Origin of the sequence: Streptomyces sp. CB02056 (assembly GCF_001905545.1) — a bacterium.
In the GTDB taxonomy this organism is placed as follows: Bacteria; Actinomycetota; Actinomycetes; order Streptomycetales; family Streptomycetaceae; genus Kitasatospora.
Genome location: NZ_LIPD01000001.1, coordinates 632266 through 746296, shown reverse-complemented (window position 1 = coordinate 746296; position 114031 = coordinate 632266). Strand labels below are relative to the sequence as shown.

At 72.8% G+C, this 114031-nt stretch carries 103 protein-coding genes and 1 tRNA gene (2 of these 104 running past the window's edge); 54 read left to right on the top strand and 50 right to left on the bottom strand.

Features of this window, described 5'->3' with window-relative positions; all coding sequences use genetic code 11:
• On the bottom strand, positions 1 to 137 hold the start of the coding sequence (locus AMK13_RS03305) for a cytochrome c oxidase assembly protein (RefSeq protein ID WP_158077661.1). 1006 nt of this gene lie to the left of the window's left edge; only the first 137 of its 1143 coding nucleotides appear in the window; the start codon lies at positions 135 to 137; its stop codon lies beyond the left edge, outside the window.
• Between the two features lie 313 nt (positions 138 to 450).
• On the opposite strand from AMK13_RS03305, the gene AMK13_RS03300 reads away from it, so the two are divergent.
• A complete protein-coding gene (locus AMK13_RS03300) occupies positions 451 to 2061 on the top strand; it encodes an FtsW/RodA/SpoVE family cell cycle protein (RefSeq protein WP_079271822.1) in 1611 nt (536 codons plus the stop codon).
• Between the two features lie 109 nt (positions 2062 to 2170).
• Here the strand turns inward: AMK13_RS03300 and AMK13_RS03295 are convergent, their stop codons facing one another.
• A complete protein-coding gene (locus AMK13_RS03295) occupies positions 2171 to 3592 on the bottom strand; it encodes a YihY/virulence factor BrkB family protein (RefSeq protein WP_241852727.1) in 1422 nt (473 codons plus the stop codon).
• Between the two features lie 213 nt (positions 3593 to 3805).
• Between AMK13_RS03295 and AMK13_RS46265 the strand changes: the two genes are divergently transcribed.
• The 11 genes from AMK13_RS46265 to AMK13_RS03245 all read left to right on the top strand — a co-directional run bounded on the left by AMK13_RS46265 (position 3806) and on the right by AMK13_RS03245 (position 13703).
• Positions 3806 to 3889 carry a putative leader peptide gene (locus AMK13_RS46265; protein WP_310593185.1) on the top strand — a complete coding sequence of 28 codons (84 nt, stop codon included), beginning with the start codon at positions 3806 to 3808 and terminating at the stop codon, positions 3887 to 3889.
• A 198-nt stretch (positions 3890 to 4087) separates the two neighbouring features.
• On the top strand, positions 4088 to 5812 hold the full coding sequence (locus AMK13_RS03290) for a nitrite/sulfite reductase (RefSeq protein ID WP_074001006.1): 1725 nt from the start codon (positions 4088 to 4090) through the stop codon (positions 5810 to 5812).
• 99 nt (positions 5813 to 5911) lie between these two features.
• Positions 5912 to 6094, top strand: a complete 183-nt coding sequence (locus AMK13_RS03285; RefSeq protein ID WP_030060859.1) for a hypothetical protein — start codon at positions 5912 to 5914, stop codon at positions 6092 to 6094.
• Positions 6075 to 6776: a phosphoadenylyl-sulfate reductase gene (locus AMK13_RS03280; RefSeq protein ID WP_074001005.1), complete on the top strand. Its 702-nt coding sequence runs from the start codon at positions 6075 to 6077 to the stop codon at positions 6774 to 6776. The genes AMK13_RS03285 and AMK13_RS03280 overlap by 20 nt, the downstream gene beginning before the upstream one ends.
• A gap of 62 nt (positions 6777 to 6838) precedes the next feature.
• Positions 6839 to 7420, top strand: a complete 582-nt coding sequence (gene cysC / locus AMK13_RS03275; RefSeq protein ID WP_074001209.1) for an adenylyl-sulfate kinase — start codon at positions 6839 to 6841, stop codon at positions 7418 to 7420.
• The gene (gene cysD, locus AMK13_RS03270; protein WP_049655041.1) at positions 7417 to 8376 is read left to right on the top strand and encodes a sulfate adenylyltransferase subunit CysD; all 960 of its coding nucleotides are present in this window, start codon (positions 7417 to 7419) and stop codon (positions 8374 to 8376) included. Before cysC ends, cysD begins: the two co-directional genes overlap by 4 nt.
• Positions 8376 to 9689, top strand: coding sequence for a sulfate adenylyltransferase subunit 1 (locus AMK13_RS03265; RefSeq protein ID WP_074001004.1), 1314 nt, complete (start codon positions 8376 to 8378; stop codon positions 9687 to 9689). The genes cysD and AMK13_RS03265 overlap by 1 nt, the downstream gene beginning before the upstream one ends.
• Positions 9690 to 9935: 246 nt before the next feature.
• Positions 9936 to 11099 (top strand): aliphatic sulfonate ABC transporter substrate-binding protein, encoded by a 1164-nt coding sequence (locus AMK13_RS03260; RefSeq protein ID WP_074001003.1) that lies wholly within the window; start codon positions 9936 to 9938, stop codon positions 11097 to 11099.
• Between the two features lie 142 nt (positions 11100 to 11241).
• Positions 11242 to 12045 (top strand): ABC transporter ATP-binding protein, encoded by an 804-nt coding sequence (locus AMK13_RS03255; RefSeq protein ID WP_049655033.1) that lies wholly within the window; start codon positions 11242 to 11244, stop codon positions 12043 to 12045.
• Positions 12032 to 12964: an ABC transporter permease gene (locus AMK13_RS03250; protein ID WP_074001002.1), complete on the top strand. Its 933-nt coding sequence runs from the start codon at positions 12032 to 12034 to the stop codon at positions 12962 to 12964. Before AMK13_RS03255 ends, AMK13_RS03250 begins: the two co-directional genes overlap by 14 nt.
• 10 nt (positions 12965 to 12974) lie before the next feature.
• Positions 12975 to 13703, top strand: a complete 729-nt coding sequence (locus AMK13_RS03245) for a sirohydrochlorin chelatase (RefSeq protein WP_074001001.1) — start codon at positions 12975 to 12977, stop codon at positions 13701 to 13703.
• Between the two features lie 3 nt (positions 13704 to 13706).
• Here AMK13_RS03245 and AMK13_RS03240 read toward each other — a convergent pair whose 3' ends face one another.
• The 6 genes from AMK13_RS03240 to AMK13_RS03215 form a co-directional block, all read right to left on the bottom strand.
• Entirely contained in the window at positions 13707 to 14018 is a 312-nt protein-coding gene (locus tag AMK13_RS03240; RefSeq protein ID WP_049660589.1) for a hypothetical protein, read from the bottom strand.
• 9 nt (positions 14019 to 14027) lie between these two features.
• Positions 14028 to 14303 carry a hypothetical protein gene (locus AMK13_RS03235; RefSeq protein WP_198959303.1) on the bottom strand — a complete coding sequence of 92 codons (276 nt, stop codon included), beginning with the start codon at positions 14301 to 14303 and terminating at the stop codon, positions 14028 to 14030.
• Between the two features lie 121 nt (positions 14304 to 14424).
• Complete coding sequence (locus AMK13_RS46260) at positions 14425 to 15138, bottom strand: ricin-type beta-trefoil lectin domain protein (RefSeq protein WP_053112563.1); 714 nt, start codon at positions 15136 to 15138, stop codon at positions 14425 to 14427.
• Between the two features lie 291 nt (positions 15139 to 15429).
• Positions 15430 to 17097: a DEAD/DEAH box helicase gene (locus AMK13_RS03225; RefSeq protein ID WP_074001000.1), complete on the bottom strand. Its 1668-nt coding sequence runs from the start codon at positions 17095 to 17097 to the stop codon at positions 15430 to 15432.
• 163 nt (positions 17098 to 17260) lie between these two features.
• Positions 17261 to 17467: a cold-shock protein gene (locus tag AMK13_RS03220; RefSeq protein ID WP_049657493.1), complete on the bottom strand. Its 207-nt coding sequence runs from the start codon at positions 17465 to 17467 to the stop codon at positions 17261 to 17263.
• Positions 17468 to 17805: 338 nt separating this feature from the next.
• Positions 17806 to 20004: an MMPL family transporter gene (locus AMK13_RS03215; RefSeq protein WP_049657492.1), complete on the bottom strand. Its 2199-nt coding sequence runs from the start codon at positions 20002 to 20004 to the stop codon at positions 17806 to 17808.
• Between the two features lie 567 nt (positions 20005 to 20571).
• Here AMK13_RS03215 and AMK13_RS03210 point away from each other — a divergent pair.
• The 4 genes from AMK13_RS03210 to AMK13_RS03195 all read left to right on the top strand — a co-directional run bounded on the left by AMK13_RS03210 (position 20572) and on the right by AMK13_RS03195 (position 25899).
• Positions 20572 to 22806 carry an MMPL family transporter gene (locus tag AMK13_RS03210; RefSeq protein ID WP_107418667.1) on the top strand — a complete coding sequence of 745 codons (2235 nt, stop codon included), beginning with the start codon at positions 20572 to 20574 and terminating at the stop codon, positions 22804 to 22806.
• A gap of 157 nt (positions 22807 to 22963) precedes the next feature.
• Positions 22964 to 23872, top strand: a complete 909-nt coding sequence (locus tag AMK13_RS03205; protein WP_241852726.1) for a phosphotransferase enzyme family protein — start codon at positions 22964 to 22966, stop codon at positions 23870 to 23872.
• A 173-nt stretch (positions 23873 to 24045) separates the two neighbouring features.
• A complete protein-coding gene (locus tag AMK13_RS43965) occupies positions 24046 to 25041 on the top strand; it encodes a polysaccharide deacetylase family protein (RefSeq protein WP_079271779.1) in 996 nt (331 codons plus the stop codon).
• Between the two features lie 99 nt (positions 25042 to 25140).
• Positions 25141 to 25899, top strand: coding sequence for a DUF3592 domain-containing protein (locus AMK13_RS03195; protein ID WP_074000998.1), 759 nt, complete (start codon positions 25141 to 25143; stop codon positions 25897 to 25899).
• 40 nt (positions 25900 to 25939) lie between these two features.
• On the opposite strand, the gene AMK13_RS03190 is transcribed toward AMK13_RS03195, so the two are convergent.
• The 5 genes from AMK13_RS03190 to AMK13_RS03170 form a co-directional block, all read right to left on the bottom strand.
• Positions 25940 to 26641, bottom strand: a complete 702-nt coding sequence (locus AMK13_RS03190; protein ID WP_049659490.1) for an exonuclease domain-containing protein — start codon at positions 26639 to 26641, stop codon at positions 25940 to 25942.
• Between the two features lie 183 nt (positions 26642 to 26824).
• Positions 26825 to 28765, bottom strand: a complete 1941-nt coding sequence (locus AMK13_RS45705; protein WP_074000997.1) for an ABC transporter permease — start codon at positions 28763 to 28765, stop codon at positions 26825 to 26827.
• Positions 28762 to 29505: an ABC transporter ATP-binding protein gene (locus tag AMK13_RS03180; protein WP_380718022.1), complete on the bottom strand. Its 744-nt coding sequence runs from the start codon at positions 29503 to 29505 to the stop codon at positions 28762 to 28764. Before AMK13_RS03180 ends, AMK13_RS45705 begins: the two co-directional genes overlap by 4 nt.
• A 98-nt stretch (positions 29506 to 29603) precedes the next feature.
• Positions 29604 to 30122: a GNAT family N-acetyltransferase gene (locus tag AMK13_RS03175; protein ID WP_241852724.1), complete on the bottom strand. Its 519-nt coding sequence runs from the start codon at positions 30120 to 30122 to the stop codon at positions 29604 to 29606.
• A gap of 43 nt (positions 30123 to 30165) precedes the next feature.
• A complete protein-coding gene (locus AMK13_RS03170; RefSeq protein ID WP_063780326.1) occupies positions 30166 to 31440 on the bottom strand; it encodes an SAV2148 family HEPN domain-containing protein in 1275 nt (424 codons plus the stop codon).
• Between the two features lie 408 nt (positions 31441 to 31848).
• Here AMK13_RS03170 and glgX point away from each other — a divergent pair, with 408 nt between their 5' ends.
• From glgX to treZ, 3 genes are all read left to right on the top strand, one after another.
• Positions 31849 to 34056 (top strand): glycogen debranching protein GlgX, encoded by a 2208-nt coding sequence (glgX, locus tag AMK13_RS03165; RefSeq protein WP_074000996.1) that lies wholly within the window; start codon positions 31849 to 31851, stop codon positions 34054 to 34056.
• A gap of 126 nt (positions 34057 to 34182) precedes the next feature.
• On the top strand, positions 34183 to 36627 hold the full coding sequence (gene treY / locus AMK13_RS03160) for a malto-oligosyltrehalose synthase (protein WP_074000995.1): 2445 nt from the start codon (positions 34183 to 34185) through the stop codon (positions 36625 to 36627).
• Positions 36627 to 38360 carry a malto-oligosyltrehalose trehalohydrolase gene (treZ, locus tag AMK13_RS03155; protein ID WP_074000994.1) on the top strand — a complete coding sequence of 578 codons (1734 nt, stop codon included), beginning with the start codon at positions 36627 to 36629 and terminating at the stop codon, positions 38358 to 38360. The genes treY and treZ overlap by 1 nt, the downstream gene beginning before the upstream one ends.
• A 31-nt stretch (positions 38361 to 38391) precedes the next feature.
• Here treZ and AMK13_RS03150 read toward each other — a convergent pair whose 3' ends face one another.
• Together AMK13_RS03150 and AMK13_RS03145 are read right to left on the bottom strand one after the other, a co-directional pair.
• A complete protein-coding gene (locus AMK13_RS03150) occupies positions 38392 to 39285 on the bottom strand; it encodes a transketolase family protein (RefSeq protein ID WP_049654926.1) in 894 nt (297 codons plus the stop codon).
• Positions 39286 to 39356: 71 nt separating this feature from the next.
• Positions 39357 to 40070: a thiamine pyrophosphate-dependent enzyme gene (locus tag AMK13_RS03145; protein ID WP_049654931.1), complete on the bottom strand. Its 714-nt coding sequence runs from the start codon at positions 40068 to 40070 to the stop codon at positions 39357 to 39359.
• 57 nt (positions 40071 to 40127) lie between these two features.
• Between AMK13_RS03145 and soxR the strand changes: the two genes are divergently transcribed.
• Positions 40128 to 40676, top strand: a complete 549-nt coding sequence (gene soxR / locus AMK13_RS03140) for a redox-sensitive transcriptional activator SoxR (RefSeq protein ID WP_074000993.1) — start codon at positions 40128 to 40130, stop codon at positions 40674 to 40676.
• Positions 40677 to 40719: 43 nt separating this feature from the next.
• Positions 40720 to 41643 (top strand): phosphotransferase family protein, encoded by a 924-nt coding sequence (locus AMK13_RS03135; RefSeq protein WP_074000992.1) that lies wholly within the window; start codon positions 40720 to 40722, stop codon positions 41641 to 41643.
• Between the two features lie 30 nt (positions 41644 to 41673).
• Here AMK13_RS03135 and AMK13_RS03130 read toward each other — a convergent pair whose 3' ends face one another.
• The 3 genes from AMK13_RS03130 to AMK13_RS03120 all read right to left on the bottom strand — a co-directional run bounded on the left by AMK13_RS03130 (position 41674) and on the right by AMK13_RS03120 (position 43540).
• Complete coding sequence (locus AMK13_RS03130; protein ID WP_074000991.1) at positions 41674 to 42195, bottom strand: GNAT family N-acetyltransferase; 522 nt, start codon at positions 42193 to 42195, stop codon at positions 41674 to 41676.
• 124 nt (positions 42196 to 42319) lie between these two features.
• Positions 42320 to 42940, bottom strand: coding sequence for a formylglycine-generating enzyme family protein (locus AMK13_RS03125; RefSeq protein WP_074000990.1), 621 nt, complete (start codon positions 42938 to 42940; stop codon positions 42320 to 42322).
• A 9-nt stretch (positions 42941 to 42949) separates the two neighbouring features.
• Positions 42950 to 43540: a TetR/AcrR family transcriptional regulator gene (locus AMK13_RS03120; protein WP_074000989.1), complete on the bottom strand. Its 591-nt coding sequence runs from the start codon at positions 43538 to 43540 to the stop codon at positions 42950 to 42952.
• Positions 43541 to 43605: 65 nt separating this feature from the next.
• Between AMK13_RS03120 and AMK13_RS03115 the strand changes: the two genes are divergently transcribed.
• The 5 genes from AMK13_RS03115 (at position 43606) to AMK13_RS03090 (ending at position 47481) form a co-directional block, all read left to right on the top strand.
• Positions 43606 to 44088, top strand: a complete 483-nt coding sequence (locus tag AMK13_RS03115; protein WP_074000988.1) for an SRPBCC family protein — start codon at positions 43606 to 43608, stop codon at positions 44086 to 44088.
• A 306-nt stretch (positions 44089 to 44394) separates the two neighbouring features.
• Positions 44395 to 44622 carry a hypothetical protein gene (locus AMK13_RS03110; RefSeq protein WP_074000987.1) on the top strand — a complete coding sequence of 76 codons (228 nt, stop codon included), beginning with the start codon at positions 44395 to 44397 and terminating at the stop codon, positions 44620 to 44622.
• A complete protein-coding gene (locus AMK13_RS03105) occupies positions 44606 to 45118 on the top strand; it encodes a DUF6879 family protein (protein WP_074001204.1) in 513 nt (170 codons plus the stop codon). The genes AMK13_RS03110 and AMK13_RS03105 overlap by 17 nt, the downstream gene beginning before the upstream one ends.
• 3 nt (positions 45119 to 45121) lie before the next feature.
• Positions 45122 to 45967: a helix-turn-helix domain-containing protein gene (locus AMK13_RS03100; RefSeq protein WP_074000986.1), complete on the top strand. Its 846-nt coding sequence runs from the start codon at positions 45122 to 45124 to the stop codon at positions 45965 to 45967.
• A 329-nt stretch (positions 45968 to 46296) separates the two neighbouring features.
• Entirely contained in the window at positions 46297 to 47481 is a 1185-nt protein-coding gene (locus AMK13_RS03090) for a methyltransferase domain-containing protein (RefSeq protein WP_074000984.1), read from the top strand.
• A gap of 50 nt (positions 47482 to 47531) precedes the next feature.
• Here AMK13_RS03090 and AMK13_RS03085 read toward each other — a convergent pair whose 3' ends face one another.
• Positions 47532 to 48299: a hypothetical protein gene (locus AMK13_RS03085; protein ID WP_143204466.1), complete on the bottom strand. Its 768-nt coding sequence runs from the start codon at positions 48297 to 48299 to the stop codon at positions 47532 to 47534.
• Positions 48300 to 48619: 320 nt separating this feature from the next.
• Between AMK13_RS03085 and AMK13_RS03080 the strand changes: the two genes are divergently transcribed.
• The 3 genes from AMK13_RS03080 to AMK13_RS03070 all read left to right on the top strand — a co-directional run bounded on the left by AMK13_RS03080 (position 48620) and on the right by AMK13_RS03070 (position 51988).
• Positions 48620 to 49339 carry a class I SAM-dependent methyltransferase gene (locus AMK13_RS03080; RefSeq protein ID WP_074000982.1) on the top strand — a complete coding sequence of 240 codons (720 nt, stop codon included), beginning with the start codon at positions 48620 to 48622 and terminating at the stop codon, positions 49337 to 49339.
• A 36-nt stretch (positions 49340 to 49375) separates the two neighbouring features.
• Positions 49376 to 50635 carry an alpha/beta hydrolase gene (locus tag AMK13_RS03075; protein ID WP_074000981.1) on the top strand — a complete coding sequence of 420 codons (1260 nt, stop codon included), beginning with the start codon at positions 49376 to 49378 and terminating at the stop codon, positions 50633 to 50635.
• Between the two features lie 588 nt (positions 50636 to 51223).
• Positions 51224 to 51988: a hypothetical protein gene (locus AMK13_RS03070; RefSeq protein ID WP_049658563.1), complete on the top strand. Its 765-nt coding sequence runs from the start codon at positions 51224 to 51226 to the stop codon at positions 51986 to 51988.
• 90 nt (positions 51989 to 52078) lie between these two features.
• Here AMK13_RS03070 and AMK13_RS03065 read toward each other — a convergent pair whose 3' ends face one another.
• The 3 genes from AMK13_RS03065 to AMK13_RS03055 all read right to left on the bottom strand — a co-directional run bounded on the left by AMK13_RS03065 (position 52079) and on the right by AMK13_RS03055 (position 54367).
• Entirely contained in the window at positions 52079 to 52648 is a 570-nt protein-coding gene (locus AMK13_RS03065; RefSeq protein ID WP_074000980.1) for a hypothetical protein, read from the bottom strand.
• 198 nt (positions 52649 to 52846) lie between these two features.
• Positions 52847 to 53407 carry a GNAT family N-acetyltransferase gene (locus AMK13_RS03060; protein ID WP_074000979.1) on the bottom strand — a complete coding sequence of 187 codons (561 nt, stop codon included), beginning with the start codon at positions 53405 to 53407 and terminating at the stop codon, positions 52847 to 52849.
• A 60-nt stretch (positions 53408 to 53467) separates the two neighbouring features.
• Entirely contained in the window at positions 53468 to 54367 is a 900-nt protein-coding gene (locus AMK13_RS03055) for a LysR family transcriptional regulator (RefSeq protein ID WP_380717984.1), read from the bottom strand.
• 70 nt (positions 54368 to 54437) lie between these two features.
• Between AMK13_RS03055 and AMK13_RS03050 the strand changes: the two genes are divergently transcribed.
• Positions 54438 to 55178: a CTP synthase C-terminal region-related (seleno)protein gene (locus tag AMK13_RS03050; RefSeq protein WP_074000978.1), complete on the top strand. Its 741-nt coding sequence runs from the start codon at positions 54438 to 54440 to the stop codon at positions 55176 to 55178.
• Between the two features lie 41 nt (positions 55179 to 55219).
• Here the strand turns inward: AMK13_RS03050 and AMK13_RS03045 are convergent, their stop codons facing one another.
• From AMK13_RS03045 to AMK13_RS03035, 3 genes are all read right to left on the bottom strand, one after another.
• Entirely contained in the window at positions 55220 to 55819 is a 600-nt protein-coding gene (locus AMK13_RS03045) for a GNAT family N-acetyltransferase (protein WP_079271778.1), read from the bottom strand.
• 128 nt (positions 55820 to 55947) lie between these two features.
• A complete protein-coding gene (gene coaE / locus AMK13_RS03040) occupies positions 55948 to 56547 on the bottom strand; it encodes a dephospho-CoA kinase (RefSeq protein WP_074000976.1) in 600 nt (199 codons plus the stop codon).
• Between the two features lie 145 nt (positions 56548 to 56692).
• Positions 56693 to 57334: an MBL fold metallo-hydrolase gene (locus tag AMK13_RS03035; protein ID WP_074000975.1), complete on the bottom strand. Its 642-nt coding sequence runs from the start codon at positions 57332 to 57334 to the stop codon at positions 56693 to 56695.
• Between the two features lie 62 nt (positions 57335 to 57396).
• Here AMK13_RS03035 and AMK13_RS03030 point away from each other — a divergent pair, with 62 nt between their 5' ends.
• Positions 57397 to 57828 (top strand): MarR family winged helix-turn-helix transcriptional regulator, encoded by a 432-nt coding sequence (locus AMK13_RS03030; protein ID WP_074000974.1) that lies wholly within the window; start codon positions 57397 to 57399, stop codon positions 57826 to 57828.
• Here AMK13_RS03030 and AMK13_RS03025 read toward each other — a convergent pair.
• Both AMK13_RS03025 and rpsA read right to left on the bottom strand, forming a co-directional pair.
• Entirely contained in the window at positions 57811 to 60111 is a 2301-nt protein-coding gene (locus AMK13_RS03025) for an MMPL family transporter (RefSeq protein ID WP_074000973.1), read from the bottom strand. The two genes, AMK13_RS03030 and AMK13_RS03025, sit on opposite strands and share 18 nt — an antisense overlap.
• 235 nt (positions 60112 to 60346) lie before the next feature.
• On the bottom strand, positions 60347 to 61837 hold the full coding sequence (gene rpsA, locus AMK13_RS03020) for a 30S ribosomal protein S1 (protein WP_049653883.1): 1491 nt from the start codon (positions 61835 to 61837) through the stop codon (positions 60347 to 60349).
• 414 nt (positions 61838 to 62251) lie between these two features.
• Between rpsA and AMK13_RS03015 the strand changes: the two genes are divergently transcribed.
• From AMK13_RS03015 to AMK13_RS03005, 3 genes are read left to right on the top strand one after another with little or no spacing between them, the layout of a single operon-like run.
• Positions 62252 to 63127 carry a class I SAM-dependent methyltransferase gene (locus tag AMK13_RS03015; RefSeq protein WP_079271777.1) on the top strand — a complete coding sequence of 292 codons (876 nt, stop codon included), beginning with the start codon at positions 62252 to 62254 and terminating at the stop codon, positions 63125 to 63127.
• 4 nt (positions 63128 to 63131) lie between these two features.
• Positions 63132 to 65648 carry an ATP-dependent helicase HrpB gene (hrpB, locus tag AMK13_RS03010; protein WP_198959301.1) on the top strand — a complete coding sequence of 839 codons (2517 nt, stop codon included), beginning with the start codon at positions 63132 to 63134 and terminating at the stop codon, positions 65646 to 65648.
• Positions 65649 to 65668: 20 nt separating this feature from the next.
• Positions 65669 to 66337 (top strand): HAD family hydrolase, encoded by a 669-nt coding sequence (locus AMK13_RS03005; protein ID WP_074000972.1) that lies wholly within the window; start codon positions 65669 to 65671, stop codon positions 66335 to 66337.
• 207 nt (positions 66338 to 66544) lie between these two features.
• On the opposite strand, the gene AMK13_RS03000 is transcribed toward AMK13_RS03005, so the two are convergent.
• A complete protein-coding gene (locus AMK13_RS03000) occupies positions 66545 to 67006 on the bottom strand; it encodes an NUDIX hydrolase (protein WP_074000971.1) in 462 nt (153 codons plus the stop codon).
• A gap of 17 nt (positions 67007 to 67023) precedes the next feature.
• Here AMK13_RS03000 and AMK13_RS02995 point away from each other — a divergent pair, with 17 nt between their 5' ends.
• Positions 67024 to 67803 carry a GntR family transcriptional regulator gene (locus AMK13_RS02995; protein WP_074000970.1) on the top strand — a complete coding sequence of 260 codons (780 nt, stop codon included), beginning with the start codon at positions 67024 to 67026 and terminating at the stop codon, positions 67801 to 67803.
• A 291-nt stretch (positions 67804 to 68094) separates the two neighbouring features.
• On the opposite strand, the gene AMK13_RS02990 is transcribed toward AMK13_RS02995, so the two are convergent.
• Positions 68095 to 68973, bottom strand: a complete 879-nt coding sequence (locus tag AMK13_RS02990) for a glycosyltransferase family 2 protein (protein WP_074000969.1) — start codon at positions 68971 to 68973, stop codon at positions 68095 to 68097.
• 308 nt (positions 68974 to 69281) lie between these two features.
• Between AMK13_RS02990 and AMK13_RS02985 the strand changes: the two genes are divergently transcribed.
• The 5 genes from AMK13_RS02985 to tgmC all read left to right on the top strand — a co-directional run bounded on the left by AMK13_RS02985 (position 69282) and on the right by tgmC (position 72830).
• Complete coding sequence (locus AMK13_RS02985) at positions 69282 to 69716, top strand: ATP-binding protein (RefSeq protein WP_074000968.1); 435 nt, start codon at positions 69282 to 69284, stop codon at positions 69714 to 69716.
• 14 nt (positions 69717 to 69730) lie between these two features.
• On the top strand, positions 69731 to 70336 hold the full coding sequence (locus tag AMK13_RS43315; protein WP_074000967.1) for a hypothetical protein: 606 nt from the start codon (positions 69731 to 69733) through the stop codon (positions 70334 to 70336).
• 117 nt (positions 70337 to 70453) lie between these two features.
• Positions 70454 to 70726, top strand: a complete 273-nt coding sequence (tgmA, locus tag AMK13_RS02975) for a putative ATP-grasp-modified RiPP (RefSeq protein WP_074000966.1) — start codon at positions 70454 to 70456, stop codon at positions 70724 to 70726.
• A complete protein-coding gene (gene tgmB, locus AMK13_RS02970) occupies positions 70726 to 71691 on the top strand; it encodes an ATP-grasp ribosomal peptide maturase (protein ID WP_074000965.1) in 966 nt (321 codons plus the stop codon). The genes tgmA and tgmB overlap by 1 nt, the downstream gene beginning before the upstream one ends.
• Positions 71688 to 72830, top strand: a complete 1143-nt coding sequence (gene tgmC, locus AMK13_RS02965; RefSeq protein WP_049649912.1) for an ATP-grasp peptide maturase system methyltransferase — start codon at positions 71688 to 71690, stop codon at positions 72828 to 72830. Before tgmB ends, tgmC begins: the two co-directional genes overlap by 4 nt.
• 75 nt (positions 72831 to 72905) lie before the next feature.
• Here tgmC and AMK13_RS02960 read toward each other — a convergent pair whose 3' ends face one another.
• A complete protein-coding gene (locus AMK13_RS02960; protein ID WP_074001200.1) occupies positions 72906 to 74486 on the bottom strand; it encodes an MFS transporter in 1581 nt (526 codons plus the stop codon).
• A 205-nt stretch (positions 74487 to 74691) separates the two neighbouring features.
• On the opposite strand from AMK13_RS02960, the gene AMK13_RS02955 reads away from it, so the two are divergent.
• On the top strand, positions 74692 to 75684 hold the full coding sequence (locus AMK13_RS02955) for an Lrp/AsnC family transcriptional regulator (RefSeq protein WP_049651562.1): 993 nt from the start codon (positions 74692 to 74694) through the stop codon (positions 75682 to 75684).
• 64 nt (positions 75685 to 75748) lie between these two features.
• On the opposite strand, the gene polA is transcribed toward AMK13_RS02955, so the two are convergent.
• Positions 75749 to 78436 carry a DNA polymerase I gene (gene polA / locus AMK13_RS02950; protein ID WP_198959310.1) on the bottom strand — a complete coding sequence of 896 codons (2688 nt, stop codon included), beginning with the start codon at positions 78434 to 78436 and terminating at the stop codon, positions 75749 to 75751.
• 224 nt (positions 78437 to 78660) lie between these two features.
• Between polA and AMK13_RS02945 the strand changes: the two genes are divergently transcribed.
• The 6 genes from AMK13_RS02945 (at position 78661) to AMK13_RS02920 (ending at position 85532) form a co-directional block, all read left to right on the top strand.
• The gene (locus AMK13_RS02945; RefSeq protein ID WP_241852723.1) at positions 78661 to 79173 is read left to right on the top strand and encodes a PaaI family thioesterase; all 513 of its coding nucleotides are present in this window, start codon (positions 78661 to 78663) and stop codon (positions 79171 to 79173) included.
• Between the two features lie 601 nt (positions 79174 to 79774).
• Complete coding sequence (locus AMK13_RS02940; RefSeq protein WP_049651560.1) at positions 79775 to 81001, top strand: branched-chain amino acid ABC transporter substrate-binding protein; 1227 nt, start codon at positions 79775 to 79777, stop codon at positions 80999 to 81001.
• Between the two features lie 130 nt (positions 81002 to 81131).
• Positions 81132 to 82061 (top strand): branched-chain amino acid ABC transporter permease, encoded by a 930-nt coding sequence (locus tag AMK13_RS02935; protein WP_049651559.1) that lies wholly within the window; start codon positions 81132 to 81134, stop codon positions 82059 to 82061.
• A 5-nt stretch (positions 82062 to 82066) separates the two neighbouring features.
• The gene (locus AMK13_RS02930) at positions 82067 to 83998 is read left to right on the top strand and encodes a branched-chain amino acid ABC transporter permease (RefSeq protein ID WP_074001198.1); all 1932 of its coding nucleotides are present in this window, start codon (positions 82067 to 82069) and stop codon (positions 83996 to 83998) included.
• Positions 83999 to 84006: 8 nt separating this feature from the next.
• Positions 84007 to 84819, top strand: coding sequence for an ABC transporter ATP-binding protein (locus tag AMK13_RS02925; RefSeq protein ID WP_049651563.1), 813 nt, complete (start codon positions 84007 to 84009; stop codon positions 84817 to 84819).
• The gene (locus AMK13_RS02920) at positions 84816 to 85532 is read left to right on the top strand and encodes an ABC transporter ATP-binding protein (protein ID WP_074000963.1); all 717 of its coding nucleotides are present in this window, start codon (positions 84816 to 84818) and stop codon (positions 85530 to 85532) included. Before AMK13_RS02925 ends, AMK13_RS02920 begins: the two co-directional genes overlap by 4 nt.
• A gap of 59 nt (positions 85533 to 85591) precedes the next feature.
• Here AMK13_RS02920 and AMK13_RS02915 read toward each other — a convergent pair whose 3' ends face one another.
• Positions 85592 to 86248, bottom strand: coding sequence for an ANTAR domain-containing response regulator (locus tag AMK13_RS02915; RefSeq protein ID WP_049651556.1), 657 nt, complete (start codon positions 86246 to 86248; stop codon positions 85592 to 85594).
• 92 nt (positions 86249 to 86340) lie between these two features.
• On the opposite strand from AMK13_RS02915, the gene AMK13_RS02910 reads away from it, so the two are divergent.
• Both AMK13_RS02910 and AMK13_RS02905 read left to right on the top strand, forming a co-directional pair.
• A tRNA-Leu gene (locus tag AMK13_RS02910) sits at positions 86341 to 86426 on the top strand.
• A 100-nt stretch (positions 86427 to 86526) separates the two neighbouring features.
• Complete coding sequence (locus AMK13_RS02905) at positions 86527 to 87315, top strand: hypothetical protein (RefSeq protein ID WP_074000962.1); 789 nt, start codon at positions 86527 to 86529, stop codon at positions 87313 to 87315.
• A gap of 39 nt (positions 87316 to 87354) precedes the next feature.
• Here the strand turns inward: AMK13_RS02905 and pyk are convergent, their stop codons facing one another.
• Positions 87355 to 88785, bottom strand: a complete 1431-nt coding sequence (gene pyk, locus AMK13_RS02900) for a pyruvate kinase (RefSeq protein ID WP_049651553.1) — start codon at positions 88783 to 88785, stop codon at positions 87355 to 87357.
• Positions 88786 to 89108: 323 nt separating this feature from the next.
• Here pyk and AMK13_RS02895 point away from each other — a divergent pair, with 323 nt between their 5' ends.
• The 5 genes from AMK13_RS02895 (at position 89109) to AMK13_RS02875 (ending at position 95115) form a co-directional block, all read left to right on the top strand.
• On the top strand, positions 89109 to 90164 hold the full coding sequence (locus AMK13_RS02895) for a substrate-binding domain-containing protein (protein WP_079271776.1): 1056 nt from the start codon (positions 89109 to 89111) through the stop codon (positions 90162 to 90164).
• Complete coding sequence (locus AMK13_RS02890; protein WP_074000960.1) at positions 90161 to 91807, top strand: substrate-binding domain-containing protein; 1647 nt, start codon at positions 90161 to 90163, stop codon at positions 91805 to 91807. The genes AMK13_RS02895 and AMK13_RS02890 overlap by 4 nt, the downstream gene beginning before the upstream one ends.
• Positions 91794 to 92366 carry a hypothetical protein gene (locus AMK13_RS02885; protein WP_074000959.1) on the top strand — a complete coding sequence of 191 codons (573 nt, stop codon included), beginning with the start codon at positions 91794 to 91796 and terminating at the stop codon, positions 92364 to 92366. The genes AMK13_RS02890 and AMK13_RS02885 overlap by 14 nt, the downstream gene beginning before the upstream one ends.
• Positions 92367 to 92633: 267 nt before the next feature.
• On the top strand, positions 92634 to 94469 hold the full coding sequence (locus tag AMK13_RS02880) for a bifunctional metallophosphatase/5'-nucleotidase (RefSeq protein ID WP_074000958.1): 1836 nt from the start codon (positions 92634 to 92636) through the stop codon (positions 94467 to 94469).
• Between the two features lie 76 nt (positions 94470 to 94545).
• A complete protein-coding gene (locus tag AMK13_RS02875; protein ID WP_074000957.1) occupies positions 94546 to 95115 on the top strand; it encodes a Uma2 family endonuclease in 570 nt (189 codons plus the stop codon).
• Positions 95116 to 95170: 55 nt separating this feature from the next.
• Here AMK13_RS02875 and AMK13_RS02870 read toward each other — a convergent pair whose 3' ends face one another.
• The 17 genes from AMK13_RS02870 to AMK13_RS02795 all read right to left on the bottom strand — a co-directional run.
• Complete coding sequence (locus AMK13_RS02870; protein ID WP_074000956.1) at positions 95171 to 96628, bottom strand: aldehyde dehydrogenase family protein; 1458 nt, start codon at positions 96626 to 96628, stop codon at positions 95171 to 95173.
• Positions 96629 to 96678: 50 nt separating this feature from the next.
• Positions 96679 to 97545: a helix-turn-helix domain-containing protein gene (locus AMK13_RS02865; protein WP_074000955.1), complete on the bottom strand. Its 867-nt coding sequence runs from the start codon at positions 97543 to 97545 to the stop codon at positions 96679 to 96681.
• Positions 97546 to 97869: 324 nt separating this feature from the next.
• Positions 97870 to 99330: a glutamate synthase subunit beta gene (locus tag AMK13_RS02860; RefSeq protein WP_074000954.1), complete on the bottom strand. Its 1461-nt coding sequence runs from the start codon at positions 99328 to 99330 to the stop codon at positions 97870 to 97872.
• The gene (gltB, locus tag AMK13_RS02855) at positions 99323 to 103924 is read right to left on the bottom strand and encodes a glutamate synthase large subunit (RefSeq protein WP_198959309.1); all 4602 of its coding nucleotides are present in this window, start codon (positions 103922 to 103924) and stop codon (positions 99323 to 99325) included. Before gltB ends, AMK13_RS02860 begins: the two co-directional genes overlap by 8 nt.
• 416 nt (positions 103925 to 104340) lie before the next feature.
• Entirely contained in the window at positions 104341 to 105066 is a 726-nt protein-coding gene (locus tag AMK13_RS02850; protein WP_107418648.1) for a VIT1/CCC1 transporter family protein, read from the bottom strand.
• Positions 105067 to 105225: 159 nt separating this feature from the next.
• The gene (lgt, locus tag AMK13_RS02845) at positions 105226 to 106317 is read right to left on the bottom strand and encodes a prolipoprotein diacylglyceryl transferase (protein ID WP_074000951.1); all 1092 of its coding nucleotides are present in this window, start codon (positions 106315 to 106317) and stop codon (positions 105226 to 105228) included.
• Between the two features lie 118 nt (positions 106318 to 106435).
• Positions 106436 to 107299 (bottom strand): DsbA family protein, encoded by an 864-nt coding sequence (locus AMK13_RS02840; RefSeq protein WP_074000950.1) that lies wholly within the window; start codon positions 107297 to 107299, stop codon positions 106436 to 106438.
• Between the two features lie 51 nt (positions 107300 to 107350).
• A complete protein-coding gene (locus tag AMK13_RS02835) occupies positions 107351 to 107860 on the bottom strand; it encodes a MauE/DoxX family redox-associated membrane protein (protein ID WP_053112044.1) in 510 nt (169 codons plus the stop codon).
• Positions 107861 to 107988: 128 nt separating this feature from the next.
• Positions 107989 to 108192, bottom strand: a complete 204-nt coding sequence (locus AMK13_RS02830; RefSeq protein ID WP_049651214.1) for a hypothetical protein — start codon at positions 108190 to 108192, stop codon at positions 107989 to 107991.
• 261 nt (positions 108193 to 108453) lie between these two features.
• Entirely contained in the window at positions 108454 to 109263 is an 810-nt protein-coding gene (gene trpA, locus AMK13_RS02825; RefSeq protein WP_074001197.1) for a tryptophan synthase subunit alpha, read from the bottom strand.
• A gap of 2 nt (positions 109264 to 109265) precedes the next feature.
• Positions 109266 to 110534: a tryptophan synthase subunit beta gene (trpB, locus tag AMK13_RS02820; protein ID WP_074000949.1), complete on the bottom strand. Its 1269-nt coding sequence runs from the start codon at positions 110532 to 110534 to the stop codon at positions 109266 to 109268.
• 53 nt (positions 110535 to 110587) lie between these two features.
• A complete protein-coding gene (trpM, locus tag AMK13_RS46370) occupies positions 110588 to 110737 on the bottom strand; it encodes a tryptophan biosynthesis modulator TrpM (RefSeq protein WP_188296911.1) in 150 nt (49 codons plus the stop codon).
• Between the two features lie 10 nt (positions 110738 to 110747).
• Positions 110748 to 111554, bottom strand: a complete 807-nt coding sequence (gene trpC / locus AMK13_RS02815) for an indole-3-glycerol phosphate synthase TrpC (RefSeq protein WP_049651216.1) — start codon at positions 111552 to 111554, stop codon at positions 110748 to 110750.
• A gap of 354 nt (positions 111555 to 111908) precedes the next feature.
• On the bottom strand, positions 111909 to 112358 hold the full coding sequence (locus tag AMK13_RS02810) for a DUF2752 domain-containing protein (protein ID WP_074000948.1): 450 nt from the start codon (positions 112356 to 112358) through the stop codon (positions 111909 to 111911).
• 110 nt (positions 112359 to 112468) lie between these two features.
• Entirely contained in the window at positions 112469 to 112732 is a 264-nt protein-coding gene (locus AMK13_RS02805; RefSeq protein ID WP_049651218.1) for an HGxxPAAW family protein, read from the bottom strand.
• Positions 112733 to 112888: 156 nt separating this feature from the next.
• Complete coding sequence (locus AMK13_RS02800) at positions 112889 to 113419, bottom strand: TIGR02234 family membrane protein (protein ID WP_241852746.1); 531 nt, start codon at positions 113417 to 113419, stop codon at positions 112889 to 112891.
• Between the two features lie 176 nt (positions 113420 to 113595).
• Positions 113596 to 114031, bottom strand: the 3' portion of a protein-coding gene (locus tag AMK13_RS02795) for a Uma2 family endonuclease (protein WP_053111997.1). Its footprint extends 17 nt past the window's final position; only the last 436 of its 453 coding nucleotides appear in the window; its start codon lies beyond the right edge, outside the window; its stop codon occupies positions 113596 to 113598.

Below are 114031 nucleotides of genomic sequence, written 5' to 3'. Positions count from 1 at the left end.
CACTGCCACGGCGGCGGGCCACTGTAGGCGAGCACCGAGGCGGGGCCGCCCACCGGACCGCCCGCCGGGCCGCCCATCAGGCCACCCGCCGGAGCACCCATCGCGCCGTCCAGCACCGCGCCCATCCGCCCGCTCACCTCGCTCGTCCCGGTGGTCCCCGCCTGTCGCGAATCCCATCGGTCTGGAACCCATCGGCCGGGAACCCGCCGATCGGGAACCCCGACACCGGAGCACCCCGGCGCCCGGCCATGATGTCCCTCGGCCGCGCCCCCGCCGCACCCGGGGCCCGCCTCTATACCCGGGCCTGAACAAAGCTTTACCAAGCCCCAACAAAGCTTTGCCCAGGCAAAGTTCTGCCCTCCTTCCCCTCTTTTCCGCAACCGCGGGCGAAGACACAAACGTCTGGCAGGATGCCCCGTCGGCGAGACCCGCCACGTGGCCGACAAGGGGATGACAAGGGTGCGAACCACTGCACGCGGCGACGGCCGCCGGCTGGCGGCGCGCCACCGCAACATCGAACTGGGCCTCCTGGCCCTCGCGGTGGCCGTCTGTCTGGCGGGACACATCGACGCCGACCTGGCGCTCACCGGCAGGATGCCGCCCGGGCTGCTGGTGCACGGCCTGTCGCTGGGCGCGCTGGCCGGGGCGGCCCACCTGGCGGTGCGCCGGTTCGCGCCGTACGCCGATCCGCTGATCCTGCCGCTGGGCGTCTTCCTGACCGGCTTCGGGCTGGTGCTGCTGGACCGGCTGGACTTCAGCTACAAGGCCGCGCACGCCGCCAAGGGCGACTACCAGAAGCTCCCGGCGGCGCCCTCCCAGCTGATGTGGGTGTTCATCTCGGTGGCGGCGGCGCTCGCGCTGATCGTCTTCGTCAAGCACCACCGTTTCTTCCAGCGCTACGTCTACCTGCTGATGGCGGGTGCGCTGATCCTGCTGGCCGCGCCGGTGCTCTCCCCGGGCGACAGCTTCGGCGCCAAGCGCTGGATCCGGCTGTTCGGGCTCTCCTTCGAGCCGGACGAGTTCGTGAAGGTCGCGATCACGATCTTCTTCGCGGGGTACCTGATGGCCTCCCGGGACGCGCTGGCGCTGGCTGGGCGGAAGGTCTGGGGGCTGACCCTGCCGCGCGGCCGGCACGCCGGCCCGGTGCTGGCGATCTGGGTGGTCAGCCTGCTGGTGCTGATCTTCGAGCGCGACCTGGGCACCTCGCTGATCTTCTTCGGCGTCTTCATCGTCATGCTGTACGTGGCGACCGAGCGCACCAGCTGGGTGGTGCTCGGCCTGCTGATGGCGGTCGGCGGCGCGGCGGTGGTCGGGACGGTGGAGCCCCATGTGCACGGCCGCGTCGAGGCCTGGCTGCACCCGCTCGACTACTACAAGCCGGTGCACGACATGGCGATCTCCGAGCAGCCCGCCGAGGCGCTGTTCAGCCTGGGCACCGGGGGCATGACCGGGACCGGCCTGGGCTCGGGACGGCCCTGGCTGATCGGCTTCGCCGGGCGCAGCGACTTCATCTTCACCACCATCGGCGAGGAGCTGGGCCTGGCCGGGGTGACGGCGATCCTGCTGGTCTACGTGCTGCTGGTCCAGCGCGGCCTGCGCACCGCGATCGGCCTGACCGACCCGTTCGGCAAGCTGCTGGCCACCGGTCTGTCGGCGGCGCTGGCGCTCCAGGTGTTCGTGGTGGTCGGCGGGGTGAGCGGGCTGGTCCCGCTGACCGGCAAGGCGTTGCCGTTCCTGGCCGCCGGCGGCTCGTCGCTGCTGGCGAACTGGCTGATGGTGGCGCTGCTGATCAAGCTGAGCGACTCCTCCGGGCGCACCGCCCTGGACCCGGCCCAGCCCTCCCCCGAGCCGCTCCCGGCCCAGGCCCGCCCGGCCGAGCCGTCCACGCCCGGCCCGTACGGCCCCACCGACCCCGACGCCCCGCACGACCCGTCAGCCCAGCGCCCGACGGACCCGACCCCGGCGGGACCGCTCTCCTCCACCCCCGGCGCCGCCGACCCCTCCGCCCCGACCGAGCTGCGCCCCGCGTACGGCCACCCGCCGCACCCGTCCGCCCCCTGACCCACCGACCGGCCCACGACGCACCCGCGGCGCACCCCACGCCCTGACGCACCGGGGCCTCCCCCGCACCCGCGGGAGAGGCCCTGCCGTCACCGTCCGTCCGCCCCGCCTACCGCTGTTCCCACGGCGGCCGGGGCGGCCTCGGCGGGTACCCCGGCACCTGCTGCCCGGGCGGCACCGGCCCCAGCCCCGGCCCGGACGGCGCCCCCGGCCCCGAACCCGGCCCAGGCCCAGGCCCAGGTCCAGGCCCAGGCCCAGCGCCCGGCCCCGGCTGCCCCGCCCCCGCCCCGCCCGCCTGCGGCGGCCCGGCCGGCCGGTCGCTGTCCGGCGGCGGCGGCCCGGGCCGGTGGTGCGGCCCGCCGCGGGCGGTGAGCCGGCCGCGCACGTTGTCGGCGGCCAGCACGTCGGCCCACCGCTCCGGGTACTCGGAGGGCACGTCCTCGCCCTCGTCCTCGCCCCACTCCTCCTCGACGCCCTCGGCGAGCCCGAGTTCGCGGGCGCGCCGGGCCCGTTCGGCGGCCCGCCGGGCGGCGACCTCGCGGACCACGGCGGCGGCGGCCTCCTCGTGGGCGCGCTCGTTCTCGGCGCGCGCGTCGGCGGTCTCCAGGGTGGGCCAGCGGCGGTCTATCGCGGCGTTCATCGCGGCGCCGATGAGCACCGCGAGCGCCACCACGAAGATCCACAGCAGGACGGCCACCGGCGCCGCCAGCGAGCCGTACACCGAGGGGCCCTCGACCGAGCTGACCAGGTAGACCCGCAGGCCGACGCTGCAGAAGACCAGCACCACCAGGGCGACCAGGGCGCCGGGGATGTCCTCGCGCCACGGGGTCGAGACCGGGACGGCCAGGTGGTAGAGGGTGGTCAGCGAGACGGTCAGCAGCACGATGGCGACCGGCCAGTAGAGCGCGCCGACCAGCCCGGACACCCCCGGTACGGCGTTCTCCAGCAGTCCCGGACCGACCATCAGCAGCGGCAGCACCAGCGAGCCGATCACCAGGGCGCCGAAGTAGAGGCTGAGCGACATCAGCCGGGTCTTGACGATGCCCCGCTTGCCGTCGAGCCCGTACATGACGGTGATGGTGTCGATGAAGATGTAGAGGGCCCTGGAGCCGGACCACAGGGACAGCAGGAAGCCGATCGAGACGAGGTCGGGCCGGGTGCGGTCGAACACCCCGTCCAGCAGCGGGACCACGACCTCGTTGACGGAGGAGTCCGACAGCACCGTCCCGGAGGCCGAGAGGATGCTCTTCTTGAGCCCGGCGATGGTGCCCGCGCCGACGAACTCGTCGAGGTAGCCGAGGGTGCCGGCCAGCCCGAGCAGCAGCGGCGGGATCGACAGCAGGGTGAAGAAGGCCGCCTCCGCGGCGAGCCCGGTGACCCGGTACTCGACGCAGGTGTTGGTGGTGTCCCTGATCAGTTCCCACGCCGTGCGGCGCCAGGTGGCCTGTTTGGCCGCGCGCCGGGAGCCCTTGCCCCGCCGCCGGGAGGGCCGCTCGGCGTTCGCTCTGCTCGTATCGCCTGCTGCTTGCACAGGGCCAACCGTATCGGGCCGGGGCCCGGCGGTTGATCTCCCCGGGGGTACGGGCGCGTGGCCGGGCGGGGTGGGGGCGCGTCGCCGGACGCGTCGCCGGACGTCCGGGCGGGGAGCGGCGGGAACATCCGGATGTCCCACATGACGAAACCTCAGAGTCCAGTATCTGGATGTTAGTGGACCGCGAGTCCCGCGCCGTGCGAATCTCTTGCCATGCCTAGCGCCGGAACCACCCTAGTAGGTCGACTCCACGTCGATCTCCTTCGCGTGTCCAGCGCCATCTGTCCGGTGACCTGAGCCCCCCGTCTCCGCCGCACCACCGCACCCGGCGCCGACCTTCCCGCCATCCCCGCCGCAGCGGATGCGCAGGCGCCCGCCCGGTCCCGGCCACCGCCCTCAAGACCTTGAAATCCGCAGGTCAGAGCGGTACCGCACGGCCGGACACGCCCCGCGACCCATTCGGCAGCAGCGCCATCCGCCCAGAAGGACTTCACCATGGCCACCTCCCCCGAGACCGTCGAGCCCACGGCCGACCGCGCCGCCGAGCGGCGCCCCGCAGCGGCCCGCAAGGTGACCCGCCACCGCGGCGAGGGCCAGTGGGGCATGGGCCACTACACCCCGCTGAACGCCAACGAGCAGTTCAAGAAGGACGACGACGGTCTCAATGTGCGGACACGTATTGAGACGATCTACGCGCACCGGGGCTTCGACTCCATCGACCCCGCCGACCTGCGCGGCCGGATGCGCTGGTGGGGGCTCTACACCCAGCGCAAGGAGGGCATCGACGGCGGCAAGACCGCGATCCTGGACCCGCACGAGCTGGACGCCGAGTTCTTCATGCTCCGGGTCCGCATCGACGGCGGCCGGCTGACCGTCCCCCAGCTGCGGGCGGTCGCCGAGGTCTCCGAGCAGTACGCGCGCGGCACCGCCGACCTGACCGACCGCCAGAACATCCAGTACCACTGGATCCGGATCGAGGACGTCCCGGCGATCTGGCAGAAGCTGGAGGCCGTCGGCCTGTCCACCACCGAGGCCTGCGGCGACACCCCGCGCGTCATCCTCGGCTCCCCGGTGGCCGGCATCGCCGAGGACGAGATCATCGACGGCACGCCCGCCATCGAGGAGATCCAGCGCCGCTTCATCGGCAACCCGGACTTCTCCAACCTGCCGCGCAAGTTCAAGAGCGCGGTCTCCGGCTCCCCGCTGCTGGACGTCGCGCACGAGATCAACGACGTCTCCTTCGTCGGCGTGGTCCACCCCGAGCACGGGCCCGGCTTCGACCTGTGGGTCGGCGGCGGCCTGTCCACCAACCCCAAGCTGGGCGTGCGGCTGGGCGCGTGGGTCCCGCTGGACGAGGTCGCGGACGTCTACGGCGGCGTCATCGGCATCTTCCGCGACTACGGCTACCGGCGCCTGCGCAACCGCGCCCGGCTGAAGTTCCTGGTCGCCGACTGGGGCGTGGAGAAGTTCCGCCGGGTCCTGGAGGAGGAGTACCTCGAGCGCCCGCTGCTCGACGGCCCCGCCCCGGCCGAGCCCGCCGCCCGCTGGCGCGACCACGTCGGCGTCCACCGGCAGAAGGACGGCCGCTACTACATCGGCTTCGCCCCGCGCGTCGGCCGGGTCGACGGCAAGCTGCTCGGCCGGATCGCCGACCTCGCCGCCGCCCACGGCAGCGACCGGGTGCGCACCACCGCCGAGCAGAAGATGATCGTCCTCGACATCGCCGAGGAGCACGTCGACTCCGTGGTGGCCGGCCTGGAGGCGCTCGACCTGCGGGTCACCCCCTCGCCGTTCCGCCGCGGCACCATGGCCTGCACCGGCATCGAGTACTGCAAGCTCGCCATCGTCGAGACCAAGGAGCGCGGCCGCACGCTCATCGACGAGCTGGAGCAGCGCCTGCCGGACTTCGCCGAGCCGCTGACCATCAACATCAACGGCTGCCCGAACGCCTGCGCCCGCATCCAGGTCGCCGACATCGGCCTCAAGGGCCAGCTGGTCACCGACGAGCACGGCGAGCAGGTCGAGGGCTACCAGGTCCACCTCGGCGGCGCGCTCGGCCTGGAGGCCGGCTTCGGCCGCAAGGTCCGCGGCCTCAAGGTCACCAGCGCGGGCCTGCCCGACTACGTCGAGCGCGTGCTGACCCGCTACCAGGCCGACCGCACCGAGGGCGAGCGCTTCGCCCAGTGGGCGGCCCGGGCGACCGAGGAGCAGCTCTCGTGAGCGAGCGATGGGGGCACCCCCGGCCGGAGGCTGGGGGAGAGCGAACCAAAAGGCAGGGCGTTGTTCGCGAAGCGAACGCCGAGCGCAGCGAGGTGGGCAATGAGTGAGCGCGCCGCCCCTTTCTTCTGCCCGTACTGCGGGGACGAGGACCTGCGCCCCTCCGAGGCCGGGCACGGCGCCTGGGAGTGCCACGGGTGCCGCCGCGCCTTCCAGCTGAAGTTCCTCGGCCTGCTGTCACCGACCAACCACGGGGGTACGTCACATGAGCAGCACCGCGACTGACCACGAGGCGATAGCCGTCCGGGCCGGCCGCGAGCTGGAGGAGGCCACCGCGCAGGAGGTCCTGCGGTGGGCCGCGGACACCTTCGGCGCGCGGTTCTGCGTCACCTCCTCGATGGAGGACGCGGTGGTGGCCCACCTGGCGTCCTCGGTGTTCCCGGGGGTGGACGTGGTGTTCCTGGACACCGGCTACCACTTCCCGGAGACCCTCGGGACGCGCGACGCGGTGGCCGCGACCATGCCGGTCAACGTCATCACGCTCACCCCGCTGCGGACGGTGGCCGAGCAGGACGCCGAGCACGGGCCGGCCCTGCACGACCGCGACCCGGACCTGTGCTGCTCGCTGCGCAAGGTCGAGCCGCTCAACCGGGGCCTGGCCGGCTACGACGCCTGGGCGACCGGGCTGCGCCGCGACGAGTCGCCGACCCGGGCGAACACCCCCGTGGTGTCCTGGGACCCGAAGCGCCGCAAGGTCAAGATCGCCCCGATCGCCCGCTGGACCCAGGAGGACGTGGACGCCTACATCGCCGCCCACGGCGTGCTGCTCAACCCGCTGCTGTGGGAGGGCTACACCTCGATCGGCTGCTCCCCGTTGTCCTGCACCCGCAAGCCGGGCGAGGGTGAGGACGCCCGGGCCGGCCGCTGGTCCGGCTCCGGCAAGACCGAGTGCGGCATCCACCTCTGATTCGATCCGTTCTGATCGTCCGTCCATCCTCGTGTAAGGAAAGAACCGTGACAGCTGACACCCTGGCCGCCGACGGAGCCGCAGAGGCGGCCCGCACGGCCGCCCCGTGCGAGCGCGGCGCCACCGTGTGGCTGACCGGGCTGCCGAGCGCGGGCAAGACCACCCTGGCCTTCGCCCTCGCCGAGCGGCTGCGCGCCGAGGGCCACAAGGTCGAGGTCCTGGACGGCGACGAGATCCGCGAGTTCCTCTCCAAGGGCCTCGGCTTCTCCCGCGAGGACCGGCACACCAACGTCACCCGGATCGGCTTCGTCGCCGAGAAGCTGGCGGCCAACGGCGTCAAGGTGCTCGCCCCGGTGATCGCCCCGTTCGCGGACTCCCGCGCCGCGGTGCGCGAGCGGCACGCGGCGGCCGGCACCGAGTTCCTGGAGATCCACGTCGCCACCCCGGTCGAGCTGTGCGCCGAACGGGACGTCAAGGGCCTGTACGCCAAGCAGGCGGCCGGCGAGATCTCCGGCCTGACCGGCGTGGACGACCCGTACGAGGCCCCGGAGCGGCCGGAGCTGCGCCTCCAGACCCAGGGCCGCGCGGTCGCCGAGTCCGCCGCCGAGCTGCACGCCTTCCTGACCGAGAGGGGTCTGGCATGACCACCGAGACCGACAGCCCGGTCCGCACCGCCGGCGACCCCAACCAGAATTCAGGGGGGCCCTTCGCGCTGTCCCACCTGGACGCGCTGGAGGCCGAGTCGGTGCACATCTTCCGCGAGGTCGCGGGGGAGTTCGAACGCCCGGTGATCCTGTTCTCCGGCGGCAAGGACTCCATCGTCATGCTGCACCTGGCGCTCAAGGCCTTCGCGCCCGCCGCCGTCCCCTTCTCGCTGCTGCACGTCGACACCGGGCACAACTTCCCCGAGGTCATCGACTACCGCGACCGCGTCGCCGCGCGGCACGGCCTGCGCCTGCACGTCGCCCACGTCCAGGACTTCATCGACCGCGGCGTCCTGCGCGAGCGCCCCGACGGCACCCGCAACCCGCTGCAGACCGTGCCGCTGCTGGACGCCATCGAGACGAACCGCTTCGACGCGGTGTTCGGCGGCGGGCGCCGCGACGAGGAGAAGGCCCGCGCCAAGGAGCGCGTCTTCTCGCTGCGCGACGAGTTCGGCGCCTGGGACCCGCGCCGCCAGCGCCCCGAGCTGTGGTCGCTCTACAACGGCCGCCACGCGGTGGGCGAGCACGTGCGGGTCTTCCCGCTGTCCAACTGGACCGAGCTCGACGTGTGGCAGTACATCGAGCGCGAGGGCATCGAGCTGCCGGAGATCTACTACGCCCACGAGCGGGACGTCTTCGCCCGCAGCGGCATGTGGCTGACCGCCGGCGACTGGGGCGGCCCCAAGGAGCACGAGCCGGTCGAGCGGCGGCTGATCCGCTACCGCACCGTCGGCGACATGTCCTGCACCGGCGCCGTCGACTCCGACGCCACCACCATCGAGGCCGTCATCGCCGAGATCGCCGCCTCGCGCCTCACCGAGCGCGGTGCGACGCGGGCCGACGACAAGCTCTCCGAGGCCGCGATGGAAGACCGCAAGCGCGAGGGATACTTCTAATGAGCACCGCCACCAACGCCACCTCGCTGCTGCGCTTCGCCACCGCCGGCTCCGTCGACGACGGCAAGTCCACCCTCGTCGGCCGGCTGCTGCACGACTCCAAGTCGGTGCTCGCCGACCAGCTGGAGGCCGTCGAGCACGCCTCCCGCAGCCGCGGCCAGGAGGCGCCCGACCTCGCCCTGCTCACCGACGGCCTGCGCGCGGAGCGCGAACAGGGCATCACCATCGACGTGGCCTACCGCTACTTCGCCACGCCCCGCCGGCGGTTCATCCTCGCCGACACCCCCGGGCACGTGCAGTACACCCGCAACATGGTCACCGGCGCCTCCACGGCCGAACTCGCCGTCGTCCTCGTCGACGCCCGCAACGGCGTCGTCGAGCAGACCCGCCGGCACGCCGCCGTCGCCGCCCTGCTGCGCGTGCCGCACGTCGTCCTCGCCGTCAACAAGATGGACCTGGTCGACTACGCCGAGCCCGTGTTCGCCGCCATCGCCGCCGAGTTCACCGCCTACGCCGCCTCGCTCGGCGTCAAGGACGTGCTGGCCGTCCCGATCTCCGCCCTCGCCGGGGACAACGTCGTGGAGCCGTCCGCGCACATGGACTGGTACGGCGGCCCGACCCTGCTGGAGCACCTGGAGACGGTGCCGGTCGGCAGTGACCCGGGCGCCGAGCCGGCCCGCTTCCCGGTCCAGTACGTCATCCGCCCGCAGACCGAGGAGCACCCCGACTACCGTGGCTACGCAGGCCAGTTGGCGTCCGGCGTGCTGCGCGTCGGCGACACCGTCACGGTCCTGCCGTCCGGCCACACCACCACCGTCGCCGGGATCGACGCCCTCGGCCGCCAGGCCGACGCCGCCTGGGCCCCGCAGTCGGTGACCGTCCGCCTCGCCGACGACCTGGACGTCTCCCGCGGCGACCTCATCGCCGCCGGCCCCGTGCCCGTCCCCACCAAGGACATCGAGGCCACCGTCAGCCACCTCAGCGAACGGCCGCTGCGCGCCGGGGACAAGGTCCTCCTCAAGCACACCACCCGCACCGTGCGGGCGCTGGTCAAGGACGTCGCCTACCGGATCGACATCGACACTTTGGAACAGCGCCCCGCCCCCGACGGGCTGAACGTCAACGACATCGGCCGGGTCGTCCTGCGCACCGCCGAGCCGCTGGCCCTGGACGGCTACTCCGACAACCGCCGCACCGGGTCGTTCCTGCTCATCGACCCGGCCGACGGCACCACCCTCACCGCCGGCATGGCGGGCGAGGCCTTCGCCACCGTACCCACCACCGGCACACCCGACGAGGAGGACTGGGTCTGATGCCCAGCGAGGCGTTCTCGGGCATGGACAAGGAAGGCGGCCGCATCGGCAGCGGCGTCCTCGGCAGCGGCCAGGGCGGCCTGACCCGATGTGCGGGCCGACGGGGCTGAGAACGCCCTGTCACCGGGCTGTCTCCCCCCACAGCCGCCCGGCTTGCCCCCGGCACACCGCTGCCGCGCGCACCACCTTCCAACCGTCCGTCCGAGACCGCCTCCTGACGGTCCGTCCGCGAACAGGACTCTCGCCATGGCACCGAACCCGGCCCTCCCGCATACCCGCACCCGCCCCGACGCCGGGCGGATCAGACGCTCCGCGGCCGCCGCCGCGGCCGGCCTGACCGTGGCGGCCCTGCTGTCGTCCTGCAGCTACGGCTCCAAGGCGGACGACAAGTCCTCCGACGCCAAGGCCAACACCGCTGCCACCACCGGGAGTTCCGGCGCGAAGCTGTCCGCGGACACGGTGAAGATCGGCTACTTCGCCAACCTCACCCACGGCACCCCGCTGGTCGGCCTCCAGGAGGGCTTCTTCCAGAAGGAGCTCGGCGCCACCCAGGTCAAGACCCAGGTCTTCAACGCCGGCCCGGCCGAGATCGAGGCGCTGAACGCCGGCTCCATCGACATCGGCTGGATCGGCCCCTCCCCCGCGATCAACGGCTACACCAAGTCCGACGGCAAGTCCCTGAAGATCATCGGCGGTTCGGCCTCCGGCGGCGTCAAGCTGGTCGCCAACCCGGAGAAGATCGCCACCCTGGACGACCTCAAGGGCAAGAAGATCGCCACCCCGCAGCTCGGCAACACCCAGGACGTCGCCCTGCTCAACTACCTGGCGGGCAAGGGCTACAAGGTCGACGCGGCCACCGGCGCCGGCGACGTCTCGGTCGTGCGCACCGACAACAAGGTCACCCCCGACGCGTACAAGTCCGGCTCCATCGACGCCGCCTGGGTGCCCGAGCCCACCGCCTCCAAGCTGGTCACGCTCGGCGCGAAGGTCCTGCTCAACGAGAAGGACGTCTGGCCCGACAAGAAGTTCGTGATCACCAACATCATCGTCTCGCAGAAGTTCCTCACGGAGCACCCGGACGTGGTGGAGGCCGTGCTGCGCGGCTCGGTGAAGACCAACGCCTTCATCAAGGACAACTCCGACAAGGCCAAGGCCGACGCCAACGAGGCGATCAAGAAGGAGGCCGGCAACTCCCTGGAGCCCGCCATCCTGGACCCGGCCTGGGCCGACATCGACTTCCTGGACGACCCGCTGGCGAACACCCTCCAGGCCGAGGCCGACCACGCCGTCACCGCCGGGCTCCTCAAGAAGCCCAACCTGAACGGCATCTACGACCTCACCCTGCTGAACAAGGTCCTCGCCGCGGAGGGCCGGCCCGCCGTCGCGGACGCCGGACTCGGCGCCAAGTAGCGCCCGCAGCAAGGCCGTTCGTCACGACTCCGCGGTCCGGCCCCCGCCCGCCCGGTCGATCCCCGATCGATGCCCACCGGGACGGGCGGGGCCCGGGCCACGGCCCCGACCTCGCCAGACCACTCATCCAGGAGGTGCCCGGATGACCCCGGCACTGACCACCTCGGCGGACGCCCCCGGCGCCGACGCCCACGGCGGTGCGCCCGCCGTCCGGATCTCGCACGTGCACAAGTCCTTCGGCCGCCCCGGCGCCCAGACCCACGTCCTGGACGACATCACCCTCGACGTCGCCCCCGGCGAGTTCGTCACCCTGCTCGGCGCCTCCGGCTGCGGCAAGTCCACCCTGCTCAACCTCGTCGCCGGCCTCGACCGGCCCACCGCCGGCGGCATCGAGGTGCCCGGCGGCCGCCCCGCGCTGATGTTCCAGGAGCACGCCCTCTTCCCCTGGCTCACCGCCGGCCGGAACATCGAACTCGCCCTCAAGCTGGCCGGCGTCGCCCGCCCCGAGCGCCGCGCCGAAGCCGAGCGGCTGCTCGAACTCGTCCGCCTGGACGGCGCGTACGGCAAGCGCGTCCACGAGCTGTCCGGCGGCATGCGCCAGCGCGTCGCCATGGCCCGCGCCCTCGCCCAGGGCAGCAAGGTCCTGCTCATGGACGAGCCCTTCGCCGCCCTCGACGCCATCACCCGCGACGTCCTCCACGACGAGATCACCCGGATCTGGGCCGAACGGCAGCTGACCGTCCTGTTCGTCACCCACAACGTCCGCGAGGCCGTCCGCCTCGCCCAGCGGGTCGTCCTGCTCTCCTCCCGCCCCGGCCGGGTCGCCCGCGAATGGCACATCGACCTGCCCCAGCCGCGCCGCATCGAGTCCGCCGGCGTCGCCGACCTGTCCATCGAGATCACCGAAGAACTGCGTGGGGAGATCCGTCGCCATGGCCAGCACTGACACCACCCCCGTCCTGGACAAGAACGACAGGAACGACAAGCACGACCGGAACGACAGGACCGCCGACACCGCGGGCGTCGGCGCCGGCCTGGACGCCCTCGACGCCGTCACCGCACAGCGCGGCTCCCTCGGCGAGGCCCTGCGCAGCAAGGCCCTGCCGCCGCTGATCGGCGTGCTCGTCGTGCTCGCGCTCTGGCAGGGCGCGTACAGCCTGGAGCTCACCTCCTCCTACAAGCTGCCCAGCCCCGCCGACGTGTGGCGCTCCGCCCAGGACCTCTGGTACCAGGGCACGCTGTTCTCGATCATCTGGACCAGCGTCTGGCGCGGCCTGTCCGGCTTCCTCCTCGCCGTGGTGATCGGCACCCCGATCGGCCTCGTCGTCGCCCGCATCAGACCGGTGCGCACCGCCATCGGGCCCGTCCTGCAGGGCCTGCAGTCGCTGCCCTCGGTCGCCTGGGTGCCCGCCGCCGTCATCTGGCTCGGCATCAACGACTCGATGATGTACGCCGTCATCCTGCTCGGCGCCGTCCCCTCCATCGCCAACGGCCTGGTCGCCGGCATCGACCAGGTCCCCCCGCTGTTCCTGCGGGCCGGACGCACCCTCGGCGCCACCGGCCTCACCGGCGCCCGGCACGTCCTCATCCCCGCCGCCCTCCCCGGCTACCTCGCCGGCCTCAAGCAGGGCTGGGCCTTCTCCTGGCGCTCCCTGATGGCCGCCGAACTCGTCGCCTCCTCCCCCGACCTGGGCCGCGGCCTCGGCCGCTTCCTGGAGGACCAGCGCGAGTTCTCCGACATGTCCGGCGTCCTGCTCGGCATCATCCTCATCCTCTTCGTCGGCATCGCCATCGAGCTCCTCGTCTTCACCCCCGTCGAACGCCGGGTGCTGCGCAACCGCGGCCTGCTGGCCACCGGCAAGTGAGGCAGCGCTGATGCCCGCCCTCCTCCTGATCGCCCACGGCAGCCGCGACCCGCGCCACGCCGCGACGGTGGCCGCGCTCGTGGAGGAGGTGCGGGCCCAGCGGCCCGGCACCGAGGTCGCCACCGCCTACCTGGACCACTGCGCGCCGCGGATCCCCCAGGTGGTCGGACGGCTCGCGGACGCGGTGGCGGTGCCGCTGCTGCTCAACCGGGCCTTCCACGCCAAGCACGACATCCCGGCCGCCCTGCGCGCCGCCGGCTCCCGGCTGCCGGTCGCCGACGTGCTCGGCCCCTCCCCCCTGCTGCTCGCCGCCCTGGACCGCCGCCTCGCCGAGGCCGGCCTCGCGGTCGGCTCACCCGCCGCCCGGGCCCGTACCGGCGTCGTCCTGGCCGCCGCCGGCTCCTCCGACCCGGCCGCCGACGCCGCGACCCGCGCGGTCGCCGCCGAGTGGCGCCGCACCCGCGGCTGGGCCGCCGTCGAGGTCGCCTACGCCTCCGCTACCGGCCCCCGCGTCCCCGACGCCCTCGCCGCCCTGCGCACCGCCGGCGCCGCACACACCGCCGTCGCCCCCTACCTGCTCGCCCCCGGCCTCCTCCCCGACCGCATCGCGGCCGCCGCCGAGGACGCGGACCTCGTGGCCGACGTCCTCGGCCCGTCCCCCGAGCTGGCGACCCTCCTCCTCCACCGCTACGACCAGGCCCGCCACGCCGCGGACACCACCCCAGCCCTCACCGCCTGACCCTCACGACGCCCGACGGTGCTGGTACTCCGCCACCGCCGCGGTGATCACACTGAGCGGCACCGGCTCGTCCACGTCCGCGATGGCGGCCTCGATCCACTCCCTCATGATCGCCGTCGGCTTCAGCCCCCGCTCCCGCGCCCGGCGCCGGACCTCGTCCATCACCGGCTTGGGCAGCCGCAGCGAGGTGGTGATCATCACCGACTCGGCCGCCACCGGCTCGCCCGGCTCGGCGCTCATGATCTCGTCCTCGGTCAGCTCGTGCGTCTCGTAGTACTCGGCGATCGCCTCGAGGTCCGCACCGTTGTCAGTCATCCGTCACCTTCAACTCGTCCGCTTGAGGAACAAGCGCCTCTCGGCAGCTGTCATGTCGCGTGCGGTGGCGCAGTACCACGCTGACGGCACCACCGCGCTCTCCGCCAACACCACCAACAGGTAGCGCCCGGCCCGCGTCACGCCATGGCACAGGGTCGTCCCCTGGCGGCCGTCCGAGAACCAGTGCGGACGGCAGAACACGACATCCTCGACCTCCTCCGGATCCACTCCGTGCCTGGCGATGTGCTCCTCGGACCGCTCGGTCCAGTAGATCTCACTATGCACGAGCAGCAGCGTGTTGCAAACGCAATGCACGACTCAAGCCGCCGTCACTCGGGCGAGTGACGGCGGCCAGGAGCACCGGCAGCGCGTACGGACGGGCCGTACGCCCTGGCCGACGCGGGCGTCAGGCCGGGAGGTTCCACTTCTGGTTGGCGGCGCCGTTGCAGTCCCAGATGCCGAGCTGGTTGCCGTTGTCGGTGGAGAAGCCGAGGTCGTCCAGGCAGCGGCCGGACTGCGGGTTGAGGAGCGAGCCGTCGGGGCGGGCCTGCCACTGCTGGGCGCCGCTGCCGTTGCAGTCGTAGATCTGGACCTTGGTGCCGTTGCCGGTGTTGCCGCCGGAGACGTCCATGCACTTGCCGAGGGCGCGGATCGTGCCGTCGACGCCGATCCGCCACTTCTGCGCGACGGAGCCGTTGCAGTCGTAGATCTGGACGGCGGTGCCGTTGCCGACGTTGGCGCCCTTCACGTCGACGCACTTGCTCGCGTAGCCGGAGATCTGGCCGGTCGGGCCGGCCGGCGGGACGGCGCCGAGGACGACGCGCGGGAACTGGACGCTGTCGCCGATGCCGCAGGACGCGGACATGGTGCCGTCGCCGATCGCGATGCCGCCGATGGCGGGGCGGGAGAACTGCACGGTGTGGTTGGAGTTCCAGTAGAGGCAGTTGGCGGTCACGGTCCAGGTCTGCATCGGATCGAGGCCGGTACAGCTGCCGACGGCGTTCCAGGCGGAGGCCCAGGCGCCGCAGGCCGGCGCGGCCTGGGCGGAGGTGGCCGGGGCGGCCAGGGCGGCGGCCCCGGCGAGCAGGGCGGTGGTCAGCAGGGCGGAGGTTCGGCGCATGGGACGGTCGTCCTTCCGAGTGGGGGGATCACGTGGACTCACCATCCGCGCCTCCGTGGTGACGGGGCGTCGGATGTGTGGGCCGCGTCAGAGACTCGGGGGTGCGCGGTCGGCCGTCAACCGGCAGGGCACCGGCAGCTGCCGGGTGCGCCGGGGCTGAGCTGGGCGGTCGGTCCGGGCGGCAGTTTCGCCGGGGCACGGCGCGGCGCCGGTCCCGGAAAGCCGGAGGCCCCGCACGCCCCCTGCTGCGAGGGGGTGTGCGGGGCCCGTACGGCGTGGCCGGGACGGCCGTCAGTCGGCCTTGCGGCGCTGGCGGCCGGTGCCGTAGTTGGAGCCGGACTTGGTGCCGCTGCCGGGCTTGGCGCGGCCCGAGGAGCGGCCGATGAAGCCGGCCGCCTGCGGGCGCTCGCCCTGGGCGGCGCCGCCGATGCGCTGCTTGGGGCGGGGGCGGCGCGGGTTGCCGTTCATGTCGACGTCGGCGGGCAGCGCGGAGCGCTTGCCGGGCCGGCGGCGGGGGGTGCCGGACTTGGCCCCGGCGGGCTTGTCGGCGCCGCCCTTGGCCCCGGCGGCCTGGTCGGCGGTGACCGGTACGGCCAGCGTCACGGCCACGCCGCTGGGGGTGCGGGCGCCGGTGATCCGGGTGAGGTCGGCGTCGCCCGGGCGGATCTTGGTGACGGTCGGGCGGATGCCGGCCGTCGTCATCAGCCGGTTGACCTCGCGGCGCTGCTCGGGCAGCACCAGGGTGACGACCGTCCCGGACTCGCCGGCCCGGGCGGTGCGGCCGCCGCGGTGCAGGTAGTCCTTGTGGTCGACCGGCGGGTCGACGTTGACGACCAGGTCCAGGCCGTCGATGTGGATGCCGCGGGCGGCGACGTTGGTCGCGATGAGCGCGGTGACGTGGCCGTCCCGGAACTGGTCCAGGACCCGGTTGCGCTGCGGCTGGGACTTGCCGCCGTGCAGCGCGGCGGCCTTCACGCCGTTGGCGAGCAGCTGCTTGGCGAGTCGGTCGGCGCCGTGCTTGGTGTGCACGAACATGATCACGCGGCCGTCGCGGGAGGCGATGTGCGCGGTGGCGGAGGCCTTGTCGGCCTGCTCCAGCTGGAGGACGTGGTGGTCCATGGTGGTGACCGCGCCGGCCGAGGGGTCGACCGAGTGGGTCACCGGGTCGGTCAGGAAGCGCTTGACCAGCCGGTCGACGTTGCGGTCCAGGGTGGCGGAGAACAGCATCCGCTGCCCGCCCTCGGCGACCTGCTCCAGCAGCTTGCTGACCTGCGGCAGGAAGCCCATGTCGGCCATCTGGTCGGCCTCGTCGAGGACGGTGATCGCGACGTCGGAGAGGTTGACGTCGCCGCGCCCGATCAGGTCGTCCAGCCGGCCCGGGGTGGCCACCAGGACCTCGGTGCCGCGGCGCACCGCGTTGGCCTGCTTGTTGATCGACATGCCGCCGACGACGGTGGTGATCCGCAGGTTGACGGCGGTCGCGTACGGGGTGAGCGCCTCGGTGACCTGCTGGGCCAGCTCGCGGGTGGGCACCAGGACGAGCGCCAGCGGGTACCGGGCGTCGGCGCGGCGCCCGGCGGTGCGGGCGAGCAGCGGGAGGCCGAAGGCCAGGGTCTTGCCGGAGCCGGTGCGGCCGCGGCCGAGGACGTCGCGCCCGGCGATCGAGTCGGGCAGCGTGGCGGCCTGGATCGGGAAGGGCTCGGTGACGCCCTGGCGGCCGAGCGCGGAGAGGATCGCCTTGGGCATCTCCAGCTCGGCGAAGGACGCCGCCGGGGGCCGGGCCGGGGTGCCCTGGACCACGGTGAAGTCGGTGGCCTCGGGGGCGGCGGCGGGGCGGGCCTGCTTGGGGGCGCCGCTACGGCCGCGCGGCTTGCGCGGGCGGTCGCCGCCGGCGGTGCGGCGGGCCTGGTCGGTGGTGCGGGGGCCGCGGTCGCGCGGCGAGCGGGCAGGGGTGGTCACGGATTCTCCGTCCGTCGGTCTACAGCCCGGGCTGCGGGCTGGAGTCGGCCGTCGGATGCATGGAGTGCGCCGCCCCGGCCGTACGGCGGCATGAGCGGGGGCCCGCACCGTGCGGTGCGGGCCCCCGCTTCGCGATGATCGCGAGTCAGCGTGGAGGCTGACGTCAGCCGATGATCTGGATGTTCTCGGCCTGCGGGCCCTTCTGGCCCTGGGTGACGTCGAACTCGACCTTCTGGCCCTCGAACAGCTCACGGAAGCCCTGGGCAACGATGTTCGAGTAGTGGGCGAACACGTCGGCGCCGCCACCATCCTGCTCGATGAAGCCGAAGCCCTTCTCGCTGTTGAACCACTTCACGGTGCCGGTAGCCATAACCGTCTCCTCTAAATCCTGGGGGCATCAGGGATCCACACCTCGTGGATCCCCGTGGTAGCCGCGATCCCCATCCGGAGACTGAAACACCGGACAAAACAAATGCGCCTGTCGGTTGGTACCAGCAGGCGCACACCACGTTCATGGGAACCAAAACTGCAACTGCTTCGACTGTAGCACGGTGGCACGGGGGTTGACCGGGGATTTTCCCGCCCAGGAGATCACGTTTGGTGGCCTCGGAAACGGGGCAGCGGCGCCCCGCCGTAGCGGGGCGCCGCCTGTTCGTACCGACCCGGTCAGGGCCGGGTCAGGGCACCGTTCACACCGACCCGGTCGGCTCAGCGCCGGCCGGCCGGCTCCGGCATCCCGTGGGCGCCGGCCACCGGGGCCGGGCCCTCGCCGTGACCGTGGCCGTGGCCGTGGCCCGGGGCGTCCGCGTGGCCGGGCCACCAGGCGCGGTGGCCGAGCAGCGCGGTGAGCGCCGGGGTGAAGAACATCGCCATCACGAAGGCCGCGATGAGGATGCCGATGGCGATCGAGAAGCCCATCTCGCTCATCATCGTGTTGCCGGCCAGCAGCATGGTGGCGAAGGTCGCGGCCAGGATGAACCCGGCGGCGGCCACCGTCGGGCCGGCGTGCCGGATCGCCTGGCTCGCCGCCTCGCGGGGGCTGCGGCCCTCCTGGGCCTCCTCGCGCAGTCGGGCGATCATCAGGATGTTGTAGTCGGTGCCGAGCGCGACCACGAACAGGTAGATCAGGATCGGCAGCATGAACATCAGGCCCTGCTCGCCCTTGATGTTCTGGAACAGCAGGGTGGTGGCACCGAGGGTGGCGCCGAAGCCGAGGCCGACCGAGGCCATCAGGTACCAGGGGGCGACCACGCTGCGCAGCAGCAGTCCGAGGATCACCATGATCAGGACGGCGGCTATCGGGAAGACCAGGCTGTAGTCGTGGGCCATCGCCGTGTTGATGTCCTTGTACACGGAGGTGGTGCCGGCGACGTAGGCCTTGGTGCCGGCGGGCGCGTGGTCGTGGGCGACCTTGCGGACCTCGCCGATGGTGTCGATGGCCTTGTTGCTGGCCGCCTCGTCCTTGAGGACGACGGTGATGTCGGCGGTGAGCCCGTCCTTGCTGACCCCGTGCTCCGGGTCCGGCAGGGCCGCGCTGGAGACGCCGTCCACCTTGCCCAGGTCCGCCACGTAGCCCTTGAGGCCGGCGACGTCGATCTTGTTGCCGTTCTGGCTGGTCAGGTAGATGTGCGCGGGGTCGGCGGCACCGGCCGAGTAGGCCTTGATCATGGTGTCCTGGACGACCATCGACTCCTTGGTCTTCGGCATCGAGCTGCCGGCCATGTCGAAGGTGCCCTGGTAGCCGAGCGCGGCGACCGCGAGGCCGGCCATCACCAGGCCGGAGAGCAGGGCGGCGGCACCCGGGCGGCGGCCGACGCTGCGGCCCATCGCGGCGAAGCGGGCGTTGGACGGCTCGCGCTGCCAGGCCTTGGAGGGCCAGAACAGGACCTTCTCGGGGATCAGGCAGAGGATCGCGGGCACCAGGGTGACCGAGGCGATCGCCGTGACGGCCACCGCGATGGCCAGCGACGGGCCGAGCGCCTTGAACATGCCGAGGCTGGACAGGACGAGCACGGCGAAGGCGACCACGACGGCACCGGCGGCGGAGGCGATCGCCTCGCCGACCCGGCCGACCGCGTTGGCGACGGCCTGCTTGCGGTCGTCACCGGCCCGCAGCCGCTCGCGGTAGCGGAACATCAGGAACAGGAAGTAGTCGGTACCGACGCCGTAGAGCACGACGGTGAGGATCTGTTCCATCGAGTTGTCGGCCTTGAGCCCGAACAGCTTGCTGGCGTCCGCGATCAGACCGTTGGCGACCATCGAGTAGATGATCACCGAGAGGATCGGCAGCAGCGCGATGATCGGGCTGCGGAAGATGATCCCGAGCGTGAGCAGGATGATCACGACCGTGCCGAGGCCGATGAGCATGCCGGCCGTCTTGCCGGCGTCCTTCTGGTCCAGGTTCATCGCGGCCGGGCCGCCGACCTGGAACTTCAGGGTGCTGCCGGAGGCGAGCGCGGTGCCCTCGTCGCGGAGCTTCTTCGCGGCGTCGGTGAACTCGTCCGACTGCATCTTGGTCTTGTCGATGGAGACCATCGACATCGCGTACTTGTGGTCCTGGGAGTAGGACGCCGGAGAGACCGGGACGACCAGCTCGACCAGCGGGATCTTCTTGTCGGCCAGCCCCTGGGTGACCTTGGTCATGGTCGCCGCGTCGCCCTCGTCCAGCTTGCCGCCGTCGGTGCGCTCGAAGAGCAGCAGCGCGGAGGGCGAGATGTTGGACGGGAAGGCCTTCTGCTGGAGCTCGGCGGCCTGGATGGACTCGTAGTGCTTGGGCAGGAAGGCGGCCTCGTCGGTGTTCGCCTTCAGCGGCGGGGCGGTCGCGACGATCGCGACCGCGGCGATCAGCCATGCGCCGATCACCCACCAGGGGCGGCGTACGACGAATTGTCCTAGTCGGTGGAACATGCTCGTGTGCCTCCTGGGCATGGTTCACCGCAGCCCTTGGGGGACGGGACGCTGGGCGACGGCAGGACCGGCGCGGGGAGTGCCGACGGCACTCCCTTGCCGGTCGGCAGGTAAGTAGGTTTGGGGCATCATCCTACGAGTACTTGCTTGCCGCCCGGCAAGGAGCCCCCGTGTGCTTCAACCCCCGTCGGGCCGCCCGAAGCGGCCCCGGCCCAGTCTCTCCCGGACGCACCCCTCCTGACCTCGTGCTCCGGGTGGAGTCATCTCCCCCTCAGGGTGGAGGAGCATCCCCTACCCCCCAGGAGGAGATCTCGGGGTCGGAGGGTAGGGAAAACCCCACCCGGGCCCCGAAGGAAGCACCAGGAGACGGCCACCCGCCAGCCGGATTACCCGTCAGGACCGGCTTCCCTACTGTCGATCGGGACGCCGGAGCGCAGCCGGCGCACCCCAGAGCGGCGGTCCCCCGACCCAGGGCCCCCGCCGCTCCCGTCCGGCGACGACCGCCGCTCTCCCAGGGGGGAAACCACCGTGAAGCCCGTGAAGTCCAGACTCGGCCTGGCGGCCGCGATGGGCGCCTGGAGCGCCCGGCACCGCAAGACCGCCGTGTTCGGCTGGCTGCTCTTCGTCGTCCTGGCCGCCGCGCTCGGCTCCGCCCACGGCAGCGTCAGGATCACCGACGCCGAGTCGGTCCCCGGGCAGGTCTCCCGGGCCGCGCGGATCCTCGACGAGGCCGGGCTGAAGAGCCCGGCCGGCGAGACCGTCCTGGTCCAGAGCGCCACCCGCACCGCCGACGACCCGGAGTTCCGCACCGCCGTCGGCCAGGTGGTCGCCGCCGTGAACGGCACCGGCCGGGCCGCCGAGGTCCGCTCGCCGTACGACACCAAGGCGGTCTCCGCCGACGGCCACTCCGCGCTCGTGACGCTGACCCTCAAGGGCGACCGCACCGAGGCCGCGGACCAGGTCCAGCCGGTGCTGGACGCGGTGGCCGGCGTGCAGGGGCAGCACCCGGACCTCACCGTCGTCCAGCTCGGCGACGCCAGCTCCGGCAAGTGGATGCGGGACCAGGTCGGGAACGACTTCGCGCGCGCCGAGTGGACGGCCGTGCCGCTCGCCCTCGGCATCCTGCTGGTCGCCTTCGGCGCGCTGGTCGCCGCCGTGCTGCCGGTGGTGCTCGCGCTCACCGCCTTCGTCGCGGCCGCCGGACTGGTCGCGCTCGGCAGCGGCTTCCTGCACACCAGCGGCGACGCCTCCTCGGTGATGCTGCTGGTCGGCCTCGCCGTCGGCGTCGACTACTGCCTCTTCTACCTGCGCCGCGAACGCGAGGAGCGGGCCGCCGGGCGCGACGCCGCCACCGCGCTGGCCGTGGCCGCCGCCACCAGCGGCCGGGCGGTACTGGTCTCCGGCGTCACCGTGGTGGTCGCCATGGCCGGGATGTTCCTCACCGGGATCGCCACCTTCAAGGCGATGGCCTTCGCCACCATCCTGGTCGTGATCACCGCCGTGCTCGGCTCGCTCACCGTGCTGCCGGCGCTGCTGTCGATGCTCGGCGACCGGGTCGAGAAGGGCCGGGTGCCGTTCCTCGCCAAGCTGCGCCGCCCGGACGCCGCGCGGACCGGCGGGCGCTTCTGGAACGCGGTGCTGACCCCGGTGCTGCGCCGCCCGCTGGCCGCCACCCTGCTCGCCGGCGCCTTCCTGCTGGCCCTGGCCGCGCCGCTGCTCACCATGCACACCGCCAAGCTGACCTTCCAGCAGCAGCTGCCCGCGGGCAACGCCCTGGTCGCCGCCTCGCAGAAGATCGAGGCCGCCTTCCCCGGCAGCCCCGCCCCCGCCACCGTCGTGATCAAGGCCGCCGACATCGACTCCCCCGCGATGACCTCCGCGATCGCCGACCTCAAGGCGAAGGCCCTGGCGAGCGGGCGGATGCACGGACCGGTGGAGGTCACGGTGCACGCCGACAGGAACGTCGCCACCGTCGACATCCCGCTCAACGGCACCGGCAACGACGCCACCAGCAACGACGCCCTGAGGGCCCTGCGCGAGGAGCTGGTGCCCGCCACCGTCCTCACGGTGCCCGGCACCGAGGCCCCGGTCACCGGCGACACCGCCGGGTCGTACGACTTCAACCGGAAGATGGGCGACTCGATGCCGCTGGTCTTCGGCTTCGTGGTCGTCCTCGCCTTCCTGCTGATGCTCACCACCTTCCGCTCCCCGGTCGTCGCGGCCACCGCCGTGGTGCTCAACCTGCTCTCGGTCGGCGCCGCGTACGGGGTGCTGACCCTGGTCTTCCAGCACGGCGTGGGCGCCTCGCTGCTGGGCACCGCCGGGGTCGGCGCGGTGGAGTCCTGGGTGCCGCTGTTCCTCTTCGTGATCCTCTTCGGGCTCTCGATGGACTACCACGTGTTCGTGGTCTCCCGGATCAAGGAGGGCCACGACCGCGGCCTGCCGACCCGGGCCGCGATCGCCGACGGCATCCGCTCCACGGCCGGGGTGGTCACCAGCGCCGCGGTGATCATGGTGGCGGTGTTCTCGGTCTTCGGCTCGCTGTCCATGCAGGTGATGAAGCAGATGGGCGTCGGCCTCGCGGTCGCGGTGCTGATCGACGCCACGGTGATCCGCGGGGTGCTGCTGCCCTCGGTGATGACCCTGCTGGGCGACCGCAACTGGTACCTGCCGCGCTGGCTGAACTGGCTGCCGGACCTCTCGCACCGCGAGCCCGTCCCGCCGGCCGGCGCCGACCGGGGCCTGCCCGCCCAGTCGGCCGGGCCGGCGGAGGGGGCCCGGCACCGCCGGGCCGGGGTCTGAGCCTCCCCGGCCTCCCCGACCCGTTCGGCCTGTCCGACCCGTCCGGCTTGTCCCACCCGCCCGACGCGTCCGGTGCCGGGCCCCGCAGCGCGCGGGGCCCGGCGTCCGTGCGTCATGATGATCACCGTCCGGGGTCCCCCGGATGAACGTCGGCGGAATGGGAACCCCAGTCATGATCCCCTTCGACGAGGGCCGCGCCCGGCTGCTCCTCGCCCAGGCCTGCGAGTCGGCCGGGCTGGCCGCCCCCGACGGGGCCACACTGCTCGCGCTCGGCGAGAACGCCGTCTTCGACCTCGGCGACCCGGCCGTGGTCGCCAAGGTCGGCCGCGGTCCCGAGCTGTACGACCGGGCGCACCGGGAGCTGGCGCTCGCCCACTGGCTGGCCGGCCAGGACGTGCCGGTGGTCCGCCCGTACGACGCGGTGGCGCCCGAGCCGCAGCTGGCCGACGGCCACCCCGTCACCTTCTGGCACCGGCTCGCGCCCGCCGTCCGGCCCGCCCGCCCGGTCGACCTCGCCCCGCTGCTGCGCGCCCTGCACCAGCTGCCGCCGCCGCCCTTCACCCTCGGCCGGCGCGACCTGCTGGCCCCGGTCGAGCGCTGGCTGGCCTCCGCCGAGGGCCACGTCGACCCGGCGGACGTCGCCTTCCTGCGCCACCGCCGCAACGCCTTCGAGGCCGCCCTGCCCGACCTCGTCCCGCGGCTGCACCCCGGGGTGATCCACGGCGACGCGCTGCCGCGCAACATCCACGTCGGCCCGGACGGGCCGGTGCTGCTCGACCTGGAGTTCATGGCGAACGACCTGCGCGAGCACGACCTGGTGGTCCTCGCGCTCAGCCAGGACCGGTACGGCGTGCCCGCCGAGGAGTACCGCGCGTTCACCGAGGCGTACGGCTGGGACGTGCGCGAGTGGCCGGGCTTCACGGTGCTGCGCGGCGCCCGGGAGACGGCCAGCGCCTCCTGGGTGGCGCAGCAGGCGGCCAGCAACCCGGCCGCGCTGAAGGAGTTCCGGCGCCGGGTCGACTCGCTGCGGGACGGGGCCACCGAGGTGCGCTGGTACCCGTTCTGACGGGCGCCTCCGGTACCCGCGGCGGCGCGGGGCCGCCACCGGGGCGAGTGTGAGAAGACTCTTACGGCGGTTCGGTCCGGTCGGCAACCGGTGCACGTACGATCGGCGTCCTATCGGACAGTCATCCTGACCCGAGAGATCGGCACCGTACTCGCACCTCAGGAGCCGCCGCCATGCACCGGACCGCCCGCCGCCCCTCCGCCCCGAACCGACTGTCCCGATCCCGGCGCCGGCTGCTCGCGGGCTGTGCCGCGGTGGCCGCCGCCCTGGGGCTGGCCGCGTGCGGGACCGCCAGCGGGGCGCTCCAGCCGCCGAGCGCGGCGGCGACCTCCGGGACGCCGTCCCCGGCCGACGCCCGGCCGAGCGGGACGGCGGCGACCGCCCTCACGCCGACCCCCGGCTCCGACGCCGTGCCGCCGGGCGCGGGCTCCCCGGCCGCCTCCCCCTCCTCCCCGTCGGCGCCGGCCAAGCCGCACCCGACCGCGGCCACCGGCACCCCCCTCTCCGCCACGCCCACCGCACCGGCCGCCGACCCGTCCTCGCCCGCCGCGCCGCCCCCGCACACCGGGGCGGGCACCGTGATCGGCTCCACCGCCTCCGGTGGGCGCACCGTCGCGCTCACCTTCGACGACGGCCCCGGCCCGGCCACCGGCCAGGTCCTCGACCTGCTGGCCCAGTACCACGCCAAGGCCACCTTCTGCCAGATCGGCCAGAACGCCGCCGCCAACCCCGCCACGGTCAAGCGGATCCTGGCCGCCGGGCACCGGCTCTGCGACCACAGCGTCCACCACCCGCAGCCCTTCGCCAAGCTCCCCCACGACAAGGCCGCGTACGAGATCACCGCCGCCCGGAACATGATCCTCCAGGCGGGCGGCCCCGGCACCGAGGTCGGCTGGTTCCGCGCCCCGGGCGGCGGCTTCAACGCCGACAACGAGCACATCACCGCGAGCCTCGGGATGTCCTCGCTCGGCTGGTCCGTCGACCCGCGCGACTGGGCCCGCCCGGGGACGCCGGCGATCGTCTCGGCCGTGCAGAAGCAGCTCAAGCCCGGCGGCGTGGTCCTGATGCACGACGGGGGCGGCGACCGCGGCCAGACCGTGGCCGCGCTCAAGCAGCTGCTGCCCTGGCTGGTCGCCCAGGGCTACACCTTCGACTTCCCTGCCGCGTAGGGCCGTCGGGGCCCGCCGCCGCGGAGTTTCCCCCTCGTTCACCGACCGGACCGCGGGCGCGCGTACCGCCCGCCCCGGCCGTCGCACTAGCCTCCGGGCATGACTGCCGGTCCCCCGTCGAGCAAGCAACTCCCGTACCTGGAACCGCGCCTGGGCTTCGGCCGGGCGGTCGCGGCGCTGCTCCTGCTGGCGCTGTGCGCGGTGGCCGGCCGGCTGTTCGCGGCCGGGGTGGTCGCCTACCGGGAGCCGGAGACCTGCACCCAGCAGCTCTGCCTCGGCTCGGCCGCCACCCAGGCGTACTGGGCCGGCGCCCTGTTCTGCTGGCTGACCGGCATGCTGGCGGCGGGCCGGGTCGGCCGCTCCCCCGGAGCCGGGGCCCCGAACCGGCTTCCCCCCGGCGGCGTGCTGTTCCTCGCCCTGCTGCTCGGGCCGCTCGGCGCGGCCTTCGGCCCCGGCGGACCGTACCGGCCCGCCCTGCCCGCCCTCGTGATCCTGGCGGCGCTCACCCTGCCGCTGGTCGTCCACTCCGAGTCCCGGCTCCGCGCGCAGCACCGCGCGTACCGCGCCGCCCGGACGGTCGCCGACCGGCTCGCCGCCCACGGGGTGAGCACCGCCGGCACCGTCACCGCCGTCCAGCCCGGCGAGCCCAGCGGCTACGCCCAGCCCCAGTTCCGGCTCACCGTCGGCTACACCACCCCCGACGGCGTCCAGCGCAGCCTGGTCTGCGCGATCCGCATCCAGGCCTACCTCGCGCCGAGGGTCGGACAGCTCATGACCGTCCGCTACGACCCGCTCGCGCCGGACACCGCCGAGGCCGCCATCGTGCCCCCGCCGGAGGGTGTCCGACCGCGGGCCTAGGTGTTCCGTCCCGTGAGGTCGGGGACGCGGCCGGCGGGCCTCACCGGGCGGGCCAGCGCGGGTCGACCACCGCCTGCGGGTCCTTGCCGCGGCGCAGCCAGGCCTGGAGGCCCTCGGCCCACTGCCGGTACCAGTCGATCTGCCGGCGGTGCAGCTCCGCGAGCGGCACCGCCCCCACCTCGGCCGGGTAGCGCCCGGCCAGCGCGACGGCGACCCGGACGGCGGCCAGCGCGTCGCTGCCCGCCTCGTGGGCGTCCGTCAGCTCCACCCCGTACAGCTCGCAGACCCGTTGCAGGGTGCGCGAGCCCTTGCGGTACTTGTCCACGGCCCGGTCGATCACCAGCGCGTCCAGCACCGGCCCGACCGGCCGCCCCAGGCGCTCGGCGAGCGTCGCCAGCCCGTGCCGGCGCAGCTCGGCGTCGAGCAGCGACAGGTCGAACGGCGCGTTGAACGCCACGACCGGCCGCCCGGCGGCGATCCGCTCGCACAGCGCGGCGGCTATCTCCTCCACCGCCTCCTTCGCCGGCCTGCCCTTGCTCCGCGCCACCTCGTCACCGATCCCGTGGATCGCCTCCGCCTCGGCGGGTATCGGCACCCCCGGGTCGATCAGCCAGTGCGCGGCGTCCACCCGGGCGGCCCCGACGGTGTCCACGAGCGCGGCCGTGACGATGCGGTCCACGGCCGGGTCGGTGCCCGTGGTCTCCAGGTCGAAGCCGACCAGTGGCTGCTGCCACCAGCTCATCAGGTGTGTCCTTCCGTCCTGCCTCTCGAAACAGCCCCTATCATCACCCGCCCCACCGACAACCCGTCCCGCGGGGAGCCGTGGGCGCGGCCCGCCGGACGGCCCGCCGCGCCGGTCCGGGAGGCCGCCGGGAGGCTCCGGGAGGGGCAACCGCCCGGCCCTGTAGGGCCGTTGGGCGGCGCGCTAGCGGGGCCGGGTGGGGAGGGCGAGGCGGGTGGGGAGGACGCTGGAGGCGGCGGCGAGCAGCAGGCACAGGAGGGTGCTCCCGGCGAGCGGGGTCCAGGGCAGGCGGAGGGGGACGGCGGCCTGGCCGGCCAGGACGCGGTGGTTGAGCAGCGCGGTGGTGCCGTACTGGGTGAGCGCGGTGACGGCGAGGGCGAGCAGGGCGGCGGTGGCGACGACCAGGACGGCCTCCAGGGCGACCATCCACGTCACCTGGCGGCGCACCGTCCCGGCCAGCCGCAGGACGGCGAAGTCGCGGCGGCGGTCGGCGGTGCTCATCACCATGGTGTTGACGATGGCGATCAGCGCGTAGAGCAGGGCGGGCCCGAGGATCGTGGTGGTGGCGATCCAGGCGTAGTGGGCGCCGGGGTCGGGTCCTGGGTCGCGGGCGTCGGTGAGGGTGCCGCCGAGCCGGTCGGCCGGTTCGGCGTCGAGGTGGACGGCGGCGGGGCGGGCGTCGGCGAGGTGGCCGGCGGTGGCCTCGCCGCTGAGCAGGACCTCGTCCAGGCCGAGCTGGGTGCGGTAGACCAGGGCGAGCCGCAGGCTGGTGACGGTGCCGTCGGCGAGGCGCAGGTTGACCTGGTCGCCGAGCTTCCAGCCGTGGCCGCGGGCCTGGTCGGTGGAGGCGGCGAGGGTGGCGCCGTGCAGGTCGGCGGCGCTGCCGTCGACGGCGGGCAGGGTCCAGGCGGTGGCGAGGTCGCCGTCGACGACGGTGGCGGCGGAGGGCACGCTCGCGGGCGAGTCCTCGCCGTGGTCGTCGAAGTCGGCGGTGGCGGCGCCGAGGCCGGTGACCACGGTGGCGGTGGTGGCGGTGGCGTGCAGGTCGGGCCGGGCGGCGGTGAGCCGGCGGGCGGCGTCGGCGGGCAGCGGGGCGGCGGCGGGGCGCAGCACATACCGGGCGGCGGCGGTGGCCCGGTTCTGGGCGGTCATGGCGTCGGCGAAGGCGGCGGTGGAGCCGATCACGGTGCCGGTGAGCGCGATGGCGAGGAAGGCCGGGGTGGCGGTGGAGACGGTGCGGCGTACGGCGGTGAGGGCGTTCTGCCGGGCGAGCAGCGGGGCGGCGGCGACGGCCCGGGTGAGCGGGGCGCTGAGCAGCCGCAGCAACGGCGGTACGACGGCCGGTGCGAACAGGGCGAGCGCGGTGATGGCGAGCAGGTCGGCGCCGAGGACCCACTGGGAGGCGAGCTGCGGGTCGGCGGGCTGGTCGCCGGGGGCGGCGGGCAGGGTGGGCGCGGCCAGGTAGTAGCCGACGGTGGCGGCCAGGGCGGTCAGGCCGAGCAGCGCGCAGGCCCAGCGCAGCGGGGTCATGACCCGGCGGTCGGCGGCGGCGTCGCCGAGCGCCTCGACGGCGCGCACCCGGCCGGCCCGCAGGGCGGCGGTGACGGCGCCGAGCAGGGCGACGAGCAGGCCGACGGCGGCGGCGAGCAGCATCGGCCCGGCGGCGGGGCGCGCGGTGAACCCGTCGGGGGCGGCGCCGCGGGCGGCCAGCCAGGCGGCGAGGGCGGGGGCGCCGGGCAGTGAGAGCAGGCAGCCGCTGACGGCGGCGGCGAGGGCGACGACGGCGGCCTCGCCGGTGATCAGCTGGACGATCTGCCGCGGTGTGGCGCCGACGGCGCGCAGCATCGCGATCTCCTGGCGGCGCTGGGCGACGGCGAAGGCGAAGGTTCCGGCGACGACGAAGACCGCGACGAAGGCGGCCATCGCGGCGGTGAACTGGAGCACCTTGTGCAGGGAGGGCGCGCCGAGCGGGGAGTCGTCGCCGGCGGTCTCGTTCAGCAGGCTGCCGGTGGTGGCGACGAGCAGGACGCCGAGGGTGAGGGCGACGTAGGAGCCGGCGAAGGCGGCCTTGCGGCGGCGCAGGCTCGCGGCGGCGACGGGCAGCAGGGTGAGCGGTGAGGTCATGCCGCCGTCTCCAGGGCGGTCATCCGCTCGGCGACCTGCTGGGCGGTGGGGCGGGGCAGGTCGTCGACGATCCGGCCGTCGGCGAGGAAGAGGACGCGGTCGGCGTAGCCGGCGGCGACGGGGTCGTGGGTGACCATGACGGTGCTCTGGCCCTCGCGGTCGACGAGGTCGCGCAGCAGGGCGAGGACGTCCCGGCTGCTGGCGGAGTCGAGGGCGCCGGTCGGCTCGTCGGCGAACAGCATCCGGGGCCGGGTGATCAGGGCGCGGGCGATGGCGACGCGCTGCTGCTGGCCGCCGGAGAGCTGGGAGGGCAGGTGTCCGGTGCGCTCGCCGAGGCCGACCTGGGCGAGGGCCCGGCGCACCTGCGCGGGGTCGGGTCGGCGGCCGGCCAGTCGCAGCGGCAGGCCGACGTTCTGTTCGGCGGTGAGCGAGCCGACCAGGTTGAAGGCCTGGAAGACGAAGCCGATCCGTTCGCGGCGCAGCACCGTCAGTTCGGTCTCGCCCAGGCCGGAGAGGTCGGTCCCGTCCAGGGTGACCCGGCCGCTGTCGGGCCGGTCGAGGCCGGCGCAGCACTGCAGCAGGGTGCTCTTGCCGGAGCCGGAGGGGCCCATGACGGCGGTGAACCCGCCGCGGGCGAACTCGACGTCCACCCCTCTGAGTGCCCGTACGGCCTCCGGCCCGGTTCCGTAGGTGCGGTGTACGTCGTCGAGGCGCAGTACGGCCCCGCTCTCCCCCGTGATCTTCACGGGGGCTACACCTACCACGGGGGTCACGGCCCTGACCAGGGCGTTTGGGGGAATCGTTATGCCGCCAGTTATGCCGTCAGCTACGCCGCCAGTTACGCCGTCAGCCGTCGTGCCCCGACGTGGACTTCGGCGCGGGCTTCGGCTTCGCGGACTCCGGTCCCGCCGACGGGGCGGTGCAGGTGGACGTCGACCGGGTCCTCGTGGACGACGGTGAAGCCGTGGCGTTCGTACAGCCGCTGGGCGGCGCTGCCGCGGAGGACGACGAGGCGAAACGGTTCTCCGGCGGCGTCGGCCTCGGCGAGGAGGTGGCACAGGACGGCGGTGCCCAGGCCCCGGCCCTGGAGGTGCGGGGCCAGGTAGAAGAGCTCCAGGTGGCGTCCGCCCCGCTCGTCGGGGCGGACGGTGACGCAGCCGGCGAAGGCCCGGTCGACCAGGAGTACGGAGGTGTACCTGGTCGAGAAGGACGCCCGCACCCGCTCGCGGGAGCGGGCCGGGTCCCAGCGGCCGAGGCGTTCCAGGTCGGCGCGCATGACCCGGGCCTTGAGGTCCGTGACGGGTTCGAGGTCGTCGGGGGTGGCGGGGCGCAGGCTCCAGGCGGGGTCGCTGTTCACGGCCCGCAGTCTGGCAGCCGCGCCGCCGCCCCGACCAACTGCCCTAGGAGACGGACCGGGAGTCGGCCCAGATGCCCTCGAACTCCTCGCGGTAGACCTCCAGCAGTCCGGGCTCGGTGCCGCCGGGCTGCTGGCCGGCGCCGCCGCGCAGCACCAGGGCCGGGGACTCCATGCCGCGGGCGCGGCGCAGGTAGGGCTGGATGACGCCGAGGTCGCGGCCCTGGCGGCGGCCGCCGGCCTGGCCGGGCGTGCGGGGGCCCTCGACCAGGTAGGCGGTGAAGCGCGGGGTCTCGTCGAAGACCCGGATCTCGAAGCCGCCCTGGTCCCGCAGCCGGGCCCGGACCCGCCGTACGTGCATGATGTTCATCTCGATGGAGCGGGACAACTCGCTGCGGCCGAGGCCGAGTTCGCGTTCGCGGCGGCGTACGGCGCTGCTCGCCGGGTTGAGGAAGAGCAGCCGGACCCGGCAGCCTTCGCCGGCGAGGCGCACCAGGCGCTTGCCGGTGTAGTTCTGGCAGAGCATGCCGAGGCCGATGCCGAGCGCGTCCAGCCGCCGGGCGCCGTCCAGCAGGTCCTCGACGGGCAGGTCGCGCTGGAGCCGGACCCGGTCGGCGTGGACGGCGACGACGTCCGCGTACCGGCCGGCCACCAGGGACTCGACGACGTCGGCGGGCACCCCGCCGGCGCCGCCGTCCAGCACGGCCAGCAGCCGGGCGGCGGCGCGTTCGGTCTGGGCCAGCACGGTCTGGGTGAGCACCCGGTTGCGGGAGACGACGTGCCGGGCCACCTCCAGTTCGTCCAGCGCCAGTTCGATCTCGCGCCGGTCGGCTAGGTACGGCTCGAAGCAGGGCCAGTGCTGCACCATCAGTTCGCGCAGCTGGGGCAGGGTGAGGAAGACCAGCGGGTCGTCGTCGGCGGGGTCGAGCAGGTAGCCCTTGCGGCGGCTGACCTCGCGCACGGCGCCGGCCCGGTGCGCCCACTCCTCGCCGGCCGGGCCGGCCGCGGCGGTGACCCAGTCCTCGCCGTGGGCGGGGGCGTAGATCGGGTGCAGCACCTCGTCGACGAGGGCGCGCAGCCGCTGTTCGACCAGGTTGAGCCAGACGTAGGCGCGGCCGGACAGCCGGACCCGCTGGTAGGCGTCCTCCCACTCGGCGGCCGACCAGGCCAGGGCGGGTATCTCGACGGGGCCGCTCTGGGCGGGCACCAGGGCCCGGCCGGTCAGGGTGGGGCGCATGACCACCGTGGGCGCCTCGCTGCGGGCCGCGCCCCGGCCGGGCCCGTCGGGCCCGGTGCCGCGGCCGCCGGCGGGGAACACCATGCGCCACCTCATCTGGTCGCCGCACCGACCCCCGCGGGCGCGGGGACCGTTGACGGGCTGTCGGGAGTCGGCCCAGGCGGCCGGACGATCAAGGGTACTGCCCGTCGCGAGCCGCCCGCAGCCGGATGCCCGGGGGCTCTCCCGCACCACCGGGAGCACTCTTCACACGAATGCCCGACGGGCGCTCGTTCGGCCCAACCCGGGCCGGATCTCCCGGACGCCGGGGGAGGGCTCGGGGAGTATGCGCTGTGCCGCGCGTCACGGCGACTGTGCCGTGCGTCACGGCGCACGCTTGCGCACATGCCCGGCCGTCCGGCCGGGAAGAGAGCGTCCGGGTCCGGGCGGACGGCCGGGCCATTCATCGGACTACACGTCAGTTTCCGTCGGCAGCAAGGAAGTTGAGGAGTCATGCAGGTCTGGCCCGGTACTCCCTACCCGCTCGGCGCCACCTACGACGGGGCCGGCGTCAACTTCGCGGTGTTCTCCGAGAGCGCCGACCGGATCGAGCTGTGCCTGATCGCCGAGGACGGCTCCGAGACGGCCGTCGAGCTGCGCGAGACGGACGCCTTCGTCCGGCACGCCTACCTCCCGGGCATCCAGCCCGGCCAGCGCTACGGCTTCCGCGTGCACGGCCCGTACAACCCGGGCCTGGGCCAGCGGCACAACAGCGCCAAGCTGCTCCTGGACCCGTACGCCAAGGCGATGAGCGGCCACATCGACTGGGACGAGTCGGTCTACGGCTACCACTTCGGCGCCCCCGAGCGCCGCAACGACCTGGACTCCGCCCCGCACACCATGCACTCGGTGGTCATCAACCCGTACTTCGACTGGGGCACCGACCGCCCGCCGCGCACCGACTACCACCGCACCGTCATCTACGAGGCCCACGTCAAGGGCCTCACCCGGCTGCACCCGGGCATCCCCGAGGAGATCCGCGGGACGTACGCGGGCCTGGCCCACCCGGCGGTGATCGAGCACCTGGCCAAGCTCGGCGTCACCGCGATCGAGCTGATGCCGGTGCACCAGTTCGTCCGCGACCACCGGCTGCGGGACCTGGGCCTGGCCAACTACTGGGGCTACAACACCGTCGGCTTCTTCGCCCCGCACTCCTCCTACTCCTCCACCGGCGACCGCGGCCAGCAGGTGCAGGAGTTCAAGTCCATGGTCAAGGCGCTGCACGCGGCCGGGATCGAGGTGATCCTGGACGTCGTCTACAACCACACCGCCGAGGGCAACCACCTGGGGCCGACACTGTCGCTGCGCGGCCTGGACAACGTCTCCTACTACCGCCTCGCCCGGGACCAGCGCTTCTACGAGGACACCACCGGCACCGGCAACAGCCTGCTGATGCGCAGCCCGCACGTGCTCCAGCTGATCATGGACTCGCTGCGCTACTGGGTCACCGAGATGCACGTCGACGGCTTCCGCTTCGACCTCGCCGCCACCCTCGCCCGGCAGTTCCACGAGGTGGACCGGCTCTCCTCCTTCTTCGACCTGGTCCAGCAGGACCCGGTGGTCTCCCAGGCCAAGCTGATCGCCGAGCCCTGGGACCTCGGCGAGGGCGGCTACCAGGTGGGCAACTTCCCTCCGCTGTGGACGGAGTGGAACGGCATGTACCGGGACACCGTGCGGGACCTGTGGCGCGGCGAGACCGCCGCCCTCGCCGAGTTCGGCTCCCGGCTCACCGGCTCCTCCGACCTCTACCAGGACGACGGCCGCCGGCCGATCGCCTCGATCAACTTCGTGACCTGCCACGACGGTTTCACCCTGCGCGACCTGGTCTCGTACAACGAGAAGCACAACCAGGCCAACGGCGAGGAGAACCGGGACGGCGAGTCCTTCAACCGCTCCTGGAACTGCGGCGTCGAGGGCCCCTCCGCCGACCCGGCCGTCGAGGAGCTGCGGGCGCGCCAGCAGCGCAACCTCATCGCCACCCTGATGCTCTCCCAGGGCGTGCCGATGCTCTCGCACGGCGACGAGCTCGGCCGCACCCAGCTCGGCAACAACAACGCCTACTGCCAGGACAACGAGCTCACCTGGGTGCACTGGCCGGAGGACGACGGGCCGCAGGCGCGGCTGCTGGAGTTCACCCAGGGGATGATCTGGCTGCGCCGCGACCACCCGGTGTTCCGGCGGCGGCGGTTCTTCCACGGCCGGCCGGTGTCCGGGCGGCCGGGGGCGGCCGGGCCCGCCTCCGCCGTACCGGGCCGGGGCGGGCACGGCCCCGGCCCGCAAAGCCCGGGCGGGCCGGCCGTCGGCGGGTTCGACGACCTCACCGACATCGCCTGGTTCACCCCGGCCGGCGAGGAGATGACCAAGCGCAACTGGGGCGCCAGCTACGCCAAGTCGCTGACCGTCTTCCTCAACGGCTACGCGATCTCCGAACCGGACCGGCGCGGCGGGCGGATCGTCGACGACTCCTTCCTGCTGCTGTTCAACGCCCACTTCGAGCCGCTGGAGTTCACCGTGCCCGCCGACCACGGGCAGGAGTGGCAGGTCGTGGTCGACACCGCCCGGCCCCGGCTGCCCGCCCCGGGGACGGGCGCCCGGGTCAAGGCCGGGGACTCCCTCTGGCTCACCGACCGCTCGCTGATGGTGCTGCAACGGCCCGCGTAGCACGGTGACGGCGGCGCCGGACCGGCTCGTACGGGGGCGCGTGGCGCCGTCGGACGGCCGGGGCGGTCACCTGTTCGGGTCAGCAGCGGGTCTTGGCGGCGGCCTCCCCCGGGTACCTATGGAGCTATGACCCCCGCCGCCGAGCCCGCGCAGCCCCGCCCGGCCGCCGCCGTCCCCTCGTCGTCGTACCGCCTCCAGCTCCAGCCCGGCTTCACCCTCCGCGACGCCACCGCCGCCGTCCCCTACCTGGCCGCCCTCGGCGTCTCCCACCTGCACCTCTCCCCGCTGCTGGAGGCCGTCCCCGGCTCCACCCACGGCTACGACACCGTCGACCACACCCGGATCAGCGAGCAGCTCGGCGGCGAACCGGCGCTGCGCGCGCTGGCCGCCGAGGCGCACCGCCACGGCCTGCGGCTGATCGCCGACGTGGTGCCCAACCACATGGCCGTGCCCGCCCCCGAACGGCTCAACCGGCCGCTGTGGCAGGTGCTGCGCGACGGGCCCGACTCGCCGTACGCGCACTGGTTCGACATCGACTGGACCGCCCAGCCGGGCCCCGCCGACGCCCCCGGGCGCGGACGGGTGCTGCTGCCGCTGCTCGGCGACCGGCTCGGCGCCGTGCTGGACCGGCTCACCGTGGACGGCGACACCCTGTGCTACCACGAGCACGAGCTGCCGCTGCGCCCCGGCACCGCCGGGCTCCCGCTGGAGGAGCTGCTCGCCCGCCAGTGGTACCGGCTCGCCTGGTGGCGCCTGGCCCGCACCGAGCTCAACTACCGGCGCTTCTTCACCGTCAACGAGCTGATCGCGCTGCGCGCCGAGGACCCGGAGGTGTTCGCCGCCACCCACGCCGTCCTGCTCGCCCTGCACGCCGACGGCGTCCTGGACGGCTTCCGGATCGACCACCCCGACGGGCTCGCCGACCCGCGCGGCTACCTGCGGCGCCTGGCCGACGCCACCGGCGGCGCGTACGTGGTGGTCGAGAAGATCCTCACCGGCGAGGAGCGGCTGCCCGAGGACTGGCCGGTGGCCGGCACCACCGGCTACGACGCGCTGCGCCGGATCGACGGCGTGCTCCTCGACCACGCGGGCGCCTGCCGGCTGGCCGGGGCGTACGAGTCCTTCCTGCACGGCGGCCCGGTCCGGGACCTCTGCGCGGACCCGCACCCCGCGGTCGCCGAGGCCCGGCGCGGGCGGGCCGACATGACCGGGCCGGACGGCGAACTCGCCGCCGAGGTCGAGCGGCTGGTCCGGATCGCGCTGCGGATCGGCGCCGCCGAGCCCGCGCACGCCGACCACGCGCCGGGGCAGCTGCGCGCGGCGCTCGGCCGGCTGCTCACCGGCTACCCGGCGTACCGGCCGTACGCCCGGCCCGGCGAGGCCGTCCCGGCCGCCTCGGCGCGGCAGCTGCGGGCCGCCCTGGACGACTCCGCCGACCCGACCGACCGGCTGGTGGCCGCGCTCGCGCTCGGGGAGCTGGGCCGCGGCGCGGACAAGGACGAGTTCTGCGCGCGCTTCGCCCAGACCGCCGCCGCGGTGGCCGCCAAGGGCGTCGAGGACACCGCCTTCTACCGCTGGAACGCCCTGCCCGGCCTCAACGAGGTCGGCGGCGAGCCGGCCCGGCCCGGTCTGCACCCGGCGGAGTTCCACGACTGGTGCCGCGCCCAGGAACGCACCTGGCCGCACGGCATGACGGTGCTCTCCACCCACGACACCAAGCGCAGCGCCGACGCCCGGGCCCGGCTCGCCGTGCTCGCCGAGCGGCCGGACGCCTGGGCCGCCGAGGTCGACGCCTGGTCCACCGCCGCGGGCCCCGCCGCGCCCGGCCTCGACCGGGACGCCGACTGGCTGCTCTGGCACACCCTGGTCGCCGCCTGGCCGATCGACCCGGACCGGCTGGTCGCCGCCCTGCTCAAGGCCGTCCGCGAGGCCAAGCTGCACACCTCCTGGACCACCCCCGACCCCCGCTACGAGCGGGCCCTGGAGCAGCGCGCCCGCTCCGTCCACGGCAACCCCGGGCTGCTCCCCCGGGTCGAGGGCGCCGTGCACGCCCTCGCCCCGTACGCCCGCGCCAACACCCTGGCCGCCGCGCTGCTGCACCTCACCGTGCCGGGCGTGCCGGACCTCTACCAGGGCGGCGAGGAGCCGCTGTACACCCTGGTGGACCCGGACAACCGGGGCGTGGTGGACCTCGGCGCGCTGGCCGTGCGGCTCACCGACGCGGCCGCGCCGCGCCCCGGCGACCTCGCCCGGGAGAAGCTGCACCTCACCGCCACCGCGCTGCACCTGCGCCGCTCCCGGCCGCTCGGCTCCTACCGCCCGCTGCCCGCTACCGGCCCGGCCGGCGAGCACCTGCTGGCCTTCGCCCGGGGCGCGGACGTGGTCACCGCCGTCACCCGGCTGCCGTACGGGCTGGAGCGGGCCGGCGGCTGGCGCGACACCGTGCTGGAGCTGCCGGCGGGCGGGCCGTGGACGGACGAGCTGACCGGGCGGGGCTTCCCGGCGGGCGCGGTGCCGGTCGCGGAGCTGCTGACGGCGCTGCCGGTGGCGCTGCTGACGAGGAGGGGCTGATGCCGGTCTACCAGGTGTGGGCGCCCCGCGCCGCCACCCGGGTACGGGTCGACGTCGACGGCACGGCACACGAGTTGGCCCGCTGCCCGGACCGGGACGGCTGGTGGTCCGGCGAGGCCCCGGCGGGCGACTACGCCTTCCGGCTGGACGACGGCCCGCCGCTGCCCGACCCGCGCTCGGCCCGGCAGCCGTACGGCCCGGACGGGCCCAGCCGCGCCGTGGACCACGCCGGGTTCCGCTGGTCGCGGACCGGCTGGCACGGCCGGGCACTGCCCGGCGCGGTGCTGTACGAGCTGCACGTCGGCACCTTCACCCCCTGCGGCACCTTCGAGGCCGCCGCCGAACACCTGGACCACCTGGTCGAGTTGGGGGTGGACTTCGTCGAGCTGATGCCGGTCTGCCCGTTCCCCGGCAAGCACGGCTGGGGCTACGACGGGGTCTCGCCCTGGGCCGTCCACGAGCCCTACGGCGGGCCCGAGGGGCTCAAGCGCTTCGTGGACGCCGCCCACCGCAAGGGCCTCGGGGTGGTGATGGACGTCGTCCACAACCACCTCGGCCCGTCGGGCAACTACCTTCCCGCGTACGGGCCGTACTTCACCGACCGGCACCACACCCCGTGGGGCGCGGCGGTCAACCTGGACGCGCCCGGCTCGGACGAGGTGCGCGCCTACCTGATCGGCAGCGCGCTGGCCTGGTTGCGCGACTACCGGATCGACGGACTGCGGCTGGACGCCGTGCACGCCCTCGCGGACGACCGGGCCGTCCACTTCCTGGAGGAACTCTCCACCGAGGTAGGGAAGTTGGCGGCCGCCACCAACCGGCCGCTGTTCCTGGTCGCCGAGTCCGACCGCAACACCCCGGCCACCACCACCCCGCGCGAGGCGGGCGGGCAGGGCCTCACCGCCCAGTGGAGCGACGACTTCCACCACGCCCTGCACTGCGCGCTCACCGGCGAATCCCACGGCTACTACCGGGACTTCGCCCGCGAGCCGCTCGCCGCCCTCGCCCGGACGCTCACCCGGGGGTTCTTCCACGACGGCACCTGGTCCTCCTTCCGCGGCCGTACCCACGGGCGCCCGTTCACCCCGCTCGACGCGGGCCACCGGCTGCTCGGCTACCTCCAGACCCACGACCAGGTCGGCAACCGGGCGCTCGGCGACCGCGTCTCGGCCGGCCTCTCCCCCGGCCGGCTCGCCTGCGGCGCGGCCCTGGTGCTCACCTCACCGTTCACCCCGATGCTCTTCATGGGCGAGGAGTGGGGCGCCGCCACCCCCTGGCAGTACTTCACCGACCACACCGACCCGGACCTCGCCGAGGCCGTCCGACAGGGCCGGCGGCGGGAGTTCGCCGAGCACGGCTGGGCCGCCGAGGCCGTCCCCGACCCGCAGGAACCCGCCACCGTGCTGCGCTCGGTCCTCGACTGGACCGAGCTCCGGCGCGCCCCGCACAGCGAACTCCTCGCCTGGTACCGGCAGTTGATCCGGCTTCGGCGCGAGCGGCCGGAACTGTCCGACCCCGACCTCGGCGCCGTGCGGGCGACCCACGACGAAGCGGCGGGCCTGCTGGTGGTGCACCGGGGGCCGTACCGGATCGCCGTCAACCTCGGGCCGCGGGAGGCCGCGCTGCCGCTGGGGGCCGCCGGGCGCGAGGTGGTCGCGGCCTTCGGGGCGGCGGAACTGGAGGGGACGGCGGTGCGGGTGGCGGCGGACGCGGTGGCGATCGTGCTGACCTGAGCCGTCAGACCCGGCAGGCTCACCCGGCCGGCTACCAGAGGAAGGTGCCGATCCGCTCCCGCAGCGACGGGGCGTCCAGGCCGTAGGCGGCCAGGTGCTCCTCGATCGAGCCGTAGTGCCGGTGCTCCTCACGCGGCACCCCCAGGCCCAGCACCCGGTGCGGACGGTCGGCGAGCGCCGCGTGCGCCTCGTTGGCGGAGGTGCCCGCCAGGTACGGCTCGACCAGCACCACGTCCGCCCGGTCGCCCAGCGCCGCGCGCAGCCCGGCGGCGTCGAAGGGGCGCACCGTCGCCGCGTACAGCACGGTGACGTCCAGGCCCCCGGTGGCCGCGAGCACCGCGTCCAGCATCGGCCCGACGGCGAGCACCACGCCGCGCGATCCCGTCCGGACGGTGGCGAAGCGGCCCGGCTCGACCGGCACCGCGGCCGCGTTCTGGTGCCCCGAGAGCCGCACGTAGACGTTGCGGTCGCCGTCCGCGTAGGCGTGGCGCAGCAGCCGCTCGGCCTCGTCCGGGTGGCCGGGGACGTGGACCGTCCAGTCCGGCAGGGTGTCCAGCAGGGCGACGTCGCCCGGGGACATGTGGGTACGGCCGCCGGCCGGCCAGTCGTACGAGCCCGCCGCGCTCACCAGCACGGCGCCGACGCCCTGGTGGACGAGGTCCAGCTTGACCTGCTCGAAGGGCCGCTCGATCAGGAAGCTGGCGAAGGTGTGGGCGATCGGGCGCATCCCGGTGAGGGCCAGGCCGCCGGCCGCGCCGACCAGCAGCTGCTCGCGGATGCCGACGTTGACGACCCGGTCCGGGTGGCGCTCCTGGGCCGGGGCGAAGGCGGCCGCGGTGATGTCGGCGAGCACCACGGCCAGCCGGGGGTCCTCGTCCAGCAGGCGGGTGGTGACGTCCACGAAGCGGTCGCGCATGGTGTCCATCGGTGAAGTGCCTTTCGTTACTGGGGTGGTCGGCGGTCGGTGGTCGGGTCCGGCGGGGGCGGGCCGCCCGCTCAGGAGTCCTTGGGCTCGACCCGGGCGACCACCACGTGCGGGCGGCCCGGGTGCTCGGCGGTGTAGGCGCGGTGCAGCGCCTCGTGGTCGCGGCCGTCCACCGTCGCGGTCGACCAGCCCTCGGCCGCGAACCGCTGGGCGAGGCCGCCCTGCCAGCCGTGCGTGGCCGAGGAGTTGTCGATCACCACCACGTGCAGCCGGTCCAGTCCGTACGCCCCGGCGAAGGCCACCGCCTCGGCGTTGGAGCCCTCGTCGAACTCCGCGTCGCCGACCAGCACCCACACCGCCGGGTCGGTCAGGCCCTGCGCCCGCAGCCCGAGCGCGGTGCCGACGGCCAGCGGCAGGCCGTGCCCGAGCGAGCCGGAGGCGATCTCCACGCCGGGGACCAGCGTGCGGTCCGGGTGGTGGCCGAGCGGCGAGTCGTAGCCGCCGAAGCTCGGCAGCACCTCCGGGGAGATGAAGCCCTTGGCCGCCAGCACCGCGTAGTAGGCCATCGGGCCGTGGCCCTTGGAGAGCAGGAAGCGGTCCCGGTCCTGGGCCTCGGCGGTGGCGGGGGTGACCCGCAGCACCCGGTCGTACAGCACCCAGAGCGCGTCCAGGGTGGAGGTGGCGGCGGGGCCGTGCTTCTCGTCGCCGGTCATCAGGCCCATCAGGGCCGAAAGGTCCTCGAACCGGGCCCCGGTGGCGGTGCCCGCAGTCGCGTTCGTCGTCATGACCACGATGGTGCAACTTAAAGCCAGCTTGAGGTCAAGCGGTTACAGTGGGCTCCCATGACCGCCCATTCCGACGGCCGTCGGACCCCCGGCCCGCACCACACCGACCTGCTCACCATCGGCCAACTCGCCGACCGCAGCGGACTCGCCCCCTCCGCGCTGCGCTACTACGAGAGCCTCGACCTGATCCAGGCCACCCGCACCACCGGCGGCCAGCGCCGCTACACCCGCGGCACGCTGCGCCGGATCGCCTTCATCCGCGCCGCCCAGCGGGTCGGCCTCTCCCTGGACGAGGCCCGGGTCGCCCTCGACCGCCTCCCCGAACGCCCGGCCCCCAGCGGCACCGAGTGGGACCGGGTCGCCGGGTCCTGGCAGAGCCGGATCGACGAGCAGATCGCCGAACTGGAGCGGCTGAAGGCCAAGCTCACCGGCTGCATCGGCTGCGGCTGCCTCTCGCTGACCCGCTGCGCCCTCTACAACGCCGCCGACCGCGCCGGCGAGGCCGGCCCCGGCGCCCGCTACCTGCTCACCCGCGACCCGGACACCGGGCCCGAGCCGGTCCCGCCGGCCGTCGAGACCTGCGGCACCCGCCGGAGCGGGCGCTGAAAAGCCTTTGCGCTGCGGGTGCCCGCCTGCTTACGGTGCCGCCGTGCTGCCCTTGGTGCTGACGGACGAGGAGTGGGACGCGGTCGTCCCCGACGAGACGGTGATGCGCCCCGGCGCGGAGGCGCTCTGCGCCCGGCTGGGCCTCGCCGGCCTGCCCCTGGAGCGCTTCCCGGAAGGCTCCGTCCCGGTGTACGCGGTCGGCGACGCGCTCGTGCTCAAGCTGTTCCCGGCGGCCGGCGCCCGGGACGCCATCGTCGAGGAGCGCGTGCTCACCCGCCTGGACGGCGCCCTGCCGATCCCCACCCCGGCCCTCCACCAGGCCGGCGAGGACGCCAACGGCTGGCGCTACCTCCTGATGTCCCGGCTGCCCGGGCAGGGCCTCGCCCCGGCCTGGCCGCGCATCCCGCGGCCCGACCGCGAACGGATCGCCCGCCGCTGCGGCGAGGCGCTCGCCGCCCTGCACGCCCTCGACCCCGAACCGCTCGCCGACACCCTCGGGCCCGGCGACTGGCCGGCCTTCCTCGCGCGCCAACGGGCGGGCGCGGTGGACCGCCAGCGCGAGCGCGGGCTGGCCGAGGAGTGGCTGGAGCAGGTCCCGGACTTCCTCGCCGCCGCCCCGCTCCCCACCGCCCCCGGGCGCGCGCTGCTGCACACCGAGTTCATGCGCGAGCACCTGCTCACCGACCCCGCCGACGGCTGGCGCCTCACCGGCCTGCTCGACTTCGAGCCCGCGATGATCGGCGACCCGGCCTACGACCTGGTCGCCGTCGGCCTCTTCACCACCCGGGCCGACCCGCACCTGCTCGGCCACCTGCTGGACGCCTACGGCCGCGCCGTCGACCCGCGCCTGCTGATGGCGTACACGCTGCTGCACGTCTACAGCAACCTGCCGTGGTACCTCCGGGAGTTGAAGCCCTCGGCGCGGACGCTGGACGCCCTCGCCGAGGAGTGGTTCGGGGTTTCCTAGGGACGTTTTGCGGACGCTTTGCGACGCGGGTCAGGGACGCGGGTCGGTGCGCAGCAGGCTGTACCGGACGACGTCGCGCCACTCGCCGCCGCGGAAGGTCACCGCGCGCTGCACGCCCTCCCGGGTGAAGCCGAGCTTCTCCAGGACGCGCTGCTCCGCCAGGTTGCCCGCCTCGGTGTCCGCCTCCAGCCGCATCACCGGCGAATGCGCGAACAGGTAGTCCACCAGCAGCCGTTGGGCCCGGGTGCCGATCCCCCGCCCGCGCGCCCCCGGCACCAGCTGCACACCCAGGCTCCAGTACGGGGCGGACGGCCGCACCCCGCTGCGGTTGGCGGCGACGAAGCCGCCGAACCCGCCGTCGACGACGACCGCGAGCATCACCTGCTCGTCCTCCAGCAGCCCGCTCGCCGCCCAGCGACGACGGTGCCGCTGCGGGTCCCGCCAGCCGTACCACTGGAATTCACCCAGCGCCTGCGGATCGTTCACCAGCTCCTCGAGGGCGCCGAGGTCGGCCTCGACCATCGGGCGCAGGGTGACGCTTTCTTCGCTCATGTCGGCGTCAACGCAGGATCCGGTGGCACCGGTTCCTCATTCCGTCGGAAATTCCGCGCGCCTGCCCCGCGCCTGTCCCATCGCCTCGCGATTCACCGCGCCGGGCACGACGTCGGCGCCGCCTTCACAGGACGATCGAGCGGGCGAGCCGGAATCCGACGTCGTCGATCCGCAGGGTCGGGTGGCTGCGGCGGCGGACGGAGGCGCGGCAGCTCCAGTGCTCGTCGAACCAGCCGCCGCCGCGCAGGACGCGGTAGTCGCCGTACACCTCGGGGTCGTAGCGCTCCCAGCACCACTCCCAGACGTTGCCGAGCAGGTCGTACAACCCGTAGGCATTGGGGAGCAGTTCGCCCACCGGGTGCGGTCGCTCGTCCGAGGTGCCGCGGTGCCAGGCGATCTCGTCCAGCGGGCCGTAGCGCGGGCCGTCCGTACCGGCGCGGCAGGCGTGCTCCCACTCGGCCTCGGTGGGCAGCCGGTAGCCGTCGGCGGCGCGGTCCCAGGAGACCTCCTCGCCGTCCACCCGGTAGGCGGGGGCGAGGCCTTCGCGCCGGGAGAGCTCGTTGCAGTAGTGGACGGCGTCGAACCAGGAGACGCTGTGCGCGGGACGCCGGTCGCCGCCCACCCCCTCGTACTGCTCACGGGTCACCGGACAGGCCGCCAGCTCGTACGCGGCCACGTCGACGGCCCAACTGCGCTGGGTACGACGGTCGGAGAGGGTGACGCGGCCGGCCGGAACGGTGATCATCCACCGATCCTAGGCGGCGCCCCGCAGCAGGGCGATCGCGGACTGCTCGGCCAGCTCCTCCGCGTGCGGCGGCAGCGGCGCACCGGCGTGCAGGGGACCGCGGACGACGGCGAGCGGCAGGCCGGTGACGGCCAGGGTGACCCGGTCGAGGTCCAGCGGCGTGGCGGCGCCGAGCCGCCCGGCCAGCCCGGCCAGGGCCTCCCGCACCCGGAGGCCGCCCTGCCGGTCGCGCAGCCGCTGCTCCTCGGACCACTCCGCCCGACCGAAGGCCTCCGAGCCGTGCAGCAGGACGACGGCCCGCTCCCGGTGGGCCCGGCACCAGGCGACGACCTGCCGGGCGAGCGCGCCCGCCGCGAGGTGCGGCTCCTCGTGCGCGTCGATGGCGGGCAGGCAGGCATCCTGGAACTCCCCGACCGTCCGAAGCCACAACTCAGCCAGCAGCGCGGCGCGTTGGGGAAAGCGGTGGTAGACGGACCCGTTGGGCGCGCCGCTCTCCCGGGCGACGGCGGACATGGTGACGGCGGCCGGCCCACCGGCGGCCGCGAGCCGTACGGCGGCGTCGAGGAGGGCGGATTCGTCATGGCGGGGTGGCCTGGGCATGTAGTAGAGAGTACTCTCCAATTCAATTGGAGGGGATCATCCAAAACCAGGAGGGGAGCCCCGGCATGGCCGTGCTCAACATCCACGAACGCACTGTCCCGGCACGGGCGGAGACCGTCGGCGCCCTCATCGACAGCCTCGCGAGCCCGGACGACCGGCTCTGGCCGGGCCCGCGCTGGCCCCGGATGCGGTTCGACCGCCCGCTCGCCCCCGGCGCCACCGGCGGCCACGGCCCGGTCCGCTACACCGTCTCCGACTACGCACCGGGCCAGTGGGTGCGCTTCCGCTTCGACGGCCCGCGCGGCTTCGACGGCCACCACGAGTTCACCGTCCACCCGGCGGGCGACACCACCGTCCTCCGCCACACCATCGCCATGCGCCTGCACGGCCCGGCCCTGCTCGCCTGGCCCCTCGCCTTCCGCTGGCTGCACGACGCCCTCCTGGAGGACTGCCTCGACCGGGCGGTACGGGCAGTCGGCGGCACCGTCCCCCGCCCCGCCCACTGGAGCCCGTACGTCCGCCTCCTGCACCGCCTGATCCCCCACTGACCGGCGAACTCCTCACCACGGGGCTGACGATGGGGGCGCCATGGGATCCGGACCAGTCTCGTAACCGCAAGGCACGAAGAGAGCTAAGACTTCCCCACCCCCTCACCCTCGGGCGGCCCCGCACCCAACGCGGGGCCGCCCACCTCTTATGGGCGCCGCGTCGCTTCGGCCAACGGATTCGCGACGCAGCGGTCCATCCGGAACCTGGTCGACCGCGGGCAAGTTCGAGCAAGTTCATCGCGCGGAGAGCCATCTCCACGGGAAGATCGTTCGAAGCGATCGACTCCGGCCACCAGGAGGCCCATCATGGCGCTGCACAAGCTCGGCCAAGACCCTGACAGTCCTGAAGGCAAGTCCCCGACCGTCTACTTCGACGACGTGACGGGCAACTACATCCTCCAGGGCTGGAAGGTGCTCGACCCGGAACGTCTCGCGCACATGGACATCCCCGCGCACGAGACCGTGATCGAATTCCCCAAGCGCATGATGCGGTTCTTCCCGGAGGTGAACGGTGGCGGTGGCCCCCACGCTTGAGGACCTGCTGCGGAGCTGCACCAGGTCGGCGCTCCACCTTGAGATGCGCGACGGCTACATGCGCGACGACCCGTTGTTCCTCCGTTGGCTCAGCGGGCACCGGGACGATCCGGCCGACCGCTCCTCATGGTGGAGCCCCTGGCTGCAGCTGATCGAGGAGACCACCGGTCGCGGAGTCGACGTGCGACGAGCCCGCATCGTCTCCGAACCGGCGAGCGAGTACATCCGCTTCGAGCACGAGATCACGTTCCGGAACCTCGCTTCCGGCGAACAGGTCCGGTGGCTCCCCCGCCGCCAGACGACGGATCTGGCGCTCCCGGGCAACGACTTCTGGCTCATCGACGGCCAGTACCTCCTGGTCCACCACTTCAGCGGCGAGGGCGACTTCGTGGACGACGAAGTCAGCACCGAACCCGACACTGTGGCTCTCTGTACCTCGGCCTTCGAGGCCGTGTGGAGGCGCGGGGTGCCGCACGAGGACTTCCGGCTGACCTGACCCGTGTCCGCGTCATCCAGTGTCCAGCAAGCGAAGCAAGCCCTCGGCCAGCGTCTGCGCGACATCCGGCGAGATTCCGGACTCAGCGCGCGGGCGCTGGCCGAAGCTGCGCGGTGGCACGAATCCAAATGTTCCAAGATCCAGAGCGGTCGCGTCATGCCGTCAGAGGCCGACATCCGTATCTGGACCGCCATCTGCGGCGCTCCCGATCAGGCAGCGGACCTCATCGCAACCGCCCGGAACATCGAGGGCATGTACATCGAATGGCGCCGGCTTGAGCGGACAGGTCTCAAACGGGCGCAGGAATCCGTGCGTCCCCTATTCGACCGCACACGCCGATTCCGCATGTACCAGTCGTGGGTCGTCCCTGGCCTGCTTCAGACAGCGGCCTACACGCGTGCCGTGCTCAACACGATCGTGTCGCTGCGCAGCACTCCCGACGACGTCGACGACGCCGTCGCGGTTCGGATGGATCGGCAGAAGGTGCTGCACACCGGAGACCACCGCTTCGCCGTCCTGGTCGAGGAGTGGGTACTTCGGACGGTCATCGGCACCCCGGACGTCCTCGTCGGTCAACTCGCCCATCTGATCGCGGTCGGCACCCTGCCGTCCGTCAGCCTCGGGGTGATCCCGCTCGGCTCGACCAGGGGGTCTGGCTGGCCGGTTGAGTCCTTCACGATGTATGACGACATGCAGGTGAACGTCGAACTCGTCTCCGCCCACCTCACCATCACTCAGCCCGCCGAGATCGCCGAGTACGGCCAGGCGTTTTCCGAACTGGCAGGCATCGCTGTCTACGGGGCCGATGCGAGGTCGCTCATCACCAGCGCCATCGATGCGCTCGGATGACTCCGAGCAAGCTCCGGCAAGCTCGTCGACTGCCGACGTCCCCACTGCCTACCGTCTCCAGCGTCACCACTCCTACGAGCTGAGCGGAGCAGTGCCTTGCAGGTCACCGACCCACCGCAGCCGAAACCGAAGTCCGAGCCCAGGCCGACGACACCGCGTCCGCCGGACCGGTACCGGCCCACCGGGCCGCACACCCGCAGCAGTGGCCACCGCGGACCCGCGATCGGGGTGGCAGGGAAGCACGCGGGCGACCAGGACCCGGGCAAGGACAAGCCGTCGAAGGACACCTCGCGCCCGGCGCCCGCCCCGAAGCACGAGAAGAAGGACAAGTGACGGAGAGCCTCCACCCGCAGCAGGCCGCCTCGCGCGGCCTGCTGCGGGCCATCAGCGAAGAGCTCGGTCGTCCCGTCCCGTCGGAGTGGAAGGACGCCATCACGGCGGTCCCGCGCCACCGTTTCCTCCCGGAGCGGATCTGGCTCTCCGACGACAGCGGCGACCTCGAACCGTGCGACATCCGCTCCGAGCCCGACCGCTGGTTCGCGGCCGCCTACGACAACGCTCCGGTCGTCACCCAGGTCAATGACGGCGTGGAGCCGGCCGACGGCTCCGACGCCTGGCCGTCGTCCTCGGCGTCCTCACCGGCGATGGTCGTGCGAATGCTCGAAGCACTCGATGTCCGCCCCGGCCAGACCGTCCTTGAGGTCGGCACCGGCACCGGCTGGAACGCGGCTCTGCTCGCGCACCGGGCCGGTCCCGGCCGTGTCGTCTCGATCGAGATCGACCCCGCGGTCACCTGGCGGGCCCACTCGTCCCTGAACGCGGCGGGCGTGGACGTGGAGGTCGTCTGCGGGGACGGAGCCCTTGGTTGGGCCCGGCGGCAGCCGTACGACCGGGTCGTCTCCACTTGCTCGGTCAGCCGGGTGCCGACGGCGTGGATCGAGCAGACCCGCCCCGGCGGCACCATCGTGACGCCGTGGGAGAGCCCGATGCTCTCCTGGGGACTGCTCACCCTCACCGTCGAAGGCGGGCGCGCGACCGGGCGGTTCAGCCCGGACGCCTCGTTCATGCTGATGCGCGGCCAGCGGATCGACCTGCGCATCTTCCGGGACGTCGTCCGTGACGACCACGAACCCGAGGAGTCCACCACCCGGCTCTCACCGTGGCAGGTGAGCGGCGAGGACCTGGACGCGCGGTTCGCCCTCGGGCTGAAGCTCGGCGACGTGTGGACGGCCTGGCAGCACGAGCCCGATGCCGAAGGAGTGGCCTCCCGGCTCTGGGTGGCCACGACGGACGCGCGCTCGTGGGCCGCCGTCGACCACGACGGCCGGCAGGAGGACCGCTTCGCCGTCCGGCAGTACGGCCCGCGCCGCCTCTGGACCGAGATCGAGGACGCCCACGCCTGGTGGGAGAAGCAGAACCGGCCGGGCCCGGACCGGTTCGGGCTCCGCATCACCGGCGAGGAACAGCTCGTCTTCCTCGACGAGCCGACCGCCGCCGTCGGCCGGGTGCCGTAGCGCGCGACCGAGCCGGGGCAGCCGACAAACCGCCCCGGCTGGTCAGGTGGCTACTCCCAGCGCCAGCCGTTGTTGTCCCGGCAGGTGAGAGCACGGCCGTTGGCGTCGCTGCCGGTGTCGCCGTGGGCGCTGTTGGGGCAGATGCGACCCCGGACTATGCAGTTGCCCTTGGAATCCGTGGTGCAGGCTGACGCCTGGTGCTCCGAGGGTGCGGCGGGCTGCGGCGCCGGCGGGGCGTGCGTCGGGGCCGGGGCGGGCGGGGCGGCGGGAGCGGGGGCAGCAGGGGCGGCCGGGGCGGGGGCCGCCGGAGGGGCACTCGGTGCCGCCGGCTCGGCCAGTGCGGTCGCGGTCGGGGAGGCCGGGGCCGGGGCAGGGGCGGGGTCCGCCGGGGCGGGCGCGGCGCCGCCCGGGCAGTCCTCCTCGTTCTTCACCACGGACAGCGTCACCGTCGTGTCCTTCGCCGAGGGTTCCCCGGCGGCCGGCTGCTGGGAGCAGACCTTCCAGTGGCTCGGCATGAGGACGGACCGCGTGTGGGACTCGCCCGCGTGGACGTCCTGGAACGTCACGGTCTTGGCGGCCCGGGCGTCCGGCTGCTGGAGGGTGTCCTTGGCCTTGTCCCCGTGCATTCCGACCACACTCGGGATCGGAATCGGCGTCGCCGCCGACGACGTCTCGTCGGCCGAGGCCTTGCACCCGGCCGCGAGGAGGGTGGCGGCCAGCGCGGCGGCGGCGAGGGCGGTCGCCCGCCTCCGGCGGGAGGGGCGCAGCGGTCGGGCTTCGTGGGTCTGGGCAGTCGTCGGCTGTATCACAGCAGGCACTTGGTCTTCCGGGTGAGCGGCGGGCATGGCGGACGGAACTTCGAGCGGGCAAAACTTTTCGAACGTACACCACCTCACTGGCGGAAGCCTGGGAATCCCCGCCGGGAATCCTTGATCGAAGCGTGACGTCGACCCCCTCCCCGGCACCTCTCCCCGCCCGACGGAAACGGCCCGTCCCGGCCTCCGGCGACAGCGACGCCGCTCTCCTCCACGCCCCGAGGCACCCGTCCACACCAGAGCCAGAGTGCCCCCAACAGCCCACCACCCAGCGGCTTTTGCCGCGATCGCGCCCACCCCCCGAGCGTCCTACGCTCGGCCGTATGAACCGTACGATCCGCACCACCGAAGACGTCCTCGCCCTCCTCGACGGCTTCTTCCGGCCGGCCGAACCGTTCTGGGACCGGTTCTACGAGGACCGGTCCGCCGAGCGCCCGTTCTTCGCGCCGAAGCCGGACGAGAACCTGGTCTCCTACCTGGACCGCGGCCTGCTGCCGCCGGCCCCCGGCCGGGTGCTCGACCTGGGCTGCGGCACCGGCCGCAACGCGATCCACCTGGCCTCGCTCGGCTTCGAGGTGGACGCCGTCGACCTCTCCGCCACCGCCCTCGCCTGGGCCGAGGAGCGCGCCCGCGAGGCCGGCCCCGGAGCCCGCCCGCGCTTCCACCGGGCGAGCATCTTCGAGGTCCAACTCCCTTGCGACGCCTACGACCTGGTCTACGACTCCGGCTGCCTGCACCACCTGCCGCCGCACCGCCGGGTCGGCTACCTGGCCCTCCTGGACCGCGTCCTCGCCCCGGGCGGGCACTTCGCCGTCACCGCCTTCGCGGCCGGGGCGATGGGCTCCGAGCGGCCCGACGAGGAGCTCTACCGGCTCGGCTCGCTGGAGGGCGGGTTGGCCTACTCGCCGGCCGAACTGCGTTCGCTGTTCCGCGAGTTCGAGCCGCTGGAGATCCGCCCGATGGCGGCGCACGGCCCGGATTCCGAGGCCTTCGGCGTCCCCTTCCTCCTCACAGCGCTCTTCCAGCGAACTGCCAGCCTCTAACCAGCCTCTCATCCTCCGCCCCTAGCCTCCGGCCCTATGAACGTCTCCCTGCTCGACGGCTGGTTCCCGTGGACGGTCCAGGCGGCGGCCCTCTCGCTGCTCCTGGCCACCGCCGCCCGACGGGAGCGGGCGTGGCTGCGGAGGCGGGGGCCGATCGCGCTCGGGACGGCGCTGGCGCTCACCGCGGCCGGCGCCGTCGCCGTGCTGACGCTGGGCGGGATCACCGACCCGGTCCCGTTCGGGGTCTGGCTGTGGAGCGGGGTGGCGGTGGCGGCGCTGTGCGTGCTCGGCTTCGGCTGGCGCGGCGCGCGGTGGTGGCGCCGGGCGCTGGTGGCGCCGACCGTGCTGCTGGCGCTGTTCTGCGCGGCGAACAGCGTGAACATCGCCACCGGCTACTACCCGACGCTGGACGACGCGATCGGCGAGCTCGGCGGGCAGCCGCTGCCGGAGCAGATCACCCTGGACGAGCTGAAGTCGATCCACGGCCGGACGGGCACGGGCCGCATCGTCCAGGTCGACATACCGGACACCGCCGGCGGCTTCGCCCACCGCCAGGAGCTGGTCTACCTGCCGCCCGCCTGGTTCCGCAGCCAGACCCGGCCCAAGTTGCCCGTCCTGGAGATGATCGGCGGCGAGTTCGCGGCGCCCGACAACTGGATCCGCTCGGGCAACGCCGTGAAGACCGCCGACGCCTTCGCCGCCCGGCACAACGGCTTCGCCCCGATCCTGGTGTTCGTGGACGCCACCGGCGGCTTCCGGGTGGACACCGAGTGCGTGGACGGCCCGCACGGCCAGGCCGAGAGCCATCTGCTCAAGGACGTCCCGCCGTTCGTCCAGAAGACCTTCAACGCCGCCACCGACCCGCACAAGTGGGGCGTGGCCGGCTGGTCGATGGGCGGCACCTGCGCCGTCGACCTCACCGTCGAGCATCCGAACGTCTTCACCCACTTCGGCGACTTCTCCGGCGACAAGGGCCCGTCCACCGGCGACAAGGACCACACCGTCCAGGAGCTGTACGGGGGCGACGCCGCGGCCTGGGCCGCCCACGACCCGCTGACCGTGCTCGCCCACCACCCCAAGTACCAGGGCGTGTCCGGCTACTTCGCCCAGGGCGACGAGGAGCACGGCCAGATCGACTCCGCCAAGGCCCTGGAGGCGGCGGCCCGGAAGGACGGCATCCGCACCGTGAACGTGGTCGGCTCCGGCAGGCACACCTGGCAGACCGGTGCCGCGTCCTTCGCCCAGGCCCTCCCCTGGCTCGCCCAGCAGCTCGGCGTCCCGGGCACCCATGCGTAACGGCACCCACGCGTAACGGCTCACCCGCACTACGGCGCGCTCCCTCCTCCCCGTTCGACGGCCGCCGCCCGTCGCGCGGTTCAGCTCCGGGTGTTGACATCGCGCACCCCTCCGCCGCCGGTCGCCGGGCCCGGCACACCCGCCTCCACCAGCCCGGATGCGCCGCACCCGGCCCGCGCGCGGTGCCGGTCGCGCGCCCCGGGGATCCCCCGCACGCCGTCCGCCGTCCGACACCACCCGCCCCACAGGACCCACCAACCCCAAAGGGAATCCGGGCCTCCGGCCGGAACCCGGCTTTGCGAGCGGCCGTTCGGTGGCATAGGTTTCGACCGCCGCCGATGCGCCGCCACGACCCTGACCGCCCCTCATCTCCGAGGCGGGCGGCGGGCCGAGGAGCCGACGGCCCTAACGCACAGGGGGAGGCCCGCCATGCCGAGTGCCCGCGACCGCGCGTCGCGCGGGCGGCGAGGACGGACGGCCGGCGCCGCGCACCAGCGGCCCGCGGCCGACCCCGTCCTTCGCCCCCGGCAGCAGGGCGGTGCGCGGCCGACCCCGTTCCACGCCACCGGACACCCGAGGAACAGTCAGTTGCGCACCACCAGAGTCGTCACCGCCACCGCCGCCGCCCTCGTCTGCCTGGGCGCGCTCAGCGCCTGCGGGCCCGACAACGGGGACGGCGGCCAGACCGCCCTCCCCGCCGCGGCCCCCACGCCCAGCACCAACCCCACCAAGCCCGCCGGCTCCGACAAGGGCATCCCGGACAAGGCCTGGATGGACACCAAGAACATCCCGATGGACGAGAGTTACCACTACACGCCGCTGGCGGCCAACGCCAAGCAGGTCTCCGGGCCGGTCCAGTTCAAGGGCCTGGAGCTGTGCCGCGCCGCGATCGCCAAGGACGACGAGCCGCTGTTCACGGGCACCGCCGCCGCGAAGTCCGAGGTCGGCTTCGGCGGGGACCGCTGGGCGGCCCAGCAGACCCTGCTGTTCCACGGCGACCCGGTCCACAGCAGCGCCGCCAAGCAGTCCACCAACATGGCCGAGGCGCGCCTGGCGGAGGCGCTCAAGTCCTGTGCCAAGACCGCGCCCGGCGCCACCGTGAAGGTCGAAAGCGCCCCGGACGCGCCGTACTTCGCCGCCGTCCTGACCGTCCCGCAGGCCGACGGCGGCACCGTCACCCTGCACGAGTACGTGGTCGGCGACGGCGGTACGGTCAGCGAGCTGGCCGTCTGGGCCACCACCAAGGCCGGCGCCCAGCCCAAGGACGCCTGGAAGGCCCCCGAGGACAAGGCCGTCGGCACCGGCATGACGGCGGCGATGTGCGAGGCGCTCCCCGGCTGCGACGGGCGCTGACGTCCGGCGCGCGCCCGGTCCGACCGACCCCTCCCGAGGACCGGGACGGGGTCGGACGGACCGGGCGGCCCGATCAGATCAGGCCCGGGCTCACAGCCCCAGGACGCTGAGCGCGGTGGTCCAGTCCTTCGCGATCGCGGCGCGCGCGTCGTCGAGGCCGGCCCGGCCGCCGCAGACCGCGTTCTTGAGCTTGGTCTCGACGGAGTCCTTGCTCTGCGCCGGCTGGCTGCCGTAGCGCGGCTCGGGCCACAGGTTGGCCGGGTCGCGCGGGGCGCCGCCGAGCTCCAACGGGACGAGGTGGTCCTCCTCGTAGTCCGCCGTGCTGGTGTCCGCGTAGCCGTAGGCCGCGATCTGCTGCACCTTCAGCGCGTTGGTGTAGCTGGTCGGCGGGCGGACGGTGGCGGTCCAGCCGGAGACGCAGATGGTCTGGCCGATGGTCGCCTGGGTGACGTCCGGGTTGTACGCACCGGGGGTGCAGGACGGGTCGGGCAACGGCAGGTACGCCTGCGAACAACTCGCCGCGAGCGTACGGGCCTTCTGGGCGGTGCCGTGGGCCGGGGCGGCGGCCGGGGCGGCGGCCTGCGCGGTGCCGGCGGCGAGCCCGGCAGCGGCGAGGGCGGCCGCCGAGGCGGTGACGGTGAGACGGTGACGGAGCATCATGGGGGGAAGCACTCCTGGTCCGGCCCGGCCTCTCGCCGGGCGACTGTGCTCATGACAGCACCACCCGGCCGACCACCGTCAGATCCGTGACGTGAACGCCTGGTGACCGCGTCTCCACAACCGCGCCCCGACGAGCGCCCCGCGCGAGGACCCCGCGCGAGCGCCCCGCCCCCGTCTCCCGGCCCCCGGCCCGTGCGGTCAGCCCCGCAGGACCGCCAGCTCGACCTCCCGGCCGGCCAGACCGCCGGGCGCCGGCAGCGTCACCCCGGAGGGCTCGAAGCCGGCCTTCCGGTACATCGCCTCGGCCCGGGGGTTGTCCTCGTGGACGAACAGCCGCACCCGCTCGATCCTGGGCCCGGTGAGCGACCACGCCCACTCCTGGAGGGTCCGGATCAGGTCGAGCGCCAGCCCGGTGCCCCGCGCCTCCGCGCGGACGAACACCCCGACCACGTGCACCTGGTCGACCTCGATGACGTCGCCCTCCAGGGCGCCGTTCCCGCCGGTCAGCTCGACCACCCCGGTCATGCTGCCGAGCCAGCGCCCGTCCTCGGCCTCCGCGATGAACTGCGCCGCGTGCGGGTCCGTCGCCGCCCGGGTCGTGCGGTCCTGCCAGAACTCGTCGGGCTTGGTGACGGCCTGCTCGTAGACCTCCAGGAAGGCCACGGCCGCGACCGGGTCCCGCAGCGCGTCGAGGCGGAGGTCCCGGGCCCGCTGCCAGTCCTCGACCCGTACCTGTCTGATGATGATTCCGGTGCTCATCGCCTGATCATTCCATCGGCACCATTGGCCCGCGCAACCGATTTCCAAGGCCGAAGACCTCTAGCCCCGGGACGACTCCAGCAGCCGCGCCAGCAGCGCCGCCGGCCCCTCCGGCAGGCTGCCATGGACGAGTTCGATGCGGTGCACCAGCCGGGGCGCGGCGATCGGCGCGTACCCGACCCCGGGCGCCGCCGCGAGCACCGGCTCGGGCAGCAGGGTGAGCCCGTGCCCGGCCGCCACCAGCGCGAGCAGTCCGTGCAGGTCGGTGCCCTGGTAGCGGGTGGCCGGCCGGAAGCCGTCGACGCCCGCGGCCGCGCGCAGCCGGGCCGCGGGCGGGGTGAGGTCGGGGGCGTCCAGCCAGCGGGCGGCGGAGAGGTCGGCGAGCGCGAGGCCGGCGCGCCCGGCCAGCGGGTGGCCGACGGGCAGCGCGACGGCGACCGGCCGCTCGGCCACCGCGACGGTGCGCAGCGGGCCGACGTCGGGCAGCGGCAGCGGGTCGCTGGGCGCGGCCAGTCCGTCGACCAGGGCGAGGTCGACCTCGCCGGTGGCGACCTGGGCGGGCAGCACGTCCTGGGCGAGGACCCGGACCACCGGTTCCACCCTCGGGTACGCCCGGCGCACCTCGCCGAGCGCGCGCCCCAGTGCCGCACCGACCGCCAGCGCGGTGGCCCCAAGCACCAGCCGGGTGTTCGGGGCGCCCGCCAGGCGTGCGACGTCGGCGCGCGCCGCCTCCAGCCGGACCAGCAGCGGTGCGGCGTGCTCCAGCAGCCGCTGCCCGGCCCCGGTCGGGCCGACCGGGCGGCGGAGCAGCAGCGCGGTCCCGAGGTCCGCCTCCAGCGCGGCGATCTGCTGGGAGACCGCGGACTGGGTGTAGCCGAGCTCCCGGGCCGCCTCCGAGAAGGAGGCGAGGCGGGCGACGGTGACGAAGGTGCGCAGCTGCTGCGGGTCCACGGTGGACATCAACCGTTCTGATCGAAGCTTAAGGAATCATCGTTGGCGCTGATCTCGGGTGCGGGGTCAGGATAGCCGCATGACGCATCAGACCCCGCGGGTCGCCCTCGTCGGCGACCGCTCCCCCGCCGTCCGCTCGCACGCCCGGATCCCGGGCCTGCTGGACGCCCTCGCCGAGCACGACCACCTCGTCCTGGACGCCTACTGGATCCCGACCGGGGACGCCGCCGCGCCCGGCGCCCTGGACGGCTTCGACGCGGTCTGGCTGCTGCCCGGCAGCCCGTACCGCAGCGAGGCCGGCGCGCTGGCCGCCGTCCGGACCGCCCGCGAGCGCGGCATCCCCTTCCTCGGCACCTGCGCCGGGTTCCAGCACGCGGTGCTGGAGTACGCCCGGAACGTCTGCGGCCTGGCCGGGGCCGTGAACGGCGAGGACCACCCGGACGCGGAGCAGCAGGTGATCGTCCCGCTGGCCTGTTCGCTGGTCGGCCACGAGGGGGCCGTCACCGTCACCCCGGGGAGCCTCGCCGAGCGGGTCCTCGGCGCCACCCGCACCCTGGAGCGCTACCACTGCGCGTACGGACTCAACGGCGCCTACCTGGAGCGGCTGGCCGCGCACGGCCTGCGGTTCAGCGGCGCGGACGAGTCGGGCGAGGTGCGCGTCCTGGAACTGCCCGGCCACCCGTTCTTCCTGGCCTCGCTCTTCCAGCCCGAGCTGTCCGGCGACGGCACCCGGGCGCACCCCATGATCCGTGCCCTGGCCGGCGCCGCCGTGGCGCACGCGGACGCGGACACCCCGGCCGCGACCGTGGCAACGGCCTGATCAAGCCCCGCACCTGAGCGCGTCTCATGCGCGAGCGCGTCTCACATCGGCAGCGACCGCAGCCGCACCGGCCCCTCCGGCCACCCGGCCCCGACGGCCAGCGGCGCCCACATGGTGCGCAGCGGCATCTCCGCCAGCCGCCCCTCCGGCTGTTCCACCGTCACGCCCTCGGCCACCTCCCGGAAGCCGAGCCCCCGGTAGAACGCGGCCAGCGGCGGGCGGCAGAACAGCAGCGCGTACCGGTGGCCGAGCGTGCGCGCGTGGTCGAGGGCGGCCCCGACCACGGCCTGCGCGAGGCCGCCGTGGCGCCGGTCGGGCGCGACGCAGACCCCGCCGACGCCCATCACGGCCAGGTCGGTGCCGCCCACGGTGAGCGGCAGCGGCACCAGTCCGGTGTGGGCGACGAGCCGGCCGTCGGCGGCCCGGACGCCGAAGTGGATCTCCTTGGGGCGGAAGGTCAGCCCCGTGTACGCGACGCCGTACGGGTCGTCCCCGGGGCCGAGGATCTCAGCCTGCTCGGCGCGGCCGTACTGCGCGAGCCGTTCGACCACGGGCGCTCCGACGAGCGGCTGTTCGGCGGGAGACTGTCCGGCGGGAGGCTGTCCGGCGAGCGGCGGCGCGGGCGAGAAACGATCATCCATTCCGCCATGCTCCCCTCCCGCCGGAGCCTTCCACCAGTCCCTTCCCGGCCACTCGGTCCGACGACTGCTCGGGCCGACGGCCGCCGGCCGCCGGGCGCCCCGATCGGTCGCCGGGGGCCGACCCGGCGTCAGGCCGCCGCGCGCCGCACCAGCTCCGCCCAGACCTCGGCCACCCGCGCCTCCAGCTCCGCCAGGCCGCCGCCGTTGTCGATCACCAGGTCCGCGATCTCCAGCCGCCCGTCCCGGGAGGCCTGCGCGGCCATCCGGGCCCGGGCCTCCTCCTCGGCCATCCCGCGCAGCCGCACCAGCCGGTCCAGCCGCACGTCGTCGGCCGCGTCCACCACCACGACCAGGTCGAACAGCGGCGCCAGGCCGTTCTCGGCCAGCAGCGGCACGTCGTGCACCACGACCGCGTCCGGCGCGGCCGCCGCCTCCAGCTCGGCGGAGCGGGTCCGCACCAGCGGGTGGACGATCGCGTTCAGCGCCTTCAGCCGCTCCGGGTCGGCGAACACGACCGCGCCGAGCGCCGGACGGTCCAGCGAGCCGTCCTCCCGCAGCACCCCCGGTCCGAACTCGGCGACCACGGCCGCCAGACCGTCCGTTCCGGGGGCGACCACCTCGCGGGCGATCACGTCGGAGTCCACGATCACCGCGCCGTGCGCGGCGAACAGCCGGGACACCTCGCTCTTGCCCGCACCGATGCCGCCCGTCAGTCCGATCTTCAGCATGGCGTCAGGCTACCGGTGCCCCCTCGAACCCGTCAGCAGAGGCCCGGCCGGCCCAGGCCCGGTCGGCCCGGCTCCGACCCGAACAGGCCCGGCTCCGATCCGAACAGGCCCGGCGAAGCCCGGACCCGGTCGAGCGCAGGCCCGGTCAGCCCAGCTCCAGGCTCTCGCCCTCCCCCAGCACCAACAGCTCCGCACCCGTCCCCGGCCCGTCCGGCCCGACCAGCCGGGTCTGCACGGCGAGCCCGATCGGGCTGAGCACCGCCTCGTGCACCGGCACCGCACGGCGCGGCGAGGCTTCCCGGACGTAGTCGACCACCTCGGAGGCCTTGCTCCAGGGGGCCGCGATCGGCAGCAGCAGGGTCTCCACGGCGTGCGGCGGCACGGTGAACGCGTCGCCGGGATGGAACAGCCGGCCGTCGAAGAGGAAGCCGATGTTCCGCACCGGCGGGATGTCCCGGTGGATCTCCGCGTGCCACTCGCCGTGCACCGAGACGCCGAGCCCGCCGACCTCGAAGGCGTCGCCCTCGCCGACCACGCCGACCCGCTGCGCCACGCCGTCCAGCTGGTCGGCGACGGCCCGGTTGGTCCACACCCGCAGCGCCGGGTCGGCCTCCAGCGCGGCGCGCAGCCGGGACTCCTCGAAGTGGTCCATGTGCTCGTGGGTGATCAGGACGGCGTCCGCCCCGGCCAGGGCGGCGGGGTCGGTGAAGCTCCCGGGGTCGACGACGACCGTGCTGCCGCCGTGCTCGACGCGTACGCAGGCATGTCCGAACTTGGTGATTCGCATGCTCGAAACCCTACAGCAAGGCTGTACAGCAGTGCTGGATATTTTGCCGATAGACTTCCCCCATGACCAGCGAAGCCCCGCACCCGGACACCCTGGAACTCGCCGCCGACCTGCGCGCCGCCCTCGGCAGCCTGGTCCGCTCCCTGCGCGACAGCGACGAACTGCCGCAGAACCAGGCCGCCGTCCTCGGCCTGCTGGTCCGCGACGAACGCTCCTGCACGGTCGCCGAACTCGCCGCCCTCCAGCGGGTCCGCCACCAGTCGATGGCCCGCACCGTCGCGCTGATGACCGAGGCCGGACTGGTCGTCCAGCAGCCCCACCCCACCGACGGCCGCAAGCTGCTCGTCACCGCCACCGGGGCCGGCCGCACCGCCCTGCTCGACCAGCGCGCCCGCCGCGAACACCGGATCGCCACCGCCATCGAGTCCCGCCTCGACCCCGCCGAACGGGACCGGCTCCGCGCGGCGGTCGACCTGCTACGCCGGCTGGGCTGAGCCCACCAGGCCGTCGCGGGCCGCCGCCTCCCCGTCGGCCGGCCTCGGTGCCGGGACCACCGCCGACCCGTTCTCCGGCACCGACCCGCTCTCCGCCGCCGGCACCACCGGCCGCGGCACCGGGACATCCGCCGCCCCGATCTCCGGCAGGTCGACGTGCTCGCTCAGCCCGAACCGCCGGTGCAGCCGCCGCAGCGGGGCGGGCGCCCACCAGTTGAACTCGCCGAACAGGCTCATCGCGGCGGGCACCAGCAGGCACCGCACCAGGGTGGCGTCCACCGCGACGGCGACGGCCAGCGCGATGCCCATCTGCTTGACCATCAGCATGTCCCCGAGCGCGAACCCGGCGAAGACGATCACCATCAGCAGCGCCGCCGAGGTGATGATCCGACCGCTGCGCTGCACGCCCAGCTCCACCGCCCGGACGCAGCCGTGCCCGCGCAGGGTCAGCTCCCTGATCCGGGCGAGCAGGAACACCTCGTAGTCCATCGACAGCCCGAAGGCGAAGGCGAAGACCAGCACCGGTATGAAGGTCTCCAGCCCGCCGGTCGGGCTGAACCCGAGCAGCCCGCTGAACCAGCCGTCCTGGAACACCAGGGTGAGCGCGCCGAGCGAGGCGCCCAGCGAGAGCAGGTTCATCAGCAGCGCCTTGACCGGCATCACCACCGAGCCGGTCATCAGGAAGAGCAGCACCAGCGTCCCGGCCGCGACCAGGCCCAGCGCCCACGGTCCGCGCGAGAGCAGCTCGTCCTGGAAGTCCACCACCGAGGCCGCGCCGCCGGTGACGTAGGTGGTCAGCCCGCCGCGGTCGGCCCGCAGCTCCTCGACCACCTGCCTGGCCTGCCCGCCCTGCGGGTCCCCGGGCACCAGGACGTCGATCGTGGAGACCGCGTCGCCCACCGGCGACACGGCCCGCACCCCGCTCACCCCGGGCAGCTTGGCGACCACCTCGTCCGCGTACGCCTGCGCCACCGGCGCCCCGCCCTCGACCACCACGGTGATCGGCGCGGCCGAGGCCTGCGGGAAGCGCTGGTCGATCGTCTCGGCGACCTGCCGTCCGGCCGAGGAGGCGGGCAGGACGGCGGCGCCGGAGCTGCGCATCTCGGCGTGGAGGAACGGCGCCCCGGCCGCCAGCAGCAGGGCCACCGAGGCGAGCGTGACCAGGACCGCCCGCTTGCGCACCCGGCGCACGGTCCGGCTGAAGAACCCCTCGTCGGCCACGGGCGCGGCGGGCGCCTTGATCCGCGCGCCGGCGAAGCCGAGCAGGGCGGGGATCAGGGTCAGCGCGGCGGCGACGGCGATCACCACCACGCTCACCCCGGCCGCGGCCACCGCGCCGAGCACCGGGCTGGTGAAGACGAACAGGCCGGAGAGGGCGACGGCGACGGTCAGTCCGGAGAAGGCCACGGTGCGTCCGGCGGTCGCCGCGGTCCGTTCGACGGCGGCGGCGATGTCCGCGCCGTGGCCGCGTTCCTCGCGGAAACGATTCACCATGAGCAGCGCGTAGTCGATCGAGAGCCCGAGCCCCAGCACCGTGGCGATCGGCAGCACGCTGGTGTCGATGTCCATGATCCGGCTGAACCCGAACATCGCCAGCAGCGCGCCGCCCACCGAGGCGACCGCCCCGATCGCCGGCAGCGCGGCCGCCGCCAGCCCGCCGAAGACCAGCACCATGACGATCAGCGTGAGCGGCAGCGTCACCAGCTCGCCGAACCGGGTGTCCTTCTCGGTCTGCTTCTTGACCTCCTGCTGGAGCACCAGGTCCCCGCCGACCGTGACGTGGGCGCCGCCCGCCCCGTTCAGCGCGGCGAGCCGCTGGGTGACGGCGTCGGTCTGGGCGGTGCTCGCGGTGTCGGCCATCCGTACGGTGACCAGGCTCGCCGTCCCGTCGGCGGAGCGCAGCGCGGCCGGCGCCGGTCCGGTGCCGTACCCGTCGAGGGCGGAGGAGACCCCGGGCAGGGCGGCGATCTCGGCGGTGGCCCGCTCGACGGCGGCCCTCACCTGCGGATCGTCCACCGGCCGGCCGTCCACCACGGCGGTGACGGTGCCCTTGGCCGGGTCGGCGGCGGCGACCACCGCGCCGCCCCGGTCGGCCTCGGCGCTGGCGGAGGAGGCCCCGGCCACCGAGCCCTCGAAGACCCGGCCCCCGATCAGGACGCCGACCACCAGGACGACGGCCCACAGGCCGAGCACCCATCGGCGGTGGCGGAAGCAGAACCGGCCGACGGCCGCGAGCCTGCCGCCGACCACGGCGGTGGGGGCGGCGGGAGAGGGAGTGCGCATGAGGAGCCTTTCGGGCGGCTCCCCTCAATCTAGGGGCAACCCGAACTACGGCCTATAGATGGGCAATGAGCCCCATCTCACACTTTCCTTCACATAAACCACACATAAGTCAGGGCGTGATAAGTCATGGCGAAAAGCAAATGACGGAAAGCGCATGGGGAAAAACAAATGGGCCCCACCCGGAAATCCGGGTGGGGCCCACCGTCTAGCTATCGGCTAGCGGGAAGCGAGAGCCTCAGCTCTGGCCGCCGGCCAGCTTCTCGCGCAGAGCGGCCAGGGCCTCGTCGGAGGCCAGGGCGCCCGAGCCCTCGTCGCTGCTGGACGAGTAGGAACCACCGGCGGCAGCGGCGACGGCGTCGCCACCCTCCTCGGCGGCCTGGGCGTCGGCCTCGCGGCTCTTGATGACCTGCGCCTGGTGCTGCTCGAAGCGCGACTGCGCCTCGGCGTACTGGCGCTCCCACTCCTCGCGCTGCTTCTCGAAGCCGGGCAGCCAGTCGTTCGCCTCGGGGTCGAAGCCCTCCGGGTAGATGTAGTTGCCCTGGTCGTCGTACGAGGCGGCCATGCCGTACAGGGTCGGATCGAACTCGACCTCGGCCGGGTTGGCACCCAGGGCCTCGTTGGCCTGCTTGAGCGACAGGCTGATGCGGCGACGCTCGAGGTCGATGTCGATGACCTTGACGAAGATCTCGTCGCCGACCTGGACGACCTGCTCCGGGATCTCGACGTGGCGCTCGGCCAGCTCGGAGATGTGGACCAGACCCTCGATGCCCTCGTCCACGCGGACGAACGCACCGAACGGAACCAGCTTGGTGACCTTACCCGGAACGACCTGGCCGATCTGGTGGGTACGGGCGAACTGCTGCCACGGGTCCTCCTGGGTCGCCTTCAGCGACAGGGAGACGCGCTCGCGGTCCATGTCAACGTCGAGAACCTCGACGGTGACCTCCTGGCCGACCTCGACAACCTCGGACGGGTGGTCGATGTGCTTCCAGGACAGCTCGGAGACGTGCACCAGGCCGTCGACGCCACCCAGGTCCACGAAGGCACCGAAGTTGACGATCGAGGAGACGACGCCGGAGCGCACCTGGCCCTTCTGCAGGGTGGTGAGGAAGGTCTGGCGGACCTCGCTCTGGGTCTGCTCCAGCCAGGCACGGCGGGACAGGACCACGTTGTTGCGGTTCTTGTCCAGCTCGATGATCTTGGCCTCGAGCTCCTTGCCCACGTAGGGCTGGAGGTCGCGGACGCGGCGCATCTCGACGAGCGAGGCCGGAAGGAAGCCACGGAGGCCGATGTCGAGGATGAGACCACCCTTGACGACCTCGATGACGGTACCGGTGACGATGCCGTCCTCTTCCTTGATCTTCTCGATCGTGCCCCAGGCACGCTCGTACTGAGCGCGCTTCTTGGACAGGATGAGACGACCCTCCTTGTCCTCCTTCTGGAGAACCAGGGCCTCGATGTTGTCACCGACGGCGACGACCTCGTGCGGGTCAACGTCGTGCTTGATCGAGAGCTCGCGGGACGGGATGACGCCCTCGGTCTTGTAACCGATGTCGAGGAGGACCTCGTCACGGTCGACCTTCACGATGACGCCCTCGACGATGTCGCCATCGTTGAAGTACTTGATGGTCTCGTCGATGGCGGCGAGGAAGGCCTCCGCGTCGCCGATGTCGTTGACCGCGACCTGCGGGGTGGTGCTGAGGGAGGAGTCGGTGGGGCTCGTCATTAGGAAAAGGGCTCCGGTACGGACATGAAAGTCGTAGGTAATGCCACGCGGAGGGCCCGTATCGCTCCCACCGAAAGCCGGACAGCCAAGAACACGGCACACCGGTGGTCCCGTAACAACGAGAACCGGCGTCCGTCTTGCGACCGTGGGGTCTTCGACAGATGCGAGCGCGACCTGCTCCGTCCGAGGCGCGCAGGCCCGCAGCGCAACTTGTAGCATACGGGGACGGCCAGGCACGGTCAATGCCGAAGGACGGCAAGACGGTGGAGCCCGGTACGGATCAGGCCATATCCTCCGAATGCGCGCCTCGCGGCGGCGCCCGAAGGGGCCACGTCCCCGGATGCCACCGCCAGGATCCGGACCCTGACGGGCCGGTTCGCGGCAGCGGCGCTTCCGCACTCCATACCCTACGCGATGGGCATTGTCACCGTGGCCACCACCCCCCAAGCAGACCTGCACGATCTTGACACCTCCGCCGCGCGGGTCGAGGAAGAGGGCGACGACGCGGTGCGCCGCGCGGCCGGCACCGGGGAGAGCAGCCGGGCCAGCCGGCACTGGTGGGACCGCAACGCCGACGAGTACCAGGACGAGCACGGCGAGTTCCTCGGCGACGACCGCTTCACCTGGTGCCCCGAGGGCCTGGACGAGGCCGACGCCCGCCTGCTCGGCGACGTCGCCGGCCGCGACGTGCTGGAGATCGGCGCCGGCGCCGCCCAGTGCTCCCGCTGGCTGGCCGCCCGGGACGCCCGGCCGGTCGCCCTCGACATCTCCTACCGCCAGCTCCAGCACTCCCGCCGGATCGACCTCGGCCGCGGCACCACGCCCGTCGCCGTCGTCCAGGCCGACGCCGCCGTCCTCCCCTTCGCCGACGCCTCCTTCGACCTCGCCTGCTCCGCCTACGGCGCCGTCCCGTTCAGCGCCGACACCGCCGCCCTGATGCGCGAGGTCCACCGGGTCCTGCGGCCCGGCGGGCGCTGGGTGTTCTCGGTGACCCACCCGATCCGCTGGGCCTTCCCGGACGAGCCCGGCGTCGAGGGCCTCACCGCGACCTCCTCCTACTTCGACCGCACCCCGTACGTCGAGCAGGACGAACAGGGCCGCGCCACCTACGTCGAGCACCACCGCACCGTCGGCGACCGGGTCCGCGAACTCGTCGCCGCCGGCTTCCGGCTGGTCGACCTGGTCGAGCCCGAGTGGCCGGCCGGCCTGGAGCAGGAGTGGGGCGGCTGGTCCCCGCTGCGCGGGCGGCTGATCCCCGGGACCGCGATCTTCGTCGCCGAACGGGGCTGATGTCTTGCTGAACCCGGCCTGGCGCGAACTGCCCGTCCGCACCGCCCTGCCCGCCCTGCACGACGCGCTGGACGGCCCCGGCACCGCCGTCCTCGCCGCGCCGCCCGGCACCGGCAAGACCACCCTGGTGCCGCTCGCCCTGGCCGGACTGCTCGCCGACGGCCGGCCCGTACGCCGGGTGCTGGTCGCCGAACCGCGCCGGCTCGCCGTACGGGCCGCCGCCCGGCGGATGGCCTGGCTGCTCGGCTCGTCCGTGGGCCGCGAGGTCGGGTACACGGTGCGCGGCGAGCGCCGCACCGGGCCGGACACGGTCGTCGAGGTCGTCACCACCGGCGTCCTGCTGCAACGCCTCCAGCGGGACCAGGAGTTGCCCGGTGTGGACGTCGTCGTCCTGGACGAGTGCCACGAACGGCACCTCGACGCCGACACCGCGCTCGCCTTCCTGCTGGACGTCCGGGCGGCGCTGCGGCCCGAACTGCGCCTGGTCTGCGCCTCCGCCACCTCCGACACCGAGGCCTGGGCCGAACTCCTCGGCGGCGCCCCGGTGGTGGAGGCCCACGGGACCTCCCACCCGGTCGAGGTGGTCTGGGCACCGCCGCCGCGCGCCGTCCGGCCCGCCCACGGCACCCGGGTCGACCCGGCACTGCTCGACCACGTCGCGGCGGTGGTGCGGCGAGCGCTGAGCGAGCGGGACGGGGACGTGCTCTGCTTCCTGCCCGGCGTCGGCGAGATCTCCCGGGTCGCCGGGCAGCTGGGCGGCCTGCCTTCTGTTGATGTCCTCCAGCTGCACGGCCGCGCCCCGCAGGCCGTCCAGGACGCCGCGCTCACCCCGTCCCCTTCACGGCGGGTCGTGCTCACCACCGCCGTCGCCGAGTCCTCGCTCACCGTGCCCGGCGTCCGGGTCGTCGTCGACGCCGGACTGGCCCGCGAACCCCGCACCGACCACGCCCGCGGCCTCGCCGGGCTGGTCACCGTCCGCGCCTCGCTCGCCGCCGCCCGCCAACGCGCCGGCCGCGCCGGGCGCGAAGCCCCCGGCACCGTCTACCGCTGCTGGAACGAGGCCGAGGACGCCCTCGCCGCCCGCTTCCCCACCCCCGAGATCGCGCTCGCCGACCTCACCCCCTTCGCCCTCCAGGCCGCCTGCTGGGGCGACCCGGACGCCACCGGCCTCGCCCTGCCCGACGCCCCGCCCGCCGGGGCGATGGCCGCCGCCCGGCAGACCCTCACCGCCCTCGGCGCGGTCTCCCCGGACGGACGGGCCACACCGCGCGGCGTCCGGCTCGCCCGCACCGGGCTGCACCCCCGACTGGGGCGCGCCCTCGTCGACGGGGCGGCGGCGGTCGGAGCGCGGCGGGCGGCCGAGGTCGTCGCACTGCTCTCCGAGGAGCCGCCGCGGGCCCTGGGCGACGACCTCGGCGCGGTCTGGCGGACCGTCCGTTCCGCGAAGGACCCGTACGCCGGCCGCTGGCGCGACGAAGTCCGCCGCCTGCTCCGCGCCACCTCCGACGAACCCGCCACCGACCTACCCGACGCGGCCGCCGCCGGACTCGTCGTCGCCCTCGCCTTCCCGGAGCGGATCGCCCGCGCCCGCGTCGAACGGCCCGCCCCCGGCGAGCGCAGCCCGTACCTGATGGCCTCCGGCACGGCCGCCGAACTCGCCCCCGGCACCGTGCTCGGCACCCTGCCCTGGCTCGCCGTCGCGGTCGCCGACCGCCCGGCGGGGTCGCACTCGGCGCGCATCCTGCACGCGGCGGCGCTCGACGAGGCCACCGCCCTGGCCGCCGGGGCGGCGCTGGTCAGCAACCGTGCCGAGGTCCACTGGGACACCCGGCGGGGCGAGGTCGTCTCCCGCCAGGTCGAATCCCTCGGTGCGATCGAACTCGCCGAGAAGCCTCTCGACCGCCCCGACCGCTCCCTCGTCCGCGCCGCCCTCCTCGAAGGCCTCGGCCGTGAGGGCGTGAGCACCCTGCTGACGTTCCGCTCGGGCCTCCGCGAGCGCCTCGCCTTCCTCCACACCGCCCTCGGCGCCCCCTGGCCGGACGTCAGCGACGAGGCCCTCCTCGCCCGCGCCGACGAGTGGCTGGAGCCCGAACTCTCCCGCGCCCGCCGCCGCACCGACCTCGCGAGGATCGACACGACCGCTGCCCTCCAACGCCTGCTCCCCTGGGCGAGCGGAGAAGCCGGCCGCCTGGACGAGCTGGCCCCCGAGCGCATCACCGTCCCGTCCGGCTCGAAGATACGAGTCGACTACACGACCGAACGCCCAGTGCTGGCCGTCAAGTTGCAGGAACTCTTCGGCTGGACCAAGACCCCCACCCTGGCCGCCGGCCGTGTGCCCCTCACCATCCACCTCCTCTCCCCCGCCGGCCGCCCCGCCGCCGTCACCGGTGACCTGGAGTCCTTCTGGCGCGAGGGCTACCGCGCCGTCCGCGCCGACCTGAGAGGTCGCTACCCCCGCCACCCCTGGCCCGAAGACCCCACCACCGCCGAACCCACCCGCCGCCTCAACGCCCGGAAGTGACAGGAGAGGACGACCCCCGCATGACACTGACCACCCCGACCGTCACTCGCCCCGGCGAGGCCGGACTCCCCTTCGCAGCTCTGATCCTGGACTTCGTCGGCGTACTGACCGCCAATGCCGGCCCCGCACACGGCGAGTGGTGCCTCGCCCAGGGCCTCGACGCCGGGGCGTGGCGGCAGACGCTCGGTTACGAGCCGGAAGCCAGCCGCCTGTACACCGAGCTCGAAGCCGGCCGGCTGAGCCAGGCGGAGTGGAACCGGCGGGTGGCTCCCATCCTCGGCGTGCCGGAGCACGAGAACCTGATGGGCCGAGCATGGTCGGGCGTCCGGCCCGCCGACGACATGATCGCGCTCGCCCGCTCGGCACGGCGGGCCGGCGTCAAGGTCGCGCTGCTGTCCAACTCCTTCGGCCTCGACCCGTACGACCCGTACGAGGCCCTGGGCGTGTGGGAGCTGTTCGACGTGACGGTGATCTCCGAGCGGGAGGGTCTGGCCAAGCCCGATCCGGCGATCTACCAGCTCACCCTGGACCGACTCGAACTGCCCGGCGAGGCCTGCCTGTTCGTGGACGACCACCCGAGGAACCTGCCCCCGGCCGAAGCACTCGGCATCACCACCGTCCTCGCCGACGGGCAGCCTGGCACTCCCGCCCGGATCGCAGCTCTGCTGGGATTCCCTGCCGAGCTCTGAGCCTTCACAGCGCGTTGGACCTGCGGCCGAACAACGAACAGTGGCTGGCGCACCACGAGAATCGCCCCGGAGCGCCAGTCAGCCAACCGCTTCCGGATGTCGGGACGACCATGGAAGCGGCCAAAACCAGTGAGTCCGCCGCGGAGCGTCCGGGGCACCCTCCTAGACACGCCTGGACATGGCCCACCACCTCCGCCGCCTGGCCTGTCACAGCAGGTGACGACCGTCATGAGCCCGGACACTTGGCGCAGCGTCGCCCCGAAGCCCGTCCAGGACACGCACGGCATAGACCTCGGCCATGCGTTCGGAGACCTCGGCCGGCGAGAGCCAAGCGACCTCGACCGACTCCTCCGAGAGCCGCATCGCCTCGTTCTCCGGTCGGCATCGAAGGACGAGGGCGACAATACCTCGGCTCACGTTCTTGTAGACGCCGGTCAGCCGCTCCACGCCGACCTTGATCCCGGTCTCCTCGTAGATCTCGCGGCGCACGCCGTCCTCGATGGCCTCGCCCAGTTCCAGCACGCCACCCGGGGGTTCCCAAGTTCCGTTGTCAGCCCGACGAATCGCCAGCACGCAGCCGTCCTCGCGCACCACCACTCCGGCGACGGACACCGAGTGGAGTGGCATTGACCGGGCCTTCCCTGCACTGTTACTCATGTGCAGGAGAATAGGAGCCCTGAAGGACTATGGCGAGTGGTGAGGTGGCCTCGTCGGCCACAGCGAAGTACCTACAGATAGCGGCCGACCTCGCCGCACAGATCAAGTCGGGCGCCCTGCCTCCCGGCGCGATCGTGCCGAGCGAGGCCGAACTCATGCAGCGATACGGAGTCGCGTCCGGGACAGCACGCAAGGCTGTCGCCGAACTCCGAACAGCTCAACTCATCGAGACGCACCACGGTCGAGGCTCGTTCGTCCGGTCCCGCCCGCCGGTACAGCGGAAGTCCGCGGACCGATTCCGCCGCGCCCATCGCAAGGCCGGCAAGGCCGCGTACCTCGCCGAGGCTGAGACCTCTGGCGGCATCCCATCCGTGACCGTGCTGTTCGTGGGCCCGACAGAAGCGCCTCCTGAGATCGCCGATCGATTGGGCCTTCCCACCGGCACCCAGGTACTGGCTCGCAAGCGCCGGTACTTCCGCGATGGGACACCCACCGAGGAAGCCACGTCGTACCTGCCGTGGGATGTGGCCAAGGACATCCCTGAGGTCTTCGCCGAGAACCCTGGCGGCGGCGGCATCTACGCCCGTCTCGAAGAGCACGGCTACTCTCTGGCCGAGTTCACCGAGTCCGTTCGGGCCCGGCTCGCGACCAAGCCCGAGACCAGAGCGCTCACCCTGAGCCCCGGCGCGCCAGTGATCCATCTCGTTCGCGATGCCATCACTACAGATGGCCGGGTAGTGGAGGTATGCGACACCGTCATGGCCGCCGACCAGTTCGTTCTCGACTACCGGTTCCCTGCCCATGACTGACTAGCCATCAACTCCCTCAACCCGTCGCGAGATTCTTCTCGCGACGGGTTGACTCATGCACAGGAGTAGGGCACTCTTCTATTCGCTACTCATGTACATAAGTGCATGGCGTGGTCTCATTTACAGGAGATGGCCGAGTCGTGCCACCCGGCCGCTGGATGGCGTCGCAGCAGGAACGTGAGGCACGACGAGCCTCTCCATCCGCACACACTGGTTCCCTTGGGGTACTTCGCCATGGTCAAAACCTGCTATCGCCCCCGCCGACGCCCACACGAGCTCCTGGGTCGGCTGTCAGAACACCGGCGGCCGACCCAGCTTCGCCATCCGCCACACCGTGCTCCACCGCATCGGCCGTCGCGGCGGACAGGGCGTGCGCACGCCCTCGAAGAAGCCGGACCACCACGCCTTGAGACCGGACAGCGGCGGTCGGCGGACCACCGTGTAGGCCGCCCAGGAGGTGAGGTAGACCGGCACCAGGATGGCCGGCAGGTGGCGCTTGGCCAGCCAGACCCGGTTGCGGGCCGTCAGCCGGTAGTAGGTGGCGTGCCGGGCAGGGTCGGTGCGGGGATGCTGGAGCACCATGTCGGCGCGGTAGTCGATGTGCCAGCCCGCGTCCAGGGCGCGCCAGGCGAAGTCGGTCTCCTCGTGGGCGTAGAAGAACGCGCCGGGGAACAGCCCGACCTGGTCGATCACGCTCATCCGGATGGCGTGGCCGCCGCCCAGGAACGTGGTCACCGGCCCGGACCGCATCGGGTCACTGGCGCCGAGGCGGGGAACGTGCCGGCGCTGGGTGAACCCGGTCTCGTCCGCGATGCGGAAGGAAACAATCCCGAGCCCCGGGTCCTGCTCGAAGGCTTCCCGGACCAGCCGGAAGGTGTCGGTGCGCGGCAGCAGGCCGTCGTCGTCCAGGACCACCAGCACGTCCGTACCCCCCAGCTCGCGCAGCCGCTCGACGCCGGCGTTGCGGCCGCCGGGGATGCCGAGGTTCTCGGGCAGTTCCACGGGGTCCACCCAGTCCGGCAGTTCGGGCAGCTCCACGCCCTGCCCGAGCACCACGGTCCGCACGCCGTCACTGCCGCCGTCCTGGGCCCGCACCGAGTCCAGCAAAGCCGTCAGCTCCGCCGGCCGGTTTCCCATCGTCAGCACCACCACGCCCAGCGTGACGCCCATCGCACTCAACCCAACCGTGTGAGGAAACCTTCATGATCTCGCCGACACCGCGACCCGGATACGCGCCACTGCGCGTACCGGCCGGGCCGGGCCGACTGCCGGGCCACCCTCCCACACTGTCCGCTCCTGCCGGCGCCCGAATGCTCCTGATTCGCCCGTAGGGAGGCTGTCGGCTCCATCCGCAGCCGCCCGGGTGACGCCCCCGGTCCCCCTCTCCCCTTTGCGGGCAGGCGCCGTCCGGTCGCCCGGACAAGCCCAGCACGCAGTGCACTCCCTTCACACGCACCCCTCCCCCGAGGTACTTCGCCATGCTCGAAACCCACCGCCCCCGCCCCTTCGTCGCTCACCTCGACTCCCGCATCGAGTCCACGCCCCTGGCGCGCTACCTGCTCCGCGCGTACCTCTCCGGGCTGCCCTCCGGTCACCGCTACGCCGACACCGCCGAACTCCTCCTCGGCGAACTCTTCGCCAACGCCGTCCAGCACTCCGACGCCCCCGACGACCGCCACATCGAGATCCGCTTCACCCTCGTCAACTCCCGCCTCCGGCTGGAAGTCCACGACGCCTGCGCCGCCCACCCCACCCTCCGAGTCGCCACCCCTGACGACGAGCACGGGCGCGGCCTGTTCCTCGTCAACGAGCTCGCCGAACGCTGGGGCTGCACCAACCGACCGGGCGGCATCGGCAAGTTCGTCTGGGTGCTCATCTCCCCCGTGCCCGCCCCCGCCCTCGTCACCGCCTGAAAGCCCGAACCCCCATGCACCTCACGACCCTGGCCCGCCACGCCCTCTCCCGCGGCCGGACCCCCGCCGACACCTACGCCCTCCTCGCCCGCCGCACCCGCAAGCCCCTCCCCTCCGCCCGCGCCGTCTGCCTCGCCCTGTCCATCCCCCTCGCCGAAACCACCCGACGCCTCAACGACTGCTACGACGCCCTCCTCGCCGACCCCCGCCCCGACTCCGAAACCGACACCGGCGAACTCCTCGAAGCCCTCGGCGTCTTCGACATCCCCAAGTCCCTCACCGACACCGAACTCGCCATCGTCGACCACCTCCTCACCGCCGTCTACGCCCACGGCAGCCTCCGCCCCGGCCACCACCACGGTCTCACCCGCTGGTTCACCACCGGCAACCTCACCACCGCCTACCTCTCCCTCACCACCACCCACCCCATGCCCCGCACCGGCAACCCCACCCTCTACTGGACCACCCTCACCACCGCCGGCGAACTCCTCACCACCACCCCCCACTCCGACACCCGCATCAAGTACGCCCTCACCCACTGCCGCACCCAGACCACCAAGCACCAGAAGTCGACGGGTCCGACTTCCTACTCCTCGCCGCCCGAGGCGAGCGTCCGATGAACCTTCCACCCCCTCGGCATCTCCAACCGCCTGAGTCCCGCCGAGCCATGGCCAGAGCCCCTCCCCTCCAGGACGGGGCTGCAACGACACAATCCGGACCACGACCAGGAGAAACGCATGACCCAGACGCCCGCACCGTGGGGCATCAGCAGGATGGGGCCCTACCCGGCCACCGCCACGCTCCCGTCGTTCACGCCCGTGATCGACCCCGAGACGCAGATCGCCGTCATCGTGGACGAGAACGGCCGAACGGTCGAGCTGGGGAACCACGGCACCAGCACCAGCGGTCTCACGCCCACCCACACGAGCCCCGGTGACGGGGCCAAGCCGGGCGGGGCCACGGACAGCGACGTGACCGAGTCCTACGACCAGGACCAGAGTTCCGGCTGATGGACAACCGAAGCAGGTCGGTGCTGGTGCTGACCAACTCCTCCGACGTGACAGCGGATGTGGTCCTGCGGGTGCTCGCCGAGCGCCGGGTACCGGTGGTCCGTCTCGATCCCGGCACCGACCTGCACGCGGGTGCCTCGCTGACGGCCGTGTACGGCACCGGTGCTCGGCGGGGCATCCTGCGCACGTCGAGCCGCGAGCTCGACCTCACGGCTGTTCGATCGGTCTGGGTCCGCCGACCGTCCCCCTTCGAGGGGCCGCCCGACCTCGCCGGGCAGGACCGCCGGTTCGCCGCCTCACAGGCCTTCTGGGGGGCGGGCGGCATCCTGGCCTCACTTCCCGGGGCGCACTACGTGAACCACCCGTGGCTCAACCGGGCAGCGGAGTACAAGCCGGCTCAGCTCGCCACCGCGCAGCGCTGCGGATTCCGGGTGCCCGACACCCTGATCACCGACGACGACCACGAGGCACGGAGTTTCGCCGCCGACCACGTCGTCGGCATGGTCTACAAGCCCCTGTGGAACACCCCGTACTCGGTGGACGGGCAGGCCCGGGCCGTCTGGGTGCACGAAGTCCGCGGCCAGGACATCACCGAGGCCGTGACAGCGTGTCCGCACCTGTTCCAGGCCAGGGTTCCCAAGGCGTTCGACACCCGGGTGACCGCTGTCGGAAACCGGCTCTTCGGCACCCGCATCGACAGCCCGGACCTCGACTGGCGATACCGCCAGGACCGAATGCGTTGCAGTCCGATCGACGTCCCCGCCCCGGTCGCCGAGGCCATCACCCGCTACCTCGCCGCCTTCCAACTGGTTTTCGGGGCATTCGACTTCGCCGTCACCACTGACGGCACGTGGTCCTTCCTGGAGTGCAACCCGAACGGGCAGTGGGCGTGGCAGCCGGCCGGGACCACCCATCGGATCGCGCACACGATCGCCGACCAACTGGAAAGAGGTCACCACGAATGACCACGTCCGACATCCTTCGCGCAGCCCTCGTCGACCAGCTCACCGGGAACGGCACGCTCACCGACCCCGCGTGGATCGACGCCGCCACCGCTGTACCGCGTGAGCTGTTCGTCTGCGGCTACTTCGTCCCGATCGACGGGAGCGCCCCCACCGGCTACCGGGCCGTGCGCCATGGCGACCCCGGATACCTGGAGGGGGTCTACGCCGACCAGACCCTCGTCACCCAACTCGACGGTCGCACATGCCCGGAGGAGGCCGGGGAGCAGTCGGTCTCCGGGGCACCCTCGTCGTCATCGACGCTGCCCTCGCTCGTGCTGGCCATGTGGCAGCGACTCGGTGCGGACGCCGGCCACCGGGTGCTCGAAGTCGGCACCGGGACCGGCTATTCGACCGCCCTCGGGGCTCGCCGCCTCGGCGACGGAGCCATCACCAGCATCGAGTGCGACCCCCGGGTCGCCGAACGCGCGGCCGCGGCCGTCGAGGCCGCCGGCTACGCCCCGCGCCTCGTCACCGGCGACGGCCTCGGCGGGGACCCGGACGGCGGCTCGTTCGACCGGCTGATCGCGACATGCTCGGTCCGGTACCTGCCGACGGCCTGGCTCCACCAGGTGAAGCCGGGCGGCCGGATCCTGGTCACCTTCTCCGGGTGGGGCTACGCCAACGCCCTGGCGCTGCTCGACGTGACCGGCCCGGGCGAGGCCACCGGCAGGTTCCTGCCCGGCCACACCAGCTTCATGATCGCCCGCCCTCACGACCGGCCGCCCCGGCCGGCTCTTGCCCTGCTCCCCGGCGAGGAGCGCGCGAGCCGCATCGACCCCGCGAAGCTCGACACCTGGACCGGAAGCTGGGTCGCGCAGCTCGCGGCACCCTCAGCGGAACGGATGGGGGCGGGCGGTCGGCAGATCCTCTCGGACGTGGCCACCGGATCGCAGGCCCGGACCGTACCCGATCCGGCAGGCGGCTGGACCGTCGTCCAGCGCGGACCGCTCCACCTGTGGGACCAGGTGGAGACCGCCATCGAGGCTTGGCAGAGCGCGGGCGAGCCGCCCCAGGACGCCTTCGGCATCACGGTCTCGGCAGCCGGCCAACGCGTCTGGCTCGGCAGCCACGACGGCCCGGGCTGGAACCTGCCGATCTGACCCGACCCCTTCGGATCGGACGCAGCCCGCCGCCCCAACCCGTGCGCGGGTTGGGGCGGTCCGCGCCACCCGCTGTCACGGGGTGTGCTGCGGCCCCTGGGTGGACGCGCTGCCCGCGGTGACGAGGACGGGGCCGGCGGCGGTCCGCGGCGCCGGGGCTCCGGCGCCGCGACGGCCGGGCGCGGCGGGCGCGGCCGGCCGCAGGAGGACGGCGCAGGCGACGGCCGCCAGCAGGGCGAGCGAGGCCGACACGACCAGGCAGAGCTGGAGGCCGTCGAGGAAGGAGCCGCTGAGCGCGCTCAGGGCCGGCCTGGTGGCGGGGCCGAGGTCGAGCCCGGCGACGGCGCCGAGGCCCTGTTCCCGGGCGACGGCGAGGACGTGGCCGCCGGTCTCCGTGGGCACGCCGGCGTCGGCGAGCCGGCCGGGCAGGGCGTCGAGGGCGCGGGTGGTGAGCAGGGTGCCGAGGACGGCGGGGCCGAGGGCGCCGCCGAGCTGGCGGAAGGCGTTGTTGCCCGCCGCGGCCATGCCGGCCAGGTGGTGCGGTACGGAGGAGACGGCGGAGGCCGTCATCGGGGTGAGGACGGCGCCGATGCCGAGGCCGAGCAGGACCAGGCGCCAGGCGAGCGACCCGTACGAGGTGGCCGCGTCGACGCCGGTCAGCGACAGCAGCGAGCCCGCCATCACCACCAGACCGGTGGTGATCATGACTCGGGGGGACACCCGGTGCATCAGCCGTCCGACCGGGATGCCCGCGACCAGGGACGTCCCGGACACCAGGACCATCCGCAGTCCGGCCTCCCACGTGCTCAGGTGCTGCACCAGGCCGAAGTACAGGCTCAGGACGAAGAAGAAGCCGATCAGCCCCAGGAAGCTGATCATGGCGACCAGTGACGTGGCGGCGAAGGCGGGACTGCGGAACAGGGCCAGGTCGAGCATCGGGCTGTCGCTGCGGCGCTCCACGAGGACGAACGCGACGGCGCTGACAGCGCCGATCACCAGGGCCGCCACCACGGAGGGCGTGCCGAAGCCGTCGGCGCCGCCCTCGATCACGCCGTAGACGACGGCGGTGACCGTGACGGCCGCGCTGATCTGCCCGGGCCAGTCGAGCCGCCGGCCGTGCGGCGCCCGGGAGTCGGGCAGCAGGAAGGCCGCGACGACCAGTACGACCAGGGACACCGGGATCGGCAGGAGGAAGATCCAGCGCACCGCGACGTGCTGCTGCAGCAGCCCGGCGATCAGCGGTCCCATGGCCAGCGAGGCCAGCATGGACATCGCCCACAGGCCGATGAACCTCCCGCGCTCCCGGTGGTCGGGGACGGCGTGGCTGATCAGGGCCAGCGTGGTGGGCAGCAGGGCAGCCGCACCCAGTCCGGAGGCCGCCTGCCCGACCCACAGCGACTGCACCGAGTCCGCGGTCAGCGAGACGGCCGCGCCCAGGGCGCAGAAGGCCATGCCCGCCTGGAACACCCGCTTGCGGCCGTGGACGTCGCCCCACACCCCGGTGGTCAGGATCAGCGCGGCCATCGGCAGCACGAACGCGTCCGAGACCCAGGACAGTTGGGAGGTCGAGGCGCCCAGCACCCGCTGGAGCGCCGGCAGGCTCACGGACACGGTGGTCACGGGAAGGTAGGCGACGAAGACGCCCAGGCAGGCCATGACGAGCGTGACGCCTCGTCCGGCCACGGGGCGCTGCACCGTTGCGGAGTTCACGGGGTGGTTCCTTCGACTGCGGGATGCCGCGCGGGCACCGGTTGCTGGGGGCACCGCAAAGCTTCGGCCCCACGGGCGGGGAATCCCCAAGCGATCCCGGTAGACGTACCGGAACCTCCGTTCCGGCCCGCGCCTGTGTCAGGATTCCTCCGTGCCTGACGATCTGGACCGCAAAATCATCCACGGGCTCTACAGCGCCCCCCGGGTCTCGTTCCGCCGCCTCGGCGAGGTCGTGGGGGTGTCCGAACAGACCGTGGCCCGCCGCTACAACGCGCTGCGGCGCGGCGGGATCCTGCGCGTCATCGGGCAGCGGAGCCCGTCCGCCCACGGGCAGGCGGAGTGGGTCGCGCGGCTGCGCTGCCGCCCGGAGGCCGTGGGGCCCGTCGCCGACTCCCTGGCCCGCAGGCCCGAGGTCGGCTACGCCAGCATCGCCTCCGGCGGGTCGGAGATCATCTGCACCATCCGCTCGGCCGCCGGCACCGGGCGCGACGACGTCCTGCTGCGGCAGCTCCCGCGCGCCGCCTCGGTCCTCGACATGAGCGTCGACCTCCTCCTCCACGCGTTCGGCGCCCCGGACGCGGTCGGCTGGGCCGGCGGGGAGCGCTCCCTGACCGACGAGCAGGTGCGACTGCTGACGGCGGAGCGCCCCGTGGCCGCCGGGCCGCCGCTCGCCCCGGCCGACGAGGACCTCCCGCTCTTCGAGGCCCTGGCGGAGGACGGCCGCGCCTCCCACACCCGCCTGGCCGAGGTCACCGGCTGGTCCACGCCCCGGGTCGCCCGCCGGCTGGAGGCCCTGGAGGCCTCCGGCTCCCTCGCCTACGGCATCGACATCCTGCCGGAGCGCCTCGGCTACGAGCTCAACGCCGTCCTCTGGCTCCAGGTCGACCTGCCCGGACTCGACCGGATCGGCGAGGAGCTCGGCCGGCACGAGGAATGCGCCTTCGTCGCGGCGACCAGTGGCAGGCACAACCTCATGGCCGTCGTCATCTGCCGGGACACCCCCGACTTCTACCGCTACCTCAGCGGCCGCCTGGCCCGCATCGAGGGCATCAGGGGCTACGAGATCAGCATCCGTGTCCGCCGCCTCAAGCAGTCCGTGTCCCTGATCCACCACGGACGGCTGATCCACCCCCCGCTGGGCTGACGCGGGCGCACCGAGGAACGGGCCCGGACGCCTCGCGCGCCCGGACCCGCCCGAAGGCCACCCGTCAGTGCGCGGCGGCCTCCCAGTTCGGACCGACGCCGACCGAGACGTCCAGCGGGGCGCGCAGCGGGTAGGCGCCCGCCATCTGCTCGCGGACGACGGCCTCGACCCGCTCGCGCTCGCCGGGGGCCAGCTCCAGCACGATTTCGTCGTGCACCTGGAGCAGCATCCGGGAGGTGAGGCCGGCCGCGCGCAGCGCCTCGTCGACCCGGAGCATGGCGATCTTGACGATGTCGGCGGCCGAGCCCTGGATCGGGGCGTTGAGGGCCATCCGCTCGGCCATCTCGCGGCGCTGGCGGTTGTCGCTGTTGAGGTCCGGCAGGTAGCGGCGGCGGCCGAGGAGGGTCTCGGTGTAGCCGGTGGCCCGGGCCTCGTCGACGACCCGGCGCAGGTAGTCCCGGACGCCGCCGAAGCGCTCGAAGTAGGTGTCCATCAGGCCCTGGGCCTCGGTCGGCTTGATGCCGAGCTGCTGCGAGAGCCCGTACGCGGACAGCCCGTACGCCAGGCCGTAGGACATCGCCTTGATCTTGCGGCGCATCTCGGCGTCCACCGCGGCGCCCGGCACCTCGAAGACCTGGGAGGCGACGGTGGTGTGCAGGTCCTCGCCGGAGGCGAAGGCCTCCAGCAGCGCCTCGTCCTCGGACAGGTGCGCCATGATCCGCAGTTCGATCTGCGAGTAGTCGGCGGTGAGCAGCGACTCGTAGCCCTCGCCGACGATGAAGGCGCGGCGGATCGCCCGGCCCTCCTCGGTGCGGACCGGGATGTTCTGCAGGTTCGGGTCCTGCGAGGAGAGCCGGCCGGTGGCGGCGACCATCTGGTTGAAGGTGGTGTGGATCCGGCCCTTGGGCGAGACGGTCTTGAGCAGGCCCTCGACGGTGGTGCGCAGCTTGGCCTGGTCGCGGTGGCGCAGCAGGATGACCGGCAGTTCGTTGTCGGTCTGGGTGGCCAGCCAGGTGAGCGCGTCGGCGTCGGTGGTGTAGCCGGTCTTGATCTTCTTGGTCTTGGGGAGCGCGAGCTCGCCGAAGAGGATCTCCTGGAGCTGCTTGGGCGAGCCGAGGTTGAACTCGCGGCCGGCGGCGGCGTGCGCCTCCTCCACCACGCGCTGGATCTCGGCGGCGAACTGCGCCTCCAGCCGGGTGAGCCACTCGCGGTCGGCGGCGATGCCGTAGCGCTCCATGCGGGCGAGCAGGGCGGCGATGGGCAGTTCCATGTCGCGCGTCAGCTCGACGGCGCCGACCTCGGCGAGGCGGGTGTCGAAGAGCGCGGCGAGGTCGAGCACGGCGCGGGCCTGGAGCATCAGCGACCGGGCGGCGGCCGTCTCGTCCTCCTCCGGCGCGTCGAAGGAGAGTTGGCCGCTCTCGGTGGCGGGGGCCGGGGTGAGCGAGCGGCCCAGGTACTCCTCGGCGAGCACCTCCAGGGTGAAGGTGCGGCGGCCGGGCTTGATCAGGTAGGCGGCGAGCGCGGTGTCGGCGACGACGCCGTCGATCGTCCAGCCGCGCTCGGCGAAGGCGCGCATGACCTGCTTGGCGATGTGCAGGGCCTTGGGGGCGGCGGCGTCGGCGAGCCAGCCGGCGAAGGCCCGCTCGTCCTCCTCGGCGAGCAGCGCCGGGTCGAACCAGGCGGCCGTCTCTCCCGCGGCGAGGGCGACTTCGGTGACCTCGCCGGTGCCGAGCGCCCACTGGTAGACGGCGGCGAGGGCGACGGTGGTCTTGCCGTCGGAGGCGTGCTCGGCCAGCCAGGCGGCCAGGGTGCCCGGGTCGGTGAGGAGTTCGCCGTCCACCTCGACGCCGGGGGCGAGTTCGGCCTCGGCGGCGTCCGAGCCGGTGGACGGGTCGATGCCGAAGACGCGGTCGCGGAAGTTGGCGTTGCGGAACTCCAGCGACTCCATCAGGGTGCCGACGGCGTCCTTGTCGAACGGCTTGCGGTCCAGGTCGGTGACGCCGAGCGGGAGTTCGACGTCGCGGACCAGCTCGGTGAGCACCCGGTTGCGCTTGACCGAGTCGAGGTGGTCGCGCAGCTTCTCGCCGATCTTGCCCTTGACCTCGTCGGCGCGGGCGACGAGTTCGTCGAAGGAGCCGAACTGGTTGACCCACTTGGCGGCCGTCTTCTCGCCGACGCCGGGGATGCCGGGCAGGTTGTCGGACGGGTCGCCGCGCAGGGCGGCGAGGTCCGGGTACTGGCGCGGGGTGACGCCGTACTTCTCGGCGACCTTCTCCGGGGTGTAACGGGTGAGCTCGGAGACGCCCTTGGTCGGGTAGAGCACGGTGACGTGGTCGGTGACCAGCTGGAGCGAGTCGCGGTCGCCGGTGACGATGTCGACGTCGTAGCCGGCCGCCTCGGCGGCGGTGGCCAGGGTGGCGATGATGTCGTCGGCCTCGAAGCCCTCGGCCGTCAGCCGGGGGACGTGCATGGCGTCGAGCAGTTCGCCGATCAGGCCGACCTGGCTCTTGAACTCGTCCGGCGTCTTGGCGCGGTTGGCCTTGTAGTCGGGGAACTCGACGGAGCGGAACGTCTGCCGGGAGAGGTCGAAGGCGACGGCGAGGTGGGTGGGCTGCTCGTCCCGGACGGTGTTGGCGAGCATCGAGGCGAAGCCGTAGACCGCGTTGGTGGGCTGGCCGGTGGAGGTGTTGAAGTTCTCCACGGGCAGGGCGTAGAAGGCCCGGTAGGCCATCGAGTGCCCGTCGAGCAGCATCAGCCGGGGCCGCGGGCCGGCCCCGCCGCCACCCGTCGCGCCCTTGTCCGTACTCTGCGTAGCCACGTCAACGTCCGTTCCTGCCGATTCCACTACCGGCCACCGATCCTATGGCCCGGCACCGACAAAAAGGACGCCGCGCCGGTCCGGCCACCGCTGCTACCTATGAGTAGGACGGTCGTACGATCACAGGCGGCACACCCCCGAGCGGCAGGAGTTCCCCCATGACCGACGCGGTCCCCGACACCGCCCCCGAGACCGTCCCCGGCACCGCCCCCGACAGCGCGCACGACGGCACGCCCGTCCTGAACGTCCCGCAGGACGTGCTGGACCACTTCGCCAAGCTCGGCGTGAACGCGCGGACCTTCTCCGGCGGCCACCTCGGCGAGAAGCTCGGCATCCGGATCGTCGAGGCCTCCGGCGACCGCGTGGTCGGCACCATGCCGGTGGAGGGCAACCAGCAGCCGTACGGGCTGCTGCACGGCGGCGCGTCGGCGGCGCTGGCCGAGACGCTGGGCTCGATCGGGGCGATGCTGCACGCCGGTCCCGGCCGCTACGCGGTCGGCGTGGACCTCAACGCCACCCACCACCGCTCGGCCACCTCCGGGCTGGTGACCGGGGTGGCGACGGCCGTGTTCAAGGGCCGCACCGCCGCCACCTACGAGATCGCGATCACCGACGACACCGGCCGGCGGATCACCAGCTGCCGGCTGACCTGCATGCTGCGCGACCTCTGACCGAACCCCGAGGCGCGACAACGTCCGCACAGCGGACCGGAGTTCACTCCGGACAACATCAAGTCCCTTTTCCGCCCCCTTGTTTGACCTTCCGCCACCTTGGGCAGGCGTTGGTCTGGACAAGGGGGCGTTCACATGTCCGGGCGCGGTCGGCACACATCCCGCGCTCGTAACGCTGCGTAACAAGTAGGAAATCCGATCAATTGCCGGTTCCGAGGCCTTCAGGCGCCCCGGGACCACTCGGCCGCGCCCCCGTTGTCCGCAATGCGGACGCTCAAGGTCGGAAGCAGGGCATCGGACACGAGCGTCCGATAATCGGCGCTGCCAGCTGCAACCCCCATTTCTGGGCCTTACATCGCCCTACCAGCGCGTAAACGCCCGCCATCTCGGGATCGATCGAACCGGAACGACCACATGGTGAGACAAATACTCCGTGTGCTCATAACAAGAGAATCACAGCCTGCGCCCAGTACTGCCCGAGTCGCCCAAGGGCATCTAGAGTCACGGCCAGTCACCGCGCCATTCGATTGGGCCAGGCCCTCCGCGCACTCCGGCTCCCGCCACTCCGGCGCGGGCGCCTCCTGAACCGAAGGGGACCCTCGTGCGTCACCGTTCAGCAGTTGTCGTGAGCATTGCCGTTATCGGTGCCCTCAGCCTCAGCGCCTGCGGCTCCCGCGGAGAGAAGAAGGCCGACGGCGGCAACTCCAACTCCGGCTCCACCACCGTCGTCATCGGCGTCGACTCCCCGCTCACCGGCGACCTCTCCGCCCTCGGCCTCGGCATCCGCAACTCCGCCGACCTCGCGATCAAGAAGGCCAACGAGACCAACGAGGTCCCCGGCGTCAAGTTCGAGATCAAGGCCCTCGACGACACCGGCAAGCCCGCCCCCGGCCAGCAGAACGCCACCCAGCTGGTCGGCGACCCCAAGGTCCTCGGCGTCGTCGGCCCGCTCAACTCCAGTGTGTCGCAGTCGATGCAGCAGATCTTCGACGACGCCAGCCTGGTCCAGGTCTCCCCCGCCAACACCGGCGTCGCCCTCAGCCAGGGCGAGAAGTGGGCCAGCGGCGAGAAGAAGCGCCCGTTCACGTCCTACTTCCGCACCGCCACCACCGACGCCGTCCAGGGCCCGTTCGCCGCCCAGTTCCTCTACAACGACGCCAAGAAGACCAAGGTCTTCCTGATCGACGACCAGAAGACCTACGGCGCGGGCCTGGCCGGCACCTTCAAGGGCGAGTTCACCAAGCTCGGCGGCCAGCTCGTCGGCGAGGAGCACGTCAACCCCGACGACCGCGACTTCGCCGCCATCGTCACCAAGGTCAAGAGCTCCGGCGCCGAAGCCGTCTACTACGGCGGCGAGTACCCCGCGGCCGGCCCGCTCTCCCTCCAGCTCAAGGAGGCCAACGTCAACATCCCGCTGATGGGCGGCGACGGCATCCAGAGCGGCGACTTCATCAAGCTCAACCCCAAGAGCCAGGGCGACTACGCCACCGCCGTCGGCCTGCCGGTCGAGAGCCTGGACACCGCCAAGAAGTTCATCGCCGACTACAAGGCGGCCGGCTACAAGGACGCCTACGAGACCTACGGCGGCTACTCGTACGACAGCGCCTGGGCCATCATCCAGGGCGTCAAGCAGGCCGTGAAGGACAACAACGGCAAGGTCCCCGACCGCAAGGCCGTCCGCGACGCCGTCCAGAAGGTCAGCTTCGCCGGCGTGACCGGCACCGTCTCCTTCGACGAGTTCGGCGACACCACCAACAAGCAGCTCACCGTCTACACCGTCAAGGACGGCAAGTGGGCCGTGGAGAAGTCCGGCACCTTCAAGGGCTGACACCCAGTCACCACCATTACCACAGGCGCCACTTCACCACCACCACGCGCGGGGGCGCCACGAGTGCCCCCGCGCGCACCCACATCCACCACCCACGCGGACACCCCGAACGCACTACGGAGGCCCAGCGGTGCACGACCTACCGCAGCAGCTGGCCAACGGCCTGATCCTCGGAGCCCTCTACGGGCTCGTCGCGATCGGCTACACGATGGTCTACGGCATCGTCCAGCTCATCAACTTCGCCCACGGCGAGATCGTCATGGTCGGCGGCTTCGGCGCCCTGACCGCCTACCTCGCCCTCCCCGGCGGCACCACCCTGTGGCTGGCCCTGCCGCTCATGCTGATCGCCGGCATCCTGGTCTCCACCCTCACCGCCGTCGCCGCCGAGCGCTTCGCCTACCGCCCGCTGCGCAACGCCCCACGGCTCGCCCCGCTGATCACCGCGATCGGGCTGTCCATCCTGCTCCAGCAGCTCGTCTTCTCCTTCTACCCGGACGCCAAGAAGGCCCGGGTCTTCCCCAAGATCCCCGGCGACCCGTTCAGCCTCGGCTCCGTCACCATCCAGCGCAGCGACCTCTTCCTGATCATCGCCGCCCCGCTGTGCATGCTCGCCCTCGGCTGGTTCGTCACCCGCACCCGCTCCGGGCGCGCCATGCAGGCCACCAGCCAGGACCCGGACACCGCCAAGCTGATGGGCATCGACACCGACCGCATCATCGTCATGGCCTTCGCCATCGGCGCCGCGTTCGCCGCCGTCGCCGCCGTCGCGTACGGGCTGCGCAGCGGCCAGGTCGACTTCCGGATGGGCTTCATCCTCGGCCTCAAGGCCTTCACCGCCGCCGTCCTCGGCGGCATCGGCAACATCTACGGCGCCATGCTCGGCGGCCTCGCCCTCGGCCTCGCCGAAGCCCTCGCCACCGGCTACATCCAGCACCTGCCCGGCATGCACCTCTTCGGGGGCGGCGCCTGGAAGGACGTCTGGGCCTTCGTTCTCCTCATCCTCGTCCTCCTGATCCGGCCCCAGGGCCTGCTCGGCGAGCGCGTCGCGGACAGGGCGTGACCACCATGACCACCACCCACACCGAGACGACCCCGGTCATCCCGCTGCCGGCCCGCGCCGCCGCCGCCGTCACCGGACTCGGCGCCCTCGCCACCGCCGCCTCCGCCGCCATGTCCTGGACCTGGACCTCCGACTTCCCCGGCGACCTCACCTACTACGGCTCCCCGGCCGGCCTCCAGTGGCTCGCCCTCGCCGCCGGCCTGCTCACCCTGGTCCTGCTGCTCGCCGCCCAGGGCGTCCCCGGCCTGCGCTGGGCCGCCCCCACCCGCAGCAACAACGCCGTCCTGTACGCCGCCACCGGCGCCCTCACCGTCGCCGTCTACGCGGTCGCCGCCATCTCCTCCGAGCTCGGCGGCACCACCAACCTCGAACCCGGCGGCTGGGTGCTCGCCGCGGGCGGCCTGCTCGCCGTCCTCGGCGCCCTCGGCCTGCCCCTCGACCGCCGCACCGCCGTCCCGCTGCGGATCCTCGACAGGCGCCTCTTCCTGCTCGTCCCGGTCGCCCCCGCCGCCTGGTTCGGCGCCCACGCCATCCCCGGCGACAAGCCGGTGGCCCCGGTCATGACCGCCCTGGCCGGCGGCCTCGCCATCGCGGCCGCCGTCGTCCTGCTGCTCCAACTCGGCCACCTCGCCAACAGCGGGCTGCGGCTGGGCCGGATCGACCGCCCGCTGGCCGCGCCGCGGGCCCTCCCCTCCTGGGTCGAGGTGCTGCTGATCGTCCTCGCCTTCGGGACCGGACTGTTCGCGATCACCTTCGGCATCGACACCGAGTACGGCGAACTCTTCACCGGCTACCTGCTGTTCGTCGCCCTCGCCGTCCCCGCCCTGACCAGGTCCGGCCTGCTCGCCCGGCTGCGCGCGCTGACCGTCAAGCACCGCCCGGTCACCACCGGCGCCGCCTTCGCCGCCGCCGCCGGCTTCCCGTTCACCCAGACCAGCGACCAGTACACCTCGGTCGCCACCAACATCCTGATCTTCGCCACCGTCGCCCTCGGCCTCAACATCGTCGTCGGCCTGGCCGGCCTGCTCGACCTCGGGTACGTCGCCTTCCTCGGCGTCGGCGCCTACGCCGCCGCCCTGGTCTCCGGCTCCCCCGCCTCGCCCATCCACGTCCAGTTCCCGTTCTGGGCCGCGATGCTCACCGGCGCCGTCGTCTCGATGGTCTTCGGCGTCCTGATCGGCGCCCCCACCCTGCGGCTGCGCGGCGACTACCTCGCCATCGTCACCCTCGGGTTCGGCGAGATCTTCCGCATCACCATGCTCAACCTCAACGGCACCACCGGCCCCAAGGTCACCAACGGCTCCAACGGCATCCCGCGCATCCCGGACCTGCAGATCCTCGGCTTCGACCTCGGCAAGCCGCACACCGTGGCCGGCGTCGAACTCGGCCGCTTCTCCAACTACTACCTGCTGATGCTGCTGGTCACCGCCCTGGTCGTGCTGGTCTTCGCCCGGGTCGGCAACTCCCGCATCGGCCGCGCCTGGGTCGCCATCCGCGAGGACGAGACCGCCGCCGAGGCCATGGGCATCAACGGCTTCCGGCTCAAGCTGCTCGCCTTCGCCCTCGGCGCCCTGCTGGCCGGCCTGGCCGGCACCGTCCAGGCCCACGTCAGCTACACCGTCACCCCCGACCAGTACACCTTCGCCGAGGCCCTCCCGCCGAACTCCGCCTTCCTGCTCGCCGCCGTCATCCTCGGCGGCATGGGCACCATCAGCGGCCCGCTGGCCGGCGCCACCCTGCTCTTCCTCATCCCGAAGAAGCTCGAGTTCCTCGCCGACTACCAGCTCCTCGCCTTCGGCGCCGCCCTCATCGTCCTGATGCGGGTCCGCCCCGAGGGCCTCATCCCCAACCGGCGCCGCCAGCTGGAGTTCCACGAGGCCGCCGTCCCGGCCCAGGCCGCCGGCGAGCCGACCGCACTCACCAAGTCAGGGGCGTGACCGACCCGATGACCACCACCACCGCCGCACCCCTGCTCGAAGTCACCGGCGTCACCATGCGCTTCGGCGGCCTCACCGCGGTCAACGACGTCTCCCTGACCGTCGGCGAGGGCGAGATCATCGGTCTGATCGGCCCCAACGGCGCCGGCAAGACCACCTTCTTCAACTGCCTCACCGGCCTGTACGTCCCCACCGAGGGCGCCGTCCGCTACCGCGACACCCTGCTGCCGCCCAAGCCCCACCTCGTCACCCAGGCCGGCATCGCCCGCACCTTCCAGAACATCCGGCTGTTCGCCAACATGACCGTCCTGGAGAACGTCCTGGTCGGCCGGCACACCCGCACCAAGGAGGGCATCTTCTCCGCCATCCTGCGCGGCCCCGGCTACCACCGCGCCGAGGCCGAGAGCCGCGAGAAGGCCATGGAACTCCTGATGTTCACCGGCCTCGCCGAGAAGGCCGACCACCTCGCCCGCAACCTCCCGTACGGCGAGCAGCGCAAGCTGGAGATCGCCCGCGCCCTCGCCTCCGAGCCCGGCCTGCTGCTGCTCGACGAACCCACCGCCGGCATGAACCCCCAGGAGACCCGGGCCGCCGAGGAACTCGTCTTCGCGATCCGCGACAAGGGGATCTCCGTCCTCGTCATCGAGCACGACATGCGCTTCATCTTCAACCTCTGCGACCGCACCGCGGTGCTCGTCCAGGGCCAGAAGATCGTCGAGGGCGACCGCGAGACCGTCCAGAACGACGAACGCGTCATCACCGCCTACCTGGGCGCCCCGCTCGAAGGCACCACCCCCGCCGTTACGGAGTCCGACCAGTGACCGCACTTCTCGAGGTCGAGGACCTCCGCGTCGCCTACGGCAAGATCGAAGCCGTCAAGGGCATCAGCTTCACCGTCGAACAGGGCGAGGTCACCACCCTCATCGGCACCAACGGCGCCGGCAAGACCACCACCCTGCGCACCCTGTCCGGCCTGCTCAAGCCCACCGCCGGACGGATCACCTTCGACGGCCAGGACCTCTCGGCCGTCCCCGCCCACAAGATCGTCGCCCTCGGCCTCGCCCACTCCCCCGAGGGACGGCACATCTTCCCCCGGATGACCATCGAGGAGAACCTCCTCCTCGGCGCCTTCCTGCGCACCGACGCGGCCGGCATCACCGCGGACGTCGAACGGGCCTACACCCTGTTCCCGATCCTCGGCGAACGCCGCCGCCAGGCCGCCGGCACGCTCTCCGGCGGCGAGCAGCAGATGCTCGCGATGGGGCGGGCCCTGATGTCCCGGCCCAAGCTGCTCATGCTGGACGAGCCCTCCATGGGGCTCTCCCCGCTGATGATGCAGAAGATCATGTCCACCATCGTGGAACTGAAGTCCTCCGGAACGACCATCCTCCTGGTCGAGCAGAACGCCCAGGCGGCCCTCTCCCTCTCCGACCGCGGCTACGTCATGGAGACCGGCCGCATCGTCCTCTCCGGGACGGGCGCCGACCTCCTGCACGACGAGTCCGTCCGCAAGGCCTACCTCGGCGAGGACTGAGCCCCTGCACGCGAAAGGGCCCGGCAGAAACGTTCTTCTGCCGGGCCCTTCCCGCGCGCCTACTCGGGCTTGGCCTCTTCCGCCTTCTTGCGGTCCTGGGCCTCGCCCTCCTCGATGACCGCCTCGGCCACCGCCGCCATCGTCATCCGACGGTCCATCGACGTCTTCTGGATCCACCGGAAGGCCGCCGGCTCGTTCAGCCCGAACTTGGTCTGCAGCACGCCCTTCGCCCGGTCCACCAGCTTCCGGGTCTCCAACCGCTGGCTGAGATCCCCGATCTCCTTCTCCAGCGCCCGCATCTCGGCGTACCGGGACACCGCCATCTCGATCGCCGGCACCAGGTCCGACTTCGAGAACGGCTTGACGATGTACGCCATCGCCCCCGCGTCCCGCGCCCGGTCCACCAGCTCCCGCTGCGAGAACGCCGTCAGCATCAGCACCGGCGCCAGGTGCTTGTCGTGGATCTGCTCGGCCGCGGACAACCCGTCCAGCACCGGCATCTTCACGTCGAAGATCGCCAGATCCGGCTTCAGCTCCTCCACGAGGCGCACCGCCGTCTCCCCGTCGCCGGCCTCACCGACGACGGTGTACCCCTCCTCCTCCAGCATCTCCTTCAGATCGAGACGGATCAGCGCCTCGTCCTCGGCGATCACGATCCGGGTGATCTGGGGCGTATCGGTCTCAAGCGGCTGCGCCTGCTCGTCGGCGGTGCTCACGGGGCTCCTAGTTCCGGCGGGGTACTGCATGCACGAGGGTACCTAGCTGCGCCCGACAGCGCTCACAGGGTATCCTTCACGGGCGCGAACCAGCCGGGTTGGTGGAAGGGCAGACACGATCGCCTCAAAAGCGATTGCCTGAAAGGGCGTGTGGGTTCGAATCCCACACTCGGCACCAGATTTTCCTCATATTCCCAGGTTTTGGGGATTTCACCGTATCCAGTGGACCACATCCAACGTGTCCACGGACCGGGCTGTCACGTCCCATTCTGGCGCACATGACCACACTCTCTGTGCGCGAACAGGCCGTCCACCTCCTCCGTCGAGGTCTCAGCAACGCCGAGGTGGCCCGCCGCCTCCGCGTCCCGAAGGGCACTGTCTCCTGGTGGAAGCATCAGGACCTCGCCAAACGCGACGAACTCCCCGGCCGCAAGCGCTCCGCGTGCGTGCACTGCTACGGCGACGAGCTGAACCGAGCCGCCTACTCCTACCTGCTCGGCCTGTACCTCGGCGACGGCCACATCCTGCTGCCCAACGAGTACCGCAGGACCCAGAGCCTCCAGATAACCTGCGACGACAAGTGGCCGGGCGTCATGGATTCCGTCGAACAGGCGATGCGTCACGTTCTCCCCGACAACAAGCCCTGCCGGGTGCGCCGCACCGGGTGCCACGACATCAAGATCTATTCGAACCACCTCACCTGCCATTTCCCCCAGCATGGCCCAGGCAAGAAGCACGAACGCACCATAGCCCTGGAACCCTGGCAGCAGGAGATCGTGGACGCCCACCCCTGGGAGTTCCTGCGCGGCCTGATCCATTCCGACGGGTGCCGCATCACCAACTGGGCCACCCGTACGGTCAACGGGGTCCGGAAGCGCTACGAGTACCCGAGGTACTTCTTCACCAACACCTCGACCGACATCATCGGCCTCTTCACCGCCACCCTCGACGCCGTCGGCGTCCAGTGGAAGGCCTCGATCCCCCGCCCCACCGGCCAGGTCAACGTCTCCGTCGCCCGCAGGGAGTCCGTCGCCCTGATGGACGCCCGCATCGGCCCCAAGTACTGACGGCGGCGCGGCCCTGCGGGGCCGCGCCGCCGAGGGGCCTCAGGCGTCCAACGTCCCCACGTGGTGGACGCGGACGAGGTTGGTGGAGCCGGCCAGGCCGGGGGGTGAGCCGGCGGTGATGACGACGATGTCGCCCTTCTGGCAGCGGCCGAGGGAGAGGAGGGCCGCGTCGACCTGTTCGACCATCTGGTCGGTGGTCGGGGCGAACGGCCCGAGGAAGGTCTCCACGCCCCAGGTGAGGGCGAGTTGGCTGCGTACGGCCGGTTCGTAGGTGAAGGCGAGGACGGGGATGGGCGAGCGGTAGCGGGTGAGCCGGCGGGCGGTGTCGCCGGACTGGGTGAAGGCGATCAGGTACTTGGCGTGCAGGAAGTCGCCGATCTCGGCGGCCGCGCGGGCGACGGCGCCGCCCTGGGTGCGCGGCTTGTTGCCGGTGGTGAGCGGCGGGAGGCCGGCGGCCAGGATGTCGTTCTCGGCGGCCTCGACGATCCGGGCCATGGTCTTGACCGTCTCGACGGGGTACTTGCCGACGGAGGTCTCGCCGGAGAGCATCACCGCGTCCGTCCCGTCGAGGACGGCGTTGGCGACGTCGGAGGCCTCGGCGCGGGTCGGCCGGGAGGTGTTGATCATCGAGTCGAGCATCTGGGTCGCGACGATGACCGGCTTGGCGTTGCGGCGGGCGAGCTTGATGGCGCGCTTCTGGACCAGCGGGACCTGTTCGAGGGGCATCTCCACGCCCAGGTCGCCGCGGGCCACCATGATCCCGTCGAAGGCGTCGACGACGGACTCCAGGTTGTCCACCGCCTGCGGCTTCTCGATCTTGGCGATGACCGGGACGTGCCGCCCCTCCTCCGCCATGATCCGGTGGACGTCCTCGATGTCCCGTCCGCTGCGGACGAACGAGAGCGCGATGAGGTCGGCCCCGGTCCGCAGTGCCCACCGCAGGTCGGCGACGTCCTTGTCGCTGAGTGCGGGGACGGAGACGGAGACGCCGGGGAGGTTGAGGCCCTTGTGGTCGGAGACCAGGCCGCCCTCGATGACGAGGCACCGTACGTGCGGCCCGTCGACGGCGACGACCTCCAGGGTGACCCGGCCGTCGTCGACCAGGATGCGCTCCCCGCGGCCGACGTCCCCGGCGAGCCCGGAGTAGGTGGTTCCGCAGCGGTCCTTGTCCCCCACGACGTCCTTGTCGGTGGAGATGGTGAACTCGTCGCCGCGTTCGAGAAGTACCGGCCCGTGGGCGAAGGTGTCGAGCCGGATCTTCGGGCCTTGAAGGTCGACGAGGACGCCGACGCTGCGGCCGGTCTCGTCGGCGGCCTTGCGGACGCGGCGGTAGCGTTCCTCGTGCTCGGCGTGCAGGCCGTGGCTGAGGTTCAGTCGGGCGATGTCCATCCCGGCGTCGACCAGGGATTTGATCTGGTCGTACGAGTCGGTGGCGGGCCCGAGGGTACAGACGATTTTTGCTCGGCGCATAGTGCTGAGACTAGGCATTACCGACGCGTAACCTCGACGCGGGTCCGGACTGCGGGATGACCGTTGCCGTAAGGCGAGTTGAACAATCTGACACATCCTCGGACCGCCGTCCGAACACCCGGCTCGACTCCCGTTCCGCGCGCGCGCCGCACGCCGCGCGCGCCGCCCGTCGATGCGATTCCGTGAAGGGGTGTTCACCCCTGGTTCACCGTTGCTTCCGCCCTCGCTCCCTGCCCGGCGGGACGCTCGTCACCCCCGGGTGAATCCCCGGGAGCCCGGGTGACCACCCGGACGAAGGAGCGGACGAGGGGGAAGCGTTCGGCATGAAACGCGCAGTGAGCGTGGCGGCTGCTCTGGCTCTGCTGGGCGGGGTGGCCTGCGTGCTGGTCCTCGATGACTCGGACAAGGTCGTGACGTTGAAGGGGGAGATCGGATCGGAGAAGGCCGAGTTCTTCAAGGACCCCGAAGTGGTGAAAGCGCTGAAGGATGAGGGGCTGAGGGTGGAGTCGTACCCCATGGGCTCCCTCACGATGATCGGCAAGAACCTGAAGGACGACTACGACTTCGCCTTCCCGGCCAACTACGAGATCGCGAAGAAGATCAGCGACGACGCCCAGATCAGCCAGGCGCTCAACAGTCCGTTCTCCTCGCCGATGGTGGTGCTCGCGCACCGGCCGGCGGCGGAGCTGCTGAAGGCCAACGGCCTGGCGGCACAGGACGCGGCCACCAATGTGTGGAGCCTCAACATGAACTCCTACCTCACGGAGCTGGGCAGGGGCCGCTCCTGGCCGGATCTGGCGGGCTGGAAGGCCGATCAGGGGCTGGGCCGTTCGAACATCATCATCACCACCACCGATCCCCTCTCCTCGTCCTCCGGCTCGACCTACATCGCCCTCCTCTCCTATCTGCTGAACGGGTACAACCCGGTGCACAGCGACGCCGAGGCGACCGCGGTGCTACCGACCCTGCGACTGGCGACGAAACAGCAGGGCGCGCAGAAGGGCACCACGGAGGAACTCCTCAACGACTTCCGGCGCAGCAGCAACAGCCTGGTGTTCACCTACGAGTCGGAGGCCACCGAACTCCAGGACCCCGACACCGTGGTCCTCTACCCCGACACGGCGTACCAGACCGACCACACGATCGTCGCCAAGAACAGCCAAGGCGAGAAGCTGGCCAACCTGTTGAAGGACAACCGGCGACTCCAGGAGTTGGAGACCAAGCACGGCTTCCGCAACAAGAGCACGCCGACGTGGAACGCGGAGCCGACGCGGAAGGGCCCGGTCTTCATGTCGAACCCGACGGCGAACGCCATGAAGTCCCCGCCCGAGTCCCAGTGGCTCAAGGTGCTGTCCACCAAGGCCAAGGAGGACCGGTGAGCAACAGCCCGGCCGGCAAGACCCGTTGGCTGGTGCCGGTCCTCACGGCGCTGCTGGTGGCGACGGCGTGCACATCCTCCGGCAGCTCCCCCAGTCCCACCGACCCTCCGGCCGAGACGGCCCGGCCCGGGGTGCTCCGGGTCCTGGCCGGCAGCGAACTCCAGGACCTGGCACCGATCCTGGAGGACGCCCGGAAGGCGACCGGGGTGACGGTGCAGTTCTCCTGGACGGGCACCCTGGACGGCGCGGACGCGGTGTCCCTCCGTCGGACGGACGGCAAGTACGACGCCATCTGGTTCCCGTCCAACCAGTACCTCCGCCTGGACCCCGCCGCACAGGACAAGCTGGTGTCGGAGGTCCCGGTGATGGCCTCACCGGTGGCGGTCGGGGTGCGCACCTCGATGCTCGACGGGCTCGGCTGGGGCGACGGCTCGAAGGTCACCTGGTCGCAGATCGGGGACGCGGCCTCGGCCGGGAAGCTGTCATACGGGATGGCCGATCCGACCCGGTCGAACTCGGGACTGTCCACGCTGGTCGCGGTCGCCTCGGCCTTCTCGAACGCGAGCGCGGCACTGACCCAGGAGGACGTGCAGAAGGAGACCCCGGCCCTGAAGCGGTTCTTCACCGGCCAGCGGCTGACCTCCGGTTCCTCGGGCTGGCTGGCGCAGTCGTACACCCGGGCCGAGACGGGCACGGTGGACGCACTGATCAACTACGAGTCGGTGCTCCTGTCGATGAACCGGACCCTGCCGCCGGCCAAGCAGTTCACGGTGGTGCGCCCGGTGGACGGCCAGGTGTCGGCGACCTATCCACTGACCCTGCTGTCCAGCACCGCGCCGAGCGAGCGCGAGTCCTTCCTGCGGCTGACGTCGTACCTCCTGAAGAAGGACGTGCAGCGGCGCATCTCCGACGTGACGCTGCGCCGCCCGGTGGCCCCGGACGCCACGGCGGCACCGGGGCTGCCCTCGGACCTCCGCCCGGAGCTGCCGTTCCCGGGCTCCCGAGCGGTCGCGGACGGCCTGCTGGCCGCCTACCAGAACGAGCTGCGCCGCCCGTCCCGGACGGTGTACGTGCTGGACACCTCGGGCTCGATGGAGGGCTCGCGGATCGCCGCGCTGAAGAACGCACTGGCCAGACTGACCGGGACGGACGACAGCCGGGGGGTGCGCCGCTTCCGGAACCGCGAGGAGATCACGCTGCTCTCCTTCGCCTCCGCCGTGAAGTGGACCAGGACCCACCTGGTGCCGCCGACCGGCGGCAGTCCGGGCCCGGAAGCGGAGCTGGCCTCGATCAACGCGGACGTGCAGTCGCTGACCGCCTCGGGCGGGACGGCGGTGTACTCCTCACTGGAGGAGGCGTACCGGGTGATCGAGCGCCAACAGGCCGCGGCCGGCGACGACCGGTTCACCTCGATCGTGCTGATGACCGACGGGGAGAGCAACGCCGGTGCGACGGACGGCGACTTCAAACGCTTCCATGACGCGCTGCCGGCCGGGGAGAAGGCCATCCCGGTGTTCCCGATCAGGTTCGGGGAGGCGGCGGTGAACCAGCTCCAGGGGATCGCGGACCTGAGCGGCGGCAAGCTGTTCGACGGGACGGGCTCGCTGGACGGGGTGTTCGAGGAGATCCGTGGCTACCAGTGACGGGGTCGGTTCCCGGCTGCTGCGCTACCTGGAGTCGCCGAAGAACCTGGTCGGCTGCGCCGGTGGCGCGGCCGGGCTGGTGCTGCACCTCACCGACGTGACCAAGGGCTGGTGGCTGGTCGTGGTGGCCGGGCTGTACGGGGCGGGCGCGCTGCTGGCGCCCGCCCCGAAGCCCCCGCCGCCGCTCCCGCCGGGGCCGCCCGGGGTCTCCGCGCCTCCGGTGGCGGAGCCCCTGGGGGTCGCGCCCCCGGCCCCCAAGCCGGAGCCGGTCCCCGCACCGGAGCCCGCCCCCGCGCCCGACCCGGAGCTGGTGGCGCTGGCCGCCTACCTGGACACCGTGCCGCTGCCGCCCTCCGCCGGGGTGGACGGCCTGCTGGCGGCGCTGCGCGCGGCCGGCCCGGGCCCGGTGGCGGAGCGGATCGTCCGGGACCGGCTGCCGGTCGCGGTGGCCGGCTACCTGCGGGCGCGGACCTGGCAGCCCTGGGCGGGGCCGGACGATCCGGACCCGGCGGTCCAGCTGGGCCGCGAGGTCGACCGGTTGGCGGGCGAGCTGGCCTGACCGGGCGTCGGCCGGCCCGCGCCCTTCGCACCTCCGCCCCTCAGGCCTCCGCACCTCCGTACCACCCCACGTCTCCCCCACGCCCGTCACGAACGAGTCGCCAAGATCTCACCTCCTGGACAGGTCAGGGGGCTATTCAGCACCCCGGCTCGCACGGCACACTTCTACGCGCGTCCCTCTACGCGCGTCGACGCGTGCACGCACACTTTTGTTCACGAACACCAGTTGACGGTCCATCCGCCGTCGTCCCACTCGGGAGAGTCGTCCATGACCCTGAACCGCCGTGACTTCGTCACCCGGTCCGCCGCCACCGCCGCCGGCGCAGCCCTGGCCGGCGGTGCCGCCCTGGCCGCCGCCCCCTCCGCCGCGGCCGCCCAGCCGGACGCGGCGGCCGCCAAGGGCCAGCAGCGCAAGCCGCGCACGCAGGCCTTCACCGTCATGGGCACCACCGACCTGCACGGCCGGGTGCTCAACTGGGACTACTTCACCGACGCCGAGTACACCGACAAGGCCCACAACGCGGTCGGCCTCGCCAAGATCTCCACGCTGGCCAACCAGGTGCGCGAGGAGAAGGGCTGGGACCGCTGCCTGCTCATCGACTCCGGCGACACCATCCAGGGCACCCAGCTGTCCTACTACTACGCCCGGATCGAGTCGATCGACACCGAGGCCAACACCGTGCCGGACCACCCGATGGCCGTCGCCATGAACCTCATGGAGTACGACGCCGCCGCGCTCGGCAACCACGAGTTCAACTACGGCATCCCGCTCCTGAAGGCCTACGAGGAGCAGCTGGAGTTCCCGCTGCTGGGCGCCAACGCGCTGAACGCGAAGAACGAGAAGCCGGCCTTCAAGCCGTACGTGATCAAGGAGCTGCGCCTGGGCGGCGGCCGTCCGGTGCGGGTCGGCATCCTCGGCCTGACCAACCCGGGCATCGCGATCTGGGACAAGGCCAACGTCAGCGGCAAGATGGTCTTCCCGGGCATCGTGGAGACCGCCGCCACCTGGGTGCCGAAGATGAAGGCCGCGGGCGCGGACGTCATCGTGGTCTCGGCGCACTCCGGCTGCGACGAGGCGACCACCTGGGGCGACCAGCTGCCGTGGGCCGAGAACGTCTCGGTCGCGCTGGCGGAGACCGTCCCGGACATCGACGCGGTGCTGGTGGGCCACGCCCACAAGGAGGTCCCGCAGCGCCTGGTCGTCAACAAGAAGACCGGCCGCACGGTCGTCCTCTCCGAGCCGCTCTGCTACGGCCAGCGGCTGACCTGCTTCGACTTCGAGGTCGAGTTCACCGGCGGCGCCTGGAAGGTCGCCTCGGTCTCCTCCCGGCTGCTGAACTCCAACACCGTGCCGGAGAACCCGGAGATCACCGACGCGATCGCCGGGCAGCACAAGAAGGTCGTCGCGTACGTCAACCAGAACATCGGCACCAGCAAGATCGCGCTGTCGATCGCCGACGCCCCCTTCAAGGCCACCCCGATCATCGACCTGATCGGCCGGGTCCAGGCCGACGCCGTCAAGGCCGCGCTGGCGGGCGGGCAGTACGCCAACCTCCCGGTGCTGGCCCAGGCCGCCCCGTTCAACCGCACCGCCCTGATCCCGTCCGGCCAGGTGAAGCTGCGCGACGCCGCGGGCCTCTACATCTACGAGAACACCCTGGAGGCCCGCATCATGACGGGCGCCCAGCTCAAGGACTACCTGGAGTACTCGGTCAAGTACTACAACCAGCTCGCCCCGGGCGCCCCGGTCGACAAGGACAAGCTGACCGGCGCCGAGGCCACCCCGGACTACAACTACGACTCGCTCTACGGCCTGAGCTACGACATCGACATCGCCCAGCCGAAGGGCTCGCGGATCGTCAACCTGTCCTTCCAGGGCAAGCCGATCGACCCGGCCGCGGAGTTCGTCCTGGCCGTCAACAACTACCGTGCCAACGGCGGCGGCAACTTCCCGCACGTCGCCAAGGCCAAGATGGTCTGGTCGAACTCCGACGAGATCCGCAACACCATGATCGCCTGGGTGAAGGCCAAGGGCGTCATCGACCCCGCCGAGTTCTTCACCGACTCCTGGCGCCTGGTCCGCGCCGGCCAGCCGGTCTTCTGATCCGCACTCCCCGAGCGAAAGGCCGTCGCCCCGTCCGGCGACGGCCTTTCGGCCTGTCCGGTGGAAGAATGGCGCCATGAGCGAGTTCCAGATCCCCGAGCGCCACGCGAGGCTGCTGGCCTACGCGGAGAGCCTGACGCCTCCGGCCGGGTGGAAGATCGAGATCTCCGGCGACGAGATCATCATGATGGCCGGCCCCTCGGTGATCCACCAGCGCAACCTGCTGCTCGTCCGCGAGCAGTTCGACGCCCACCGCCCCGCCGGAACGATGCCGAGCGAGAACACCGACCTCGCCTCCCCGAACGTCGGCAAGCTCCGCAACCCCGACCTGACCTACATCCCCCTCTCGGCGCTGGAGGAGGGCGGGAACCAGGTCCCCGCCGAGCAGGCGGCCATCGCGGTGGAGATCGTCTCCCCGTCGAACCCGGAGAACGACCTGGTCGGCAAGGTCCGCGACTACCCGCTCATGGCCATCCCGCTGTACCTGCTGATCGACCCGCGCGAGGGCGACCTGACGCTCTACGCCGAGCCGTCCGACAGCGGCTACCGCTGGCGCTGGAACGGCAAGTTCGGCGACCCGGTCCCGCTCCCGGCCCCCTTCGGCTTCGAGCTCGCCACCGACGCCCTGCTCCGCTACCCCGCCTGACGCCACGGGCCTCCCGGCGGCAGCCGCCGGGAGGCCCTCGCGTCCGAACCGCGGGTCAGAAGGGGAAGACCGCGCGCTCGTGCTGGACGGATATCCACTTCAGGGTGGTGAAGGCGTCCACCGTGGACTCGCCGTTGAGGCGGCCGACGCCGGAGTTCTTCTCGCCGCCGAAGGGCACGCCCGGCTCGTCGGCGATGGTGCCGCCGTTGACGTGGATCATGCCGGTCTCGATCCGCTGGGCGAGCTTCACGCCGCGCTCGGTGTTCCCGGTGTGCACCGCGCCGCTGAGGCCGAAGGGCGTGGCGTTGGCGAGCCGGACGGCCTCGTCCTCGCCGTCGAAGGGCACCAGCAGGACGACCGGGCCGAAGAGTTCGGTCCGCAGGATCGGCGCGTCCTCGGCCAGGCCGGTGAGGACCACCGGCTCCATCAGGCTGCCGACCGTGTCGCCGCGCAGCAGCGCGGTGGCGCCGGCCGCGACGGCCTGGTCGACCTGGGCGCGCAGGCCGTCGGCCTGGACGGGGTTGATCAGCGGGCCGATGTGGGTGGCCGGGTCCCGCGGGTCGCCGACGGTGAGCGAGGCGACCTTGGCGACGAACTTCTCGGTGAACTCGGCCTCGACGGACCGGTCCACCAGCACCCGGTTGGCGGCCATGCAGACCTGTCCCTGGTGGACGAAGCGGCTGAACACCGCGGCGTCCACGGCGTGGTCCACGTCGGCGTCGTCCAGCACGATCAGCGCGCTGTTGCCGCCGAGTTCCAGGACGGTGCGCTTGAAGTGCCCGGCGGCGACGGTGGCGACGTGCCGGCCGACCTTGTCGGAGCCGGTGAAGGAGATCACCTTGGGCACCGGGTGCTCCAGGAAGCTGTCGCCGATCTCGGCGATGTCGGTGATCACCACGTTCAGCAGGCCGGGCGGGAGCCCCGCGTCCTCGAAGAGCTTGGCGATCAGCCCGCCGCCGACCACCGGGGTCTCCTGGTGCGGCTTGAGGACGACGCCGTTGCCGAGCGCGAGCGCCGGGGCGACGGCCTTGAGCGCCAGGAACAGCGGGAAGTTGAACGGGCTGATCACGCCGACCACGCCGACCGGCAGCCGGTAGAGGCGGTTCTCCCGGCCCTGGGCGGGCGAGGTCAGCAGCCGGCCCTCGGGGGCCACCGACTGGTGCAGGCAGTCCCGCAGGACGTCCTTGACCAGCGACAGTTCGAAGCCCGCCTTCAGCGCGGTGCCGCCGAGTTCCGCCATGATCGCCTGGACGATCTCCGGCTCGCGCTCCTCCAGCAGCCGCAGCGCGCGCTCGAAGACCGTCCGCCGCTGGTAGGGGTTGGTGGCGGCCCACTGCTTCTGGGCGCGCTCGGCGGCGCGGTAGGCCAGGTCGACCTCGGCGACGGTGGCGACGGTGATGGTGGCGAGCTTGTCACCGGTGTAGGGGTCGACGTCGACGATGTCCCAGGAGCCGCTGCCGCTGCGCCACTCGCCATCGATGTACTGCAGGGCCAACTCGGAGAAGTACGACATCTGATCCCTCTCATGCACCCGACCTGATGGGGGATCATCGTACTGACGTATTACAGTTCCTGGCGCACGGAATGGAGCAGGTCGCGGGTCAGTGCCGGGCTCAGGCTGTCGGCGACCAGGTCGTCCATCGCGTGCCGGTACTCGGCCACCTCGGCGGGCTTGTCCAGGTAGAGCGCGGTGGTGAACTGCTCCAGGTACACCACGTCCGACAGTTCGGCCTCGGCGAAGCCCAGGACGGTGAACGCGCCGCTCTCGGCGCTCAGCCCGGCGTTGCCCAGCGGTAGCACCTGGAGCCGGACGTTGGGCAGTTCGCTCAACTCCAGCAGCCGGTCCAGCTGGCCGCGCATCAGCTCCGCGCCGCCCCAGGGCCGGCGCAGCGCGGCCTCGTCCAGTACCGCGACCAGCCGCGGCGCCCGCTCGCCGGTCAGCACCGCCTGCCGCTTGAGCCGTACGTCGACCCGGCGCTCGATCTCCTCCGGCCCGGTGGTGTGGCAGCCGGCGGTGACCACGGCCCGGGCGTAGTCGGCGGTCTGGAGCAGCCCGTGGACGAACTGGACCTCGTAGCTGCGGATCTCGGCCGCGGCCTCCTCCAGTCCCAGGTAGTTCTGGAACCAGCCGGGCAGGACGTCCCCGTACTCGTGCCACCAGGAGCTGGCGTTGGCGTCGCGCAGCAGTCCGAGGACGGTGGCCCGCTCCTGTTCGACCTCGACCCCGTACAGGGTGAGCAGGTCGGCGACGTCGCGTTCCTTGAAGCCGACCCGGCCGAGCTCCATGCGGCTGATCTTGGACTCGGAGGCCCGGATCGAGTACCCGGCCTCCTCCCGGCTGACGCCTCTGGCCTCGCGGAGCTTGCGCAGCTGGGTACCGAGCAGCAGGCGCCGTACCGTGGCGCCCCCGCCTGCCTGAGTCGTGCCCATCGACGTCATCCTCCGCGCTCGCCCAGCCCCCCGGCCGTCGGCCGCAGTCTGCCACCTGGCACCGACGAACAACAGCCCACTGTCCCGGAACCCGCCGGGCGCCGAACAACTCCGGCCGTTTGTCCGAGAGTTGCCGCGGCCCGGGGAGGGCTCAGGGGCCTCCGTACGGGTACGCGACGGCGCCCGCCCTCCAACTGGTCGGGGAAGAGGGCAGGCGCCAGGAGACCGCGTTGGCCCGGCGACTCTGACGGGGGCAGCGGGTTGAGCTCCCGGCGATGCGGCGCCGGGGGTTCGGGGTGGGCCGGTCGGAGCGTCCGGGGCCCGTCAGACCACCAGGGGGCGGTCGGTGGGCCGGATCGGCGCGGGAAGCGGGGTCTTGCCGCCGAGGTACTTGTCCACCGCCGCGGCGGCCGAGCGGCCTTCCGCGATGGCCCAGACGATCAGCGACTGGCCACGGCCGGCGTCTCCGCAGACGTACACGCCATCGACATTGGTGGCGAACCGGCCATCGCGGGCAATGTTACCGCGCGCGTCGAGGTCCGCTCCCAGCTGCTCGACCAGCCCGTTGCGCACGTCCGTCCCGGTGAAGCCCATGGCCAGGGTGACCAGCTGGGCCGGGATGGCCCGCTCGGTGCCGGGGACCCGCTCGAAGCGGCCGTCCCTGAACTCCACCTCGACGAGGTGCAGCTCCTGGACGTTGCCGTCCTCGTCGCCGCTGAAGTGGGTGGTGCTGACCGAGTAGATCCGCTCGCCGCCCTCCTCGTGCGCGGAGGTGACCTTGTACGTCATCGGCATGGTCGGCCACGGCTGGTGCCCGGGCCGGTCCTCGCCGGGCCGCGGCATGATCTCCAGCTGGGTGACGGAGGCCGCCCCCTGCCGGTGGGCGGTGCCGACGCAGTCCGCGCCGGTGTCGCCGCCGCCGATCACGACCACGTGCTTGCCCTTGGCGCTGATCGGGGACTCCACGAAGTCGCCCTCCTGCACCTTGTTGGCCAGCGGCAGGTACTCCATGGCCTGGTGGACGCCCTTGAGCTCGCGCCCGGGCACCGGCAGGTCGCGGGCGGTGGTGGCGCCGGCCGCGACGACCACGGCGTCGAAGCGCTCGCGCAGCTGCTGCCCGGTGATGTCCTCGCCGACGTGCACGCCGGTGCGGAACCGGGTGCCCTCCGCCCGCATCTGCTCGATGCGGCGGTTGATGTGGCGCTTCTCCATCTTGAACTCGGGGATGCCGTAGCGCAGCAGTCCGCCGATCCGGTCGGCCCGCTCGTACACGACGACGGTGTGCCCGGCGCGGGTGAGCTGCTGGGCGGCGGCGAGGCCGGCCGGGCCGGAGCCGACGACGGCGACGGTCTTGCCGGAGAGCCGCTCCGGGACCTGCGGGGTGACCCCGCCGCGGTCCCAGGCCTTGTCGATGATGGTGACCTCGACGTTCTTGATGGTCACCGCGTCCTGGTTGATGCCGAGGACGCACGCGGACTCGCACGGGGCCGGGCACAGGCGGCCGGTGAACTCCGGGAAGTTGTTGGTGGCGTGCAGCCGCTCGATCGCGCCGACGAAGTCGTCCCGGTAGGCCAGGTCGTTCCACTCGGGGATGAGGTTCCCGAGCGGGCAGCCGTTGTGGCAGAACGGGATGCCGCAGTCCATGCAGCGGCCGGCCTGCTTGGTGATGATCGGCAGGAGGCTGCGCTCGACGTAGACCTCGTTCCAGTCCCGCAGACGGACGTCCACGGGGCGGCGCTCGGCCAGCTGCTTGGGCGTGGTCAGGAAGCCCTTGGGGTCAGCCATTAGCCGCCTCCATCATCTTGCGAGTGGTCTCGGCCTCGGAGAGGCCATCGCGCTCAGCGGCGTCCTTGGCGGCGAGCACTGCCTTGTAGTCGGTCGGCATGATCTTGGAGAAGCGGGAGACCCCGCTGCCCCAGTCCGCCAGGAGTTCGGCGGCGACGGTGGAGCCGGTCTCCTCGTAGTGCTGCTGCACGGTCTCGCGCAGCCAGTCGCGGTCGGCGGCGGTGGGGGCCTCGATGCCCACCATGCCGTCGTTGACGTTCGCGGGGCGCAGGTCCAGGACGTACGCGATGCCGCCGGACATGCCCGCCGCGAGGTTGCGCCCGGTCTCGCCGAGGACGACGACCCGGCCGCCGGTCATGTACTCCAGGCCGTGGTCGCCGACGCCCTCGACCACCAGGGTGGCCCCGGAGTTGCGGACGGCGAAGCGCTCGCCGGCCTTGCCGCGCAGGTGGACGCGGCCCGCGGTGGCGCCGTAGCCGATGGTGTTGCCGGCGATGACGTGGTTCTGCGCGTCGTTGCCGATGGCGGCCGCCTCGCGGGCCGGGCGGACGATCACCACGCCGCCGGAGAGGCCCTTGCCGACGTAGTCGTTGGCGTCGCCCTCCAGCCGCAGGGTCACGCCGCGCGGCAGGAACGCGCCGAAGGACTGCCCGGCGGAGCCGGTGAAGGTGACGTCGATGGTCCCCTCCGGCAGGCCCTCGCCCCGGTACCGCTTGGTCACCTCGTGGCCGAGCATGGTGCCGACGGTGCGGTTGACGTTGCGGATCGGCAACTGGATCCGGACGGTCTCGCCGCGCTCCAGCGCGTCCTCGGCCAGCGCGATCAGCTGGTTGTCCAGGGCCTTGTCCAGCGCGTGGTCCTGGGTGGTGGTGCGGTGGCGGGCGGCCCCCTCGGGCAGCGCCGGCACGTGGAACAGCGGGGCGAGGTCCAGCCCGGCGGCCTTCCAGTGGTCGATCGCGGCCCGGGCGTCGATGTGCTCGGCGCGGCCGACGGCCTCCTCGATCGAGCGGAAGCCCAGCGAGGCCAGGATCTCCCGGACCTCCTCGGCGATGAACTCGAAGAAGTTGACCACGAACTCGGGCTTGCCGGAGAACCGCTCGCGCAGCACCGGGTTCTGGGTGGCGACGCCGACCGGGCAGGTGTCCAGGTGGCAGACCCGCATCATGATGCAGCCGGAGACCACCAGCGGGGCGGTCGCGAAGCCGAACTCCTCGGCGCCGAGCAGCGCGGCGATGACCACGTCGCGGCCGGTCTTCAGCTGGCCGTCGGTCTGGACGACGATGCGGTCGCGCAGCCCGTTCAGCAGCAGGGTCTGCTGGGTCTCGGCGAGGCCGAGCTCCCAGGGACCGCCCGCGTGCTTCAGCGAGGTGAGCGGCGAGGCGCCCGTCCCGCCGTCGTGCCCGGAGACCAGGACGACGTCGGCGTGCGCCTTGGACACGCCGGCCGCGACCGTGCCGACGCCGACCTCGGAGACCAGCTTCACGTGGATGCGGGCCGCCGGGTTGGCGTTCTTGAGGTCGTGGATCAGCTGCGCCAGGTCCTCGATCGAGTAGATGTCGTGGTGCGGCGGCGGCGAGATCAGGCCGACGCCCGGGGTGGAGTGCCGGGTCCTGGCGACCCACGGGTAGACCTTGTGGCCGGGCAGCTGGCCGCCCTCGCCGGGCTTGGCGCCCTGGGCCATCTTGATCTGGATGTCGTCGGCGTTGACGAGGTACTCGGAGGTGACGCCGAACCGGCCGGAGGCGACCTGCTTGATCGCCGAGCGGCGCTCCGGGTCGTACAGGCGGTCCGGGTCCTCGCCGCCCTCGCCGGTGTTGGACTTGCCGCCGAGGCGGTTCATCGCGATGGCCAGGGTCTCGTGCGCCTCGCGGGAGATCGAGCCGTACGACATGGCGCCGGTGGAGAAGCGCCGGACGATCGCGGAGACCGGCTCGACCTCCTCGACCGGGATCGGCTCCCGCTCCAGGCCGTTCAGCCGGAACAGGCCGCGCAGCGTCATCAGCCGCTCGGACTGCTCGTTCACCCGGTCCGTGTACTGCTTGAAGATGTCGTACCGGCGGTTGCGGGTGGCGTGCTGGAGGCGGAAGACGGTGTCCGGGTCGAACAGGTGCGGCTCGCCCTCGCGGCGCCACTGGTACTCGCCGCCGATCTCCAGCGCGCGGTGCGCGGCCGGGATGCCGGAGGCCGGGTACGCCTTGGCGTGCCGGGCGGCGGTCTCGCGGGCGATCTCCTCCAGGCCGATGCCGCCGAGCTTGGTGGTGGTGCCGGAGAAGTAGCCGTCGACGAGGTCCTGGGAGAGGCCGATGGCCTCGAAGACCTGGGCGCCGCGGTAGGAGGCGACGGTCGAGATGCCCATCTTGGACATGACCTTGAGCACGCCCTTGCCGAGCGCCTTGATCAGGTTGCGGATCGCCTTCTCGGGCTCGACGCCCTCGATGAACACGCCCTGGGCGACCAGGTCCTCGACGGACTCCATCGCCAGGTACGGGTTGACCGCCCCGGCGCCGTAGCCGATCAGCAGCGCGACGTGGTGCACCTCGCGGACGTCGCCCGCCTCGACCAGCAGCGACACCCGGGTGCGCTGCTTGGTGCGGATCAGGTGGTGGTGCACGGCCGAGGTGAGCAGCAGCGAGGGGATCGGCGCGTGCTCGGCGTCGGAGTGCCGGTCGGAGAGCACGACGATCCGGGCGCCGTCGGCGATCGCCGCGTCGGCCTCGGCGGCGATCTCGGCGAGCCGGGAGGCCAGGCCCTCGCCGCCGGAGGCGACCTTGTAGAGGCCGGAGAGCGTGACGGCCTTCAGGCCGGGCTGGTCGCCGTCGGCGTTGATGTGGACGAGCTTGGCGAGCTCGTCGTTGTCGATCACGGGGAAGGTGATCCCGACCGAGCGGCAGGACGCGGCCTCGGCGGCCAGCAGGTTGCCCTCCGGGCCGAGGTTGGACAGCAGCGAGGTGACGAGCTCCTCGCGGATGGCGTCCAGCGGCGGGTTGGTGACCTGCGCGAAGAGCTGCACGAAGTAGTCGAACAGCAGGCGCGGCTTCTCGCTCAGCGCGGCGATCGGCGAGTCGGTGCCCATCGAGCCGAGCGCCTCGGCGCCGGTGCGCGCCATCGGCGCGAGGATGACCCGCAGCTCCTCCTCGGTGTAGCCGAAGGTCTGCTGGCGGCGGGTGACGGAGGCGTGGGTGTGGAAGATGTGCTCGCGCTCGGGCAGCTTGGCGAGCTGGATCTGCCCGCCGTCGACCCACTCCTGGTAGGGGTGCTCGGCGGCGAGGGCGGACTTGACCTCCTCGTCCGGGACGATCCGGCCCTCGGCGGTGTCCACCAGGAACATCCGGCCGGGCTGGAGGCGGCCCTTCCGGACGACCTTCTCCTGCTCGATGTCGAGGACGCCGACCTCGGAGGAGAGGACGACCAGGCCGTCCTCGGTGATCCAGTACCGGGCCGGGCGCAGGCCGTTGCGGTCGAGCACGGCGCCGATCTGGTTGCCGTCGGTGAAGGTGACGCAGGCCGGGCCGTCCCAGGGCTCCATCAGGTTGGAGTGGTACTGGTAGAAGGCGCGGCGGTCCGGGCTCATGGTGGCGTGGTTCTCCCACGCCTCCGGGATCATCATCAGCACCGAGTGCGGCAGCGAGCGGCCGCCGAGGTGGAGCAGCTCCAGGACCTCGTCGAAGGAGGCGGAGTCGGAGTGCTCCGGCGTGCAGATCGGGAAGATCCGCTCCAGGCCCTGGCCCTTGCTGTTGGCGGGGATGAGGTCGGTCGCGAGCTGCGACTCCCGGGCGTGCATCCAGTTGCGGTTGCCCTTGACCGTGTTGATCTCGCCGTTGTGCGCGACGAAGCGGTACGGGTGGGCGAGCGGCCAGCTCGGGAAGGTGTTGGTGGAGAACCGCGAGTGCACCAGGCCGATCGCGGACGCGTAGCCGCGGTCCGACAGGTCGGGGAAGAAGGGCTCCAGCTGGCCGGTGGTCAGCATGCCCTTGTAGACGATGGTGCGCGCGGACAGCGACGGGAAGTACACCCCGGCCTCGCGCTCGGCCCGCTTGCGGACCACGAAGGCGGTCCGGTCGAGCTCGATGCCGGCCGTTCCGTCCTTCGCCAGGAAGAGCTGCCGGAACCGCGGCATCACGCTGCGCGCGGTGGCGCCGAGCAGGTCCGGGGTGACGGGGACGTCGCGCCAGCCGAGGACGGTCGTGCCCTCCTCGGCGGCGATGGCCTCGATCCGCGCGACGGCGGCGGCGTCCTTCTCGTCGTCCTCGGGGAGGAAGGCGATGCCGACGGCGTAGGAGCCGGCCGCCGGGAGCTCGAAGGGGACCTTCCCGCGCAGGAAGGCGTCCGGGACCTGGGTCAGGATGCCGGCGCCGTCGCCGGAGTCCGGCTCGGCGCCGGTGGCGCCGCGGTGCTCCAGGTTGCGCAGGACGTTCAGCGCCTGCTCGACGATGGTGTGGTCGGCGATGCCCGTCAGCGTGGCGACGAAACCGACGCCACAGGCGTCGTGCTCGTTCCGCGGGTCGTACAGGCCCTGGGCAGCAGGTCGCGCATCCGGCACGAGCGCGTACGGCTGGCGGGCGGCGCCGGCCTGGGGCTCGTTGGCGGAGTGCATGGATGCAGACAGCATCGGCTCTCCCGTCGTCGTCTTTCGGCAAGGTGGTGCAAGGAGGGACGACGTTGGCCCTGATGCGATGGTGCGGTGTCGTGCGAGTTACATGATGCCCACGATCCCGAGAAGCGGAATATCCCGTCCACATGGCGGGACGGTGCGCAGGTCGGGGGGCGTATGAGAGGACGTGCCACAGTGCACGTCCCGACGATTGTGCCCAACCGTCCACCGCCTGAAACAGGGGCGAAACCGGGCCGCCACAGAAGCCGATCATGGACGCCTGGGAATCCATCCCGGGAGCCCGTCCACGGATGCGAATCCGCGGCTCGGAGGCCCGAATGCTGAGACACTGCCAGGCGCCGCCCGAGGCCCATGTGTGAAACGTCACCCACTCACCAGCATAACCATGCACTCCATGGTCACCCCAGATGGCCGCCGATCAGCCACCCGAGCAGGTAGGTCACCCCGGCCGCCGCGCCGCCCAGCACCAGCTGCCGCAGCCCGCTGAACCACCAGCTGCGCGCCGTCACCCGGGCCACCACCGCGCCGCACAGGAACAGCCCGGCCCCCGCCAGCAGCATCGCCGGCAGCAGCGCGGTCGCCCCCAGCAGGTACGGCAGCAGCGGCAGCAGCGCGCCGAGCGCGAAGCACAGGAACGACGAGCCGGCCGCCACCAGCGGCGAGGGCAGGTCGGTCGGGTCGACGCCCAGCTCCTCGCGGGCGTGCACCTCCAGGGCCAGCTCCGGGTCCGCGGACAGCTGCCGGGCCACCTCGTGGGCCAGCTCCGGGTCCACCCCGCGCGAGACGTACAGCTGGGCCAGCTCGGCCAGCTCCCCGTGCGGGTTGCGGCTCAGCTCCAGCCGCTCGGCCTCGATCTCGGCCTGCACCAGCTCCCGCTGCGAGGCCACCGAGGTGTACTCCCCCGCCGCCATCGAGCAGGCGCCGGCCGCCAGGCCCGCCAGCCCGGTCAGGATCACCGTCCCGTTGGACGCCGCCCCGCCGACCACGCCGGTCATCAGCGCGAAGTTGGACACCAGCCCGTCCACCGCGCCGAACACGGCCGGTCGCAGCCAGCCGCCGTTGACGTCCCGGTGGTGGTCCGCCGCGGGTATCCGGGGCTGGTGCCCGGCGTCGGCCTCCATCATGGTCGCACTCATCGTCGTTCCCCTCCGTCGTCGTTCGTCAGCCCTGAACGTAGCCCGTCTGACCTGGGCATTTCCAGCAAAGTAAGGCTGTCCGAACACCACTGAGGCCACCCTTCGCGAGCCTCGCGAAGGGTGGCCTCAGCCGGGGGAACTCCCAGGTCAGATCGGGTTCTTGACGTCCTCGCCGGCCGTCTCGGCGGCCGGCTTCCCGTCCACGGGCCCGGCCGGCTTCCGCAGAACCGGCTTCCCGTCGGCCTTCTCCTCGGCCTTGCCGTCGGCCTTCTCCTCGGCCTTCCCGGCCTTCCCGGCCTTCTCCTCGGACTTCTCGGCCTTCTTGCCGCCCTTGCCCTCGCCCCGGGCGGCCTCCGACGCGGCACCGCCCGTCGCGGCGGCCTCCGCCGCGGCGTCCCGCTCCTCCTGCGCGGCCGGATCGATGCTCGCCGGGTCCTCCCGCCCGGGCCGCCTCCTGCCCACGATCACGAAGTACGCCACCGCGCCCACGAACACCGCGATGGACACCCAGTCGTTCAGCCGCAGGCCGAAGTAGACGTGCGCGTCGTCGATCCGCAGCCACTCGATCCAGAACCGGCCCACCGTGTACGCGGCCACGTACAGCGCGAACGCCCGGCCGTGGCCCAGCGTGAAGCGGCGGTCCGCCCAGATCACCAGCAGCGCGACACCGACGCACCACAGCGACTCGTACAGGAAGGTCGGCTGGTAGACGCCCTTCACGACCTCGCCGTTGGGCAGCGTCTTGTCGATCTCCAGGCCCCACGGCAGGGTGGTCGACCGGCCGTACAGCTCCTGGTTGAAGTAGTTGCCCCAGCGGCCCAGCGCCTGCGCGAGGGCGATGCCCGGCGCGATGGCGTCGGCGTACGCGGGCAGCGGCACGCCCCGGCGGCGGGCGCCGATCCAGGCGCCGACCGCGCCCAGCGCGACCGCGCCCCAGATGCCGAGGCCGCCCTCCCAGATCTTGAGGGCGTCCCAGGGGTTCTTCCCCTCGGCGAAGTACAGGCGGCCGCCGTCGGTGATCACGTGGTAGAGGCGGCCGCCGACCAGGCCGAACGGCACGGCCCACACGGCGATGTCGCCGACGGTGTGCTTGGCACCGCCCCGGGCGACCCAGCGCTTGCTGCCGAGCCAGACGGCCACGACGACACCGAGGATGATGCAGAAGGCGTAGGCGCGCAGCGGGATCGGTCCGAGGTACAGGACGCCCCGCGACGGGCTGGGAATGTAGGCGATATCCATGGCAGTTCCGACGCTACAGGGTCCGAAGGCCCGCTCGGACACCCTTGGGGTCACAGAAACCGAACAACGGGCCGCGCCGCCGCCTCCGGACGGGGAGGGGCGGCGCGGCCCGGCGGGCTCAGCCGGCCGTCGGCGACGGGTTGTTGGCCTCCGAGGCGGTGCCGGTCGGCGCCGGGGTCTGCCCGTGCGAACCCGCCGTGCCCAGCTGCTTGCCCTGGTTCGCGGCGTCCACCCACTTCGCCAGGTTCGCCGGGGTGATCTCCTCGCTGCCGTTCTTCGGGTAGACCGGCTGGCCGTTGAGCAGCACCGTCGGCGTGGACTTGAAGCTGGACTTGTCGAAGTCCTGCTGCACCGCGGACACCCAGCCGCCGAACCTGCTGTCCTTGACGCAGGACTGGAACGCGGGCGTGTCCAGGCCGTTGACCTGCTTGGCCAGGCCGAGCAGCACGGCCTTGTCGCCGAAGGCGTCGTTGGTCTCGTCCGGCTGGTTGCGGTACAGCACGTCGTGGAAGTCCCGGAAGTGCCCGGCGTCCTGGGCGCAGCCCAGCGCGTTGGCGCCGTTCCGGGAGCCCTTGCCCGCCACGGCCCGGTCGATGAACGACACGATGTGGTAGTTCGTGTAGATCTTCCCGGCGTCCTCCAGCTGGTCGATGGTCGACGAGAACTCGCGCTCGAAGGTGCCGCAGGCGGGGCAGCGCGGGTCCTCGTAGACGGTGAGGACGGAGGGCGCGTTGTCGGCGCCGACCGGGATGACCAGGTTCTTGTCGCCGATCGTCCCGGCCGGGGCGGCGACCGGCGTCTCCGGCTTGGAGCGCTGGTTCTGCACCACGACGCCGACGATCACCGCGGCGGCGATCACCGCGAGCACGGAGCCGCCCACGATCAGCTTCTTCTTGCGCCGGGAGGAGGCCTCGTCGGCCGCCCGCTGCTCCAGCATCCGCTCACGGGCGGTGCGCTTGCCTTCTCGGTTCTTCTCGCTCATTGCGTTGACATCCACGGTCGGGGCCTTCGTCGGGGTGCAGGGATGTGGGGGTCAGCTCGCCAGCCAGCCGTCCGCCGACAGCCGGGTGCGGGGCCGCCACAGCAGCCACCCGGCCAGCAGCAGGAACCCGGTGTCGCGCAGGATCTCCTGGAGGTACTCCGTCTGGGACGCGTCGACGTGCCCGCCGCCGCCGAAGCAGCCGCAGTCGATCGAGATGCCGCGCGCCCAGGCGGAGGCGATCCCGGCGATGAACGCCAGCAGCAGGAGCGCGGAGACCCCGGCCACCAGCCGGACGCCGAGGCCCACCACCAGCAGCAGGGCCAGCGCCAGCTCCAGGAACGGCAGGCCGTAGCCGATCGGCTTGACCAGGCCCTCGGGGAGGATCTCGTAGGCCCGGACGGCCTGCGCGGCCTCCGCCGGGTCGGAGATCTTCGCCAGCCCGGCCCACCCCCAGACCACCGCGAGGCCGAGCCGGACGACCGTGCCGAGCCACTCGCTCCAGGCCGGCACCGGCCGCCCCGCGGTCGGCGTGGGCGCGGAGCCACCGGGCTGCGCGGTCATCAGGGAACCCCCCTCGGGAAACTCGTTCACTCCCTGAGGAACCGTCGGGGGCGGAGGGGGGTTTCTCGGCGGTCGGGAATGACGCCGGATGAGTGACGTTCCGTCCGAACAGTCCGAACACCCGTGCGTCAGCGGCACCCCGCCAACCACCCCGCCTCGAACAGGTCGGGGTGCCGGGCGGCCTCCGCGCACGCCACCGCCTCCCGCTCCGCCCGCTCGGCGCCCCGCTTCGCCAACGCGTGGCCCACCTCCACGTGCACCCCGACCGCGCCGACGAGCACCACCACGGCCGCCGCCGCCCGCAGCAGGACGGCCCGCTGGACACTCCGCACCGGCTCACCCCTTCCCGCTCGCCCCGGCAACCGTTCGTGCACTCCTCCCTCCTCTCAACGTCCGCCAACCCCGCCTGATGCGTGTCCCCACCCCTTGTTCACCCGTTCGGGTCCGCACTCCGGTCGGCGCGCACGGCAAATGCCGCGCGCCCGGGGCCGCGCCCCTCAGGAGCGCGGCCCCGGAAACACACCCACGAAAAGACCGGCGGCCCCCCACTCCCGAGGAGTGGAGGGCCGCCGGCCTGATGGTCCTACCGCGCGTCAGTTCCGCCGCACGCCCGAGGCCAGTTCCCCGGCCAGGGCCCGCACCGCGTCCAGCGCCGCTTCCTCGTCCTCGCCCGCGGCCAGGATCCGCTTCACGAACGCCGACCCGACGATGACCCCGTCCGCGAACCGGGCGACCTCCGCCGCCTGCACCGCGTCCGAGACCCCGAGCCCGACGCAGACGGGCAGGTCGGTGGTGGCCCGGGTCCGGGCGACCAGGTCCTCGGCCATCGAGCCGACGGCCGACCGCGTCCCGGTCACGCCCATCACCGCGGCCGCGTACACGAACCCGCTGCCCGCCGCCGTGACCTCCGCCAGCCGCGCGTCCTTGCTGCTGGGGGCGACCACGAACACGGTGTCCAGACCGTGCTCGTCCGCCGCCTTGCGCCACTCCTCGGACTCCTCCACCGGCAGGTCCGGCAGGATGCAGCCGGCCCCGCCCGCGGCCGCCAGGTCGGCGGCGAACCGCGCCACCCCGTAGCGGTCGACCGGGTTCCAGTACGTCATCACCAGCACCGCCGCCGCGGGGTGCGCGGAGGCGACCTCCTGGACGGTGCGCAGCACGTCCTTGATCCGCACGCCGCCCCGCAGCGCGATGTCGTCGGCGGTCTGGATGACGGCGCCGTCCAGCACCGGGTCGGAGTGCGGCAGCCCGACCTCGACCACGTCGCAGCCGCCCTCGATCAGGGCGTTGACCGCCCGGATGCCGCCGTCCACGGTCGGGAACCCGGCCGGCAGGTAGCCGATCAGCGCGGCCCGGTCCTCGGCCTTGGCCGCGGCCAGGATGTCGCTCAGCTTGGAAGCCATGATCACTTACCCCCCTCGGCGGAGTCGGCCGGCCCGGCGGACCCGGCCCCCGGCTCGTCGTACAGCCCGAAGTACTCGGCCGCGGTGTGCATGTCCTTGTCCCCGCGTCCCGACAGCGAGACCAGGATGGTCGCCTCCGGCCCGAGCTCGCGCCCCAGCTCCAGCGCCCCGGCGAGCGCGTGGGCGCTCTCGATGGCCGGGATGATCCCCTCGGTGCGGGACAGCAGCCGCAACGCCTGCATCGCGGCGTCGTCGGTGACCGGACGGTACTCGGCCCGCCCGGTGTCCTTCAGCCAGGCGTGCTCCGGCCCGACGCCCGGGTAGTCCAGCCCGGCCGAGATCGAGTGCGACTCGATGGTCTGCCCGTCCTCGTCCTGGAGGACGTACGTCCGGGAGCCGTGCAGCACGCCCGGGTCCCCCTTGGTGAGGGTGGCCGCGTGCCGGGGCGTCTCGGCGCCCTCGCCGGCCGCCTCGCAGCCGATCAGCCGCACCCCGGCGTCCGGGATGAACTCGTGGAAGATCCCCATCGCGTTGGAGCCGCCGCCGACGCAGGCCACGACGGCGTCGGGCAGCCGGCCGGTCCGGTCGAGCACCTGCTGCCGCGCCTCGACGCCGATGACCCGGTGGAAGTCCCGGACCATCATCGGGAAGGGGTGCGGCCCGGCGACGGTGCCGAACAGGTAGTGGGTGGAGTCGACGTTGGCGACCCAGTCCCGGAACGCCTCGTTGATGGCGTCCTTGAGCGTCCGGCTGCCGGACTTGACGGCCACCACCTCGGCGCCGAGCATCCGCATCCGGGCGACGTTGAGCGCCTGGCGCTGGGTGTCGACCTCGCCCATGTAGATGGTGCAGTCGAAGCCGAACAGGGCGCAGGCGGTCGCGGTGGCCACGCCGTGCTGGCCGGCGCCGGTCTCGGCGATGATCCGGGTCTTGCCCATCCGCTTGGTGAGCAGCGCCTGGCCCAGCACGTTGTTGATCTTGTGCGAGCCGGTGTGGTTGAGGTCCTCGCGCTTGAGCAGGATGCGCGCGCCGCCCGCCTCGGCGGAGAAGCGGTGCACGTCGGTCAGCGGGCTCGGGCGCCCGGTGTAGTCCTTGAGCAGCGCGTCGAGCTCGGCGGTGAAGGCCGGGTCGGTCTTGGCCTTCTCGTACTCCTCGGCGACCTGCTCGACCGCGGCGACCAGCGCCTCGGGGATGAAGCGGCCGCCGTACGCGCCGAAGTAGCCGCGCGCGTCCGGCACCTGGGCGCCGGGCAGGTAGTCCTTTTCGGACATGGTGGTTTCCCTTGAACGGAGATGGACGACAACGACGTCTTCCCGGCTGGGCTTCAGCCGGACGTCACGCGCCATCGCCGTCCCGGCACCTGCCCGGGCTCGCACCCGATGACGTACCGCACCCGACGCCCCAGCACCCGGCGTGCGGGCGCGCGGCAGCCGCGCGGGCGGCAACCGGGGGCGAGTCGGGCGGCGATCTTCATGGGGTGGGGGTCAGTCCTTGTGCCGGACGGCGGGGTGGGCCCCGGCGGCGACCAGGTCGGCGACCGCGGCACGCGGGTCCTTGCCGGTCACCAGCGACTCGCCGACCAGCACCGCGTCGGCGCCGAGGTTGGCGTAGTTGATCACGTCCAGCGGGCCGCGCACACCGGACTCGGCGATCTTGACGATGCCGTCCGGGATGGCGTGGGCGACGTTCTCGAAGGTGTTGCGGTCCACCTCGAGCGTCTTCAGGTTGCGGGCGTTGACGCCGATGATCCGGGCGCCGGCGTCCACCGCGCGCTTGATCTCCTCCTCGTCGTGCACCTCGACCAGCGGGGTGAGGCCGATCGACTCGGCGCGCTCGATCAGCGACACCAGGGCCGGCTGGTCGAGGGCCGCGACGATCAGCAGCGCGAGGTCGGCGCCGTGCGCACGGGCCTCCCACAGCTGGTAGGCGGTGACGATGAAGTCCTTGCGCAGCAGCGGGGTGTCCACCGCGGCGCGGACGGCGTCCAGGTCGGCCAGCGAACCGCCGAAGCGGCGCTGCTCGGTCAGCACGCTGATCGCGGCGGCACCGCCGGCCGCGTAGTCCACCGCCAGGGCGGCCGGATCGGCGATCGAGGCCAGGGCGCCCTTGGACGGGCTGGAGCGCTTCACCTCGCAGATCACCCGGACCCCGTCGCCCCGGAGGGCGGCGACGCCGTCCTTGGCCTCCGGAGCCTTGGCGGCCAGCGCCTTGAGCTCGTCCAGGGAGACCCGGGCCTGCCGCTCGGCGAGGTCCTCGCGGACCCCTTCGATGATCGAGTCGAGCACACTCACTCAGGAGCCCCCATCTTTTCTGCCAGTTGGCCGGCGTGAGCCGGCGGGCGACAGCCCACCGACTCTTCGATGGTATCGGCACCCGGGGGCGGGGGGCGCACCGGTTCGAACCGCGTCTCGCGGACCGGACTCCCGCTCCGGCGCTCCCCAGCTGCGGCTTCACCGGGCGTGCACCGGTTTTCGGACGGTCTTCGCACCGGTTTTCGGACGCTCTCCGAGCCGGCCTCGACCGGTGGCCGGGACGTGGCGTCAGGGCGTACGGGAAGCGGCGGCCGCGCGGTCGAGGACCACGGTCAGGGTCCGCGGTACGGCAGCCGGGACGCGGCGGTCAGGCGGCCCGGTCAGGCGGCCCGGTCAGACCAGCGGCGGCGCCAGCCCGGCGCCGACCCCCGAGTTGCGCACCACTGTGAACACCAGCACCAGCAGGGCGATCAGCGCCCACCGCCGGCCCCCGACGGTGACCCTGGGCGGCGGACCGCCGGTCAGCGCGGCCCAGCCCCAGCGCAGCCACAGCACCGCCAGTACGCCGAACAGCAGGACCACGACGGCGTTGTCGTGCAGGGCGCCGGTGAGGTCCCCGTGGCTCAGCGCGTGGACGCAGCGCAGCCCCCCGCAGCCGGGGCACCACCAGCCGGTGGCGGTCAGGAACGGGCACTCGGGGTAGTGCCCGGGGGTGTTCGGGTCCACCACGGCGACGTACGCGGCGGGGACGGCCACCGCCGCCAGCGCGGTCAGCGGCGGGCTCAGCCGGCGCCGCACGGGCGGCGGGGCGGAGGCGGTGGAAGCGGTGGGGGCGGCGTTCACGCCCCGATTCTGCCCGGGTCGGGCCCGGACACGACGAAACGGCGGGCGTGGCGCGCCCGCCGTTCCGATGTACGACAAACGTGTGGTCGTGTGGTGCGACGAGCCCGTCGTCAGGCGGCGACGGCGGCGCGGGCCTCACGGGCCGCGAGCTGCTCCTCGGCCGACTTGTAGACGTTGGCGCTGGGCTGCTTGCCCATGCCCGCGAGGGACATGGCCTTGCCGACCACGCCACCGGCCAGGATGACCGCCAGGCCGACCCAGACGAGCAGAACCGACGGCAGGATCATGGCGACGCCCGCGACGCCGAAGCCGACGAAGGAGATGACGACGCCGGTCCAGGCGGCGGTGGTGTGGCCGTGTGCTGCTGCTGCCATCTGAGTGGTGCTCCTTGGCTCTCGGGGCCCGGCCGGGCCTGCGGGGCCGCCGGCGGGTTGACGGGTTCCATTGTGCCGGGCCACACACCGACGGCCCAAAGCGGGTGGCGGGTCTATCGCGTCACATGCGCGCGGGCCGCGTCACATGCGCGCGGCTCACACCGCGGTCGGGTCCTCGCCCCGGTCCAGGGCCTTCCACAGGTCGCCCGGCGTCTCGGTCCGCGCCGGGGCCTTGCGGGTCGGCGCCTCGTAGCGGCTGCCCATGGCCGGCCAGCCCCGGCCGTAGCGCAGGGTGAGCAGTCCGGCCAGGGCCAGCAGGACCCCGCCGACCAGCGCGACCCAGGGCCAGGCGGTGTGCGAGACCTCGGTGGCCGCCGAACCGGTCAGCGCCAGCTTGCGGGCGGCCTCGGCGTCCAGCGCGGCGGTGTCGCCGGCCCCGGCCACCGAGGCGGCGGCCGCGCCGAGCCCGGCCAGCAGGGTCAGCGCGCCGACCGCCAGCCGGCCGGCGCCGCGCACCGCGAACACCGCGACGGCCGCGGCGAGGCCCACCAGGGCCAGCCCGCCGGGCAGTTCGGAGATCCTGCCGCCGGTGACGGACACGTCCAGGGTGCCGGCCCGGCCCTCGGCCCAGGTCCGCCCGACCGCGGTCAGCACCAGCACGGCACTCAGCACGGTCAGCAGCAGCATGATGCCGAGGGTGCGGCGGCTGGGGGCGGCGGGGGCGGGGGTCTGCTCAGCGGTCACCCGTCCACTATCCCCCGACCGACGCCGGGGTCCGTACCCGGGGTGGGGAACGGGCCGTCGGGCGAGCCGTCGGGCGGGGCGGTCGGCGCGGTGGCGGGCGGGTCGGCCGGCGGGGTGGGTTACGGCGTGGGGAACCCGTCCGTCCGCAGCACCACCGTGCGGCCGCCGAGCGGCAGGAACAGGTCGTTGCCGAACGGCACCCGCTCCGCCTCCCGGTACACCCCCTCGGGGGACGGCGCGGTGTGCACGGTGCAGACCGCCGCCGCCGGATCGACCACCACGTACAGCGGCACGCCGCTCTCCGCGCAGGCCCGCGCGAAGACGTGGTCACGGCCCGGGTGCGCCACCTCCAGCACCGCCTCGGCGTCCGCGGCCCCGTACCGGCCCCGGGCGGTGCGGGCGGCGCCGGGGGCGACCACCACCAGGTCCGGGGCGAGCGGGCCGTGCGCGGCCGGGAAGTCGATCAGGACCCCGGACAGCACCCGCCCCGCGCCCGCGAGCCCTTCCCGGATCTGGGAGGCCGTCCCGAAAACGGCCTCCCAGCGCAGCTCGTCG

Bases quoted from the DNA above. Each gene is read 5' to 3' on its own strand.
- AMK13_RS03075 (WP_074000981.1), top strand. From the start codon at position 49,376: ATGAACGTCTCCCTGCTCGACGGCTGGTTCCCGTGGACGGTCCAGGCG.
- polA (WP_198959310.1), bottom strand. From the start codon at position 78,436: ATGCTGCTCGACGGGCACTCGATGGCCTACCGGGCCTTCTACGCCCTG.
- AMK13_RS03145 (WP_049654931.1), bottom strand. From the start codon at position 40,070: ATGACGACGAACGCGACTGCGGGCACCGCCACCGGGGCCCGGTTCGAG.
- AMK13_RS03080 (WP_074000982.1), top strand. From the start codon at position 48,620: ATGAACCGTACGATCCGCACCACCGAAGACGTCCTCGCCCTCCTCGAC.
- AMK13_RS02895 (WP_079271776.1), top strand. From the start codon at position 89,109: ATGAAACGCGCAGTGAGCGTGGCGGCTGCTCTGGCTCTGCTGGGCGGG.
- AMK13_RS03015 (WP_079271777.1), top strand. From the start codon at position 62,252: ATGGGCATTGTCACCGTGGCCACCACCCCCCAAGCAGACCTGCACGAT.
- treY (WP_074000995.1), top strand. From the start codon at position 34,183: ATGACCCCCGCCGCCGAGCCCGCGCAGCCCCGCCCGGCCGCCGCCGTC.
- AMK13_RS02800 (WP_241852746.1), bottom strand. From the start codon at position 113,419: ATGCTGCTGCTGACCGTGCTGAGTGCCGTGCTGGTGCTGACCGCGGTC.
- AMK13_RS03170 (WP_063780326.1), bottom strand. From the start codon at position 31,440: ATGGTGTTCCCCGCCGGCGGCCGCGGCACCGGGCCCGACGGGCCCGGC.
- AMK13_RS02880 (WP_074000958.1), top strand. From the start codon at position 92,634: ATGACCCTGAACCGCCGTGACTTCGTCACCCGGTCCGCCGCCACCGCC.
- trpM (WP_188296911.1), bottom strand. From the start codon at position 110,737: ATGAAGATCGCCGCCCGACTCGCCCCCGGTTGCCGCCCGCGCGGCTGC.
- AMK13_RS02870 (WP_074000956.1), bottom strand. From the start codon at position 96,628: ATGTCGTACTTCTCCGAGTTGGCCCTGCAGTACATCGATGGCGAGTGG.
- AMK13_RS03195 (WP_074000998.1), top strand. From the start codon at position 25,141: ATGACTGCCGGTCCCCCGTCGAGCAAGCAACTCCCGTACCTGGAACCG.
- AMK13_RS03260 (WP_074001003.1), top strand. From the start codon at position 9,936: ATGGCACCGAACCCGGCCCTCCCGCATACCCGCACCCGCCCCGACGCC.
- AMK13_RS02905 (WP_074000962.1), top strand. From the start codon at position 86,527: ATGACCACACTCTCTGTGCGCGAACAGGCCGTCCACCTCCTCCGTCGA.
- AMK13_RS03215 (WP_049657492.1), bottom strand. From the start codon at position 20,004: ATGTTCCACCGACTAGGACAATTCGTCGTACGCCGCCCCTGGTGGGTG.
- AMK13_RS02925 (WP_049651563.1), top strand. From the start codon at position 84,007: ATGACCACCACCACCGCCGCACCCCTGCTCGAAGTCACCGGCGTCACC.
- AMK13_RS03255 (WP_049655033.1), top strand. From the start codon at position 11,242: ATGACCCCGGCACTGACCACCTCGGCGGACGCCCCCGGCGCCGACGCC.
- AMK13_RS03055 (WP_380717984.1), bottom strand. From the start codon at position 54,367: ATGTCCACCGTGGACCCGCAGCAGCTGCGCACCTTCGTCACCGTCGCC.
- AMK13_RS03210 (WP_107418667.1), top strand. From the start codon at position 20,572: ATGGGCGCCTGGAGCGCCCGGCACCGCAAGACCGCCGTGTTCGGCTGG.
- AMK13_RS02930 (WP_074001198.1), top strand. From the start codon at position 82,067: ATGACCACCACCCACACCGAGACGACCCCGGTCATCCCGCTGCCGGCC.
- AMK13_RS02990 (WP_074000969.1), bottom strand. From the start codon at position 68,973: ATGGGCGTCACGCTGGGCGTGGTGGTGCTGACGATGGGAAACCGGCCG.
- tgmA (WP_074000966.1), top strand. From the start codon at position 70,454: ATGACCCAGACGCCCGCACCGTGGGGCATCAGCAGGATGGGGCCCTAC.
- AMK13_RS03285 (WP_030060859.1), top strand. From the start codon at position 5,912: ATGAGTGAGCGCGCCGCCCCTTTCTTCTGCCCGTACTGCGGGGACGAG.
- AMK13_RS02995 (WP_074000970.1), top strand. From the start codon at position 67,024: ATGGCGAGTGGTGAGGTGGCCTCGTCGGCCACAGCGAAGTACCTACAG.
- AMK13_RS03115 (WP_074000988.1), top strand. From the start codon at position 43,606: ATGGCCGTGCTCAACATCCACGAACGCACTGTCCCGGCACGGGCGGAG.
- AMK13_RS46260 (WP_053112563.1), bottom strand. From the start codon at position 15,138: ATGCGCCGAACCTCCGCCCTGCTGACCACCGCCCTGCTCGCCGGGGCC.
- AMK13_RS02945 (WP_241852723.1), top strand. From the start codon at position 78,661: ATGACCGACGCGGTCCCCGACACCGCCCCCGAGACCGTCCCCGGCACC.
- AMK13_RS43315 (WP_074000967.1), top strand. From the start codon at position 69,731: ATGCACCTCACGACCCTGGCCCGCCACGCCCTCTCCCGCGGCCGGACC.
- AMK13_RS45705 (WP_074000997.1), bottom strand. From the start codon at position 28,765: ATGACCTCACCGCTCACCCTGCTGCCCGTCGCCGCCGCGAGCCTGCGC.
- tgmC (WP_049649912.1), top strand. From the start codon at position 71,688: ATGACCACGTCCGACATCCTTCGCGCAGCCCTCGTCGACCAGCTCACC.
- AMK13_RS03035 (WP_074000975.1), bottom strand. From the start codon at position 57,334: ATGCGAATCACCAAGTTCGGACATGCCTGCGTACGCGTCGAGCACGGC.
- AMK13_RS03150 (WP_049654926.1), bottom strand. From the start codon at position 39,285: ATGGACACCATGCGCGACCGCTTCGTGGACGTCACCACCCGCCTGCTG.
- treZ (WP_074000994.1), top strand. From the start codon at position 36,627: ATGCCGGTCTACCAGGTGTGGGCGCCCCGCGCCGCCACCCGGGTACGG.
- AMK13_RS03050 (WP_074000978.1), top strand. From the start codon at position 54,438: ATGACGCATCAGACCCCGCGGGTCGCCCTCGTCGGCGACCGCTCCCCC.
- AMK13_RS03290 (WP_074001006.1), top strand. From the start codon at position 4,088: ATGGCCACCTCCCCCGAGACCGTCGAGCCCACGGCCGACCGCGCCGCC.
- trpB (WP_074000949.1), bottom strand. From the start codon at position 110,534: ATGTCCGAAAAGGACTACCTGCCCGGCGCCCAGGTGCCGGACGCGCGC.
- AMK13_RS03130 (WP_074000991.1), bottom strand. From the start codon at position 42,195: ATGAGCGAAGAAAGCGTCACCCTGCGCCCGATGGTCGAGGCCGACCTC.
- AMK13_RS03190 (WP_049659490.1), bottom strand. From the start codon at position 26,641: ATGAGCTGGTGGCAGCAGCCACTGGTCGGCTTCGACCTGGAGACCACG.
- AMK13_RS02850 (WP_107418648.1), bottom strand. From the start codon at position 105,066: ATGATGGAGGCCGACGCCGGGCACCAGCCCCGGATACCCGCGGCGGAC.
- AMK13_RS02835 (WP_053112044.1), bottom strand. From the start codon at position 107,860: ATGACCGCGCAGCCCGGTGGCTCCGCGCCCACGCCGACCGCGGGGCGG.
- AMK13_RS03245 (WP_074001001.1), top strand. From the start codon at position 12,975: ATGCCCGCCCTCCTCCTGATCGCCCACGGCAGCCGCGACCCGCGCCAC.
- AMK13_RS03120 (WP_074000989.1), bottom strand. From the start codon at position 43,540: ATGCCCAGGCCACCCCGCCATGACGAATCCGCCCTCCTCGACGCCGCC.
- coaE (WP_074000976.1), bottom strand. From the start codon at position 56,547: ATGCTGAAGATCGGACTGACGGGCGGCATCGGTGCGGGCAAGAGCGAG.
- AMK13_RS03125 (WP_074000990.1), bottom strand. From the start codon at position 42,940: ATGATCACCGTTCCGGCCGGCCGCGTCACCCTCTCCGACCGTCGTACC.
- AMK13_RS03205 (WP_241852726.1), top strand. From the start codon at position 22,964: ATGGGAACCCCAGTCATGATCCCCTTCGACGAGGGCCGCGCCCGGCTG.
- AMK13_RS03110 (WP_074000987.1), top strand. From the start codon at position 44,395: ATGGCGCTGCACAAGCTCGGCCAAGACCCTGACAGTCCTGAAGGCAAG.
- AMK13_RS03300 (WP_079271822.1), top strand. From the start codon at position 451: ATGACAAGGGTGCGAACCACTGCACGCGGCGACGGCCGCCGGCTGGCG.
- AMK13_RS03025 (WP_074000973.1), bottom strand. From the start codon at position 60,111: ATGCGCACTCCCTCTCCCGCCGCCCCCACCGCCGTGGTCGGCGGCAGG.
- AMK13_RS03045 (WP_079271778.1), bottom strand. From the start codon at position 55,819: ATGGATGATCGTTTCTCGCCCGCGCCGCCGCTCGCCGGACAGCCTCCC.
- AMK13_RS03220 (WP_049657493.1), bottom strand. From the start codon at position 17,467: ATGGCTACCGGCACCGTGAAGTGGTTCAACAGCGAGAAGGGCTTCGGC.
- AMK13_RS03030 (WP_074000974.1), top strand. From the start codon at position 57,397: ATGACCAGCGAAGCCCCGCACCCGGACACCCTGGAACTCGCCGCCGAC.
- AMK13_RS02875 (WP_074000957.1), top strand. From the start codon at position 94,546: ATGAGCGAGTTCCAGATCCCCGAGCGCCACGCGAGGCTGCTGGCCTAC.
- AMK13_RS03265 (WP_074001004.1), top strand. From the start codon at position 8,376: ATGAGCACCGCCACCAACGCCACCTCGCTGCTGCGCTTCGCCACCGCC.
- AMK13_RS03280 (WP_074001005.1), top strand. From the start codon at position 6,075: ATGAGCAGCACCGCGACTGACCACGAGGCGATAGCCGTCCGGGCCGGC.
- AMK13_RS46265 (WP_310593185.1), top strand. From the start codon at position 3,806: ATGCCTAGCGCCGGAACCACCCTAGTAGGTCGACTCCACGTCGATCTC.
- AMK13_RS02865 (WP_074000955.1), bottom strand. From the start codon at position 97,545: ATGGGCACGACTCAGGCAGGCGGGGGCGCCACGGTACGGCGCCTGCTG.
- trpA (WP_074001197.1), bottom strand. From the start codon at position 109,263: ATGGCTTCCAAGCTGAGCGACATCCTGGCCGCGGCCAAGGCCGAGGAC.
- cysD (WP_049655041.1), top strand. From the start codon at position 7,417: ATGACCACCGAGACCGACAGCCCGGTCCGCACCGCCGGCGACCCCAAC.
- glgX (WP_074000996.1), top strand. From the start codon at position 31,849: ATGCAGGTCTGGCCCGGTACTCCCTACCCGCTCGGCGCCACCTACGAC.
- rpsA (WP_049653883.1), bottom strand. From the start codon at position 61,837: ATGACGAGCCCCACCGACTCCTCCCTCAGCACCACCCCGCAGGTCGCG.
- AMK13_RS02840 (WP_074000950.1), bottom strand. From the start codon at position 107,299: ATGAGCGAGAAGAACCGAGAAGGCAAGCGCACCGCCCGTGAGCGGATG.
- gltB (WP_198959309.1), bottom strand. From the start codon at position 103,924: ATGCACTCCGCCAACGAGCCCCAGGCCGGCGCCGCCCGCCAGCCGTAC.
- AMK13_RS02860 (WP_074000954.1), bottom strand. From the start codon at position 99,330: ATGGCTGACCCCAAGGGCTTCCTGACCACGCCCAAGCAGCTGGCCGAG.
- AMK13_RS02985 (WP_074000968.1), top strand. From the start codon at position 69,282: ATGCTCGAAACCCACCGCCCCCGCCCCTTCGTCGCTCACCTCGACTCC.
- AMK13_RS43965 (WP_079271779.1), top strand. From the start codon at position 24,046: ATGCACCGGACCGCCCGCCGCCCCTCCGCCCCGAACCGACTGTCCCGA.
- tgmB (WP_074000965.1), top strand. From the start codon at position 70,726: ATGGACAACCGAAGCAGGTCGGTGCTGGTGCTGACCAACTCCTCCGAC.
- pyk (WP_049651553.1), bottom strand. From the start codon at position 88,785: ATGCGCCGAGCAAAAATCGTCTGTACCCTCGGGCCCGCCACCGACTCG.
- AMK13_RS03060 (WP_074000979.1), bottom strand. From the start codon at position 53,407: ATGAGCACCGGAATCATCATCAGACAGGTACGGGTCGAGGACTGGCAG.
- AMK13_RS03240 (WP_049660589.1), bottom strand. From the start codon at position 14,018: ATGACTGACAACGGTGCGGACCTCGAGGCGATCGCCGAGTACTACGAG.
- AMK13_RS02960 (WP_074001200.1), bottom strand. From the start codon at position 74,486: ATGGCCTGCCTGGGCGTCTTCGTCGCCTACCTTCCCGTGACCACCGTG.
- lgt (WP_074000951.1), bottom strand. From the start codon at position 106,317: ATGGATATCGCCTACATTCCCAGCCCGTCGCGGGGCGTCCTGTACCTC.
- AMK13_RS03065 (WP_074000980.1), bottom strand. From the start codon at position 52,648: ATGATGCTCCGTCACCGTCTCACCGTCACCGCCTCGGCGGCCGCCCTC.
- soxR (WP_074000993.1), top strand. From the start codon at position 40,128: ATGACCGCCCATTCCGACGGCCGTCGGACCCCCGGCCCGCACCACACC.
- AMK13_RS02805 (WP_049651218.1), bottom strand. From the start codon at position 112,732: ATGGCAGCAGCAGCACACGGCCACACCACCGCCGCCTGGACCGGCGTC.
- AMK13_RS03250 (WP_074001002.1), top strand. From the start codon at position 12,032: ATGGCCAGCACTGACACCACCCCCGTCCTGGACAAGAACGACAGGAAC.
- AMK13_RS03005 (WP_074000972.1), top strand. From the start codon at position 65,669: ATGACACTGACCACCCCGACCGTCACTCGCCCCGGCGAGGCCGGACTC.